The organism is Curtobacterium sp. NPDC086286 (genome assembly GCF_044746255.1).
GTDB lineage: Bacteria > Actinomycetota > Actinomycetes > Actinomycetales > Microbacteriaceae > Curtobacterium.
Window position 1 is genome coordinate 1 of record NZ_JBIVBW010000006.1, and the last position, 90,582, is coordinate 90,582.

The following is a 90,582-nucleotide window of genomic DNA, read 5'->3' on the forward strand; positions in this document are numbered from 1 at the left end:
CGCCGGACGTCGCTGTCATGCGTGTGGTCCGATCAGACGTCGGCGACCTTGCGGCCCTTGTACTCCATGTACAGGGGCGTGCCGGCGGAGTCCTCAACGACCTTCGCGCGGTGCGGGAGGCTGTAGGTGACCTTGCCGTTCTCGATCGTCTTCACGAGCTGGACCGGCGCGGCCTTCCACTGCGAACGACGGGCGTGCGTGTTGGCACGGGACTGCTTGCGCTTGGGAACGGCCATGGTGGTTCTCTTTCGGTTGGTCGGTGGTCAGTGGCGAGGGGCGGCGGTCAGTCGGCCTGGTCGGCGTCGGACCGCTCCTGACCCTCGGTGGTCTGGGGCGTGGTCGTGCTGGCTGCGACGGTGTCCTCGCCGCCGCTCGTCGCGTCGCCGAGGGCGATGCCGCTCAGCGCAGCCCACCGCGGGTCCAGGACCTCGTGAGCACGCTGCTCGCCGATGTCGGCCAGTCGCTCGCCCGTCACCGGGTCGAGGCCTGGGCAGTCCGGTCGACAGACCGGCTGGAACGGCAGCGCCAGCACCACCGCATCTCGAACGACCTGTTCACAATCCACGTGGTCATCGTGAACGAAGAAGTCGAAATCCTCCGAGGCATCATACGCGAACAGCTCGGCGAAATCGACCTCGACGGGCTCGCTGATGTCGATGAGGCACCGGGAGCACTCGGTGCTCCCGAGTGAAGCCGCAACATTGACTGTACTTGCGCCCTGCGAGCGTATTTGCGACTTGGAGATTATTAGTTATACGTGCTCCCTGCGTCTAACAACGGGTTAGCGATGTACTTGCGGAGAAGGCCGAGTGCGGCTGGAGCTTCGACAGGTGCATTGCCGGCATCGACTGCTCAATGCGGCAACGAGTGATCGCTGGTCAGGAATTCAGATAGCGGCCGCCGCTTTGCAGTTGGGGTTTCGTTCGTGGTCCTCGCCGGGGATCCGGCCCGCGTCATGCCTGGACGAGGCCGATGACCGCTCGAGAGGCGATGCCGCGGTCGAGTGCGAAAGCGGCGCAGCCGGAGCGACAGGGTCGCCAGGCGAATGAGCCGACTGCGCTTCCAGATCAGCCCGCACCGACTCTGACACCCCGAACACCATCGTCGCCACGAACCCCACGACGTACGCCACCACGAGCCCCGACCCGTACCCGAGCAACGCCCAGCCGTAGCCGGAGGATCCGTTCAACAGCGGGATGAGCGACAGGTCCGACGCCCCGATGGCGATCGCCCCCACGGAGTGCCCGAGCTGGTCGAACAGCCCGACGACCCCGCCACCGAACGCCCCACCGATGCACGCCGTGATGAACGGCCGCCCGAGGGGGAGCGTCACCCCGTAGATCAGCGGCTCGCCCACGCCGAGGAACCCAGCCGGCAGCGCCCCGCGGATGGTCCGCACGAGTGAGGCGTTCGACCGGAACCGCACCCACAGCGCGATGCACGCACCGATCTGCCCGGCACCACCCATCGCCAGCACGGGCAGCAGCACGGTCCACCCGGTCTGCTCGATGAGCGTGGCGTGAATCGGGATGAGCCCCTGGTGCATCCCGGTCATGACGAGCGGCAGGAAGAGCCCGCCGAGGATGAAGCCGGCGAAGGCCCCGCCGTTCGCGAGCAGCCACGTGGCAGCCGTACCGATGGCGACGGAGACGACGCCGGCGACGGACATCAGGATGCCGAGCGTCACGGACCCGGCGACGAGCACGGTCACGGTCGGCACGACGATGAGCGCGATGACGTCGGGCGTGACCCTCCGCATGAAGCGCTCGACGTAGGCCGCGAGGATGCCGCCCGCCAGCGCTCCGAGCACACCGCCCTGCCCGGGCGCCAGGGTCTCGCCGAACACGGTGACGTTCGCGACCCCGGCAGCGACGATGATGCCGCCGACGGCACCACCGAGGATGGGCGTCCCGCCGAACTCCTTCGCGGCGTTCATCCCGACGAATACGGCGAGCAGGGACAGGAACCCGGAGGACAGCACGCCGAGGAACGTCGTCACCCCGGGCAACCATCCGAGGTTCGTCAGGATGCCGTTGATCCCGGCGATGAGCCCGCAGGCGATCAGCGCGGGGATGAGTGGGATGAAGATGGCCGAGATGCGACGGATGGCACGCATGGTGCGGCCGTCGGAACGGGCACGGGCGGATGCCTTGATCGACGCGCCCCGCGCCGCCAGCTCCTCGGGCGACACCGAAGCCGGGGACGCACCCGGAACAGGAGCAGCACGCAACGACTCGAGCGAATCAGCCACCCGGTCCACCAACCCCGGCCCGAGCACGATCTGCAGGTTCGAGCCGGCCGCGATGGCGGCCATGACGCCCTCGGTGGCCTGGAGAGCGGGCAGATCAACAGAGGAAGGAGAAGCCACCTCGACCCGCAGCCGGGTCATGCAGTTCTCGACGTCGGCGATGTTCGAGGACCCACCGACGGTGTCGAGGATCTGTTGTGCGAGTTGCTGTGCATCGGTCATTGATGGTGCTCCTCGGGGGAAGGAAGGACGAACGGGAAAGATCAGGAAATGACGGCGCGCAAGGAGCCGTCGGCAGCAGCGAGCCGAGAGCGGACAACGGACGCCGACGACCCGGTGAGGATCATCGCGATGGCCGTCTTGACCTCGCCGTCCGCAGCATCGAGCGCTGCGGCGACATCGGCCGGAACAGCCCCGGTCACGTCCTGGACGAGCGAGAACGACCGCGCGACGAGCTTCTCGTTCGTCGCCCGCACGTCGACCATCCGGTTGCCGAACGTCTTGTTGCTGCGCACCATCGCCAGCGTGGTGAGCATGTTGAGGACGAGTTTCTGCGCGGTCCCCGCCTTCAGGCGGGTGGACCCGGCGATGAACTCGGGCCCGACGACCACGTCGATGGCGATGTCGGCTTCCCGCCCCGCGGCCGAGTCGGGGTTGCACGCGACGGAGACGGACAGGGCGGACCTGCGCCGCGCCTCCAGGATGGCCGCGATGACGTAGGGCGTCCTGCCGGACGCGCTGATCCCGACGACCACGTCGTCGGCCGTCAGGCCGAGCGCGTCGAGGTCGCGGACGGCGGCTGCCTCGTCGTCCTCGGCACCCTCGACGGCGGTGGTGACGGCGACGGAACCGCCGGCGATGACGCCGACGACCTGCGAGGGGTCGGTGCCGAAGGTGGGCGGGCACTCGCTGGCGTCGAGGACGCCGAGCCGGCCCGGCGTGCCGGCACCGACGTAGATCAGGCGGCCGCCGCGCGAGAACGCTGCGGCGATCGAGTCGGCGGCGAGGGCGATGGCCGGGAGGCACGGCTCGAGTGCCGCGGGCACGCTGCGGTCGAGCGCGTTCATGCGCTGGGCAGCCTCGAGGGTGGAGACGAGGTCGATGTCGTCGAGGGACGAATCGGTGGCCTCGGTCGCGAGGTGCTGCAGCTCCTCGCGGAGGTCGTCGTGGTGGTGCATGGTGCTCGATTCAGGAACGGTGGTGCGTGCGGACCGCGTGGCGGCTGCGTGCGAGGAGCGGGCGGGAGCGTTCGTCGGTGCGCTGGGCGACGACGACGAACAGGGCGTCGACGATGGCGAGCTGGCTCATCCGGCTGCCCATCGCGGCGGGGCGGAGGTCGCTCTCGGCACCGGCGACGCCCAGCAGGACGTGGTCGGTGTGGTGGGTCAGCGGCGAGGTGGCGTGGCCGGTGATCGCGACGACGGTGGCGCCGCTCCCGCGCGCGACGGCGGCGACCTCGAGCGCCTCGACCGTGGTGCCGGAGTGGCTCGTGATGACGAGGACGTCCTTCGGGCCGAGGACGCTCGCGAGCGTCAGGGCGTTGTGCGGGTCGTCCGCGATCGAGCTCGCGATGCCGATGCGTTCGAGCTTGAGGTGGAGGTCGCGGGCGACGATCCCGCTCGCGCCGACGCCGTACAGGACGACCCGTCGGGCCTCGCTGATGCGGACCGCTGCGGCTTCGAGGGTGAACGGGTCGAGCGTGGCGCGGGTGTCGCTCATCACGGCGCGGACGTCCTCGGCGACCTTCGCGATCACGGTGGTGACGTCGTCGTCGACGCTGACGCCGGCGTGGATCTCGGTCTCGCGGCGCTCGTGGATGCCCCGCTCGACGGCGCGGGTCATGCTGCGCTGGAGTGCGGCGAAGTTCGCGAACCCGAGGTGTTGGGCGAAGCGGGAGACGGTCGCGGGGGACACCCCGGCGCGGTCGGCGAGTTCGGCGGCGCTCGTGGTGGCCGCGGTGCCGGGGTCGTCGAGGACGGCGTCGGCGATCGCGCGCATGCTCGTCGGCATTGAACCGGACTGGGTCCGGACGAGGGCGAACGCGTCGGCGCGGTCGGTACGGTCAGCGATCGTCATGCGCTCCATGAAAGCGCATTGCACCAACACTCGCCAGTGCTGCAAGTTACTTTCGTGTTTCGTCGGCGCGTTCCGTGGGCAGAAAGTGTCGGGTCGGCGCCCCGGACCCGACCGTTTCTGCTCACCAAGCAGGCGGCCTCAGGCGCGCCGGTAGCGGGTCGCCGGCTTGCCCGGGCCCGCGGCAGCGCGCGACCCCGTGTCGACGAGCAGCGGCAGCATCGCGCGGCGGAACGAGTCGGGCAGGAGCCGCTCGCCACGGACGGCCTCGTGCACGTGCCGCAGTTCCGACATCGTGAACGGCTCGGGCAGGAGGCCTCGCGGATCGGGTGCCGCAGCGTACGACGCCCGCAAGGAGGCCACCGCGAACGCCACGATGTCGTCGTGCCCGTGCACCATCCCCGTCGCGGTGTCGACCGGGACCAGCCGCGCCTGTGACGGGTTCAGCGACGACGACAGCGCCGAGAAGGGCACCACGTCGAGGTGCGCCACCGACAGCACCCATCCCCGGTCGTCCCGCGCAGGGTCGTCGAACACGTGCAGCTGCGTCGGCGCCAGCCCCGTCACGCCGGCCTTGTCGGAGAGTGACCGCAGGACCGCCGCCGCCAACCGCTCGCCCTCGTGCACGAACGTCCCCGGCAGCCGCCAGTCGCCGTCGGTCGCGTCGCACACCTGCAGGACGGAGAGATCGCCCCCCGTCGGCACCGTCAATACCGCGGTGTCGACGGCGACGGACGGCCGCGGGTAGTCGGTCAGCCGCTTGCCGCTCGCGTCGCGGTACTCGTTCGCCATGGCAGCGAGTTTACGCACACTTGCGCAAACTGCGACGATCGTGCAGACTCAGGTTTACGCAATTCCGCGCAAACCTGAGGAGGCGGCCATGCTGACCACCGAACAGACCGACCGGGCGATCGGCGCCGTCATCGGCTCCGCCGCGGGCGACGCGCTCGGCGCGGGCTACGAGTTCCGCCCCGCCGTCCCCGAACCCACCCCGATCCGGATGACAGGCGGCGGCTCGTTCGGCTGGGCTCCGGGGGAGTGGACGGACGACACGAGCATGGCCGTCCCGATCCTCCGCACGCTCGCGCGCGGCGGCGACCCGGCCTCCGAGGAAACGCTCGACGGCCTCGTCGCGGCCTGGGCAGCGTGGGCCGTCACCGCGCCCGACGTCGGCATCCAGACGCGCAACGTCCTCACGGGTCTGGAGGCACGGGTCGCCTCCGACGCACGCGCTGCGGCCCGGCAGGAACACGAGTACAAGGGGCAGTCGGCCGGCAACGGATCGCTCATGCGGACGGCACCGCTCGTGCTCGGGTACCTGACCGGTGCGGCCGACGAGGAACTCCGGCTCGCCGAGGCCGCCCGGGCGATCAGCGACCTCACCCACCACGAGTCGGACGCCGGGGACGCGTGCGTGCTCTGGTGCGTGGCGATCCGGCACGCGGTGCTCACCGGCGAGCTCGACGTGCTGCGGGGCCTCGACCTGCTCGACCTCGAGAAGCGTCGGCTGTGGGTGGACCGGCTCGTCACGGCAGAGCACTCCGAGCCGGTCGACTTCACGGACTCGAACGGGTGGGTGGTGTCCGCGATGCAGGCCGCGTACTCGGCGGTCAAGCGGAGTTCGTCGCTCGAGGACGCGCTCGTCCGCGCGGTCCGGACCGGGAACGACACCGACACGGTGGCCGCGATCGCCGGTGGGCTCGCGGGTGCGCTGTACGGCGCGGCCGCGCTGCCGGCCGAGTGGCGCGAGCTCCTGCACGGGTGGCCGAGCCTGCGCGCGGACGACCTGGTCGCGCTGAGCGAGCAGGCGCTCGCAACGCACTGAGCCGTCGCGCGCTCGAGTCGTGGCGGCGGAGGATGTCGTGGGGGGATCCTCCGCCGCCACCTGTGGGGCGGAGGCGAGCCGCGCCTCCAGTCTGTCCGTTCAGAGCGCGCTGCGCGCCCGCTCCACCGCCTCGATGAACCGGGGGATGCCCCACATCAGGAAGGTCGGCTCGATCCCGCTCCGAAGGGTGATCCGGACCTTCTTCCGCAGGCCGCTCGACACGTCGTCGAGTCGGGCGATCTCCTCGACGGGGATCCCGAAGTCGGAGCGGGCGAAGTTGAGCGGGTGGGCGTGGAACCAGAGGACCCCGGGCGTGAGGGTGAGGCGTCCGCCGACCTCGATCCGGCGGCTCGGGCGGGAGCTGGTCGGGGGCGCGTAGCCGGGGATGATGTCGGCCGCGCCGGAGTTCTCGTGGTCGGCGAGGTAGGTCGCGACCTTCTTGAGCAGTGGTGTGGTGTGGTCCCCCATGCGGTCAGCCTACGAGACGGGGCACGGGTGCCAGGAGGCGCGGATCACCTCGACGACGCGACCTGCGTCGCGGAGGTGGGTCGCGCCTCCAGGCCCGTGATCAGACCGCGGACCGCTGGCGGAAGACGCCTGCGCGGACCAGCCACACGTAGAGGAGGCAGCCGATGCAGACGTCGAAGACGGCGCTGAGGAACGCGGCGACGAGCGCGATCGCCGCACCGACGGGAGCCGCGTACGGGACGCCGACGAGCGCGAGCACGAGGGCGAGGGCCGTGATGACGAGGCCGACCTGCTGGGCGAAGGTCGGTGGTTCCGGGGCCTCGAGCTCGGCGGGCGGGCCGAGCCTCGGGCGGACGAGCCGGCGGAACAGCGCGCCGTAGGGGTGGCGGCGGATGCCGGCGATGCCGCCGATGGCGAAGAGCACGACGATGACGGCGAGCAGTGCGATGCCGATCGGCCACGTCGCGGGGATCAGGGTGAGGACGATCGTCGCCGCGAGGAGGACGGTCGTGATGGCGGCGCCGAACCTCGGGGAACGGGGGTCGATGCCGCGGGCGGGGTCGTTCGTGGCGGTCATGGGGACTGGTCTCCGGGGGTCGTTGCTGGTGCTGTCGGTGCTGTTGCTGCTCTTGCTGCTGCTGCCAGGGCGGTGTCGAGGGCTGCGGTGAGTTCGGCGGGTCGTGGCGGGCCGCCGAACCGGGTGTGCACCGCGCGGCCTCGGTCGAGGAGCAGGACCGTGGGGGTCTGCATGACCGCGAAGCGTCGGGCGAGCTCGGGGCGTTCCGCGAGGTCGATCTCGAGACGGGTGACGCCGGGGTGCTCGGCGGCGAGGGCGTCGAGCTGGCGACGGGTGGCCGGGCAGCGGGCGCAGGTGGGGGTGGAGAACTGGACGAGGGTGGCCTCGGTGCCGAAGGCCTCGGCGGGGGCGAGGTCGGCGGTCGTCGGATCGGTGGTGGTGCGGGTGTCGTTCGTCCGCGTGGGGCGGGCTCGGCCGGTCCGGGCGCGCAGGACCAGGCCGAGGGCCGTGGCGAGTGCGAGGACTCCCACGAGGACGGCGACTGCTGCGGCGACGGTCATGTCGAGACGGTACGTCCTCAGGTGCTCGGGAGCATCGACATGACCGCGTGTGACGAGCTGCGGCGTCCGGGCGGCGGCGTCCGGTCCGGTCGGGTCAGGTGCGGGGCTTCGGCAGCAGTCGGCCGAGTGTGCCCTGGAGGACCAGGAGGAGCACCCAGTACAGGCCGATCGACGGGAAGATCATCGAGAGGACGAGCGCGAGGGCGAGCAGCACGGCGGCGATCGGGCCCTTCCGCCAGTCGCCGAGCGGCGAGGACAGCAGCTCCGGGGAGCGGCGGAGCTCCCACTCGATCGCGGTCAGCGTGAGGCTCGTCACGACCATGCTGCCCAGGTAGAGGGCGTGTGCCACCCGGTCGCCCTCGACCTCGGTGTTGAGCAGGTTCGCGGCGAAGGGCAGGAACGCGATGCTCACGAGCCACACGAAGTTGAGCTGCATCACGCGGATGTTGTACGAGCGGACGTGCTCGAACACCTGGTGGTGCAGCGTCCAGAAGCGGGCGATGACCCAGAACGTGATGAAGAACTCGAGGAGCGCCGGCCAGTGCTCCTGCAGCAGGTCTCCGGCGCCCCTGCCACCGCTGAGTTCGCCGGCCAGGTCGACGAGCGGGAGGATCAGGATCGTGATCGCGATGGCGACGGTCGCGTCGGAGAAGTTCACGAGACGGTCGAGACCACGTTCGGTGCGTGCCGGCTCGGTCATGGAGCCGAGTCTAAAGACGGGGAGCGCGTCAGATCCGCGCGAGCAGCTCCGCCTTCTTCGCCGCGAACTCCGCTTCGGTCAGGACGCCGGCGTCGCGCAGCTGTGCGAGCTGCATGAGCTGTTCCGTGAGATCACTCGTCGACGGGGAGGCGGCCTCGACCTCGTTCACAGCAGGGGTCGCACTCGCTGTCGGCTTCGCGCGGTCCCTGAAGAGACCGGAGACCATCGAGAAGGCCTGCTCGGTGAGCGTCTGCGGAGCGGCAGGTGCTGCCGCGGCCGTGGTCGTCACGACGGCGACGTCCACTTCGACATCACCGACCTCCACCTCGGCACGGCGCTCGTCGAGCAGCAGTTCGAAGTGCGTGAACAGGTCCTCCGGCAGCTTCAGGAGCGAGGGCTGCTTGCCGTCGGTCCACTCGATCCGGACACCGCGCGGCGGCCGGCTCGAGGACTCGATGGACGCGCCGATCGCCGCCGATGCTCCTCGGCTGAGGAAGCGTGGCAGGACGGCCTCGACCACGGCTTGCCCGACGGCGCTCGCGGTCTTCGCGCCACGCGCGTCGAGGGTGACTTCCTCCCATCGTGCGACGGTCTCGAGGTCGACCTTCCGCCCGCGGAAGCCGGATTGGATGACGATGCCGCTGCCGAAGGTCGCAGTGGACACCATGGAGTCGACGTAGGTGCCGCCGATGACCTTGCCGCTGGATGCCATGGCTCGACCCTAGTTGTCCGCTCAGGATCGCAGGCGTCCGGACTCGTGAATCCGGAAGGGCTGCGGATTCCCGCACCTCCGCGTCGGGATCACGCCGCCGTGTCGCGCTCGCGCGGGATTCGAGGCGCTGGGTCGTGTGGTGCAGGCTGGTCGCATGAACGACGTCCCCACGATCCTGTTCGTCTGCGTCCACAACGCCGGACGCTCCCAGATGGCAGCCGGGTACGCACGCACGCTCGGCGGGGACCGTGTGCGCGTGTTGTCCGGCGGGAGCGAGGCGGGGTCGCAGATCAACCCGATCGCCGTCGCGGCCATGGCGGAGGACGGCATCGACATCTCCGGGGCCGTCCCGCAGCTGCTCAAGACGTCGGACGTGCAAGCGTCCGATGCGATCATCACGATGGGGTGTGGCGACGCGTGTCCGGTGTTCCCCGGCAAGCGGTACGAGGACTGGGAGCTGACCGACCCGGCCGGCAAGGGGATCGAGGAAGTCCGGCCCATCCGCGACGAGACCAAGCGGCGGGTCGCACAGCTGCTCGCCGAGTTGCTGCCGGCAGCCGTGATGCCGGGACGGTACCGGCACTTCAAGGGCGGCGAGTACGAGGTGGTGCTCGTGGCGCGGGACGTCGAGACCGAGGAGCCGGTGGTCGTCTACCAGGCGCTGTACGGGGAGCGCGGGCACTGGGTGCGGTCGCTCGCGGACTTCACGGCGTGGGTGTCCCGGGACGGGTACGAGGGGCCGCGCTTCGTCCGCGCCGCAGTGGCCTGACGATCTGACCGTCAGCCGTCGCCCGCGCCGGCGTCGGTGCGGGCGACGGGCTGTGCGTGCCGTCGCTCAGGGCCGACGGTTCCTCCGGCGGCGGATCGCGCTGCCGGTCGAGACCATCGCGAGGAACAACGCGATCGCAGCCAGTGCTGGTCCGTACCAATGGTCGGCGGTCGCGGGCCACGTCGCCGACACCGAACCGAGAACGACCAGGATCACACTGGTGATCAGCGCGAACGGCACGCTGGTGACGAACCGGCGCACGGCGCTCGCACGCCTCAGGCGCATCGCGGCTTGACCTTGCCACCAGCGAACGGGTAGACCCGCAGCTGCTTCGTCCCGCAGCGGATCGCGCCGCTGCCCGTGATCGCGACCGTGGCAGCCGTCAGGATCGCCCCGACGACGACGCAGAACGTCCCGCCGCTCACGGCGCAGACCGCCGCGCCGAGGGCGAACGCGGAGCCGCTGATGATCATGTTCTGGTCGGTGGCGTTGAAGCTCACGAAGGTTCCCTTGGAGTCCCTGCCGGCACCGATCCGCTGCGTCGTCGGCGCCGTCACGAGGTCGAAGACGAACCCGTCCCCGAGGTCGATCGTCGTCACCGAGCCGTCCGGTGTCGCCACCGTGCTCGTGACTGCGCCCACCGCGCGCGCTTCGGTGATGGCCTGCTCGATCTGCGTGGGAGTGAGGCTCGTCGCTTCGCGCATCACGTCCGTCTCGACGCGTGATGCTTCCGCTGCGTTGGCTGCTGGGGTGACGAACACCCCTCCGGCGACCAGCGCGCCGGTCGCAGCGAGCCCGATCATCGTGTGTCGCAGACGTGTCATGTGGTTCCCCTTCTTCGACGGAGCCGCGACGGTCGCGGATCCATCAGAACTATGGACTGCAGTACCAGAATGTTACAATGCATATTTCACTCCTACATGGTGGTGTCGGCGGGCGGGCCTAGGCTCGCAGGGCACCGAGGAGACGGGGGAGACGCATGCAGATCGGCGGCGACGGGCAGGTCCTGCTCAGTCCGAGCGACCTCTCGACGTGGGCGGCCTGCGAGTGGGCGTTCCTCCGGCGCATGGACGTGAAGCTCGGCCGGGGCGAGCCGCTGCCCGAGTCGCACGACGACATGCTCGAGCGCACCGCACGCCTGGGGGACCAGCACGAGCTCGACTACCTCGCCATCCTGAAGGACACGCGGGACGTCGTCGAGTTCGACCGACCGGCGCCGGCCGAGTACCCGTCGGCAGCGGCGGCCGCGCTGGACGCGATGCGCACCGGCGCGGACGTCCTCTACCAACCGACCTTCTTCGCGCCGCCGACGGCAGAGGCCCCGGGCTTCATCGGCTTCGCGGACTTCATCGTGCGGAACGATTGCGGCCAGTACGAGGTGTACGACACCAAGCTCGCCCGCCACGCCAAGATCAGCGCCCTGCTGCAGCTCGCCGCGTACGCCGAGCAGATGCAGGCGCACGGCATCCCCACCGGCGAGCAGGTCCACCTCGTGCTCGGCGACCGGACGACCACCACGCACGACCTCGCCGACATCGCACCGGTGTACCGGACGCAGCGCGCCGAGCTGCAGCGGGTGATCGCTGAGCGCCTGGCCGAGACCGAGCCGCTGCAGTGGGCCGACCCGCGGTACTCGTCGTGCGGCCGGTGCGACGTGTGCACGACACAGGTCGCCGAGCACCGCGACCTGGTCCTCGTCGCGGGCATGCGACTCGACCAGCGGACGAAGCTCATCCGGCAGGGGGTGCGGACGATCGACGAGCTGGCGGACCGGACCACGGCCGTGCCCGGTCTCCCGCGCGGGACGCAAGCGCGGCTGGTGCGTCAGGCGCGCCTCCAGGTCGACACCGAGCACGCGCGGACCGCAGCCGACGGCGCCCAGGCGACCGGGACGACCAAGCCGCTCTTCGAGGTGCTCGACGCCCGAGCGCTCGACGCGATCCCGACGCCGGACCCGGGCGACGTGTTCTTCGACTTCGAGGGGGACCCGCTCCACACCGAGGACGGCGTCCACTGGGGACTCGACTACCTGTTCGGGCTCGTCGACCCCGAGGCGCGCTTCACGGCGTTCTGGGCGCACACGATCCGCGACGAGCGGCAGGCGCTGCTGGACTTCCTCGCCTTCATCGAGGCTCGGCGGCAGCAGTACCCGGGGATGCACATCTACCACTACGCGGCGTACGAGCGGACGCACCTGCTGTCCCTCGCGGCCCGGCACGGCGTCGGGGAGGAAGCCGTCGACGACCTGCTCCGCGCGGGGGTCCTCGTCGACCTGTACCCGATCGTGCGCAAGGCGCTCGTGGTCGGCAGCCGCAGCTACTCCATCAAGAAGCTCGAGCCGCTCTACATGGGTTCGGACCTGCGGCTCAGCGATGTGACGAACGCGGCGGACAGCATCACGGCGTACGTCGACGCGATCGAGGAGCTCCGGAACGGCGACGCCACCGCCGGGCAGCACATGCTCGACGAGGTCGCTGACTACAACGCCTACGACTGCCGGTCCACGCTCCGGCTGCGCGACTGGCTCCTGTCGCTCCGAGCGACAGCGCGCGCGTCCTCGTCCGCGCCCGTCGCTGCCGAGCCGGACGAACTGCTCCCGCCGATCCCGGTCGACCGCGAACCGAACCCCGTGTACACGGCGCTCGCCGCGCAGCTCGACGGGGTCGACGCCCTCGACCGGACGCCCGACCAGACGGCGTTGGCGCTCGCCGCAGCCGCGATCGACTACCACCGGCGCGAGGCGAAGACCTTCTGGCAGGACCACTTCGACCGCCTGCGGAACCCGGTGGACGAGTGGGCGGACACCCGCGACGTGCTGGTCGTCGAGCGGGCATCGGTCGAGCGTGACTGGGACACGCTGCCGCGCGCCCGGTCGCAGTCCCGAGAGATCCGGTTGTCGGGGACGCTCGCGCCCGGTTCGCGGCTCCGTCCAGGAGGCACGCCCCACCTCGTCTACGACGACCCGCTCCCGCCGTCGATCGCCGCTCCGGCGCCGGGTTCGAAGGGCGCGTCGGCTCGCGCCGTCGTGCTCGACGCGTTCGAGGACGGTGACGGCTTCGAGGTGCTCGTGAAGGAGAGCCTGCCGGTCGGCGGCTCGCCGCACGAGGACTTCCCGGTCGCCCTCGCACCGGCGGCACCACCGCGGGCGAAGCCCCAGCCCGAGGCGATCGCGGAGTGGGGACAGGCGGTCCTCGACGCCCAGCCCGCCATGCTGCCCGATCCTGCGCTCGACCTGCTCCGCCGGATCCCGCCGCGGGGGCCGATCGTGCCCGTGCAGGGGGACGACACGGTGTCGGCCGTGGTCGCGACGCTGCTCGGCCTCGACCGGTCGTACCTGGCGATCCAGGGCCCTCCGGGGACGGGCAAGACGTACGTCGGGTCGAACGTCGTCGCGCGGCTCGTGCGCGAGTACGGCTGGCGCGTCGGGGTCGTCGGACAGTCGCACGCGACCTCGGAGAACTTCCTGGCGTCGGTGGTGCAGGCCGGGGTGCCCGCCGACCGCGTCGTGAAGGTGCCCCGGGCGGGAGCGGACCCGGACGACGTCGAGTCGGCACCGTGGACGCCCGTGAAGAACAACGCCGCCGTGGCTGCGTTCCTGTCGTCCTGCGCCGAGACCGGCAGGGGCGGGGTCGTCGGCGGGACCGCGTGGACCTTCGCGAACGAGGGCACGATCCCGCGCCGCTCCCTCGACCTGCTCGTGGTGGACGAGGCCGGGCAGTTCTCCCTCGCGCCGACGATCGCGTCCTCGATCGCGGCGACGCGTCTGCTCCTCCTCGGGGATCCGCAGCAGCTGCCGCAGGTGTCGCAGGGGTCCCACCCGGAGCCCGTCGACGAGTCGGCCCTCGGCTGGCTCGCCGACGGCCAGCACGTGCTGCCGGACGCGTTCGGGTACTTCCTGGCGCGGACCCGGCGGATGGAGCCGGCACTCACGGCGTCGGTGTCGGCGCTGTCGTACGACGGGCAGCTCGCGTCGATGGTGTCCGGGCGACACCTCGACGGCATCGACGCGGGCGTCCACCCGGAGCCGATCGTGCACGCCGGGAACACCACGTCCTCGGTGGAGGAAGCGGCTCGGGTCGTCGCCCTCGCGCAGGACGTCGTCGGTCGGCGGTGGGTGGACGGTGACACCGAACGCGTGCTGACGGACGAGGACGTGATCGTCGTCGCGCCGTACAACGCCCAGGGTGCGGTGATCCGTGACGCCCTCGACCGTGCAGGACTGCGGGGGACGCAGGTCGGCACCGTGGACCTGTTCCAGGGGCGCGAGGCCGTCGTGTCGATCGTGTCGCTCGCGGCGTCGAGCGCCGCCGACATCCCGCGCGGGCTCGACTTCCTGCTCATGCCGAACCGGTTGAACGTGGCGCTGTCGCGGGCGAAGTGGGCGGCGTACCTCGTGTACTCGCCGGCGCTGGCGACGGGCTTGCCGCCCTCGATCGCCGGGCTGTCGCTGCTGTCCCGGTTCATCGAGCTCGTCGAGCCCGGTCCGAGCAGCCGCTAGGCGACGGGGTCAGCCCTGGTCGGGGTCCTCGTCGAGCTGGACACCGCTCTGCATCTGCGCGCGCATGCCCGCGAGGACGTCGGCGTGCAGGAAGTTCGCCTCGGCGGCACTCGTGGGGTCGACGACGATGCCGAACTCCTCCGGCAGTGCCGTCACGAGCTCGGACATCGACACCGGACGGCCCTCGGTGTCGGGCAGGCCGGCGGCGAGTTCGGCGGGGTCGGTGAACACGGGGACGAACGGCTTCTCCCGGATGACCACGTGCGCGACGCTTCCGCCGTCGGGAGCGTCCGCGGGTCGCCACGGCACCCACGCGGCGCTGCGGAGGAAGCCGGCGGGCGAGGTCGCCATGCGCCTCCGGAGTTCGGCGGCGGCGGTCGGCGGGGTCTTGTCGACGCCGCGGCCGAAGGCGGATCCCGTCTGGTCGTTGGTGCTCATGCGGTTCCCTCCCGGGGGTCGTCGACCATGCTGTCACGGCCGACGGGGTCGTCACGACGTCGCAGGACGGACGCCGGCGATCGGGCTCAGCTTGAGGAGATCGTCGCCGTCGTCGCGGCGGTGCTCGCCGCCACCGTCGCCATGATCGCCGCCGTCTGGATGTCCTCGAGCACGGCCTTGACCGCGGGGCTGGCCCAGCCGCCCGAGGTGACCTCCTTCACGAGCGCCCGGTCGACCTTGCCGAACTGCTTGCGGAGCGTGCTGGTCGCGTCGAGCAGGCCGATGACGGCGGCGGCGAACGGCGTGGGTTCGGCGCGCCCGGCGAGGACGTCGCCGATGCCGGCGCGGAGGAGCGCCTCGGGGCCACCGTCGCGCTCCGGGTACTTCGTCGTGGGGAAGATCCCGAGCGTCTTGCCCTGTTCGAGCGTGATGTGGCCGCGTGCGATGAGGCCGGCGAACACGTCGTCGCGCAGCGGTCGCTTGCCGATGCGGGTGATCCACCACTTCGCCTTGCGGGGCTTGTCGGCGGCCGCGATGGTGCCGACGACGCCGTCGAGGACCGGGTCGCCGATGGCCGCACCGTTCACGACGGTGACGAAGCCGTCCTGCAGTGAGACGACGCCGCGCAGGGCGAGGTCCGCGAGGACGGCACCGGCGAGCCCGGCGTCGAGGGTCTGCACGTCCGTGGACTTCCGCCCGTCGGACTCGATCTGGAGGAGCGCGAACGCCTGCGGGACCGTGAGTTGCTCAGCCATGTCCGCAGCCTGCCACGCGGGGCGGGGGTGCGCCGCGCCTCCAGGCCGATGCCCAGCGCACGTCGAGGTGGCCGCGCGCCGGGCTGTGTGACTCAGTACGCGGCGGACTGTCCGCCGTCGATCGGGACGACCGTGGCGTTGACGTACGAGGCGTCGTCGGACAGCAGGAAGGCGACGACCGCGGCGATCTCGGGCGCCTCGCCGTAGCGCTTGGAGGGGTTGACCTGGATGAACTCCTCGGCGGCCTTGCGGGGGTTCTCCGGGTCGAGCTGCTTCATCGAGTTCTCGACCATCGGCGTCCAGATGGCGCCGGGGGCGATGGCGTTGATGCGGATGCCGTAGCGGCCGTACTCGACGGCCGAGTTGCGGGTGAGACCGACGACACCGTGCTTGGCGGCGGCGTAGCCGGACTGGTTGCCGATGCCGCGGATGCCGCCGACGCTCGCCGTGTTGACGACCATGCCAGAGCCCTGCTCGCGCATGATCTTCAGGACCTTCTCGAGGCCGAGGAACACACCGCGCAGGTTGATCGAGACGACCTTGTCGAACTCGGCGGCGGTGAACGACTCGGTCGGGTTCTGCTTGCCCTCGATGCCGGCGTTGTTGAAGAAGCCGTCGATGCGGCCGAAGCGCTCGGTGGTGGCCGTGACGTAGGCCTCGACCTGTGCCTCGTCCGAGACGTCGGCGACGGTGGTGAGGACCTCGGCGTCGGGGGCGGTCTCGAGCACGGCGGCCTTCGAGGCCTCGAGTCCCTCGGAGGAGACGTCGACGAGGGAGAGCTTCGCGCCCTCGGCGGCGAGACGGACGGCGGTCGCACGGCCGAGGCCGGAGCCGCCGCCGGTGATGAGGACGACGCGGTCGGTGAAGCGGGCGGTGGGGGAGCTGGTTGCGGTCATGGGGAGGCCTCCTGAGGTCTTCGACGGTGAAGGGCTCGGGGTCCGCGGTGGAGCAGCGAGTCCGAACGATGCATTCGCATCGACGGGAGTTAGGCTACACCTGTTGTCTTGCGGCCGTGCTCAGCAGGTCCGCAGGATCCGCGCCATCGCGTCGTGCTCGGCGGGGGCCACCCACAGGCGGTACTTCGTCTTCACCGCCACCTGGTGCTCGATGTACGTGCACCGGAACGACTTGTCCGCCGGCAGCCAGGTCGCGGCGTCGCCGGAACGCTTCTGCGCGTTCGAGTGCTGGTCCACCGCGAACAGGTTCGCCGGATCGTTGGCGAGTGACTCCCGCTCACGCTGCGAGAGCTGCTGGGCCCCGGTCCGCCAGGCGTTCTCGAGCGCGACGACGTGGTCGATCTGCACGAGCGTGGAGGTCGTCTCGCCGCGCACGAAGCCGATCGTCGCCCCGGTGTACGGCGACACGAGCGTCCCGGTGAGCACCCGGCAGGGGCCCTGGCGGGTGATCGCCGAGAGGTCCCGCGCCAGCACGTCGTTCCGCGTGTCGCAGCCGTTCCGGTCGACGTCGAGCCACGCGGTGCCGAAGTCGCCGACCCGGTCGTACCCGGTGGCGGGGGCCTTGCCCTTGACCGGCAGGGCGGCGAGTTCGGCCCGCGCGGTGGCTGCTGTTGCGGCGTCGGTCGCGCTCGTCGCGCTCGTCGCGGTCGGCGCGCTCGGCGCGCTCGGCGCGCTCGTCGCGTCGGTTCGGGAGGCGCCGGTCGTCCCCGGCGCGCCCGGTTCCGTCTCGATGGTGGGGGCGTCGGTCCCCGTGCGCGCGCTGGTCGTCGCCGGTGCGGCTTCGGCGTCGGGCGCGATGATGCCCGCGGTGTGCAGGGCGTACCCGCCGACGGCGAGTGCGAGGACGACGAGGACGGACGTGAGGCTGGTACGGGTGCGGCGTCGGCGGGACGTCATGCGTGGGTGGAGCTCCTGGTGGTGCGGTGGTGCGGTGCACCGACGATGATGCCGGACACGTCGGACATCGCCCCGGACCCCGGCGGAGGGTCGGCCGCCCGGCCCGCCGGAGTAGCGTCCACGAGGTGGGCACCGCACTCCTCGTCATGGACTACCAGAACAGCATCGTCGAACGACTCGGTACGGACGAGGCCCTGGCTGCCGCGACGGCAGCGGTCTCGGCCGCCCGGGAGCGCGGCATCCCCGTGGTCTTCGTCCGCGTGGCGTTCCGGCCGGGCGCCCCCGAGGCCGCGCGCACGAACAAGATGTTCGGCGGGATGCGGGAGCGCATCGGGGCCCAGACCCCGGGGTCGACCGACGTGCACAGCGCGTTCGGGGTCGGGGACGACGACCTCGTCGTGACGAAGCTCCGCGTCAGTGCCTTCGCCGGGTCCGACCTCGAGGTGCTGCTCCGCGGCCTCGAGGTCCGCGACCTCGTGCTCGCCGGGATCGCCACGAGCGGCGTCGTCCTCTCGACGCTGCGCCAGGCGGCGGACCTCGACTTCGGGCTGACGGTCCTCTCGGACGCGTGTGCCGACGGCGACGCGGAGGTCCACCGCGTCCTCACCGAGAAGGTCTTCCCGCGGCAGGCCGAGGTCGTCACCGTCGCCGAGTGGACCGCCTCGCTCTGAACCGTTCCGCGGGCACGGCGTAGACACGGGTACATGACCGATTACGCGAACCCGTCCGTGTCCGTCACCGGTGGGTCGATGCCGCTCCTCGGCTTCGGCACCTGGCAGATCCCCGACGCCGAGGCGCCCGCCGCCGTCGGCGAAGCACTGGCGGCCGGGTACCGCCACATCGACACCGCCACCGGGTACCGCAACCAGCGCGGCGTCGGGAAGGCCGTCGCCGAGTCCGGACTCGCCCGCGACGAGGTCTTCGTGACGACCAAGTTGCCGCCGGACAACGCCGACCGCGTGCGGGAGACCATCGAGGAGAGCCTCGACCAGCTCGGCCTCGACCACCTCGACCTCTGGCTCGTGCACTGGCCGCCGAACGGCGAGGCACGCCCGGACGTGTGGGAGCAGGTCGTCCAGGCGCAGTCGGACGGCCTCACGAAGGCGGTCGGGGTGAGCAACTACTCCCTCGCGCAGATCGACGAGCTCGTCAGCGCCACCGGGGTCACCCCGGCCGTGAACCAGATCAAGTGGAGCCCCGTCGAGTTCGACCGCGCCGTGGCGGACGGGCTCGCGTCCCGTGGGGTCGTCCTCGAGGGCTACAGCCCCTTCAAGGCGAGCAACCTGCAGGACCCGACGCTCGTCGACATCGCGACCGCCCACGACGCGGACAGCGCACAGGTCATCGTCGCCTGGCACGTCGCGCACGGGTTCGTCGTCATCCCGAAGTCGTCGAACCCCGAGCGCATCCGGTCGAACGCCGCCGGCGCCCGCATCGAGCTGTCCTCCGACGAGGTCGCTGCGATCGACGCCCTCGCCCGCTGACCCTCGGCCGCGTCAGGCCAACAGGGAGCGGATGTCGTCGGCCGTGAGGTCCTCGGCGAAGAGGGCGTCGTCGTCGATCATCGTCGCGAACAGCTCGGCCTTCTTCGCCGCGAGCGCGAGGACCTTCTCCTCGATGGTGTCCTCGGCGATGAACCGCTGCACGTTCACCGACCGGGTCTGGCCGATGCGGTGCGTCCGGTCGACCGCCTGGTTCTCGGCGGCGGGGTTCCACCACGGGTCGAGCACGAACACGGTGTCCGCCTCGGTCAGGGTCAGCCCGAAGCCACCGGCCTTGAGCGAGATGAGGAACGCCGGGGCGGTGCCGTTCCGGAAGCGGTCGATGACCTCGGGGCGGCGCCTCGTCGAGCCGTCGAGGTACTCGTAGCCGACGCCCCGGTCGTCGAGGGCGGTGGCCACCATGCGGAGGAACGACGTGAACTGGCTGAACACCAGGGCGCGGCGACCCTCGGCGGCGAGCTGTTCGAGTTCGTCGAGCAGGAGGTCGAGCTTCGCGGAGGACAGGTCCTCTCGCGAACCGTCGACCAGCGCCGGCGACAGCGCGAGCATCCGTAGCAGGGTCAGGGACCTGAACACGATCATCCGGTTCTTCGCGAGGTCGTCGATGAGGTCGAGGACCTTCAGCCGCTCCCGGTTCAACGTCGTCTCGTACAGGGTCCGGTGCGCGGGGTCGAGCGTCACCCGGACGACCTGCTCCTGCTTCGGCGGGAGGTCGGCGGCGACGCTCTCCTTCGTCCGCCGGAGCATGAGCGGCCGGATCCGCCGTCGGAGCCGCGCGGTGAGCTCCTGACGGGCGGCGCCGCGGAGGTCCGGCGAACCGAGCGGCTTCACGTAGTCGTCCCCGAACCGCGACCACGACGACAGCAGCCCGGGCGCGACGATGTGGAACAGCGCCCAGAGGTCCGTCAGCCCGTTCTCGAGCGGCGTGCCCGTGATCGCGAACTTCACCGGCGCGCGGAGGTCGACCGCCACCCGGTGCGTCTGCGACTGCGGGTTCTTCACGAACTGCGCCTCGTCGAGCACGAGGGCCGCCCACGGCAGGTCCGTGTACGCCTGCGCGTCGAGCCGGAGCAGCGCGTACGAGGTCACCACGATGTCCGACGCGGCAGCAGCGCGTGCGACGAGCCCGGGGTCCTTCAGCGTCGTCGCGCCGATCGTGGTGACGCGCAGCGACGGCGTGAACCGGGTTGCCTCGGCCGCCCAGTTGCCGACGACCGAGGTCGGCGCGACGACGAGGAACGGCGGCGCATCCGGCGAGGACGCGCGCGCGGCGGCGATCGTCGTGAGGACCTGCAGCGTCTTGCCGAGACCCATGTCGTCCGCGAGCACCCCGCCGACCCCGTGCGACAGCAGGAACGACAACCAGGCGTACCCGGTGTGCTGGTACGGCCGGAGCTCGGCGTGCACCGAGTCCGGCACGGACACCGACTCCGGCGGCGTCGCCCCGAGCAGCCCCGCCGCGATCGCCTCCCACCGCTCGTCGTGCGAGGTCTCGTCGGCCAGCTGGTCGAACTCGGACCACAGCCCGGCCTGCAGCGGCGTCACGGTCATCGGCTGCTCGGGCTCCCACTCGTCGAGGTCGCGCGCCTCGTCGATGAGCTCCTTCAGCCGGTCGAACGCGGGGTCGGACAACGACAGGTACGAGTTGTCGATGAGCTTCATCCGCCGGTCCCGCTTCGCGAGCGCCCGGAGCAGCGGCGTGAACGGCACCTGCTTGCCGTTCACGGACACGAAGATGCCGAGGTCGAACCAGTCGTGCTTGTCCGACGGCATGGTCGTCACGCGGATGTGCGGCCGACCGGTCAGCCGTTCGTAGTCGACGCGTTCGCCCTGCACGACGGTGCGGACGCCGAGCGCCGGCAGCTCCGGCAACAGCTCGTTCGCGAACACCGCGACGTCGGCACCGTCGATCGTGCCGTCCTCGAACCACGCGAGTCCGCCGCCGGGTCCGGTCGGGCCGGCCGTGTCGTCGGCCGCGCGCAGCCCGGCGAGGTCCGGGAGGGGTCCGTGCAGCGCGACGGGGTCCTTCCGCGCGTCGACGTGCCAGCGCCACTGCAGGTGCACGCGGTCGTCCGTCCGGGGCGCCCGGGCCGGTTCGAACGTCGCCGTCAGCACGAGTTCGGGCGGCGTGCGCTCGGGCAGCTCGACGGAGCCGTCGGCGCTGACGAGGCCGAGCGCGCCACGGAGCCGTGGGGACCAGTCGGCGAGGAACTCCGCGACCTCGGGCTCCGGAACGGTGATCCGGGCGCCGTCGACGAGCATGCGCCGCTGGTCCTCCGGCACGGGGGTGACCGTCGGGGCGAACGCGACGTGGAACTCGGGGCTCTCGCGGAAGACGTAGACACCGTGGTCGCCGATCGTCCGGGCCGTGCCGGGAGCCGCCGGTCGGCCGTCGAGGACCGCGCTCGCACCGATCACGAGCCCGCCGTCCTGCCGGGCGACGTCGAGGAGCACACGTGCCTCGGCTCCGAGCACGGCACCGCCCTCGCGCTTGCCGGTGACGAACGCGATGCCGAGGGCCGGTGCCTGCGTGAGGAGCGGCCAGAGCAGCGGACTGCCGAAGTCGTCGAGGTGGATCCAGTCGGCCTCGCCCGGGAGCCCGGCGAGCTGTCCGGCGCGGTGGAGCGCGGCGAACTGGACGAACCAGGCGTGCTGCTCGGGGGAGAGGCCGAGCCGGTTCATCGAGTAGGGGAGGGCGCCCCACGTCAGCTGCCCCCGAACCCAGTTGCCGGCATCGCTGCGGGTCACCGGGCGGACGCCGAGTCGCACCGACCGCGAGGCCGTCGGCAGCGCGCGACCGGCGGCTCGCGCACGCGAGGCGAGCCGGGCGGAGACCGCGTCACGCAACTCGAACTGCAGTCCCATGGGGGTGCCCTGCGGCTCGGCCACCTGCGCGTCGTCGCCGGCGAGGCGGGCGAGGTCGTGCCTCCAGTCCGAGGGCGGCGGAGCCGGCTGTTCCGGCTTCGGGCCGGCGGCCGCGGCGAGTGCGCGGGCGTTGACGGTGAGCAGGGCGGCGGCGACGTGCTTGCAGTCGCCGCCGAGCGGGCAGGTGCAGGTGCTGCGGACCGGACGGACGAACTCGCCGCGGGCCGGGGTGGTCTCGATGCGGAGTTCGTACGGGTCGTCGGCGGAGCCGGACACCGTGGCGGTGACGGTGCCGTCGTCGTCGTGCCAGACGACGTCGTCGACCAGGCCCGCCCGGACGAGGTCCCGCGCGCGGCCGAACGCCTGCGGCCCGACGAAACGGATGACGTCGACGGCGTCGATCATCGGGGCGGCTGGCACGGGTCAATCGTGCCAGGTGCCACCGACCTCCGGCGCTCGCCGGGTCAGCGGATCGACCAGGTGCTGCCGGCGTTCAGCTGCAGGACGGACGGGCCCTTCGACAGGGTGATCCGCTTCGAGAGGTCCTTGCCGGAGCCGTTGTCGCTGGCAGGGATGGTCTCGTAGTCGTTGCGGAGCAGGGTTTCGCGGAGCATGCACGTCGCGACACGAGTCGTCGTGCACCGCAACTGGCGGGTGGCCGTCGCGCCCCAGTAGAGCATCACGTTGTCGCCGTGGCCCGAGGCGGTCAGTGCCGGGGCGCTCGAGACCTGGCTGAACCGCAGGGTCCACTGCCCCCTGGCCTCGACCTTGAGCGCGGCGGGCTTCCGCCACGAGTCGGTGCCGTAGGCGACGCGGCCCGTGTACTTGCCGCCCTGGCCGATGGGGTTCGAACCGGTCGGGCCGCCCTTGCTGTTGCGCTCGTGCACCTCGAACTCGGTGTGCTCGGCATCCGCCGGGGTGAACGTCGCGACGATGATCCCGCTGCGGGCGTTCTGCGGGAGCACGATCGTGGCGTTCCGGCTGCCCGACTTCGTGAACGGGGTGAACGTGCCGTACTGGTGATCGTACTGCGCCTTCATCGCTGCGGGCATCCCGGCGGCCTGCGCCGGCGCGACACCGACGAGGGACGACACCACGGCGGCGACGCTGACGACGAGTGCTGCGGTGAGGGTGGTGCGGCGCATGGGACTCCTCCGGATCGGCGTTCCCGATGATGGCGTGCGGCACCCGCGTGCGACAGACCCTGTCCGGGGGCCGCGATACTGGGTGGGTGACGACACTGCGAGGAGAACTGCGCTCGACCGCGACGACGGAGGCCGAGGGCAGCGGCGAGAACATCGAGGCGGCGCGCACGGCGGCGGTCGAGGCCCTGGACCTGCACGGGTTCGAGCTGCAGCAGGTGAACGCGGTCACGAGCAAGGCGACCGGCGAGACCACCGTGCGTGCGATCGCCCGTTCCAAGGAGACCAGGCCGCACGAGGCGACCGGGCAGACCTACGAGGAGGCGCTGCAGGCCTTCCGCGCGTCGATCCCCGAGGGGTGGCAGGCCCAGAACATGCGCGAGATCCGGTCGTAGGGCGTCCGGCGTCCCGTTCTGGGGGAGTCGCGTGCGCGCGGGAGCGGGCAGGATCGACGGCATGCTGCAGTCACTCGTCTACATGAGCGCGGCCACGGAGCCGTTCGACGACGACGCCCTCGACGAGGTGCTCGCCCACGCCCGTGCCCGGAACACCGCCGACGGTCTGACCGGGCTGCTCGTGCACCGCAACGGGCGGTTCATGCAGCTGCTCGAGGGACCGTACGAGCAGGTGTTGTCGACGTACCAGCGGATCCTCGCGGACGAGCGCCACGACGAGGTGCGGCTCCTCGCCGAGGAGTCCATCCACACCCGGCGCTTCCCGGAGTGGTCGATGGCGTACGACCGCGACGTCGAGGGAGCTGCGACGCCGGAGGGCTTCAGCGACTTCCTGACCTCGGGGGACCAGAGCGCCGACTCCGGCCGGTCCCGGGAGCTGCTGCGGTGGTTCCGCAACCACCCGATGGCCGACCCGACGGCGGCGAAGGGGAAGCACCGCCGGGACGCGTAGGCCGTCCGGTCAGACGATCGGCTTGCCCGTCGCCTCACCGGTCGCCAGCTTGCTGTGCCGACGGGAGTAGCCGAAGTACACGCCGAGGCCGATCGCGAACCAGACCGCGAAGCGCACCCACGTCTCCCACTGCAGGAACGTCACGAGCCACAGCGACGCGATGACGCCGATGATCGGGATCACCGGCATGAACGGCAGCCGGAACTGCCGGTCGAGGTCGGGCTGGCGGTAGCGCAGCACGATCACGGCGGAGCACACGACGACGAAGGCGAGCAGGATGCCGATGTTCGTCAGCTCGGCCACGACCCCGATCGGGAGCACACCGGCCAGGATCGCCGACGCGATGCCGAGGATCCACGTGACGCGGGTCGGCACGTGGCGCTTCGGGTCGGTCTTCGCGAACCACTTCGGCATGAGGCCGTCGCGGCTCATCGAGAACCAGACGCGGCTCGCACCGAGCATGAAGGTCACGAGCACGGTGATGATGCCGACGATGGCGCCGATCGCGATGATGTTCGCCACGCCGCCGAGCCCGACCGAGGCGAACGCCGACGAGAAGCCTGACGCGGGGTCGATGTCGGTGTACTTCTGCATCCCGGTGAGCACCAGGGTCGCGAGGACGTAGAGGACCATCGAGATGCCGAGCGACAGCAGGATCGCCTTCGGCATGTGCTTGCGGGCGTCGGTGGACTCCTCGGCGGCGGTGGACATCGCGTCGTAGCCGAACACCGCGAAGAACACCGTCGCGGCACCGGTCATCACGCCGCCGAAGCCGAACGGGAAGTACGGCGAGTAGTTCGCGCTGTTGATGTGGAACACGCCGAGCACGACGATGAGCACGACGAGGGCGACCTTGATGCCGACGGCGACGAACTCGAACCGTGCGGCGCTGCGGATGCCGCGGGTGAGGACGAATGCGGTGAGCAGGCACAGGATGATCGCGAACACGTCGATCACGTGGCCGTCGCCCGTGCCCGGTGCGCCGAGCATCCAGGCGGGCAGGTCGATGCCGAACTGGCCGACGAGGAACCCGACGTAGCCGGAGATCCCGATCGCGACCACCGCCACGATCGCGGTGTACTCGAGCAGCAGGTCCCAGCCGATGAACCAGCCGACGATCTCGCCGAGGACCGCGTAGCCGTACGTGTACGCGCTGCCGGCCTTCGGGATGAGGCCGGCGAACTCGGCGTACGACAGGGCAGCGGCGGCGCTCGCGACACCGGCGACGAGGAAGCTGATGAGGACCGCGGGGCCGGCGACGCCGTTCGCGACCGTGCCGGCGAGGGTGAAGATGCCCGCGCCGATGATGCCGCCGATGCCGATCGCGGTGAGCTGCCAGAGGCCGAGGTGCCGTTTCAGGCCGCCGTCGCCACCGGTCTCGTCGTCGATCGTCTCGATCGGCTTCCGTCGGAAGAGGGTGCGTGTCGTCGTCGTCGTCACGCGCCCACTCTGCACCCTGCGGGCGCCGCGCGTCCGCCGCGCCCCGCGCCCCGCGCCCCGCGCCCCGCGCCCCGCGCCCCGCGCGACCACGGGCGGGCCGGGCCGGTGGGGCGGGCGCGAGCCGCGCCTCCAGGCCCGCGGGCAGGGAGGCGGCGTAGACGTGACCCATGCGCCGACCGAACCGTACCGAGCCCGCCCCCGGCCAGGAGTCCGTGTGGGACTACCCGAGGCCCCCCGCCGTGGAGCCGGTGCCCGAACGCGTGGTCGTGCGGCTCGGCGGCGAGGTGGTCGTGGACACGACCGACGCGGTGCGGGTGCTCGAGACCTCGCACCCGCCGGTGTACTACGTGCCGATGGCCGACCTCGAGCTCCGGCCGGCCGAGGGGTCGAGCATGTGCGAGTTCAAGGGGCGCGCGCGGTACTTCGACGTGGTGGGCGGGGACGTGGTCGCTCCGCGGGCCGCGTGGAACTACCCGACGCCCGAGCCGGGCTACGAGCAGCTGCGCGACCGGGTGGCGATCTACCCCTCGGCGATGGACTCGTGCGAGGTCGGCGGCGAGGTGGTCCAGGCGCAGGAGGGGGACTTCTACGGAGGGTGGATCACCTCGCGGGTCGTCGGACCGTTCAAGGGGGCGCCGGGCACGCTCGGGTGGTGAGGGGCCGCGTCAGCGGTGGGCGTACGGCGTCCAGAACGGGGAGGGGAAGGCGCCCCCGGTCACGATGACGAGCAACTGCCACACGAGCATCACGAGCCCGAGCACGCCGAGGACGATCCCGATCCACGACCAGACCCGCACGCCTCGTTGCCTCCGTCGTGCGATCGACAGTGCGCGCCAGCCGCTGGCGATGCACACGATGCCGAACACCGCACCGAGCACGACGTGCCGCCCCATCGAGGCCGCGGGGACGATGAACCCCATGTAGAGCGCCATCGGACCGAGCAGCGCGGCCACGACGGCGGGTGCTGCGGGTGGCTCGTGGTCGCGGGAGGCTGTTCCCATGCGTCCGAACCTAGCGGGGCGGTGGCGGTCCGGCACGCCGTGCGGCGCGTGCGGTGGACGTCCGGCACGGGCACGATGGAGGCATGCGATCCTTCCTCCGCGTCCTGCTCGGCCTCGCGCTCGTCTTCGCCGGCACGAGCCACCTCACCTTCGCCCGGCAGGACTTCCGCGCCCAGGTGCCCGACTTCGTCCCGCTCGACGAGGACACCACGGTCCTGGCCTCCGGCATCGCGGAGATCGGCCTCGGCAGCGCCCTCGTGCTCGCACCCCGTCGCTCGCGTCGCTTCGTCGGCACGGTGGCGGCGCTCTTCTTCACCGCGATCTTCCCCGGCAACATCTCGCAGTGGCTGAACCGCCGCGACGCCTTCGGGCTCGACTCGGACGTCAAGCGCATCGGCCGCCTGTTCGGCCAGCCGGTCCTCATCGCCTGGGCCCTCTGGTCCACGCGCGGGCGGCGAGGGTGATGGAAGCCCCCGTGGTCGCGGATCCGCTCGGGTCCGGTCCGGCGGCCTTCGGACGGGAGGCGCGACACCCCCTGGCAGGCGGCCGTCGCGTCGCGGACGTGGTCGCCACGGTCGTGCTGCTGGTGCTGTTGGCAGCGGAGTCGGTGGTCGCCGGTGGCGGGATCGTGTTCCTGTCGCTGGCGTTCAGCTCGTGCGGCGCTCCCGGCAACTCCTGCGACGAGACCCTCGGCGGTGCGGTCGTCTACGTCGGGCCGGTGCTCGTCGCCCTCGTGCTCGTCGCGGCGCTCGTGGTGTGCGTGCTGCGACTGGTTCGGCGGCGGCTCTCGTGGCCGTTCGCCCTCGTTGGCATCGCGGCCGTCGTGGCGGTGTTCTTCGGCGCGATCCTGCTCGTCGACAGCGCGATCACCCACGGCATCTGAGGGTCGTTCCTCCACAGGGCGGCCCCGCGCGGCGGTCGTCCACAGATGTGCGTCTGGTCGCGGTGCGGTGCAGTGGTCTCGGCGACGCTGAGGGCATGCCAGACACCGACATGCTCGACCGCCTCATCCGCACCCCTGCCCGCACCGACGACGACGTGGTGGACCTCGTGACCGCGCTCGTCGAACGCCCGATCACCCGGCAGTGCTGGGTGCTCTTCCTCGACGAACGGGCCGTGCCGGTGTCGTTCGTCATGCCGATCTCCGACCTGCCGTGGCAACCCGACGAACACGTCGAGGACTTCGCCGCGCTGGTCGGGGACGTCCTCGTGCAGGTCGGCGCGGCCGAGGTCGTGCTGGTCTGGGAGCGCCCGGGGGAGTCCCGGCTGTTCCCGGTCGACTGGGAGTGGGTCGACGCGTGCGCCTGCGCGTTCGAGGAGCACCACGTCCGGCTCCGTGCGCAGGTGGCAGTGCACACCGGCGGGGTCGCGATCGTGTCGCTCGACGACGTCGAGCCGGTGGACGACGGTCCGCTCCCGCTCGCCTCGTGACGTGCTGGTCAGCCCTGGGGTGCGGTGTCGGGGACGGTCTCCCCGGTGAGGCCCTCGACGACGGACTTCGCCTCGGGCCAGAACTTCGCGTAGTGGTCGGGGTCCGAGTTGATCTGGACGGCGTGCGCCATCTGGGTCGGGGTCATGGTCTTCCACCCGGGGATCTTCACGAGCTTCGTGTAGAACATCGACGCCGCGGTGTACGGGTCCATCCGCTGCTCGTACGTGCCCCAGGCGCCGTTGTCCCGCTGCTGGAAGAGCCCGCGGCTGTCGGGTCCGGCGGCGTCCCCGTGGTCGAGGTTCACCAGGCTCGACTCCCCGATGGCGGTCATCACGCCGACCGCCTGGGTGTGCGGTCCGATGCCCATGGCCTGTGCGGCGCTGATGACGTACGCGGCGTTGACCAGGCGGTCCTGGCAGAACCCGCCGACGGGGCCCGCGGGGACGACGATGCCGCCGATCGTCCTCGTCGCGACGTCCGGGCAGGTCGGGGTCGGGTCCGCGACGACCCCCTTGGCGGCACCCGTCAGCGAGTTCACCGCGATGACGATGACCACCACGACGCCGATGCCGATCGCGACGACGCCCGCGCCGAACACCGACGCGAGGGTGATGCCGACGCGGCGCATGGCGGGTCCTCTCGAGCGGGGCGGGTCAGGCGGAGCACGAAGAGGCTACGTGCGCCGCCTGGGAACCGCACCCGCCCGATCGGGGGTGTCCGAGGACCGGCTCGGTCGTTCGCGGGTCAGACGTCGCGGTGGTCGTGGTCGTGCGTCTGCGCCGGCTCGTTCGGGCGCTGCACCGTCGTCGGTTCGGTGACGAGACCGGTGGGCGCCTTCTCGGTCTGCTTCCGCCCGTGGGTGAACCACGTCACGATCCACAGCAGGATCCCGAGCGCGAGCAGCGCGCCCGCGATCTGGTACTGCTGCGGGTCGCGGCCGGACGAGAACGGCAGCACGAGCCACAGGCAGGTGACGACACCGATGATCGGCACGATGACACCCGCCCGGAAGTGCTTGTGGTCGACCTTGTCGCGGCGTAGCACCAGCACCGACGCGTTCACGACGGCGAACACCGACAGCAGCAGGAGCGAGGTGGTGCCGCCGAGCACGACGACGATGGGGGAGTCGGGGTCGAGCGAGACCCACCCGATCAGCAGCAGCGAGACGAGCGTCGTGAAGACGATCGCGGTGGACGGGGTGCGGCGGGCCGGCGAGACCTTCCCGAGGAAGCCGGGCAGGACGCCCTGCTTGCTCATGCCGTACAGCAGCCGCGACGCCATCATCATGTTGATCAGCGCGGTGTTGGCCACGGCGAACATCGAGATGAACGGCAGCAGGTCAGCGATCGGGAAGTCCGGGGCAGCGGTCTGCACGACGGTGACGAGCGGCGTCTCGTTGCCGGCGAGCTCACCGATCGGCACGACCGCCACGGCGCAGATGGACACGAGGACGTAGATCACGGCGGTGATGCCGAGACCCGTGAGCATGACCTTCGGGAAGATGCGGGAGGGGTCCTTGGTCTCCTCGGCCATGTTCACCGAGTCCTCGAACCCGACCATGGCGAAGAAGGCCAGTGACGTGGCGGTCGACACCGAGAGCAGGAGCGACTTGTCCTCCGGCGTGTCGAACATGACCACGCGGGAGAAGTCGGCGTTGCCGCCGGCGATCGCCCAGAAGCCGATGAGGATCACCATCACGAGACCGGACAGCTCGACCAGGGTGAGGACGACGTTCGTCTTCACGCTCTCGCTGACGCCCCGGAAGTTGATCGCCATGACCGCGAGCATGAAGCCCATCGCGATGAGCATCACGACCGCGTTCGGCAGCTCCAAGCCGAAGCCGGCACCGAGGTTCGCCGCGAACGCCCGCGACGCCGTCGACGCCGAGGTGATGCCCGAGCACATCACGATGAAGGTCACGATGAAGGTGACGAAGTGGATGCCGAACGCCTTGTGGACGTACAACGCCGCACCGGCCGTCTGCGGGTACTTCGTGACGAGCTCGAGGTACGAGAACGCCGTCAGCAGCGCCACGGCGAACGCGATGAGGAAGGGGAGCCACGCTGCTCCGCCGACCTCTGCCGCGACCTGACCCGTGAGCGCGTAGATGCCCGTGCCGAGGATGTCCCCGACGATGAAGAGCAGGAGGAGTTTGGGACCGATGACCCGCCGGAGCTCTGGCTGCTCCTGTTGCGGGCGCTCTGTGTTGGTGGTGGCCATGCGTCAGCCTGTTCCGCTTCGGGTCATCCTGTCCAGTCTCACAGGCAAATCGCCGCAGATCGCAACATGCTCGTGCTCCGTCGGACACGTGCCACCGCCCCTGTGCGCTCTCGGGTGGCGACGGCTACGCTCCGAGCCATGCACGACGAGACGAACACGACCGAGGAACCCGTGGAGTTCGCCGACTTCAACGCGAAGCTCCTCGTGCTCGACGTGCTCTGCTACGACCTCGACGTCCTCCAGCCCTACGCCGGGGACGACGACGAGAGCGACGAGGACCTCGACGTCGAAGGGCAGGACGACCGTGCGCGCGAGTACTACGACGACCTCGACCTCCTGCCGTCGCAGCTGTCGCTCGTGACGGAGCTGACCGTCGACTCCGACCTCGAGGTCCTGCAGGACGTGCACCCGGGGTGGGACGGCTCCGACGACCGGTACGACCCGCAGAACTGGGACGACGTCCTCGACCTGCCGGCCCTCGGCACCGTGTACGCCGCGGCACCGCTGCCCGCGCACGTGGTCGAGCGGCTCGCCGCGAAGGGCGTCGAGGTCCGCTCCGCCTGAGCCTGCGGCGCCCCGCTGCGCTGCCGGTTCCGTTCGTCGTCGCACAACGCAAGCGCGTCCGAACCACGCCGATCCCCGGTTCCGATGCACTTGCGTTGTGCGAACGCGCCGGGCGCCCGCGCGCTCAGCGGCGGAGCGCCAGCACCTGCTCCGTGAACTGTGCGGCCCCGCCCTGCGCCGGGTGCCGCACCGCCACGGCGTCGATCCCCGCCAGCGCCAACGCGCCCTGCGCCTTCCGCCCCACCGCGACGACCCGGACGTCGTCCCCGCCCGGACCCGCCCGCATCGCATCGAGCAGCGCGAACGCGACGGGCGCGCCCTCCCGGACCTCGGCCGGCCGTGGCGTCCGGTTCGTCAGCCGGTCCGGAGCGGCGAACGGGTGGTGCGGGAAGATCGCCCACGTCATCGGGAGCGCACCGTGCCACGACGCCAGGGCAGCCTGCACGACACGGGACGACGCCTCCCACGGGGCGGTCGGCTCCGGCGGGACGAGGTAGTCCGGCCCGAGCTCCCGCATGCTCGTGAACGGCACGCCGGTGTTCGTCATGCCGCGCCACCCCGGGGCCTCGGCGACGAGCACCGTGTTCGCCTGCGCGCCGACGGTCGTGAGGTACCGCTCGAGGTTCGCCCGACGCAGCCGCCCGGCAGTGGTCGACACGTCGTACAGCGCCTCGGCGTCGTCCGCGACCGGCACGGCGTCGAGCGCTGCCCAGAACGCGTCGAACCGCCCGCCCCCGCTCACGCGCGTCCCAGCACCCGGCGGTACACGTCCTCGAGCCCGGCGGCCGAGCGCTCCCAGCTGAGGCGCTCCGCGTGCTCCCGGCCGGCCGCGGCCAGTGACGCCGCGTACGACGCGTCCGTCAGGATCCGCTCCGTCTCCGCAGCCCAGACTGCCGGATCGCGGGACTCGAGCACGACCCCGGTCTCGCCGTCGACCACGGCCTCACGCAGTCCTCCGGCAGCGGCGGCCACGACGGGCACCCCGGACGCGGAGCCCTCGAGCGCGACGAGGCCGTAGGTCTCCGAGTGCGACGGGACCAGCACGGCTGCCGCGCCGCGGAACAGGAACGCCAGGTCGGCCCGCGACTGCGGACCGACGAACGTCACGCGGTCGGCGATCCCGAGGCGGGCCGCCAGCCGACGCAGTTCGTCCACGTAGTCACCCGCCTCGCTCGAGGCGTCCCCGGCGATGACGAGGGTGGGTCGCGCCTCCTGGCTGATGCCGGCGATCGCCTCGATCGCGAGGTCCAGCCCCTTCAACGGCTGCACCCGCGCCGCGGCGACCACGTACGGGACGTCCGCGCGGCGGGCACCGGCTGCGGACGGACGGAACACCGACCCGTCGACGCCCGGCGGCACGATCCAGATGCGCCCGGTCTCGCCGCCGAGCCGCGTGCGGACGGTGTCGGCTTCGGCCGAGGACACGACGACGACCGCGTCGGACTCGTGCGCGAGCATGCGCTCGCCGGCCATCCGCCCGTCGGACTCCGGACGCTCGCCCTCGGACAGCGGCGTGTCGCTGTCGGCGGCGATCGAGTGGAAGGACTGCACGTGGGGGATGTCCCGCTCGCGGGCCACGGGGAGTGCGGCCGCGCCGGAGAACCAGTGGTGCGAGTGGAGCACGTCGAACGGGCCGAGGTGCTCGAGCTCGCGGCGGAACGGCTCGATGAACGCGTCGTGCTCGCCCTTGGGCACCGGCTCGGCGGGCCCTGCCGACAGGAACCGCAGGCAGACGCCCGGCACGAGCGACACCGAGTCCGGCTGCGTCGGCGACGAGCGGCGCGTGATGATGTCGACGTGGTGGCCGCGGTCCGCGAGGGCCTCGGCCTGGTGGCGGACGACGACGTTCATGCCGCCGACCTCGCCGGAGCCGGGTTCGTCGCCGGGGGAGGTGTGCAGCGACACCAGCCCGATGCGCAGGGGTTCGGTGGTGGTGCTCACCGCGCAAGCCTATCCGCGCGTCGGCCGCTGCGACGGGCGCGCGGGCGCCACCACGACGGGCTGGCGGCCCGCCTCGTCCACGGCGTCGGACGGGAGGCACGGATCGCCTCCCAGGATCTGCACGCGGTCGTCGCCGTGCCGCTCCCAGAACGCGGCCGTCCAGGCGCAGAGGGCCCCGTCGAGCAGGTCCTCCCGGTGCTTGTGCGTCGGCCCGTGGATCCCGGAGGGCTCGGCGAGCGCCCGGGTGAGCGGATGCGTGTCGAGCCGGAGCGGAGGGTCCAGCGGCGTCTCGCGCAGCCGACGCACGAGCTCGTCGAACGCCTCCGCCCGTCGTGCCCGGGCCGTCGCCGGCGGGACGTGCAGGTCGAGACGCTTGTACCGCGGCCGCTCGACGTCGTAGCCGAGCTCCTCGACCCCGACGAGGGTCGTGTACGGGTAGCACTCGAACACCGCCGGACCGGTGCGCTCCCGCATCGCCGCGGTCGACGACACGTACCCGACGCCCAGGGCCGTCAGCCGCTCGAGTAGTCGGGCCCCGGCGCTCGCCGCCGACGCGAGGTTCGTCGGGTTCGCCGCGACCTTCCACCGGCCGTAGCGCTGTCCCACCTGCCGTTCGGCCTCGCGGATGCCGGTCGGGTTCGTCACGACGAGCGAGGCGTCCACGGCGATGAGGGAGCGCTCGCCCAGGTGTCCGGCGATCCAGTCGGTGACGGCGTCGACGCCCCGGGCCCAGCCGGCGTCGGTGACCGCTCCGTCGGTGTCCATCGCGACGAGTCCGGTCTCGTTCGGTGCGCGGGTCGCGGTGCCGAGTCCCCATGCCAGGTCCACCCCGAGGTACGCGTTCACCCTTCCATCGTGCACCCCGGGTGGGCGGGACATGCCGCGCGCGGTTCGCCGAACGGGCGGAACCGGCCGGTCCGGAGCGCCGAGCGTGACGTACTTCGCCCGCTCGACTCCGACCGCCCCGGACCCCGACCCCGACCGCCCCCGACCCCGACCGATCGGGGCTGCGGCCGGGCCCGGGCCCGCCCGTGTACGGTCCGCTGCATGGCGAGCGAAGCAACGACGCTGACGGTCCCGGGGCCGGACGGCGACCGGGAGGTCCGGATCAGCAGCCCCTCCCGCGTGCTCTGGCCCGAGCCCGGCATCACGAAGCTCGACCTGGCGGAGTACCTCGTCGCCGTCGGTGACGCGTTCGTCCGGGCGAACGGCGACCGCCCGATCTCGCTGCAGCGGTTCCCGGGCGGCGTCGACGGCGAGCAGTTCTTCTCGAAGAACCCGCCGAAGGGCGCGCCCGAGTACGTCCGCGCGGTCACCGTCACCTACCCGAGCGGCCGACAGCACCCGCAGCTCGTGGTGGACGAGCCGGCCGTCGCGGTGTGGGCCGCGCAGATGAACACCGTCGTGTTCCACCCGTGGGCCTCGCGCGCCGGGGACCCCGACCACCCGGACCAGCTCCGCATCGACCTCGACCCGCAGCCCGGTACCGACTTCAACGACACCGTCCCCGTGGCGCACGAGCTCCGGAAGGTGCTCGACGAGGTCGGACTGACGGCGTGGATCAAGACGAGCGGGAACCGCGGGCTGCACGTCTTCGCGCCGATCCTGCCCGAGTACGAGTTCCTCGACGTCCGGCACGCGGTCATCGCCGCCGCACGCGAACTCGAGCGACGGATGCCGGACCGGGTGACGACGGCGTGGTGGAAGGAGGAGCGCGGGGAGCGCGTCTTCGTCGACTTCAACCAGGCGAACCGCGACCGGACGATGGCCGGTGCCTACAGTCCCCGTGCCCTCGCGCACGCGGCCGTGTCGACACCGATCGCGTGGGACGAACTCGACGACGCCGATCCGACGGCGTTCACGATCCGGTCGGTGCCGGAGCGGCTGCGGACCACGGGCGACCCGTGGCAGGCGATGCACGACGAGCCCGCGAGCATCACGCCGCTGCTGACGTGGTGGGAGCGCGACCTGGAGAACGGCGAGGGCGAACTGCCCTTCCCGCCGGACTTCCCGAAGATGCCGGGGGAGCCGCCGCGCGTGCAGCCGTCACGCGCGAAGAAGGCCTGAACGGGTCAGACCGCGGCGCAGTCCTCAGCCCGGCCCTCGGGCTCGGCGACGCGCGTGGTGTGTGTCGGGAGCGAGACGCTCGCCGTGTGCAGACGCGTCAACCGGGACCACGTCCCGCGGTGGGCGTCGCTGATGCCGTCGATGATCATGTCCCGCTCCCGTCTGCTCGATGCGGATGCATCCGCATGGAAGAAGTTACCTAGTTAGCCTAACTACATCAATCGTCGAGCGTCAATCGGACAGCAGCACGTCGTCGAGGTCGTACGCCGCCGGGACCTCGAGCTGGTCGAAGCCGCACGAGGCGGCCTCGCGGTCGGGACGCCACCGCTCGAACTGGACCGTGTGCCGGAAGCGGTCGCCCTCCATCTGGTCGTACCGCACCTCCAGGACCAGCGACGGCGCCAGCCGGACGAACGACGTGTCGCGACCCGACGAGAACCGCGAGCGTTCCCCGTCACCGGTGACGGGCCTCCCGTCCGCATCCCGGAGGACCACCCGGTCGAGCTCGTCCACCAACTCGACCCGTCGCTTGTCCGAGAAGGCGGACACGCCGCCCACCTGCCGGAGCTCGCCGTCGTCGCCGTACAAGCCGACGAGCAGCGAGCCGACGCCGGTCCCGCTCTTGTGCACGCGGTACCCGATCGCGACGACGTCGGCCGTGCGGTGGTGCTTGACCTTGAGCATGGTGCGCTTGTTCGGCTCGTACGGCTGCGCCCGGGGCTTCGCGACGACACCGTCGAGCCCGGCACCCTCGAACGTGGTCAGCCACTCGCGGGCGAGGTCGACGTCGAGCGTGGTGCGCGTGACGAACAGCGGGTCGGACATGTCTTGCGACAGCGCGTCCAGGCGCGACCGACGCTCGTCGAACGGCAGGTCCAGGAGCTCCGTGCCGTCCACCGCGAGCAGGTCGAACGCCACGAACTGCGCGGGGGTCTCGGCGCTGAGCTTCGCGATCCGCGAGGCCGCGGGGTGGATCCGCTGCGACAGCGCCTCCCAGTCGAGCCGTTCCGCGCCGGCGTCCCCGGAGCGCAGGATCACCTCGCCGTCGAGGACCACGGGGTGCTCGCGGCCGCCGAACTGTGCGCGGAAGGCCTCGACGAGCTCGGGGAAGTACCGGGTGAGGGGCTTCGCACCGCGGCTGCCGATCTCCACGTCGTCGCCGTCGATGGTCACGATGCCGCGGAACCCGTCCCACTTCGGCTCGTACCGGAGTCCGCCGCGCACGCTGTCGGGTTCGGGGACGGTGGGGACGGCCTTGGCGAGCATCGGTGCGATCTCCATGCGTCCTGTCTACTCGGGCGGCCGCGTCCGTCCGGCAGGTGTCGCTCCGTCGTCGGGTGGCCGTGGCCCTGGAGGCGCGGCTCGGCCCCGTCGCGACCCGCACCTCAGTAGGGTGGTCGCGTGACGACCGTGCCCCCGCCGGCAGCGCCGGCACCGGAACCGATCAGCCCCGTGCAGGCCGCTGCGCTCCGCGACGGCGTCCTGCCGCCCGTGGAGGAGGTCCGCCCGGGCATCTGGACCCTCGCCGTGCCGTTCCGCTTCGGGGTGCCCGACGCGACGCTCGTGTACGTCGTCGAGGGCTCCGACGGCTCGCTCGCGCTGATCGACCCCGGGTGGACCGCCGACGACGGTCTCGACGTGCTCCGCGACGGCCTCACGGCGATCGGGCGGTCGCTCGACGACGTCGGGCTGGTCGTCGTGACACACCTGCACGCGGACCACCTCGGTGCCGCAGCGGCGATCCGACGGGCCACCGGGGCCCGGGTCGCCATGCACCGGCTCGAGGTCGAGGCGCTGCACCGGGAGCGGGCGGACGCCGCGGCGAACGACGCCGACATCGCGACGTGGGGACTGCCGGAGCACCTGCGCGCCGGCGTGGTCGAGGCCTGGGGGAGCGGACGACGGATCGGGCTCGGTCGGACGGCGGAGCCCTTCGCGGACCTGCTGCTCGAGGACGGCGACGTGCTGCCGGTCGCCGGTCGGACGATCCGGACGCTGTGGACCCCCGGGCACACCGCCGGGCACTGCTGCTTCGTCGACGCGGAGGACGGCCTGCTGTTCACCGGCGACCACGTCCTGCCCCGCATCAACTCCGGGATCGGCCTCGGGGGCCGAACCGCCACGAACCCGCTCGGCGACTACCTGGCCTCGCTCGGACGGCTCGACGGCTACGCGGACCTCGAGGTCTGCCCCGGCCACGAGTACCGCTTCCGCGACGTCGTCGGCCGTGCCCGCACCCTGGCGCGGCACCGCGAGGAACGGTCGCGGCACGTCGCCGACGCGCTCGACGCCCTGTCCTCGCCGACGCTCTACGAGGTGGCGTCCCGGGTACCCTTCAGCGGGGGCATCGAGTCGATGACGGGGTTCCTGCTCGCCAGCGCGCTGACGCAGACGGCGTTCCACGCGGCGCTGCTCGGTCGCGCGGACGAGGTCCGCCCCGCCTGACCCCGCCGACCGCGGCGGCCTCGGCGCGGTGGTTCGCGCCGCCGTCGCACAACGCAAGTGCATCCGCGCCGTGGATCGCCGCGGCGCGGATGGACTTCGGTTGTGCGGACCGACGCGGACCGCCGCGGGCCGCCGCGGACCGCGTCAGCCGAGCGTCGCGGCGAGGCGCTCCAGCGTCGTCTTCGCGTCGGCGAACTCGGCGGCGGCGTGGTCCGCGAGCGGCGCGAGGTCGGGCAGCCGGTCCGCCAGGGTCGCACTCACGGTGATCGGGTACGGCTTCATGCCGAGCGCGGTCCCGAGGATGAGGTGCAGGACCGGGGAGCCGTGGTCCCAGCCCTCCGTCGGGGTCCCGGCGTCGTACGTGGCACCCCGGCTGACGACGGTGACGACCGGACGCCCGGCGAGCGGCTGCACGGCACCGGCGAGGACACCCGGCACGTGGATGCGGTCGATCCAGGCCTTGAGCGTCGACGGCACGGTGTAGTTGTACAGCGGCGCACCGACCACGACGACGTCGGCGCCGAGGAGTTCGTCGATCACCTCCTGCCGGAGCGCGTCGGCCTCGGGGGCCACGACCTCGTCGTCCGTGCGGTCGGCGGCGGCCCAGTGCAGCGCCGAGGTCTCGAGGTGGGGGAGCTGGTCGACGTGCAGGTCGCGGCGGACGACCGTGTACTCCGGGCCACGTGCGCGCCAGGCGTCCGCGAAGGCCGCGGTGAGGGCGCGGGAGCGGGAGTGCGCGAGGTCGGCCGAGGAGTCGATGTGCAGGAGGGTGGGCATGGCCCCCACGCTACCGACCGACACCCGCCGGATGACGGGAACGGCCCCGCCGCGCCGGTGAGGGGCGAGGCGGGGCCGAGGTGGGCCTCCCGTCAGTCACGCGGGCACGCGACTGGCGGGAGGCGTCTGGGCGTCAGCGCTGGGCGTGACGGCGGCGCAGCGTGCGCACACCGATCAGACCGGCGCCGGCGAGGACGAGCGCGAGGGCCCAGGGGAGGGCACCCGTCGCGTCGGAACCGGTGTAGGCGAGCTGGCCCTTCGCGGTGGTGGGCGTGACGACGGCCACCGTCGGGGTGGTCGGACGCACGTCGACCGCGAACGAGAGCGGCTGCAACGCGCCGCTCGCGACCGTGAGGGTGTGGATCGACGCGTGCGGGAACGTGACGCCGAAGACGCCCTGCCCCTCGGCACCGTTCTCCTCGTACGGCGCGACCACGTCGGTGGCGACGTCCGAGGTCACGGTCGGGACGAACGTCGGGTTGCCCTCGTCGTCGAAGTCCGACGCGTCGTTGCCGAAGCGGTCGACGGGCGAGCCGGACACGATGAGCGTGCCGCCCTGCGCCACGGTGGGACGGCCGGTCGGCGTGAGGGTGAGCTCCTCGGGGAAGCCGTCCTCGTCGGTCGACAGGTCGACGGTGTAGATCGAGCCGTCCGGCTGGATGAGCCAGATGCGCTTGTCCCGCGCGGTGATCGACTTCTCGTCGGTCGTGAACGCGGTGATGCCGAACGCGGCGGCGTGGTCGACGGTCAGCTCGACGTACTGCGTGGTCGAGACGTCACCGCTCGTGGCCGTGACGGCGAAGTCGTAGAACGACGCGAGGGTGGCGGTGCCGCTCAGCTCGCCCGTGGTCGGGTCGAACGTGATGCCCTCGGGGAGCTGGTCGTCGACGGTGAAGTCGTCGTCCTCCTCGAAGCCGTACCCGATGGCGATGGAGTCGGCCTGCGACTTCGACTCGACGATGGAGTCGGCGGAGTCCTCCTCGTCGCCGTAGTACCAGTCGAGTTCGTACGTCGGCGCCGGGTACCCCTGGGCGCGGAACGTGTACGAGAACGGGTCACCGGCGGTGGCCTCGAGGGGCAGCACGTCGACGTCCGCCTCGGTGCCCTCGGTGATGGGCTTGCCGTCCGCGTCGACGAACACCGGGTCCTGCGTGATGACCGCGGACGGGTCCGAGGTCACGGTCTCCTTGCCGCCGCCCGGCAGGTCGCCGGTCACGGTCACGACGAGCTGCTTGCCCGCCTCGGTCTGGTCGACGGTGAAGGTCTTGGTCTTGGCGATCGTCGTCGGCGTCGGGCCGGCGTCGGCCTCGGTCCAGACGTACTTGAACGAACCGTCCTCGTCGAACCCGGTCGTGTCCGCCGTGAGCTGCGAGCCCACCTTGGTGTCGCCGGTGACGGTGACGGTGGGGTCGGCGGCCAGCGGCGTGACCGGTGCGTCCGTCGACGCGGCCGACGGCGTCTGGCTCCGTGCGGGAGCGGACGGTGCGGTGGTGTCCGCGGGCGCGTCCGTCGGCGCGTCCGTCGCGGTGTCGGTCGGTGCGTCCGTCGGTGCAGGGTCGGTCGGCGCGTCCGTCGGCGTGGTGTCCGTCGGCGCGTCGGTCGGCGTCGGGTCGGCCGGCGCGGTCTGCGTCGGGACCGACGTGTCAGCGCCCTCGGCGTGTGCTGCCGTCGCGGTCGCGATGCCGAGACCGGTCGTCAGCGCGATGAGCGCGGCGGTGGTCCCGAGCGCGCAGGCGCGTCGGACGGTGGAAGTGCTGCGGCGCACGTGTTCCCCCAGGTGTTCAGGTCCGGTCGGGTGCCGGATCGTAAGAATCTGCCGAGAATCCTCGGCCTGATCGGATCGTAGGGGTACGCGCGCGTGCTCGGGAGCACCGAGCACGAAATGTGACCTGGGTTGGGGGTGCGTGCGGGAAACCGCGGGTGGCGTGCTGCTCAGCGTGCCACCCGCGGCTCCCCGTGGTCGACTCAGTGCGCGGCGTGCGCCACCGAGACCGTGAACGACGTGTGCGCGTGCTCCTGGGTCACGGTGAGGCGGTGCGACCACGCACCGCTGATCGTGATCGTGTCCTGGGCGCCGGTCCGGGTGACGTGGTCCGACGTGAGGTTGCTCGTGACCGTGGACACGTCGCCGCCCTCGTCGGGAGCCTTGATGACGTTGCCCTCGGCGTCGACGGCGACCCCGGTGACGATGAGCTGCTCGAGCCGGACCGCCGGGACGGTCTTGACGACCGTCGCCTTGCTCGTGGGGGTCAGCCGTTGGCGGACGACACCGTTCGGCGCGATGTACCAGATCGGTGCGGTCGTGTTCGGCTGCGAGACGTACGTCCGCACGCCGACCGCTGCCCCCGGGACCACAGTGAGCTCCACGTACGCGTGGGCCTCGACGCCGTTGCGGAGGGCGACGACCTGGAAGTCCCAGATGCCGCTCTCGACCCCCGTGCCGGACAGGACGCCGGTGTTCGTGTTCACCGAGAAGTGGTCGGACGCGCGCGGCGAGTCCGCCGTCGGCCCGGCCGGCTCGTCCATCGCGTAGGCGACCGACCCCGCCTTCGCGTTGGTGGTGAAGGTGTGCGAGAACGCCTTCCCCGCGGTCGCGGTCAGCGCGATCGGGTGGGCGGCGGAGGAGCTCTGCGTGAAGGCGAGCGGCGCGGGCGTCGCCGCGGCGTGCTGGCTCGTGACCGTGGTGCTGGCGGATGCGGCGTCGACGCCGAGGACGGCGGTCGAACCGGCTGCGGCGACGGCGACCGCGACGGCGGTGACGAGGGCCGCGCGACGGCGCGACGACGTGGTGGTGTTCATGAGATCCCCTGGTCGTTCTGTGCAGGGCGGCGATCCGCTCCTGTCAGCGACGACGGTACGACCGCAGGCGTCCCCGGGGCATTCCGGTTCACTCAGGCGTGCCGACGATGACGGGAGGCGCGGTGCCAGCTGGCACCGCGCCTCCCGGTCCGCCGGACGGTCGCGTCTCAGGCGCGACGGCGACGCAGCCGGTGGACCAGCAGTCCGCCGCCGGCGGCGAGCAGTCCGAGCGCCCAGGCGAGGGGACCCGAGGTCTCCGCGCCGGTGTAGGCGAGACGGCCGGAGCCCGTGTTCGTGGTGGCTCCCGCCGTCGCCGCGGTCGGGGTGACGTCGAACCGGATGTCCTGCGTGCGGTCCTGGTACGCGACGGTCACGACGTGCGGCGACGCGTGCTCGAACGTGACCCAGGTCGCGGCGGTGCTCGGGTCGTACGCGATCCGGTCACTCGCGACGTCGCTCGTGATGGTCAGGTCGTCGTGGTCGGCGACGGCGTTCCCGTAGGCGTCCACCGGCACCGCGAGCACGAGCATGCGCTGCCCCTGCCGTGCGGGGACCGCGTCGACGACCTCCGAACCGCCGTCCGGGGTGATGTGCGTGATCGTGTCGCCGTCGACCGACCAGGTCTCGGACTCCGGGTCCCGGTCGGACGGCAGGACCGCGACGACGAGCTTCGCGAAGGCCGCGGGCGAGACGGTGACCTCGACGTTCGCGACGGCCTCCTGCCCGCCGCTCGTCGCGACGACCTGGAAGCGGAACGACGTCGCCGCCGTGCCGGTGCCGGTCAGCACGCCCGTGGTCGGGTCGATGGCGAGGTCGAGCCCGTTCCGGGCGTACGTGTCGTCGAAGGGCTCGCCCTGGACCCCGCGGAGCTCGTAGCGGAGGTCCGACGGGTCGGTCGCTCCCGACACGTCGAACGTCCGCGTGAACTCCTCGCCCGCGGTCGGGGTGATGGCGATCGGAGCGTCGGCGGACGACGGGTCGACGAACGCGAACGGCTCGTCGGTGACCACGACCGTGAAGGACGTGGACACGCCGCCCTCGGAGACGGTCACCGTGCGGGTGCCCGCCTCGGTGAAGGTCACGAGGTTCGCACCCGCCGGGTCCCACACCGCACGGTCGGACGCCACGGTGCTCGTGACGGTCGACCGGGGGTAGTCGTCGTCCTGGTCGCTCCCGGTCACGCGGTTGCCGTAGGCGTCGACCGCGAGACCAGCCAGCGAGAGTGTCGTCCCGGTCGCGACGGGGACGTCGGAGACGATGCGGACTCGTCCCTTGCCGACCGCTTCCTCCCAGATCGTGCCGTCGGGCTCGACCTGCCACAGCCCCGAGTAGTCGGACGTCGAGACCGAGAAGGTGACACCGACCGGGGCGCCGGGCTTCACCGTGAGCTCGACGTACTCGACGGCGGTCTCGGAGCCGCTCGTCGCGATGACCTGGAACGTGTAGGTCCGCAGGGCGTACCGAGGCGACCCGGACAGCGTGCCGGTGGTCCCGTCGAACGAGAAGTCGCTGTTGAAGTCGCCCTGGCCGATCACCGGGCTGCCGTTCGCGCCGCGCACCTTGTACGTCACGGTGCCCGACCCGCCCGTCGCGGTGAACGTCCGGGACACGGTGTCGCCCACCGTCGCGGTGAGGACCAGCGGTGCGTCGGCGCTCGTGCCCTCGGGGAAGGCGAGCGCCGCGGCGGCGGACTGCTCCGGAGCCTCCTCGGCCGGCGCGCTCGCCGCGGGTGCGATGGCGGGAGCGGACGGCTCCGGTGCCGCTGTCGGGTCCGTGGTCGCGTCGGGCGTCGGGACCGGTCCGGGCGACTCGGCGGGGTCGTCGGTGACCACGGGGGGAGTCGTCCCCGTCTCGTCGGCGGTGGGCGACGTGGGGTCGCTCGCCGCGCCTCCCGAGCCGTCGGACGTGCCGGTCGTGACGGTGGTGGCGGGCGTGAGCGATGTCGGAGCCTCGTCGGCCATCGCGCTCGTCGCGCCGATGCCGAACGCCGAGGAGGCGGTGACGATGGCGACGGCTGCGCCGATGGCGGCGCCGCGTCGGACACTGGCGGTGCAGGACTGCTTCATGGGATCCCCCTGGATGCTGTGCGGGGCACCGGGAGGTGCCCTCATCCTGGAGGTGTCGCGGCGCCGACGATCCTGACGACCCGGTACGTCTCGGTCCGGTAACGACGACGGAGCGACCGGTCGGTCGCGCTCGGGGCGGTCGCCGTCGGGTCAGTCGCCGACGGTCGGTCGCGCTCGAGTCGGTCGCGCTCGGGTCAGTCGCCGACGGTCAGTCGCCGACGGTCGCGGCAGCGCGCTCGAGGGCCGAGCGGAGGGCGCGGACCGCCGGCGACGAGGACCCGGCCGCTCGGACCACCGTGAAGATCGTCCGCCGCGGGTGCTCCGGCAGCTCCACCAACCGGCACGTCGTGGTCCGGCCCGTCCACATGAGGTCCGGCATGAGGCTCGCGGCGTTGCCGGACTCGACGAGCCGGATCTGCGTTTGCAAGTCGGCGGTCTCGTACCGCACGTCGGGCTCGAAACCCCAGCGACGGCAGACCTGCTCGGCGAAGTGCCGCGACGCGGTCCCGCGCGGCTCCATCACCCACGGCAGCGCCGCGGCGTCCTCGATCGACGACACCGGCGCGAGGGCCGTGTCGACCGGGGGCAGCGCCAGACGGACGGCGTCGGTCGTGAGGTCCTCGCGCTGCAGCCCGGGGAGCCGCGGTGCCGCGTGCGCGGGGTACTGCTCGGCGATGACCATGTCGAAGTCCCGGATCCACGTCTCGTGCAGTGCGGTCTCCGGCTCGCGCTGCACCATCTCGATGCGGACGTCCGGGTGCTCGGTCGCCATCGCGTGCAGGGCGTTCGGCATCAGGGCGAGCGCCGCGGACTGGAACACCGCCACCCGGATCCGACCCTGCACGGTCGGCATGGTCTCCTCGACCTCGGACTGCGCCTGCTCGAGGACGTCGAGCACGTGCCCCGCGGCCTGGACGAGCACCTCGGCCTGCGGGGTGAGCTGGAGCCGCCGTCCGGCCTTGCGGAGCAGGGGCACGCCGGCCTCGCGTTCCAGGGCGGAGAGCTGCTGCGAGACGGCCGACGGCGTGAAGTTCACGGCCTCGGCCACGGCGGCGATCGTGCCACGGATCGAGAGCTCCCGGAGGAGGACCAGGCGGCGGACGTCGAGCATGCCGACACTTTAGTGTCGCTGATGGGTATCCGTCACGAAACGTTGCTTCCGCTTCAGCATGGCGGGCTCCACACTGATGCCATGACGACCCTGCACGAGCACCCCGCCACCGACCACGACGCCCTCGCGGACCAGTCCGTCGCGCTCGTGCGACAGTGGCTCGCCGAAGCCGAGACCTACCCGGTCGACGGCTCGGCGAAGCAGCTCGCCGGAGTGCTCGCCGACCCCGCCGGCCTCGACTTCGCCGTCGGGTTCGTCGACGGCGTCGTCCGCCCCGAGGACCTCGGCGTCGCCGCACGCAAGCTCCGTGCGATCGCGCCCGGTGCGCCCGGCTTCCTGCCCGCCGCACTCCGCGGGCTCGTCCGACTCGGCGGCGGGATGGCGCCGGCGCTCCCCGGCGTCGTCGTCCCGATCGCCCGCCGCGTGCTCCGCGAGATGGTCGGCCACCTCATCGTCGACGCGACCGACGCCAAGCTCGGGCCGGCCATCGCGAAGATCAAGCGCGACGGCGTCCGGCTCAACGTCAACCTGCTCGGCGAGGCCGTCCTCGGCGAGGGCGAAGCAGCCCGCCGACTCGAGGGCACGCACAAGCTCCTCGCCCGCGACGATGTCGACTACGTGTCGATCAAGGTCTCCTCCACCGTGCACCCGCACTCCCCGTGGGCGTTCGACCACGCGGTCGAGGACATCATCGAGAAGCTCCGCCCGCTGTTCCGCCGGGCCGCGTCGGCGTCCCCGGCGAAGTTCATCAACCTCGACATGGAGGAGTACAAGGACCTCGACCTCACCATCGCGGTCTTCACGAAGCTCCTCGACGAGCCGGAGTTCCTCGGCCTCGAAGCCGGCATCGTGCTCCAGGCGTACCTGCCCGACGCGCTCGCCGCGATGGAGCACCTGCAGGAGTGGTCCGCCGCCCGCCGTGCCCGCGGCGGTGCCGGCATCAAGGTCCGCCTCGTCAAGGGCGCCAACCTGCCGATGGAGCAGGTCGAGGCGTCGGTGCACGGCTGGCCGCTCGCCACCTGGCACACCAAGCAGGACTCCGACACCAACTACAAGCGCGTGCTCGACTGGGCGCTGACGCCGTCGCGCATCGAGAACGTCCGCGTCGGGGTCGCCGGCCACAACCTCTTCGACGTCGCGCACGCCTGGCTGCTCGCCGGGGAGCGCGGCGTCCGGGACGGCATCGAGTTCGAGATGCTGCTCGGCATGGCGCAGGGGCAGGCTTCTGCGGTCAAGAACACCGTCGGATCGCTCCTGCTCTACACGCCAGTCGTGCACCCGCAGGAGTTCGACGTCGCGATCGCCTACCTGATCCGCCGCCTCGAGGAAGGCGCGTCGCAGGAGAACTTCATGTCCGCGGTGTTCTCCCTCGTGTCCTCGCCCGCCCTGTTCGCCCGCGAGGAGGAGCGCTTCCGCACGTCGCTCGCCCCCCTCGCACTGCCCGGTGGGCTCGATGCCCCCGCATCCCACCGCGTCGCCGACCGCTACGCCGCCGTCGGTCGCCCCGGCCCGGGGCACTTCGAGAACACGCCGGACAGCGACCCGTCGGTCGCCGCGGTGCGATCGTGGGGTGCCGCGATCACGGACCGGGTCGCCTCGTCGACGCTCGGCGTCCGTGCCGTCCAGGAGGCGCGGGTCGACTCCGCCACGGCGCTCGACACCGCGCTCGGTCGCGTCCGGGACGCCGGTGCCGTCTGGGGGACCTGGTCCGGTGCCGCGCGTGGCGCGGTGCTCCACGCCGTCGGCGACGCCCTCGAGGCGAACCGCGCAGCCCTCGTCGAGGTGATGGCGTCCGAGACCGGCAAGACCATCGACCAGGCCGACCCCGAGGTGTCCGAGGCGATCGACTTCGCGCACTTCTACGGTTCGCTCGCGTCCGAGCTCGACGAGGTCGACGGTGCGTCCTTCACCCCGGCCGCCCTCACGCTCGTCGCGCCGCCGTGGAACTTCCCGGTCGCGATCCCCGCCGGGTCCACCCTCGCGGCGCTCGCCGCCGGGTCCGCCGTCGTGCTGAAGCCCGCGCCGCCCGCCGAGCGCTCCGGTGCCGTCCTCGCGTCGATCATCGAGACCGCGCTCGACGCCATGGGCGCCCCGGCCGACGTGCTCGCGTTCCTGCAGGTGTCGGAGAACGACCTCGGGCAGCAGCTCGTCGCGTCGCCGCTCGTCGACCGGGTGATCCTCACCGGGGCGTACGAGACCGCTTCGCTGTTCCGGTCCTTCCGACCGGACCTGCCGCTGCTCGCCGAGACCTCGGGCAAGAACGCGATCATCGTCACCCCGTCCGCCGACCTCGACCTGGCCGTGAAGGACGTCGTCGCCTCGGCCTTCGGGCACGCGGGGCAGAAGTGCTCGGCCGCATCCCTCGTCGTGCTCGTCGGCTCCGTCGCCACCTCGCGACGCTTCCGCTCGCAGCTCATCGACGCGGTGTCGTCGCTGACCGTCGGCTACCCGACCGACCCCACCACGCAGATGGGCCCGGTCATCGAGCCCGCCGCCGGCAAGCTCCTGGACGGCCTGACGACGCTCGGCGCGGGGGAGTCGTGGGCCGTGCAGCCCGCGAAGCTCGACGACTCCGGCACGCTCTGGAGCCCCGGCGTCCGTGACGGTGTCCGCCGCGGGTCGGCGTTCCACCGCACGGAGTACTTCGGGCCGATCCTCGGCATCATGACCGCGCGCACGCTCGACGAGGCGATCGACATCGTCAACGAGGTCGACTACGGCCTCACCTCGGGCCTGCACTCCCTCGACCGCGCCGAGATCGGCACCTGGCTCGGACGCATCGAGGCGGGCAACCTCTACGTCAACCGTGGCATCACGGGCGCGATCGTCCGACGCCAGCCGTTCGGCGGGTGGAAGAAGTCGGCCGTCGGTGCCGGGACGAAGGCCGGTGGGCTGAACTACCTGCTCGGGCTCGGGTCCTGGGCGCCTGCTCCGGCCGCGTCCGGGTCGTCTCCCTCGTCCGCGGTCGCCGCTTTCGTCCGTGCCGCCGGGGTGGCGTCGCCGTCGCTCGACCGGGCCGTGGCGTCCGACGAGCAGGCCTGGGCGTCACTGTTCGGCACGGCGACCGACGTGTCCGCGCTGACGGCGGAACGGAACATCGCGCGGTACCTGCCGTACCCGGCGGTGCGGGTGCGCCTGGCTGCCTCTGCCTCCGATGACGGGGCCGCCGATCTGGTCCGTGTCGTCGCGGCGTCCGTCCGCGCCGGGACGACGATCGACGTCTCGACCGTGTCGACCCTGCCGGCCGACGTCGCCTCGGCCGTCCGGGCGCTGCCGAACGTCCGGTCGCTGACGCAGTCGCACTCCGACGCGGCGTTCGCCTCGGCGGTGGCGAGTGGCCCGTCCGGGCGCGTGCGGCTCATCGGTGGCGACACGTCGGCGCTGTACACGGCGATCGGTGGGCGGCCGGACGTGGCCGTGTACGGGGAGCCGGTGACCGAGGCCGGGCGCCTCGAGATCTTGCCGTTCGTTCGGGAGCAGGCGGTGTCGATCACGGCGCACCGCTTCGGCACGCCGAACCACCTGACGGACGACCTGATCTAGCGCGGCCGCCGCGCCGCGCCGCCGGCCGCACTCGGTCGTCGTGCGGGCGATCTCGCTTCGAACCACGGAACCGACATCGAACCAGGGCACCGGCCTGGTTCGATGTCGGATTCGTGGTTCGACGCGGCGCGCTGTCCGGTGGCCGCACCGTCGGGGCGTCCGGTCAGGTGGGGCGCGTTGCGTCGGGGTGGTGCCGGACCCTGCCGGCCCCTTCCCTGAGGAGCACTCCCGTGACCGAACCGTTCGCCCGACCCACCGCACTCGCCCACGTCCGTGTGACCGTGACCGACATCCACCGCAGCAAGGCCTTCTACCAGCAGCTGCTCGGGACCGACCCGGCGATCGACTTCAGCGACCAGATCGACGAGCCGGGCATCCGCGAGGACCGGGAGCGCTTCTACGGCGGCAGCGTCTTCCGTCTCGGTGACCAAGTGTTCGGCCTGCGCCCGGTGGCGCCGGCGGGGCAGCGGTTCGACTCGGAGACGGTCGGCCTCGACCACGTGAGCTTCGTCGTCGGGTCGGTGGACGAACTCCACGAGGCGGCCTCGCGACTCGACGCGGCCGGGGTGGAGCACGGCGAGGTGACCGACCTCGGTGACGCGGGCATGGTCATCCTGTCGGTGCAGGACCCCGACGACATCAACCTCGAGCTGGCGGCGCTGAAGGGCTGACGCGAGCTATCCTCGACGCATGCGCATCGTGCGGGTCATCGGTCGGGGGATCGGTTTCGTGCTGTCGACCGTCGTGAAGGTGATCGGGACGCGCAACGGCCACGACCCGGCCGGTGACGACCTCGCGGTGCGGCTCAACAACCCCCGCCGCGAGGACTACCGCCCCTGAGGCTCGGGCTCGGGTGACCGTGCGGGCGTCGCCATCGTGGCGGTGACGAGCTCGCGCAGGTCGTCCGGGAGGGGGATCGGCCGACGGGCGCCCTCGCGGTCGATGATGACGTGCGCGAACTCCCCGGTCGCGAGCAGCGCGCCGTCGGACTGGCGGAACAGGCCGAACTCCCACGACAGGCTCGTGTTCCCGAGGTGCTTCGAGCGCATGCCGACCTCGATGACGTCGGGCCACACCGCCGACTCGACGAACCGGCAGCTCGACGACACCAGCACGGCGATCCACTCGGACGCGAACGGGTCGAGGCCGGCTTCCTCGCGGAACCAGTAGGTGGCCGCGTTGGCCATCGCGCTGTAGTAGATCGTGTTGTTCACGTGCCCGAACATGTCGTTGTCGTTCCACCGGGTGGGGTAGAGCCGGACGAAGGGGTAGTCGGCGATGGTCATCGGGCTCCTGTCGTGGTCGGTCGGAGGACGTACTCGAACGTGGCTCGTGCGCGTTCGGGGTCGGGCGTCTGGCCGGAGATGAGGTCGGCGTACGTGAAGGACTCGGAGATCCGGACGAGCAGTCGGGCGAGCTCCTCGGCGGAGAGTGGCGTCGGGTCGAACGCGCCGGCGACGCGTTGCTCCTCGACGAGGGCGGTGACCCGGCCGACGAAGCGGCTCTGCACATCGCTCTCGGTGGTGGTCAGCAGACGGAGTGCCCGTGCGGGCTCGCGGGTGAGGAAGGACCGGAAGTAGGGCGCGTCGATCAGGTCCGCCGTGAACCGGTCGAGCACGTCGACGATGCGCGGGGCTCCGGCGGGAGCAGCCGCGGCGGCAGCCGCGTCGAACGTCGGCACGGCGAGGGACCAGAGGATCTCGGACAGCAACCGGTCACGGTTGCCCACCCACCGGAACAGCGACGTGCGGTCCACGCCGAGCGAGGTGGCGAGCGCGCCCATGTCGATGCGTGAGCCGGCGATGAAGGTGTGTCGCGCCTCCCGGAACGCGCGCAGCGCAGAATCCGATGTGTACACGCGCTCCTCCCTTGCAACGTTTCGCAGAATGATGCACGATCAGTGTATGTCACTGACGACGGCCATCCCCGCGCTCCTCGAGTCCGACTTCTACCGGTTCCAGGAGGGGTTGACCGACCAGGAGCGCGAGTCACTCGGACGGCTGCGCACGTACCTCGAGTCCGACGTGCGCCCGATCGCAGACGAGTACTGGGCGCGCGCCGAGTTCCCGATGCAGGTGATCAAGCCGCTGTCCGAGCTCGGCATGTACGGGCCGGCCATCCCGCTCGTCCGGCAGTTCGAGAACTCGGCCGTGTACCGCGGGTGGGCGGCGCTCGAGCTCGGGCGTGTGGACGCCAGCGTCGCGACGTTCATCGGCGTGCAGTCCGGCCTGGCGATGAACTCGATCGCGGTGGCGGGCAGTGACGAGCAGCAGCAGGAGTGGTTGCCGCGGATGGCCTCGGGCGAGCTCGTCGGGGCGTTCGGGCTGACCGAGCCGCTGTCCGGCAGCGACTCCGCTCGGGGGCTCCGCACGACGGCCCGGCGCGAGGGCGACACGTGGGTGCTCGACGGCGAGAAGCGCTGGATCGGCAACGCGACCTTCGCGGACGTCGTCGTGATCTGGGCGAAGGACGTCGCCGACGGTCAGGTGAAGGGCTTCCTCGTCACGACGGACACCCCGGGGTTCACGGCGACGAAGATCGAGGACAAGATCGCACTCCGCGGGGTGCAGAACGCCGACATCGTCATGACCGACGTCCGGGTGCCGGAGTCGCGCCGGCTGCAGCACGCCGACTCGTTCCGCGCGACCGCCGAAGTGCTCCGCCTGACCCGCACCGAGGTGGCGTGGCAGGCGATCGGCATCGCGGTCGGCGCCTACGAGGCCGCGCTCGACTACGCCCGCTCCCGCGTGCAGTTCGGCAAGCCGATCGCAGCGCACCAGATGGTGCAGGACCTGCTCGTGAAGTCCCTCGCGAACATCACCGCGTCGATCGCACTGTGCACGCAGGCGTCGGCGATGCAGGACGCCGGCACCGGGGCAGACGAGCACTCGGCGATGGCGAAGGCGTTCGCGACGGCGAAGATGCGCGAGACCGTGGGGTGGTGCCGCGAGGTGCAGGGCGGCAACGGGATCGTGCTCGAGAAGGGTGTCGCGCGGTTCTTCGCGGACGCCGAGGCGATCTACTCGTACGAGGGGACGCGCGAGGTGAACACGCTCATCGTGGGGCGGGCGATCACGGGGCAGGCTGCGTTCGTCTGAGGGCGGGCGGGGCTGGGCTGGGCTGGGTGTTCGCGACGTTCCGCGTGTCGATCGACGCGCGGAACGTCGCAGACCGTGCGGTCACGGGCGGGCCACGGGTGATGGGTGCGGTGATCGACATTCCACGCGTCGATCGACTCGTGCCGTGTCGCGGATCGCGTGTGACACGCCGCGCGCCGGTGCCGCGCGCGCCGGCGCCCCGCGCGCCCGCGCGGAGCCCGCCCGCTACCCGAGCAACTCCGGCCGCCGCCACTCGCCCCCGAGCACGTGCTGCTCGAGGAACGCGAACACCGTCTCGTACCAGACCACCGAGTGCTGCGGCTTGAGCACCCAGTGGTTCTCGTCCGGGAAGTACAGGAACCGGTGCGGCATCGTCCCGTCGTCCGCAGCGTGGTGCTCCGCCAACTCCGACCAGAGACGCAACCCCTCGCCGATCGGCACCCGGTAGTCCTTGTCGCCGTGGATCACGAGCATCGGTGACGTGATGTCCGCGACGAACCGGTGAGGGTCGTTCTCGTGCAGACCGGTCTCGTCGAAGATCGACTGCCAGTACTGCGACATGTCCGTCGTGCCGTTGAACTGGTCGAGTGCCCAGAGGCTGGCGTGCGTGACGATCGCCCGGAACCGGTCGGTGTGCCCGGCGACCCAGTTCGCCATGTAGCCGCCGAAGGACCCGCCCATCGCGGCCGTCCGGGTCTCGTCGACGTCGTCACGGGCGACGACCGCGTCGGTGATGGCCATGAGGTCGGTGAACGGAGCCTGCCCCCACGCGTTCCAGCCGCGGTTGATGAAGTCGAGTCCGTACCCGGTCGACAGTGCGGGGTCCGGCAGCAGCACGGCGTACCCGCGGGCCGCCGCGAGCTGCGGGTTCCACCGCCAGGACCACTGGTTCCACGAGTTGAGCGGACCACCGTGGATCCAGAGCAGCAGCGGGTACGGGGCGGTGCCGGCATCGTCGTTCGGCAGGAGGAGCCAGCCGCGGACGCGGGAGCCGTCGGCCGCGGTCGTCTCGACCTCTTCGAGGTGGCCGGGCACCTCGGGCAGCGGCGCCGGTGTCGCCAGGGTCGTCACGGTGCCGTCGGCCTCGATCCGGACGGGGTGCAGCGGCGCGGCCCAGGAGGCACGGAGCGCCACCACGGTCCCGCTCGCCGCCGCCACGCGCAGGCTCGAGTACGCCCAGTCGTCGTGGGTGAGCTGTTCGACGGCGCCGCCGTCGAGCGGGAGCCGGAACACCGGTGCGCGACCGTCGTGGTCCGCCGTCGCCAGGAGCGCACCGTCGTCGTGCGCGAACACGAGCTCGTTCGGCCAGCGGTCCCACTCGACCGCGATCCGCCTCGCGTCGGACAGCGCGGACCCGTCGAACCGGGCGACCCAGATCTCCTGCTCGGTCGCACCGCGGGGTGTGAACCGCTCGGTCCGGACCCACGCCAGCGTCCGGCCGTCGTGGCTGATCGTCGGCATCTCGTGGTCGACATCGGGGTCGTCGAGCAGCACGGTGCGCGTGCCCGTCGCGACGTCGAACGCGACGATCGTCGAACGGGACCCGCGGGCTTCCTGCACGCCGACCGTGGCGACGACGACCGAGCCGTCCGGCGTGAGGACCCCGTCAACGTGTTCGAGCGAGCGCCCCGGGGCGGGCGTCAGGTCGGTCAGTGTGGGGAGGTGCGCCGGGTAGGACGGCCCGGCCTCGTCATCGGAGGCATCGGCGGCGGTCGCAGACGGTGTGGCCGCCTTCTCCTGCAGCGTCCCGAGGTCGAGCGTCAGCACGTGCGTCTCGTCGGGGCCGAGGTCGTGGTCCCAGAACCGGACCGGGTACGTCTCGTGCAGGATCGCCTGCACCTTCCGGTCCTTCCGGCGTCCGCGCAGCTCGGCGTCGGCGGCGACCACGCCGGTCCGGTCCGTGCCGGCACCCGGCAGCAGCCCGGCCGTGACCGCGACCGTGTCCGTGTGCGATGCGGTGCCGAGGACGCCACCGACCCCGCCCGCGAGCTTCGTGACCGGTCGTGCCTCACCACCGGCGGCGGGGAGGACCCAGAGCTGTGCGGCGTCGCTGTCCTTGTCGCCGTCGCCGTCGGGGCGGCCGGAGACGAACAGCAGGTCACCGGTGCGCGTGAACGAGACGCCGCCTTCGCCCTTGGCCGAGCGCGTCAAGCGCACCGGAGCGGCCGCAGCGTCCGAGGTTCCGGGGACCGCCCAGACCGACCGCCGGTAGCCCGTGCCGTCGGCGTCGAGCACGCTGACGGTCAGCGCGACCCGGGAGCCGTCCGGACTCACCGCGATCCCGTCCACGCGGGGGAGGGCTGTGTACTGGTCGAGGTCCGAGAACGGCGTCGTCATGCACCCACGCTAGCGGCGCTCCCGGAACCCGACACGGTCACTCGGCGGTCTGTGGAGAACTCACGCCCAGAACGCGGCGATGCCCTCGGCCACGGCAGCGCCCTGCGTCCGTCCGGCATCGGCGGCGGGTGCCTGAGTCGACAGCGAGAGCGAGTTCGTGCCGAAGGCCTGCTGCGAGGTGCTGTCCGCGACGACGACCTCGACCGAGCTACCGGCCGCCCGGAGCCCCTCGACCGCGACGTCGAGCCACGGCCCGAGCGGCGACGGCCCCTCGGGACCGCACGCGATCACGAGGACGCGTTCGTACCCGGCGGCGACGTCCGCGTTCGTGGCGGAGCGCATGCCCCCGTCGACGTAGGGGCGGCCCTCGATCCCGACCGGTGACCAGACGAGCGGCACCGAGCAGCTCGCGGCGACGGCGCGGGGGAGCGGCACGGCGTCGGCCGCGGTGAGCACGCGGAAGGTGCCGTCGGTCGCGTCGATCGCGGTGAGGGCGAGCGGCTTCGCCGGCCACTCCGTCGACGGGAGGGTCTCGGCGAAGGTGGCCGTGCGCTCGTCGTCGGTCTGCCCGTCGGTGGTGCGCTGGGCGAGGAGGCCCAGTCGGGCACGGGCGTCCTGGTCGGACGACGCTCCGTCGAGCACGGCGCCGATGCGCTGCTGGAAGTCCTCGCCGTCGATCGGGACGGGCTCCTCGTAGGTCGTCGGGACGGCTGCGTGCTGCTGGTCGTACGCCTGCTGCACCGCGCCGTAGCGGACGAAGGTGCCGACGACGCTGCCGGCGCTGGACCCGACGACGAGGTCCGCGGCGTCGAGGTCCACCCCGGCGTCCTGCAGGGCGGACAGCACCCCGAGTTCCCAGGCGATGCCGGCGACGCCACCACCGCCGAGGACGAGTGCTCTGGTTCCGGGCGCAGGCGTGGAGACGTCGGTCATGCGTCTTGCTTACCAGGTGCAGACGACGCGCAGGGGCGCGCAACGCGACCTGTGGAGAGCGACCGAGCGCGGCACCGGTCGTGCGCACGGGAGGACGGGAGGCGCGGTGCGGGCCCGCACCGCGCCTCCCGACCCGTGGTGGGTGCGCTGGGTCAGACGCCCGCGGTCGAGCGGATCCAGCTGGCGGACTGGGTGAGGACGGCGTAGTTCGAACCGGCGTGGGTGTTCGCGCCGGGGTCGGCGACGTCGCCGGTCGAGCAGACGCCGACGACCTTGCCGTTCACGACGAGCGCGCCGCCGGAGTCGCCGTGGTTCGAGGCGCCGGTCACGCCGGTGACGTGCTGCGCGCGTCCGCCGTACGCGTCCGTCGAGCTCCCCGTGAGGTTGACGGTCGCCTGGTAGAGCCCGGTCGTCGGCACGCTGTTCGCACGGTTGCCGTAGCCGAGGATCGTGCCGGTGCCGGAGCTCTTCGTGGTGTACCCGAGGTCGAGCTGGGCGTACGAGGAGAGGGCCTTCGGCGTGCTGAGGTGCACGAGCGCGATGTCCCCGGACGGCGCGGAGTAGAGCCGGTCCGCCGCGGTCGCCGCGCCCCGGTTCGTCGTGCTGTTCGAGTGGTAGACGTTCATCGCCGTGGTGCCGTCGACGCAGTGCTCGGCGGTGAGCACCCACGAGGCGTTGAGCTGTTCGCCGGTGCACCCGTACGTGCCGGTGCCGCCCTGCTGGAAGACGAGCTGCACCTCCCACGGGGTGCTCGGTGCCTGCTCGCCGCCGATGACCTGCGGTGAGACGGTGGCGGCGCTCGCTGCGGTCGCGCCGAGGCCACCGCCGAGCAGGGTCATGGCCGCGGCTGCTGCGGCGGCTCCGGCGAGGGCGAGGCCTCTGAGGTTCGTTCGCTGCTTCATGGCCCGATCGTGCTCGCCCCCTGTTCGGGGGTCAAGTCCGCGTTGCAGGGGACAACAACGTCACCCTGTGGACAACTCCGTCAGCGTCGGTGGGGTGTCCTAGCGTCGTCGACATGACAGGGGACCAGGCCACGACGGGTCGTGGGCGACGCCGGGCCGGAGCGGTCGTCTGGCCGATCGTGGTCGCGACGGCGCCGACCGCTGCCTTCCAGCTGCCGAACCTCGTCGTGGCTCCGGGGGTGAAGGTCTCGCTCGTCGTGTTCGGGCTGGTCGTGCTGGCGGCCGCGGTGGTCGTGCAGGTCGTGCGCGCTCGACGGGCCGAGGCGTCGGTCACGGCTGCGGCGGCGGTGGCGCGGTCGACCGAGCTCGAGCAGGGGACGGCCGTCCGGTACGCGTTCGGGCAGCTCGCCACGCGGCTCGCCCGGTTCGCCGAGCTGCGCCGCCGGGACCGCCGGCAGGAGTTGCCGGCGTTCGCGGACCGGGTCGCCGTGGCCCTCGCGTTCTACCTGCTCCCCGGTGTGCCCGACGTCCGTGCGAACGTCTACCAGCTGTCGGAGGACCTGCGGGGCCTCGAACCCATCGGGCACGGGGGTGCGGAGGACACCGCCGGCGTGTTCCGGGCGGGGACCCCGTACGGCGACCGCAACCTCGACTGGGTGCTGGTCGGCGGCGGCCCGCGGGTGGTCGGCGACCGTGCCACCGACGTCGACGCCGACGAGGACCTGCCGGGGTTCGAACCGCGCTACCGCTCGTACGTCTCGGTCGTGATCCGGTCGGAGGAGTACTCGTTCGGCATGCTCACCGTGGACTCGCCGGCGCCGGACGCGTTCACCGACCTCGACGCCAAGTACGTCGCGCTGATGGCCTCGTTCATGGCCATCGCGTTCTCGCTCGCGACCCCGTTCCCGGACCGCGACCGCAACCGCAGGAAAGGCCCGTGATGCGCACACGATTTGTCGGACGCTCGACGTACCATCCCCACATGACCATCGTGACCCCCGAACCGAAGCCCTTCGGTCGGTCCCGGGTGTACACCCCGAACTGGACCGACGACACGACCGACGCCGACTACGAAGACCTCGAGGTCATCGCCGCCAACATCGAGCGGGAGCGGGTCGCTGCCCGCCGCCGTTTCGAGGCACGCCTCGCCGCTGCGCTCGCCCGCTGAACCAGCCCCGCGGCGCCGACGACCGGAGCGCTGCGTCCACCCGACCCGGGCGGACGCAGCGCTTCGTCACTCCGCGCTGACGTCGATCAGCACCTTGCCGACGGTGTCCTGCTCGACGGCGTCGTGCGCTGCCGCGGTGTCCTCCAGGGCGAACCGCACGAGCGGTAGGCCCGCGTCCTCGCCGACGGGGAGCACACCGTCGCGCAGTGCCGCGGTGACGTCCTCGGCCGCTGCCGCGAGGGCCTCGTCGCCGATCGTGTACAGCAGCAGGAACTGGTAGCGGGCGTTGACGCTCATGTTCGGGCGGATCGGCAGGGTGGCTTCGTCGCCCCCGTTGTTCGCGTAGATCGACACGACGCCGTGGTTCGCCAGGACCTCGGCGACGAGCCCGGCGTTCTGCGGGATCGAGACCTCGACGACGATGTCGACACCGTCGGGGGCGATCTCGCGGATCCGCGCGGCGGCGTCCTCGTCGCGGTAGTTCACCGTGTGGTGCGCCCCGGCGGCGGTGGCGAGCGCGGCCTTCGCGTCCGAGCTGATGGTGGTGACCACGGTCGCACCGGCCCAGCGTGCGAGCTGGATCGCCGCGTGTCCGACGGCTCCCGCACCGCCGGCGACGAGCACCGTCTTGCCGTCGAGGGCTCCCGGAGCGAGCCGGTCCGGACCGTGCTCGTGCGTCGTGAGGGCACGGTGCGCGGTCATCGCCGGGACCCCGAGCGAGGCGCCGACGTCGAAGCTCGTGCCCTCCGGCAGCGGGACGGCACGGGCGGCGGGCACGACGGTGTACTCCTGGGCGGTGCCGGTCGGGCGACTCGCAGCCGCCATGTACAGCCAGACGTGGTCACCGACGGACAGTCCGTCGACACCCTCGCCGACCGCGTCCACGACTCCGGCGCCGTCCTGGTTCGGCGTGATCTCGGGGAACGGCAGGCCGTCGCCGTAGGTGCCGCCGGCGCGGGCCTTCCAGTCGGTCGGGTTGACACCAGAGACGACGACACGGACACGCACCTCGCCGGGACCGGGATCCGGGAGCGGACGCTCCTCGAGGGTCAGGACGGACGAGTCACCGGGCTTCGAGTAGACGACTGATCGCATGTCCCCAGGCAACCACGGCGGTCGCGCGGGGATTCCGGGGGCGCTCAGCGAGGGCGGGTGTCGTACTGCTCGCGGGAGACCGCGACGTCGTCCATGTGCGAGGTCGCCCAGTCCTCGAGCGGCTTCAGCACCTCGCGCAGGGACCGGCCGCGATCGGTCAGCTCGTACTCGACGTGCGGCGGGATCTCGGGGAAGACCGTGCGGGTGACGAGTCCGTCGCGCTCGAGCGCTCGGAGCGTCTGCGTGAGCATCTTCTGCGAGACGCCCTGCACGCGGGTGGCGATCGCCGAGTAGCGTGCCGGACCGTCGGCGAGGGTGCCGATCGTCAGGACGCTCCACCGGTCGCCGATGCGGTCGAGCAGCTGTCGCGAGGGACACTCGGCGGCGTAGGGGCTGTACTCGAGTGCTGACACGACGACCTCCGTTACGCACCGTGAGGTGCCTACTTACTCAAAGAGAGTAACGCTTGTACGGTGAGTGTCAACGTTCCACGAAAGGACTGCTCCATGACCAGCATCGTCGTCTTCGGTGGCACCGGCTACGCCGGCTCCGCCATCACCCGCGAGGCCCTCTCCCGCGGCATCGCCGTCACCGCCGTCGCCCGCGACACCTCGAAGCTCGAGCCGGCCGAGGGGCTCACCCTCGCGCAGGGTGACGCCTTCGACACCGACTTCGTCGCCGAGGTCACGAAGGGTGCGGACGTCATCGTCGTCGCGCTCCACGCGGTGCAGGCGGACGGCAGCGAGCTGAAGGACGCGTTCCAGCCGTTCGTCGACGCAGCCGCTGCTGCCGGTGCGCGCCTCGGCATCGTCGGCGGAGCCGGTTCGCTGCTCGTCGCCGAGGGTGGCCCGGCGCTGTACGACACGGCCGAGTTCCCCGACGCGTTCAAGGGCGAGGCGAAGAGCCACGGTCAGGTCCTCGAGACTCTCCGCGCGTCGGACACCGACGTCGACTGGTTCTACGTGAGCCCGGCGGCTGCCTTCGGCGGCTACAACCCCGGCGAGCGTCGTGGCACCTACCGCACCACCGACGACGTCCTGCTCACCGACGCCGACGGCAACTCGGACATCTCCGGCGAGGACTTCGCGATCGCCTTCGTCGACGAGATCGCTTCGCCGGCGCACCACCAGGCGCGCTTCGGGGTCGCCTACTAGGCGGTTCGGTTCGCCTCCGCACAACGGAAGTCACCCGGAACTGCGCCATCGCGCGGTTCCGGGTGACTTTGCTTGTGCGGCGCGGCGCGGCGCGGCGCGGCGCGCGCGGCGCGCGGCGGTGTGCGTGCGGGCGCGCAGCGTGCGCTCGGTGCGGAACCTCGAAACCGACATGGAACCAGGCGGCGCGCTTGGTTCCACGTCGGTTTCGTGGTTCGACGCCACGCGGCAGCGCAGCGGCGCAGCGACTCGCACGCGCCGACGACGGCAGCAGCGACGCGCCCGCGCCGACGACGGCAGCAGCGAGCGCGCGCGCGCGCCCAGCGCGACCACGCGTCGGACGGGAGGCGCGGCGCCCGCCCGCACCGCGCCTCCCGTCCGACGCGTCAGCGGTGCCCCACGATCGACGGCACCGGCATGTGGTGCCGCATCCGCACCGCCAGGTGGAGCCCGCCGCGGCGGGCGAGCACGAGCCCGACGACGGCCGCGGCCGCGGCCGGCACGCCTCCGGCGACGACCATCCCGACGTGGGCCCCGAAGTGGTCGACCACCTGGCCCATGAGGGGGCCGCCGATCGCCTGCCCTCCGAGCAGCACGAGGACGTAGAGCGACATCACCCGGCCGCGGATCGCCACGTTCGAGGACAGCTGCACGAGCGAGTTCGACGCGGTCTGGAAGAGCAGCTGCGACATCCCGACGGCGACGAGCGCGACGGTGAACGGCGCGATGACCGGGATCGAGCCGGAGACCACGAGCAGGATCCCCGTCCAGAACACCCCGCCGACGATGGTGCGGAGCCGGACGGTGGCGCGCCGCGTCGAGAGCAGTGCGCCGGCCAGCGCGCCGATCGCGACGGCGGAGTTGAACACGCCGTAGCCACCAGCGCCGACGTCGTACACCTCGGACGCGAAGGCCGACAGCAGCACCGGCATCGTCAGCGCGAAGACCGAGAAGAACGCCACGAGGATGACCGGCACGATGATGGTCGGCTTCCGGACGGCGTAGCGGAGGCCCTCGACGAGCTGCCCCTTCCCGCGTGGTGCCGGGGGTGTGCGGTGGAGCTCCGAGACCTTCAGGAACCCGAGCGTCACCACCACGGCGACGCAGGCGATCGCGTTGACGCCGAACGACCACCCGGCGCCGACCGCGACGAGCAGCGCTCCGGAGAGGGCCGGGCCGATCATGCCGCCGAGCTGGAAGACCGACGAGTTCACGCTGATGGCGTTGCGCAGGTGCTCGTGGCCGACGATCTCGGTGACGAACACCTGGCGCGCGGGGTTGTCGATGACGGTGACCATCCCGACGACGAACGCGATCGCCCAGATGTGCCACGCCTGCACCACCCCGGACAGTGTCAGGACGGCGAGCAGTGCCGACAGCACGGCGAACGAGCCCTGCGTGATCATCATCAGCGCGCGCTTGGAGAACCGGTCGACGAGCACTCCGCCGAGGAGCCCGAACAACAGCATCGGCGCGAACTGGCACGCGACCGTGATGCCGACCTGCGCGACCGACCCGGTGAGCTGCAGGACGAGCCAGTCCTGCGCGATGCGCTGCATCCAGCCGGCGGTCATCGCGACGAGGTTCGTGGCGGTGAAGAGCCGGAAGTTCGGCACCGACAGGGCGATGAGGGTGTGGCGCCACGGCGGTCTGGTGGCCTGGATCGGCAGCGGTTCGGTGGGCGGGGGGAGGGTCGTCGATGACGCACTCACGAGTGGGGGTCTCCGGAGGTCGAGGTGGAGCAGGCGGGACTGTACCCACTCGAAACTAACTGCGCGCGGCCCATTCGATACCCCTATGGTGGCTATCACTCCATTGCGAAGTCGAATGGGGTCGTCACGACGAAGGGTGTCCGGTGCTGGATCCGGTTCTGCTGCAGACGTTCCTCGCGGTCGCCGAGACCGGGAGCTTCACCCAGGCCGGCGCCCGGCTCGGCATCAGCCAGCCCACGGTGTCGCAGCACGTGCGGCGGCTCGAGACGGCCGTCTCCCGGACCCTCGTGGCGCGGGACACCCGGGGCGTGGCGCTCACCGACAACGGGGACGCGATGGCCGGGTTCGCGCGGACGATCCTCGCGGCGCACGCCACCGCCGACGCGTACTTCTCGGGAGCCGCGACCCGCGGGCGGCTCCGGTTCGGGGCGGCCGACGACCTCGCGATCACGCAGTTGCCCCGGATCCTGCGGGACTTCCGACGGCTGCACCCGCAGGTGAACCTCGAGCTGACGGTGAACCAGTCCTCACCGCTGCTCCGCCGGGTGCACGCGGGGCAGCTCGACCTCGTGTTCATCAAGCAGACCGCGGGGGAGTCCGCCGAGGGCACCCGTGTCGCGACCGACCAGATGGTCTGGATGGCGCAGGACGGCATCGCGCTGGAGCCCGGGGAGCCCGTGCCGCTCATCGCGTACCAGGCGCCGAGCATCAGTCGACAGATGGCGATCGACGCGCTCGAGTCCGCCGGACGCACGTGGCGGATCACCTGCAACACGCGCGACGTGAACGGGGTGCTCGCGGCCGTCCGCGCGGGGATCGGGGTCGCGGTGTTCCCGCACTCGCTCATCCCGGCGGACCTCGTGAAGGTGTCGCAGCGGTTGGCGTTGCCGGACCTCCCGGCGGTCGACTACGTGCTCATCGCGAACCCGACGGTGCAGCGGGAACCGATCGACGCCCTGACGAACGCGATCCTGTCCCGCGGGGTGGTCCGCGCGGTGTGACCGGGGCGGCGCGTGGTCGTTTCGTGAGCAGGAATGGTCGGGTCGGTGGCGCACACCCGACCATTTCTGCTCACGAAACGCGCGGGGCGCGGGGCGCGCAGCGCGGGCAGCGCGGCGCGCAGCGCGGCGCGCTACGGCGCGAGCGTCGGGACCGTCCCCGTCCCGGTGAGGTCCGGCAGGGTCACGCCGACGAGCGGCAGCACCGCCGAGGCCACGGCCCACAGCAGCACGAGCGTCCCGACCCCGCCGAGCACGGCACCGAGGAGCGCGAGCGGCCGCTGCCACGTCGCCTCGGGCCGCCGCAGCGTCACGATCGAGAGCAGGAGCGCGAGCACGCCGAGCACCAGCCCGACACCGTGCACCGTCGCGGGGGCGGTGAACCACCATGCGCCGAGTCCGAGGGTGGCGAGTCCGGCGAGGGCGCCGAGGACGGCCCCGGGAGTCGTCCCCACCCGCTGCGTCGTCCCGGCGGCCTGGAGGCGCGGCCCGCCCCTGCCACGCACCGTCGCGGCAGCCGGGGTGGTCGCGTCCACCGCCGGGGGTGCGTCGGTCGCGGTCCTCGCGGTCGGCTTCCTCGTGCGCGACGGCCGGGCGGGCCTCGCGGCCTTCGGGGCCTTCGTGCCCATCGAGGGCTTCGTGCCCTTCGGCGTTCGTGGGCTCGTCGACCGGCCGCGTCCCGTGTCCGAGCCGCGGGTCGGCAGGTCGATCAGGGGGAGCGCTTCGGTCGGCGGCAGTGCCTCCGCACGCGGAGCCGGTGTCGAGCCCGGGCCCCCGGGCGCCGGCGGTGCGATGACGGCGTCGAAGGCCGGAGCCGCAGCCGGAGCGGCGGACGCCGGAGCCACGGCGGCCGGAGCGGCGGGGCGCTGGTGGGCGAACCGGGCCGGGGTGCGGTACCCGATCGGTCCCGAGGGAGCCGGTTCCGACCCCTCGACGACGACGTGCTCAAGGCCCGGCACGGAGAACCGGGGCTGACCGACGACCGGGACGCTGGGGCCCGCCGGGACGACCGGCGCGGCGGGAGCGGGTGCGGCCCCCGGCGTGACGGACGCGGCACCGACGGCACCGACGGCACCGACGGCGTCGATCGGCGAGACCGGGGCGGGGCCGACCGAGGCCGTGTCGAACGGGACCGTGTGCACCGCGGGCGAGGTCGGAGCCGGGGGCAGGAGGTTCTCCTCCGGCGGGAAGTCGGGCACCACGATGTCGTCGTCGACGAGTGCCGGTGTGGCGGGCGGTGCGGGGAGCGTGCTGCCGGGGCCGGCCGTCTCCGGAGCGGGGGCGGGCGCGACGGGGGCGGGGCGCGCCTCCAGGCCGTCTGCCGCGCCCTCGGGGGGAGCCGTGACCCAGTCGGGGACGGCGCGACGCGGCCGGTCCTCGTCCGGCATGCGATGCGATGCCACTGCGGTGCTCCCTCCGTAGGCTGATCCATCGTCAGTTCTAACGGCAACCCGTGCGGCTGGCGCAGCCCCAGTTCCGGGGTCGCCGGTACGGTCGGGGCATGACCGGAATCGAACACCGTCCACTCGGGCCGTCGGGGCTCGTCGTCTCCACCGTCGGCATCGGCTGCAACAACTTCGGCCGACCCGGCACGCTGACCGAGACGCAGGAGGGCACGGACGCCGTCGTCCACGCGGCCCTCGACGCCGGCGTCACCCTGTTCGACACCGCGGACGTCTACGGCGGCCGGCGCGGGCTGTCCGAGGAACTCCTCGGCAGGTCCATCGCGGGACGTCGCGACGAGATCGTCCTCGCCACGAAGTTCGGCATGGACATGCAGGGGGTGAACGGGCCGGACTGGGGCGTGCGGGGCTCCCGGCGGTACGTGCGGCTGGCGGTCGAGTCGTCGCTCAAGCGCCTCGGGACGGACTGGATCGACCTCTACCAGATGCACGGCCCGGACGACGTGACCTCGATCGAGGAGACGCTGTCCGTGCTCGACGACCTCGTCCGCGAGGGCAAGATCCGCTACATCGGCCACTCGAACTTCGCCGGGTGGCAGATCGCCGAGGCCGAGCTCACCGCCTCCATCGCCGGCACCACGGCGTTCGTGTCCGCGCAGAACGAGTACAGCCCGCTCGCCCGGGGCGTCGAGGACGAGGTGCTGCCGGCCGTCCGTGCGTACGCGCTCGGGTTCCTGCCGTACTTCCCGCTGTACAACGGCCTGCTGACGGGGAAGTACACGAAGGCCGGCGGGCCGTCGGACGGGCGGCTCACCACGGCGAAGCCGCAGCTGTTGCAGGACGCGCCGTGGGAGATCCTCGAGGAGTTCCAGCGGTTCTGCGACGAGCGCGGCGTCACGATGCTGCAGGCGACCTTCGCGTGGTTGCTGGCGCAGCCCGGGCTGTCGAGCGTCATCGCGGGGGCGACGAAGCCGGAGCAGATCCGGCAGAACGCCGAGGCCGGGACGGCGTGGGAGCCGTCCGAGGACGACCTCGCCGAGATGACGCTGGTCTTCGACGGCGCCTGAGCCGGCGCCTGAGCGGGCGCCGCGGCCGCGGCGGCCGTGGGCGTCCTCACGCGCTGAGCGACACGTCACGCGTGACAGGGCGCGTGAAGTGTCGGCCAGCGCGTGCGGACAGACGTCCTGCGGGACGGGAGGCGCGGTGCCGGACCGACCCGCGCCTCCCGTCCCGCAGGGGGTCGCGACCTACATGTCGCGGTACCGCTCCGCGGACGCGAGTGCCTCGCGCAGCTCCGCCGCGGTCAGCCGCGGGCCGTACCCGGGGGTGTCGCGCTGGATGCGCCAGCCCTCGGCGAGGGGCCCGGCGTCCACGACGTCGAACCCGAACTGGTCGATGAGGTCCGACACGACCCGCTTGGCGTCGGCGTCGTCCCCGGCCACCACGAGCGCGCGACGGTCCGGGGTGCCCGCAGCGGAGGCGTGGCCGGTGAGGTCCGCGGCGCCGATGTGGTTGAACGCCTTCACGACCCGGGCGCCGGGGAGGTGGTCCTGCAGGAGCTCCGCGGTCGTGGTGGTCTCGGAGTCGAGCGCCTCGATGTGGCCGTCGCGCTGCGGGTAGTAGTTGTTCGTGTCGATCACGACCTTGCCCTCGAGGGGGCCGGCCGGGATGGTCTCGATCGCGGCGAGCGGGGTCGTGACGACGACGATCTCGCCAGCGGCGGCCGCCTCGTCGCGGGTCGCGGCCCGGGCACCCGCGCCGAGCTCCGTGACCAGGTCCGTGAGGGTCTCGGGGCCGCGGGAGTTCGCGATCACCACCTCGTGTCCGTTCCGCACCGCCAGCCGTGCGAGCTGGGATCCGATGTTGCCTGCGCCGATGATGCCGATTGTCGTCATGGTGTCCGAGCAACGCCCGACCCCGACCCGCCCATTCCCGACGGCCTGACCGCCTGCCGCCCTCGCTGCCGCCGAGGGTGCATGATGGCGGCATGGACCACGAGTTCCGCGACGAAGCCGACCAGGACCGCTACGCGATGTACGTCGGCGGCGAACTCGTGAGCGTCCTCGACTACCGCGAGAACGGCGACGCGATCGCGTTCCCGCACACGTACACGGTGCCGAAGCACCGTGGGCACGGGTACGCCGCCGAGCTCGTCGACTTCGCGGTCGCCGACGTCGAGGCGAACTCCACCCGGCGCATCGTCCCGATGTGCTGGTTCGTCGGCAAGTGGTTCGACGAGCACCCCGAGAAGGCAGACCTGCTCAGCCGCGGCGCTGCGGACTGAGCCGAACCGGAAGGCCCCGCCCATGCCGACGATCACCCCGTTCCTCTGGTACGACGACCAGGCCGAGCAGGCGGCGGAGCACTACGTGTCGCTCTTCCCCGACAGCAGCATCGACAGCGTGAGCAAGACCCCGGACGGGCAGACCCTCGTCGTCGAGTTCACGCTCCTCGGCAAGCCCTACCGTGCGATGAACGGCGGTCCTGGGCACGAGCACACCGACGCGGTCTCGTTCCAGGTCGACGTCGACGACCAAGAGGAGCTCGACCGCATCTGGGACGCCCTGCTCGCCGACGGTGGCCGTCCGAGCCGGTGCGGGTGGCTCTTCGACCGCTGGGGTGTGGCGTGGCAGGTCACCCCGTCGATGATGGGCGACCTGATGACCGGCTCGGGCGACCCCGAGGCCAACGCCCGCGTCTTCGAGGCCATGATGCAGATGGTCAAGCTCGACATCCCCGCCCTGCGGGCCGCCGCGGCGGGTCACTGAGCCGGCGCGATCCGTACCCGCCGGTATGGTGGCGGGACCGAACACCGCCGGCAGGTCCCGGCGCAGACAGGCTGGAGTCCGTCCGATGAGCGAACCGAGGCCCGATGTCCGCAACAGCGACATCGGACGCGCGTACACGGAACTCGCCCGCATCACCCGCCGCGCGAGCATCCGGGCACGCGGCTCGGAGGCGATCCTCAGCGTCGTCGACCAGTCCCTCGTCGACTTCGTCGTCCAGCACGAGGGCTGCATGGCGATCGACATCGCCCGGTACCTGCGGCTGAACCGCTCCACGATCTCGCGGCAGCTGTCCGGGCTGCTGGCGGCCGGGCTCATCCGGACGGTCGACGGCGGGACCGGCAACGCCAAGCCCCTCGTGGCCACCGATGCCGGCCGTGCCGCACTCGAACGCTCCGTGCAGCTGCACCGCGACGCGCTCGACGAACGCCTCGCGAGTTGGTCGGACGACGACATCGCGCTCCTCGCGGGGCTCCTCGAACGGCTCGGCGCCGCGGACGAGGCGGGGCTGCCGATGCCCGGACGCACCACGCCGTGACGACCTCGTTCGTCCTGCTCTCGGACACCCACCTGCCGAAGCGGGCGAAGGACCTGCCCGCCGGGCTCTGGGCGGACATCGACGCCGCGGACCTCGTGGTGCACGCCGGCGACTGGGTGGACCTCGCGACGCTCGACGCCGTCCAGGCCCGGTCGGCGCGGTTCGAGGGCGTCCGCGGCAACAACGACGGCCCCGAGTTCGACGACCGCCTGCCGCTCGAAGCGCGCTTCGCCGTCGAGGACCTGCGCGTCGCCCTGGTGCACGAGACCGGTACCGCGACGGGCCGTGAGCGTCGCATGACGGCCGCGTACCCGGACGTCGACGTGCTCGTCTTCGGCCACTCGCACATCCCGTGGGACACGGTCGCGCCGTCGGGGCTGCGGCTGCTCAACCCGGGTTCGCCGACGGACCGGCGCCGCCAGCCGGACCACACGTGGATGCGCGGTGCGGTCGACGGCCGCGACCTGTCGGTCGAGCTGGTGCGGCTGCCTCCCGCGACCCGCTGACGGCCAGGAGGCGCGGGTCGGCCCCGCACCGCGCCTCCCGTCCGCGACGCCCCGCGTCCCCGGCCGCGCTGCTGCCCGCCCCGCCCGCGCGCCCCGCCCGACGCGTCCGCGCGCCGCGCCCGACCCGTCGGCCCGTCCGCCCGCCTGCCCGCCCGCCCGCCCGCCCGCGAAAGCGACAGGGTGCCGTCGAATCGTGACGGCACCCTGTCGCTTCCGCGCCAGGGACCGCGGCGCTCAGCGAGAGCGTGTCGCTCCGGCGGCACAGTCCGGGCCCGCCTCCGGGCCCGCCTCCGGGCCCGCCCCCGGGCCGGCGCCCGGGCCCGTCACGGCGGTCGGCATCCGGAAGAACGCGAGCTCCCACGCGGTCGACGCGCGGAACGCGCGCGTCATCGCACCGCGCTCGGCCGGCGTCGCCGCCGCGGCGAGCCGCTCGACCCGGGCGGTCGCATCCGCGGAGGCCTCGGCGAACCCCGGGTCGCCGTACGCGCCGATCCAGTCCGCGAACGGGTGGTCCGACCCGACCGTGCCGATCTGCGTCCCGACCCACGCGTACACGCGGAAGCACGGCAGCACCGCCGCGGCGAGGACCCCGACGGACCCGGAGTCCGCAGCGGCCTGCAGGTGGGCGAGGTAGCCGGCGCAGACGGGGTGGACGGGGTCCTCGGCGTGCGTGCCGGCGAGGCGGCGGTGGTGCAGGTCGCGGGCCTCGTCGGCGCAGCCCTGGGCCGATGCCTGCCAGAACGCGGCCTCGGCCCCGGTGGTCCACGAGCCGAGCAGCGCCAGGTGCCGCTCGTACGCGCGGAGGTAGTGGACGTCCTGCGCCAGGTACGCGGCGAACACCTCGGGGTCGAGCGTCCCGGCGCGCATCCCGGCGAGGAAGTCGCACGCGATCGTCTCGTGCAGGACCTCGGCGACGTCGTCCCACCAGCGGTCGGTCCACCTCGGCTCCGGCCGCTCCGCACGCACGAGCGCGCCGTGGTCGACCGGACCGTTCCCGGTGCCGACCTGCAGGGCGTCGGCGCCGCGGAGGGCCGCGGTCAGCCAGCGCTTCGCCGTACCGACGGCCAGTTCCCAGTCGCCGTCGCGGGCCGCGAGCGTCGCGATCGCACTCGACAGCGAGCACCCCGTGCCGTGTGTGTTCGTGGTCCGGACGCGTGGCGCGCTGAACGTCCGCAGCACCCCGGCGGGCCCGACGAGCGCGTCGTCCGAGGTGTCGCCGTCGTCGTGGCCGCCCTTCGCGAGCACGAGCACGTCCCAGGTGCGGGCGATCGTGAGCGCCTGGTCCTCGGCGCTGTCCGGGGCCCGTCCGTGCAGGGTGGCCAGCTCGGCGAGCACCGCGAGTTCCGCCCGGTTCGGCGTCACGAGGTCGGCGAGCCCGAGCAGCGTCGTCATCGCCCGCGAGGCGTCCTCGTCGAGCAACCGGTCCCCGCTCGTCGCGACCATCACGGGGTCGACCACCACGACCGGCGGGCGGTGCTCGCGGAGCCACTCGGTCACGACCCGCACGACCTCGGCGGTGCCGAGCATCCCGACCTTCACGGCGTCGACCACGACGTCGTCTGACACCGCGTCGAGCTGCTCGCGCAGGAACACGACGTCCGGCACGTGCACCGAGCGCACCCCGTGCGTGTTCTGCGCGACGAGCGCGGTCACGACGCCCATGCCGTAGCCGTCGTGCGCCGCGATGGCCTTGAGGTCCGCCTGCATCCCCGCCCCACCCGTCGGGTCGGTCCCGGCGATGCTCAGGACGCGCGGGATGCTCATGCGTCCGCCCCGTGGTGCGTCGCGTCGGCCAGGAGGAACGGATCGCCACCACCCGACGGCCCCGGCTCCGCCCCGTGGTCAGGTCCAGGGCCCCACGCGGACACGAACGCCGCCGCGGCGGAGCCCGGGTCGGCCGCGGCACAGATGCCCGACACGACCGCCACGCCCGCGGCACCGGCTGCCCGGAGCGGCACGACGTCGTCGAGCGTGACCCCGCCGATCGCCACGCACGGCACGTCCGTCGCGCGTGCGAGCCGGCCGAACCCGTCGTGTCCGAGGGCCGGCGGGTGGTCCGCCTTCGTCGCGGTCGGGTGCACCACGCCGACCCCGAGCAGGTCGACCGTGCCGCGGGGGAGCGCGGCGACGGTGGCGAGGTGCTCCGGGGTGTTCGCGGTCAGCCCGACGTGTGCGTCCGGTCCGAGCAGGGCGCGAGCGGCGGTGACGGGGACGTCGGACTGGCCGAGGTGCACGCCCGCGACCCGGTGTCCGGCGTGCCGAGCGGCCAGGGCGACGTCCAACCGGTCGTCGACCACCACGGTCGCGCGGTCGCCCACGGCGTCGGCCACCGCGGCGGTCAGTGCCAGCAGGTCACGGGCCGAGGCGTCCTTGTCGCGCACCTGCACGATCCGCACCCCGCCGTGCACCGCGGCACGGACGACCCCGAGCACGCCGATGCCGTGCCGGTCCGACAGCGCCGGGTCGGTCACGAGGTACACGCCGAACCCACCGGCGCTCACGCGGCCACCGCCGGGGACTCGACGGTGATGCGCGCCGTGCGCACGACGTCGTCCGGCGAGAGCGACGCCAGGCGGTCGAGGAACAGCGGCTGGAACGTGCCCGGTCCGCCGGCCTCGCGCGCCGCGAGCTCGGCCGCGATCGTGTGCACCGCGGTCGCGGCGACCGCGGCCGCGCCCGGGTCCTCGGAGGAGACGGCGGTGAACGCGGCGACGACGGCACCGAGTGCGCACCCGCCGCCGGTGATCCGCGTGAGCAGCTCCGTGCCGTTCGCGACCCGCACCACGCCTGTGCCGGGCGCGACCAGCAGGTCGACCGGACCCGACACGGCCACCGCGGCCACGCGACTGGCGGCCACCGCGTCGACCGCGGCCGCTCGCGCGTCGTCGGTGCCGACCGTGCTGTCGACGCCACGCCCACCGGCCGAGGCGCCGAGCACCGCGAGCACCTCGGAGGCGTTGCCCCGCAGCACCGTCGGACCGAGCGCCAGCAGGTCCCGGGCGAGGGCCGTCCGCACCGGCAGGGAGCCGACGGCGACCGGGTCGAGCACCCAGGGCGTGCCGGCGTCGACCGCTGCCGAGGCGGCTTCGAGCGACGCGGCCCGGGGTTCGGCGTGCGGCGTGCCGGTGTTCACCAGCAGGGCGTCGGCGACCCGGGCGAACGGCCCGGCCTCGGTCACGACGTCGACCATCGCGGCCGAGGCGCCGAGCGCGAGCAGCACGTTCGCGGTGACGTTCTGCACCACGGTGTTCGTGATGCAGTGCACCAGGGGACTCCGGGCGCGGACGGCCTCGAGGAGTTCGGCGGTCCGACGGGCCCAGTCGGGGGCGGGCGCAGCAGTGTGCATGGACGATCCCTTCGCGAGTACGAGCTCGAGCAGGTTCGACGGGTGTGATCTCAGCCGCTGGTTGCGGCACCCCGTGTCTCGACCGACACCGTACACGAGCGGCTGCGACGTCTCCGGTCACATGACGGGTCCCGTGTGACAAGGTTGACGGGTGCCAGACACCACGCCTCCCGGGCCGCCTCCCGGCCCCCGCGACCCCGGCGACGCCTGGGCGGTCGGTCCCGACGGCACCAAGGCCTGGGGGCGGTTCGGCGCGGCCGGACTCCTCGTCGACGACGGCTCCGGGCGCGTGCTCCTGCAGCACCGCGTCGAGTGGAGCCACCACGGCGGCACCTGGGGGATCCCGGGCGGAGCCCGCCACCTCGGCGAGGACGCCGTGACCGGGGCGCTCCGCGAGTCGGCGGAGGAAGCCGGCGTGCCCGAGGACGGCGTGGACCTCCGGCACACCGCCGTGCTGGACCTCGGGTTCTGGACGTACACGACGGTGGTGGGGCGCGCCTCCAGGGCCTTCGAACCGGTGATCGCCGACCGCGAGAGCCTCGAACTGGCCTGGGTGCCCGTCGGCGACGTCGAGGACCTGCCCCTGCACCCGGGGTTCGGGGCGTCGTGGCCGGCGCTGCGGGCACGGATCGAGACGACACCGCACGTCGTGGTGGACGCGGCGAACGTGGTCGGCAGTGTGCCGGACGGGTGGTGGAAGGACCGGGCGGGGGCTGCGTCGCGGCTGCTCGGGTCGGTGGGGGCGCTCGCCGCGGCGGGTGTGTCGGCCGAGGTGCTCGCGCTGCCGTTCGACCGGTGGTGGCCGCGGTGGACCGTGGTGCTCGAGGGAGCGGCGCGGGACGCCGTGGACGCAGACGAGCCGGTGTCCGTCGTGCGCGCGCCGGGGTCGGGTGACGACGCGATCGTCGAGGCTGCCCGGGCCGCGGTGGACGCCGGGCACACGCCGGTCGTCGTGGTGACCGCCGACCGCGAGCTCCGGGCCCGCGTCGAGGAGCTCGGCGCCACGGTGCACGGGCCGGCCTGGCTGCGCGACCAGTTCTGACCGCGCGGTCCAGCTACGCGGGGATGTGCTTCCGCGACGACACCAGGATCGCCACCCACGACAGCACCCCGAGCCCGACGACCACCCACAGGATCGTCGGCACGGCCACGACGTTCGCCACCGCGGCGATGACCGCCGGCGCCAGGAACCCGGCGTACGCCGCCGCGTAGAACACCCCGGTGAGTCCGGCCAGGTCGCGTGTCCCCGCGATCCGCTGGACCTCGAGCAGGCTCGACACGAGCGCCAGCCCGATGCCGAGGCCGATCACGACGTTCGCCACGAGCCCGATCGCCACGGACTGCAGCTGGACCGCCACGACGACCACGGCGATGCCCGCGGTCATGAGCGCCACGGCGGTCAGCAGTCCGCGTGCCGACAGGAGCGAGGTGACCCGCCCGGCGAGGGGCTGCACGGCACTCGACACCCCGAGGGCGACGACGGTGGCGGCGGTGGCGAACACGAGCCCCCACGTGCCGGTCGCCCCGGCGAGCTTCGTCGGCAGGTACCCGTACCCGATCGCTGCGGACCCGAAGATCCACGGCGCGGCGACGAGCACGACCCGGGTGAACCGGCGGTGCCCGGCGCTCGGTACGGCGAGCTGCTTCCACCAGGGCCCGGGCAGCCCGCCGGAGCGGCTCGTCTCCGGCGTTCGCCAGACGATCACGGCGAAGGGGACGGCGACGCAGATGTGCACGAGGAAGGGCAGGACCTCGGGGATCGGCCCCCACTGGGCGATGAGCCCGGCGACGAGGGCACCCGACGCCGACCCGAGGGTGAACGCCAGTGACGCCCGGCGTGCACCGGAACCGGCGTCGGCCGACGGGTCGAAGCGTCCCTGCGAGAGCTCCTTCACCCAGCTGTTGCCGACCGCCATCGCGATCCCGACGGTGACCCCGGAGAACAGGCGTCCGGCCATGAGGAACCCCGCGCCGAGCGGGCCGAACGCCAGCAGTCCGCTGCCGACGACGGCCGAGACGATCCCGGCGAGCATCAGCGGGCGGCGGCCGTGCCGGTCGGACAGGGACCCGGCGACGAGGAGCGCCGGCGCGAGCCCGAGCACGTACACGCCGAGGAAGACGTTCACGAGCAGCGACGAGTAGTGCGCGCGCTCCTCGTACATGAGCAGCAGGGGCGAGAACTGGTTCCCGCCCCACGAGCACACGAACACCGCGCCCCAGACGGCGACCCACGGCAGGACGCGGGCGTTCGGGACCGCGAGCGAGCCGGTGGTCGGGACGCTGCCGGTGGTGGCGCTCACAGGGCGCCCCGGTGCGACGCGACGTGGGTGCGGAGGACCTCGGCGTAGCGGAGGGCGTCGCCGGCCTCGAGCGCGGCGGCCAGTGCCCGGTGGTCCTCGAGGGACGCCTGCAACTGGGACGGCTGGAGCCGCATCAGGTGGTGCCGCAGCCGCTGCTGCCGGTCGCGCAGGGTCCGGGCGAACATGACGGCGATCGCGTTCCGCGACGCCCCGATGACAGCACCGTGGAACTCCGCGTCGACCTCGATGAACCGGTCGACGTCGCCGGTCGCGACCGCCTGCTCCTGTTCCGCGAGCATCGCCTGGAGGAACGGGGTGACGTCCGCCACGCGCCCGTCGGTGACGACGCGGGTCGCCGCGGTCGACTCGATCGCCTCCCGCATCTCGAGCACGTCGGCCGCCTCGCTCGGGGACATCGGCCGGACGACGGCGCCCTTCCGGGACTCGAGGGTGAGCAGGTCCTCGGCGGCGAGACGCAGGAACGCCTCGTGCACGGGCGTCCGCGACACGCCGATCTCCTGGCAGAGCGCGTTCTCGCTGATCGCCGTGCCGCCGGGCAGGTCGCCGCGGATGATCGCGCGCTTCACGTGGTCGTAGGCCCGGTCGGACGCTGCCTGGGCGGTGGTGTTCGTGCTCGGGGTGCTCACGGTCGACGATCCTACCCCTTGCATGCAACGGTGCATGCGGTCGTGTCACGCGCTGTTCACACGTGGACCGCGACACCGGGGCGCACGGGCGGATACGCTGGGCCACCACGTCAACGGAGACGTACAACAGGAGGTTCCGATGGAGCGGATCACCAGGGCCGACGATCGCGTGCACCGCCCGGCAGGGCCGTGGACGCCGACCGTGCACCGGCTGCTCGCCCACCTGCACGAACAGGGGTTCGTCGCAGCACCGGAACCGATCGAGCTCGGGCACACGCTCGAGACCGTCTCGTTCGTCCCCGGCGAAGCGGGGGAGTACCCGTGGACGGCCGACGTCGCGAGCGAGGCCGCTCTCGTCACGACCGCCCGGCTGCTGCGGCACTACCACGACGCCGCCGCCACCTTCACGCGCGACGACGACCGCGACGTCTGGTCCCAGGCGGAGCGGTACCCCGCCGAGACGATCGTGCACGGCGACTTCGCGCCGTACAACTGCGTCTACGACGGCATCGCCGCGGTCGGGCTCATCGACTTCGACACCGCGCACCCCGGGCCGCGGGTCTGGGACGTGGCCAGTGCCGTGTACCGGTTCGCGCCGTTCACCACCGGCGTCGTCGAGGGGTCGACCGCGCCGTCGCTCGACGAACGGCTCGACCGCGCCGCCGAGTTCTGCCGCGCCTACGAGCTGGACGCCCGGTCGCGCGAGGTCCTCGCCGAGACGATCCTCGGCTCCCTCGTCGCGTTGGTCACGACCATGGAGACCGAGGCGGCGGCCGGGAACCCGAAGTTCGTCAGCGACCTGCAGCACGGGCACGCCGACCTCTACCGGGCCGACGTGGCGTACATCGAGCAGCACGCCGACGAGATCACCGCAGCCGTCGCCTGACCGCGACGGCGTTGCTGGTGCCATGACGACCACACCGGCCCAGCTGCGTGCGATGCGCCTCGCCGCCCAGGGGATCGCCGTGCCCGGGCTCGGGCCGACCCAGGTGGTGGAACGCATGCTCGCCGTCCAGGGGCAGGACCTCGGGCAGGTCACCTGGGCCATCGGCGTCCGCGCTCCCGGGTCCACGCGCGACGACGTCCGCGCCGCGTTCGACCGCGGCGAGGTCGTCCGTTCGTGGCCGATGCGCGGCACCCTGCACGCGATGCGCCCCGACGACCTCCGACTGCTGCTCTCCCTCACCGCCGATCGGACGATCCGCTCCGTCGCCCGGCGTGCGACCGAGCTCGGCATCGACGACGACGTCCTCCGGTCCGCCCGGGAGGCCACGGCCGACGCACTGTCCGGCGGTCGGTCACTCGTGCGCGACGACCTGTTCGACGTCTACCGAGCCGCCGGCATCGACCCGACGCGAGGGCTGGGGTACCACGTGCTGCTCCGCCTCGCGCTCGAGGGGATGGTCGCCTGGGGGCCCACCGCCCGCGTCGGCCAGGGGCTCGTGCTCCTCGACGAGTGGGCGCCGGCGACGGCCGACCTGCCCGACCGCGACGAGGCCCTGCGGCGGGTGCTGATCGGTCACCTGCGCGGGAGGGGCCCGGTGACCGAGGCCGACACCGCCTCGTGGACGAAGCTGCCGCTCGGCGACGTCCGACGGGCCCGAGCGGTGGCCGGTGACACCGTGGAGGACCTCGGCGACGGACTCCTCGCCCTCGCCGACCGACCCGACCCCGGGGGTGTGCCGACCGGGCACCTCCTGCCCGGGTTCGACGAGTACCTCCTCGGGTACGCCGACCGCTCCGTCCAGCTCGACCCCGTGCACGCCGACCGGGTCGTCCCCGGCGCCAACGGCATGTTCCTGCCGATGGCCGTCGTGCGGGGTCGGGTCGTCGGGACCTGGAGCCGCACCGAGCGCACCCGCGACGTCCGGGTCGCCGTCACGCCCTTCGAGCCGCTCGACGCCGGTGCGGTCCGCGCCCTCGAGGCCGCCGCCGACCGGTACGGATCGTTCCTCGCGGCCCGCGTCTCCTTCGCCGTCGCCTGACCATCCCGGTCCCGCACCCCGTCCGCGACACCGCACCGGTCGATCGACAGGTGCCTCGTCGCAGACCCGGTGCCGGCGTACCGGACCCGACCCGCGCCTCCAGGCAGCACCCAGCAGCCACGCGGCGGACTCCGACGCTCCCTCGGGTAATGTCGCAGGGCCATGACCGACAGCCCGGCCGACGCCACCCCGTACGAAGTCCTCGGCGTCCGAGCGACCGCCGACGACGACGAACTCCGCCGCGCCTACCGCCGCGCCGCCCGCGAGTCCCACCCCGACCTCGGCGGCGACGCCCGCCGCTTCCGCCAGGTCCAGATCGCCTGGGAACGCATCGGCACCCCCGCCGCACGCCGCGCCTACGACGCGGGATCCCAGCGCGGCAGCCAGCAGAGCGCGTCCGGCCCGTCCGGTTCCTCCGCCTGGAGGAGCGACACCGGCCGCGACGCCTACGCACCCCCGGCAGCGCGTCGCGATGCACGTCCGCGGGCCCGGTCCCACGGACACCCCGGCGGGCGATCGCGCGAGGTCTTCCTGCAGGCCGAGCGCGAGTGGGTCGGCCTCGGGGACCCCATCGAGGACCCCTACGACCCCACGCTCATCCGCTCCGCTCCCCGGCACATCCGACGGCTGCTGGCCGAGGCGCTCGCCGAGGAGGCGACCGCGTCGATCGTCTCCGAGATGGGCATCGGCGTGACGGTCTGGCACGACCTCGACGCGGGGGCCGAGGGCAAGCTCGACCACGCGGTCCTCACCCCGAGCGGCCTGTGGGCCGTCGAGTCGATCGACTGGGGCGCCCCGGTCCGCGTCGAGCACGGCGAGATCACGGGGGAGACCCTGGCACCGGGGGAGCGCCCCGTGAAGGAGCTCGTCCGTGCCGCCCGCGCCGTGCAGAAGCAGACCCGGGTGCGGTTCACCGGCCGGCTGCTCGTGGTGCCGGACTCCGCGGTGGACGAGGACGTGCAGGTCGTCGGCTCGCCCCGGAAGCCTACGGCGCTCGTCGTCCGCCGCAGTGCGCTCGGGCAGGTGCTGGGCGGCGTGTGGTCGCCCGAGGGGAGCGTCGACGTGTTCGAGGTCCGCGACCGCCTGCAGCAGACCGTCCGCTTCGTCTGATGGCGTTGGCGGGACGGCGGGGTCAGTAGCCGCGGAGCTTCTCGAGGTCTCGGCGCTCCCGCTTGCTCGGGCGTCCGGCGCCGCGGTCGCGCATCGGGACGAAGCCGGCCTCCTCCTTGGGGAGCCGCGGCGGGGTCTTGTCCTCGAAGTGCTTCGCGGCCTCGGGTGCGCTCGTCCGCTTGAGGATGATCCCCGTGACGACGACGATCCGGTCGAACCCGTTCTGCCGAACCCGGACCTCGTCCCCGGGGCCGATCGGCTGCGCGGGCTTCGCACGCTCCCCGTTCACCCGGACGTGGCCAGCCTTGCACGCGGCGGTCGCGGCGGAGCGGGTCTTCGTGATCCGCACCGCCCAGATCCAGCTGTCCACGCGTGCCTTGGCCATCCCCACACTCTAGGCGCGCCCTACGCTGGGGGCGTGGAGGGCACCGGTCAGGACGCGATCGCCCGGGCGCTGGCGCTCGGGGTCCTCCGGGACGCCGCGGTCGGGGACCGCGTGGTCGTGCGGGCGCACCACGGCGGGGGAGCGCAGGACGCGCTCGGGGTCCTCGTCGCCCGGACCGCGTCGTCCGTGACGATCGACACCCGCCGGGGCCCGGTCGAGGTGGCGCTCGCCGACGTCGTCGCCGCGAAGCCGGTCCCGCCGCCGCCCGCGCCACGCCCGCGCCGCCCCTGAGTCCGCCGGTCCGACCTCGCGCGCACCGGAAGCGCGCGCGCCCGGCGAGCCGCCACCGCCCCCGCACCGGCCCCGACGTAGCCTCGTGCCATGGCCGTCCCCGTCCCACTCGGCACCGAGGACCGCACCGCCCGCCTGACCCTCCGCCGCCCCGACGCGTGGCGCCGTGAGGACTCGGCACAGGCGGACCTGCGCGTCACCGGCGACGACGTCGTGCTCACCGTCCGATCCCGTCCGAGCGACCGGACGGTCGCGGAGGAGCACACGAGTCTGCTCGAACGCCTCCCCGGTTCGGTCGAGGGGCTCCGACTCATCGGCTCCGACCCGTGGACGACCGCGGGAGCGCCGGCGCGCCTCGTCGAGTACGTCCGGCCCGACGAGGGCGGCGACGTCGCGGGAGCGCACCTGCTCTTCGTCACCGGACGGCACCGCGTCGACCTCACCATCGAGCGGCCCCTCGCCCGGATGCTCGCCACCGACGACCTCGTGTTCGCCGTCCTCGACAGCGTCCGCGCCACCGAACCCGCACCGTCGCGGGTGCAGCGCGACCTCGAGGCCCTGCCGGAGCCCGCACCGGCCACCGACCTCGAGGGCACCCACCTCGGCTCCGAGGCCCTCGCCACCCTGCGCTCGCTCGCCGGCCGTCGCTGGAACCCCACGCTCCTCCGCACGCCCGCCGGCCGTGAACTCATCGAGTCCGGCCTGATCGGCCGGCTCGGCACCCTGCCCGAGTCGACGCAGGCGCTCCTCGCACCGTGGGAGCGCGATGCCCAGCCCGTCACCCTGGAACAGCGGCTGCCCGACGGGCGCGCCACGCGCCTCCAGGCCTGGTCGGAGACCGTCGTGGACGGGACGGACGAGACGGGCGCGGTGATCGCGCAGCTGCCCGTCGAGCGCGTGGTCGCGCTCGTGGCCGGGAGGCTCGGCATCGGTCCGGCATGGACCTTCCCGTTCCGCACGGGGTCGCTCCGGGCGGACCTGCTCGGGCGTCGGACCTCCGGGGCGGACGCCGCCCCCGACCTGCCGACGGCGATCGCCGAGGCGGACCCGCGGCTCGCGCGCTTCTGGGCGGCTCCGTGGACGGTGTCGTCGCTACGTCGGCCCGGCAAGCCGAACTCGATCGTCGTCGTGCACGCGGCGGGGCAGGGCTTCGCGCGCGTCGGACGCACGGAAGCCGGGGAGACCGTCTTCGCGACGGACTCCCCGGCGAACGTGTACCGGTCGGTGGTGCGGGCGCTGCTCGGCTGAGCCGTTCTCTGCTAGGCCGCGGGGCCGGCGGTCAGGGTGACCGTGACGGTGTTCGCGGCACCGGTGCTGTCGGTGTACCCGACCGTCACCTTGTCCCCGACCGAGTGCGACTGGATCGCCGAGGTCAGCGCGTCCGAGCTCGCCACGGCCGTGCCGTCGATGCTCGTGATCGTGTCGCCGGCGGCGAGACCGGCCGACGCGGCGCCGGAGCCCTCGACCGTGCCCGCGACCGCGACGCCGCCCGTCGAGGCCGTCCCGCTGACCTCGACCCCGAGGAACGCCGGCAGTCCGATGGTGATCGTCGACGACGACTCGCCCGCGAGGATCTTGTCCGCGATCGACTTCGCCGTGGTGATCGGGATCGCGTACCCGGTGACGTCCGCCGTGCCCGAGGACGCCGCGGTGGCCATGCCGACGACCTCGCCCTCGCTGTCGAGCACCGGACCGCCCGAGTCGCCCGAGACGATGTCCGCCGCGACCTCGATGAGTCCCTGCAGCGACTCGGTGCCCGTGCCCGACTCGCTCTGCACCTGGATGTCCTGGTCGGTCGCGGTCACGGTGCCCTCGGCGGCGACGAGGTTGCCGGTGCCCTCGGCGTTGCCGACGTCGGTCACGGTGTCGCCGGTGCTCGGCTCGCCGTCGTCGTCGAGCGTCACCGTGGACAGGCCCGACGCGCCCTCGAGCTTGAGGACCGCGACGTCGTGGGTGGCGTCCGTCCCGACGACGTCCGCCTTGTACTCCTTGCCGGTCGTCTCGTCGGTGACCGTGATGCTCGTCGCACCCTGGATGACGTGGTTGTTCGTGAGGATCGTGCCGTTCGAGGTGAGGATCATGCCCGTGCCGGCCGCCTGGGACGACTCGTCGTAGTTGAGGACCGTGTTGATCGTCACGACGCCCTTCTTCTGGGCGCTCGTCGCCGCGGTCGCCGCGGACTCGGTGCTCGTGCCGCTGCTGCCGTCGCTCGACCCGCTGCCGGTGCCGTCGCCCGGCACCGTGAAGCCGTTCGTGCCGCTGCCGTCGGACCCGGTGCCGGAACCCGATCCGGTGTCCGGCAGCGTCGTGCCCTGCGACTGGCTCGAGGTCGTCGTCGTGTGCTGCGAGGACAGTCCGAGCGCGGTCCCGCCCGCCGCACCGACGATCGCCAGGGCCGCGATGCCGGAGCCGATCATCAGGCCCAGTCGCCGGGGCCGCTTCGTGGCGTGGTTCGCTGCGGCGGCGCCGTGCACCCAGCCGTGCTGGAACCCGGGGAGCGACGGGCTGCCGATCAGGAACGGGCCGCGGCCGTCCGGGGTGTAGCCGTAGGGGCCGGAGCCGTCGGGCCCGTAGAGGAACGGGCCGCTGCCGTCGAACGCGTAGGCCGAGCGGAGGGTCGACGGGTCGGCGTGCGGTGCCTCCCACGTCGCCCCGGCCTGCGGCTGCGCGGCGTCGGTGCGGGCGGTGCCGTTCTCGTCGGCGGCGGGGTTCGGGGTCTCGTTCATCAGTGCTCTCCGGTCGTCCCTCGGCTGCCCGGTCGGGCGTCGATGGGTACGAGTACAGGCCCGGTTCCCATGACGAGCCTATGAACGGACCCTGCGGCTGCTCACGGCTTGCTCGGGGGTCGCCGTACGACGTCGTCCGTTAGGGTTGCCTTACTTCCCATGCGTTCGCCGTCGCCCACCCCTCCTGCGCCCAGCTCCGTGTCCCGCCTCGTCGGCGCCACCGTGCTGGCGGTGGTCGTCCTCGTCGTGGCGGTGGCGCTCTCGGTGGCCTTCGGCTCCCGTCCGATCCCGCTCGGCACCGTGCTCGACACCGTCCTGCACCCCGGACGGAACGACGAGATCGGCCTGATCGTGCTCGGCAACCGCGTGCCCCGCACCGTCGTCGGACTCCTCGCCGGGTCCGCGCTCGGGGTCGCCGGCGCCGTCATGCAGGGCGTCACCCGGAACCCGCTCGCCGATCCGAGCGTCCTCGGCATCAACTCCGGGGCCGCGCTCGCGGTCGTCGCCGGGATCGCGCTGTTCGGCGTCAGCGGCACCGCCGCGTACCTGCCGTTCGCCTTCCTCGGGGCCGCCCTCGCCGCGCTCCTCGTGTACAGCATCGCCGCCGTGGCCCGTCGGGGGCTGTCGCCCGTCGGACTCGCCCTGTCCGGGGCCGTCGTCGCCGCTGCACTGTCCTCGATCACCACGGCGGTGCTCGTGACGAGCCAGAGCCTCCTCGACCAGCTGCGCTTCTGGCAGGTCGGAGCGCTGGCCGGCAAGGACCTCGGCACCGCCGGGGTGATCACGGTCCCGGTGCTCGTCGGGCTCGTCATCGCCTTCGCCCTCGGCCGGTCGCTCAACACGCTCGCGCTCGGCGACGAGCTCGCCGCGTCGCTCGGGCAGCGCGTCGTGCTCGTGCGTGCCGTCGGGGGAGTCGTCACCGTGCTCCTCGCCGGGTCGGCCGTCGCGGCGGCCGGGCCGATCGCGTTCATCGGGCTCGCCGTGCCGCACGCCGTCCGTCGGTTGAGCGGGCCGGACCACCGGTGGACGATCCTGCTGTCGGCCATCGTCGCGCCGGCGCTGCTGCTCGTCGCCGACGTGATCGGCCGCGTCGTGGCGTACCCGGGGGAGCTGCAGGTCGGGATCGTCACGGCGCTCATCGGCGCGCCGGTGTTCATCTGGCTCGTGCGGTCGCGGGCGGTGAAGGGCCTGTGACGGCCGTGCGCCGCGAGTGGCTCGTGCTCGGTGCCGTCCTCGTCCTGCTCGTCGCCCTCGTGCTCGTCGGGCTCGGCGTCGGCGAGATCCCGCTCTCGCCCGTGCAGGTCGCGAGCGCCCTCGTCGGGCACGGCGACACCGTCTCGGACTTCGTGATCGGGCAGCTCCGTGGCCCACGGGTCGCCGGGGCGATCCTCGTGGGGGCGTCGCTCGGCGTGGCCGGTGGCATCGTGCAGAGCGTCGTCCGGAACCCCATCGCGAGTCCGGACGTCATCGGCATCACCTCGGGCGCGAGCGCCTCGGGCCTGACCGCCATCGTCCTGTTCGGCGCGAGCGGCGGGACCCTGTTCTCGGTGGTGCTCGTCGGTGCGGTCCTCGTCTCCCTCGTCATCGCCGGACTCGCGTGGCGTCGGGGGATCACCGGCAACCGGGTCGTCCTCGTGGGCATCGGCGTCGCGGCGATCTGCCTGAGCATCACCGGGTGGATGCTCACGAGCGGCACGGTCACCCAGGCCGGCACCGCGCTGCTCTGGCTCTCCGGCAGCCTGAACGCCGTCGACCGGAACCTCGTCGGGATCCTCGCCGTCGTCTTCGTCGTGTTCACGGCACTCGCCCTCCTGCAGTCCTCGCGGCTCACCGTGCTGACCCTCGGCGACGAGGTGGCCTCGGCGCTCGGGCTCCGGCCGAACCGCGCGAAGGTGCTGCTCCTGCTGACCGCCGTGTGCCTGACCGCCGCCGCCGTGGCCACCGCGGGACCGGTGTCGTTCGTCGCGCTGATGGCGGCCCCCATCGCCCGGAGGCTCGTCGGGGGCGGACGGGTCGCCATCGGGTCGACCGCCGCCGTCGGCGCCGCGATCACGCTGGCGAGCGACCTCATCGCGCAGTTCGCGATCCCGGGGAACGCGCTGCCCGTCGGTGTGGTGACCGGGGTCATCGGGGCGCCCTACCTGCTGTGGCTGCTCGCGCGCGGGCGCTGACGCATCCGTGTTCCCGGTACGTTCGCTGTACGCGTTCTGCCGAGTTGTCCCCAGCCCCGTTCGGGGCTCCCGTTCGGCCGCTCGTTTCCGATACGCTGGTGCGCCAAGAGGAGGAGGTCCACGATGCCAGAACCAGTGGTCCCGCAGCCGGACGGTCAGAAGACCCCTGAGCAGCGGCTGGTCGACACCACACTGACCTTCAGCATGGACATGGGGGCGGCGCTCACTGCCGAGTCCGGTGTGTCCGCCGAAGAACGTGAAGCGATCAACGCGCTGCCCTCCGGGTCGGCGCTGCTCGTGGTCCGTCGCGGGCCGAACGTCGGTGCTCGGTTCCTCCTCGACTCGGACGTCACCACGGCGGGGCGCCATCCCGACGCCGACATCTTCCTCGACGACGTCACCGTGTCGCGCAAGCACGCGCAGTTCCTCCGCCACGGCACGAGCTTCAGCGTGAAGGACAACGGGTCGCTCAACGGCACGTACTTCGACGGCGTCCGCATCGACGAAGCACTCCTCACCGACGGGTCCGAAGTGCAGGTCGGCAAGTTCCGCCTGACCTTCTACGCCTCCCGGGTCGACCTGGCGCGCCTGGCGACCGCGTAGTGGCCGCACGGTCCGCCGCGGCCCGGGCGGGGTCCGCGGTCCCGGACCTGCTCACGATCGGGCAGGTCCTCGCACGCCTCAAGCCGGAGTTCCCGGACCTGTCGAGCTCGAAGCTCCGGTTCCTCGAAGAGCGCGAGCTGGTCACCCCGATCCGTACCGCGAGCGGCTACCGGAAGTTCTCGGCGGCCGACGTCGAGCGGCTCCGGATCGTCCTCGGGCTGCAGCGCGACCACTACCTCCCGCTCAAGGTCATCAAGGACTACCTTGCCGACCTCGACGCCGGGCGCGAACCCGTCCTCCCCGGGGGTGGCGACGCGCCGAAGCCGTCCATCCTCGGGCGTGAGCGGCGCTACACCCGCGACGAGACGGTCCGGGCTGCCGGTGCCTCGCCGATGCTCCTCGCCGACGCGGTCTCGGCGTCGCTGCTGCCCGCTGCCGATACGTACGGCGACGACGGGGTCTCGGTGCTCAAGGCCCTCGTCGAACTCCAGCGCACCGGGATCGAACCGCGACACCTCCGCACGATGCGCAGCGTCGCCGAGCGCGAGGTCGGGCTCATCGAGTCCGCGCTCATGCCGGTGTCCCGCCGCGGTGACGCCACGTCACGGGCGAAGGCGACCGAGCTCGCGCGCGAGATCGCCGGCCACCTCGAGGTGATCCGGTCGAACCTCATCCGCACGGCGATCGGGCGTCTCGACGCATGACGCGCGTCGTGGCTCGTCCCTCCTCGACCGCTGGTGCGCGTCGGTGGGTGGGGCGTATCCTCGACACGCCGGACGCGCCGAGTCGGATGTCCCGCGCCGGAGCGGTCCGAGTCGCTACCGTGGACCTCGGAACAACTCTCAACCCGTCATTGAACGTTCAGTTGGGAGCTCGATCGTCGTGGAAGGCAGCCTGATGAGTGGGAACGACACCCCCGGCACCGAGTCGGAGATGACCCGGTACGACCTCGGGCTGCTCTTCACCGACGGCCTGCCCGAGCACGACGAGCAGAACGGGTACCGCGGCACCGTCGCTGCCCGTGCTGCCGGCATCTCCTACCGCCAGCTCGACTACTGGGCCCGCACCGAGCTCGTCGAGCCGACGATCCGCGGGGCCGCCGGCTCCGGGTCGCAGCGGCTGTACGGCTTCCGCGACATCCTCGTGCTCAAGCTCGTGAAGCGCCTGCTCGACACGGGCATCTCCCTCCAGCAGATCCGCACCGCCGTGAACCAGCTGCGCGAGTCCGGCGTCTCGGACCTGGCGCAGACGACGCTCATGTCGGACGGTGCCTCGGTGTACCTCTGCACCTCCGACGACGAGGTCATCGACCTGGTCTCGCGGGGTCAGGGCGTGTTCGGTATCGCGGTGGGCAAGGTCCTGCGCGAGGTCGAGTCCTCGCTGGTCGAACTCGACGCGACGCCGGCGGCCGACCCCGACGACGAGCTCGCCGCCCGCCGGGCTTCCCGCGCGTCCTAATCCCGCGCTGGCGGGCCTGCCCGGGCCCGAGCCCGGGCCCGCGTCCGCTCGAGTCGCAAGGTCGCACGTTCTGCCGCGCGCGCCCATTCCGTGCGACATGTTGTGCGACCTCGGCACGCAAGCCGTGGCGTGTCGTGCGACCTCGGCGCGCGCCGGGCGTCGTGCGACCTCGAGCGAGCCTCCGCGGGCGCCACACCGCCCCGACCACGAGGTCGCACGATCTGCCGCGCGAGCCCGTTCCCCGCGGCAGTTCGTGCGACCTGGTCGGACGTGAGCCGCATGTCGAGCGACCTCGCGGGGTGAACCCGAGCGTGTTGTCCGGCGGTGGTGCGACGGAGGCGAGGCGCGCCTCCCGGTCGATGTCGTGCGCCGTGCCGGAGGCGAGGTCGCACGTTCTGCCGTTCGGGCCAGCTCCCGGCGGCACTTTGCGCGACCTCGGCGAACGCGAGCGGCGTGTTGCGCGACCTCGGCGAAGCCGAACGGGCCCACGGCCGAGCGCCAGCGGGCGCGACGCGCCCTAGGCCGCGCCGCCCTCGGCGTACGGGCCGATCTTGCCCGTGCGCATGATGCGCTCGAGCAGCTGGTCGAAGTTCTTCGCCATCTCCTGCGCCGACTCACCCGGCCACACGTGCAGGGGCTTCGCCGCACCCTGCGCCTGCTGCAGCGAGGTCCGCTCGGGCAGCTGCGGCGAGAGCACGAGCGGGCCGAACATGTCGCGGAGCTCCTTGATGCGGAACTGGTGCTCGAGCGACTGCACGCGGGCACGGTTCACGATGATGCCGAGCGGCTGCAAGCGGGGGGAGAGCCCGCGGCGGATCTCCTCGATCGCGCGGAGGGCCCGGTCGGCGGCGGCCACCGAGAAGAGTCCGGGCTCGGTGACGACGGTCACACGGTCGGACGCAGCCCAGGCGGTGCGGGTGAGGGCGTTCAGCGACGGCGCGCAGTCGATGAGGACGAGGTCGTAGTCCTGCTCGACGTTGGCGAGGGCCTCTTCGAGCTTCCAGATGTCGCGGATGGACGGGTGCGGCCCGTCGAAGTTGATGGCCGAGGGCGATCCGACCATGACGTCGATCTTGCCCTGGGAGCCCTTCGTCCACCCCGAGGGTGCGATCGCCTGACGGACGATCTTCTCCTTCGGGTTCTCGAGGACGTCCGCCACGTTGAGGTGGCCGGAGATGTTGATGTCGAGGCCGGTCGAGACGTCCGACTGCGGGTCGAGATCCACCACCAGCGTGCGCAGTCCCTTGGCGAACGCGGCCGAAGTCAGGCCGAGCGTCACCGTCGTCTTGCCGACACCACCCTTGAGGGAGCTCACGCTGAGTACATGCACGGTGAGCAACGTTACCGCCAGTAGGGTTGTCTCACCTCAACCCGGGCTGAAAGGGACCTCGTGTTCAGCAAGATCCTGGTCGCCAATCGTGGCGAGATCGCCATCCGTGCCTTCCGTGCCGCGTACGAGCTGGGGGCGAAGACCGTCGCCGTCTACCCGTACGAGGACCGCAACTCCCTGCACCGCCTGAAGGCGGACGAGGCCTACCTGATCGGGGAGCGCGGACATCCCGTCCGGGCGTACCTGGACGTCTCCGAGATCGTGCGTGTCGCACGTGAGTCGGGTGCCGACGCGATCTACCCGGGCTACGGCTTCCTGTCCGAGAACCCGGAGCTCGCCGCCGCTGCCGCCGCCGCGGGCATCACGTTCATCGGCCCGGGCGAGCACGTGCTCGAGATGGCGGGCAACAAGGTCACCGCGAAGGAGCACGCGGTCGCGGCCGGTGTCCCGGTCCTCGCGAGCACCCCGGCGAGCCGCGACATCGAGGAACTCCTCGCCGGCGCGGACGCCATCGGGTTCCCGGTGTTCGCGAAGGCCGTCGCCGGTGGCGGTGGCCGTGGCATGCGCCGGGTGGAGACGAAGCCCGAGCTGCGTGCGGCCCTCGAAGCGGCGATGCGCGAGGCCGACAGCGCCTTCGGCGACCCGACGATGTTCCTCGAGCAGGCCGTGATCCGGCCGCGCCACATCGAGGTGCAGATCCTCGCCGACGCCACCGGCACCGACGCCGGCACGATCCACCTCTTCGAGCGCGACTGCTCGGTCCAGCGCCGGAACCAGAAGGTCGTCGAGATCGCACCGGCGCCGAACCTCGACCCGGCGATCGCGCAGGCGCTGCACCGCGACGCCGTCGCCTTCGCCCGGTCGATCGGGTACGTGAACGCCGGCACGGTGGAGTTCCTGCTCGACACCGAGGGCGAGCGTGCGGGCCAGCACGTCTTCATCGAGATGAACCCGCGCATCCAGGTCGAGCACACCGTCACCGAAGAGGTCACGGACGTCGACCTCGTCCAGTCGCAGATGCGCATCGCCGCCGGGCAGACCCTCGGCGACCTCGGCCTGTCGCAGGACAGCGTCCGGGTGCACGGCGCCGCCCTGCAGACACGCATCACCACCGAGGACCCGACGCAGGGCTTCCGCCCGGACACCGGTCGCATCACGACGTACCGCAGCCCGGGTGGCGCGGGCGTCCGCCTCGACGGCGGCACGGTCGCCACCGGCGCGCAGATCAGCCCGCACTTCGACTCGATGCTCGCGAAGATGACCTGCCGCGGGCGGGACTTCCCGGCGGCGGTGGCCCGGGCGAAGCGCGCCCTCGCGGAGTTCCGCATCCGCGGCGTCTCCACGAACATCCCGTTCCTGCAGGCCGTGCTCGAGGACCCCGACTTCGACCGCGGCGACATCTCGACGAAGTTCATCGAGGAGCGCCCGCAGCTGTTCGGCGGCCACGTCTCGAAGGACCGCGGCACGAAGGTGCTGAACTGGCTCGCCGACGTGACGGTGAACAAGCCGAACGGCGAGCGTCGCCCGCAGACCGTCGAGCCGAGCGAGAAGCTGCCGACGATCGACCTCGGCGCCCCGGTCCCCGAGGGGCAGCGCGACCGCCTCCGCCTGCTGGGTCCGGCCGAGTGGGCGAAGGCGCTCCGCGGCCAGACCGAGCTCGCCGTCACCGAGACGACGATGCGCGACGCCCACCAGTCGCTCCTCGCGACCCGTGTCCGCACGAAGGACCTCGTCGCGGTCGCCCCGTACGTCGCCCGACTCACGCCGCAGCTGCTCAGCGTCGAGGCCTGGGGCGGTGCCACCTACGACGTGGCGCTCCGCTTCCTCGGCGAGGACCCGTGGGAGCGGCTCGCCTCGCTGCGCGAGGCGATGCCGAACATCCCGATCCAGATGCTGCTCCGCGGACGCAACACCGTCGGCTACACGCCGTACCCGACCGAGGTGACGGACGCGTTCGTGGCCGAGGCGGCCGCGACGGGTGTCGACGTGTTCCGCGTGTTCGACGCGCTCAACGACGTCAGCCAGTTGCGTCCTGCCCTGGAGGCGGTGCTCGCCACCGACACGGCCGTCGCCGAAGCGGCGCTCTGCTACACCGCCGACCTCCTCGACCCGTCCGAGGACCTCTACACGCTCGACTACTACCTCCGCCTCGCGGAGCAGATGGTCGAGGCCGGTGCGCACGTCATCGGCATCAAGGACATGGCCGGCCTGCTCCGCGCCGGCGCGGCCGAGCGGCTCGTCACCGCCCTGCGGGAGCGCTTCGACCAGCCGGTGCACGTGCACACGCACGACACCGCGGGCGGACAGCTCGCGACGCTCCTCGCCGCGGCCCGTGCCGGTGCCGACGCGGTGGACGTCGCCGCCGCGCCGATGGCCGGCACGACCAGCCAGCCGAGCATGTCCGCGCTCGTCGCCGCCCTGGCGCACACCGAGCGCGACACGGGGCTCTCCCTCGACTCCGTCGGCGACCTCGAGCCGTACTGGGAAGCGGTGCGGCGTGCGTACGCCCCGTTCGAGTCCGGCCTGCCGGGTCCGACGGGCCGCGTGTACAAGCACGAGATCCCCGGCGGTCAGCTGTCGAACCTCCGCCAGCAGGCCATCGCCCTCGGGCTCGGCGACCGCTTCGAGCAGGTCGAGGACTGGTACGCCGAGGCGAACCGGATCCTCGGCCGCCCCACGAAGGTCACGCCGTCGTCGAAGGTCGTCGGGGACCTCGCGCTGCAGCTGGCCGCGGTGGACGCCGACCCGGTCGACTTCGAGCAGAACCCGCAGAAGTACGACATCCCGGACTCCGTCGTCGGCTTCATGGCCGGCGAACTCGGCGACCTGCCCGGTGGCTGGCCCGAGCCCTTCCGGTCGAAGGTCCTCGCGGGCCGCGACGTCCGGCTCGAGATCACGCCGGTGCCGGACGCCGAGCGCGCACACCTGGACACCCCCGGTCCCGAACGGCGACAGGCCCTCAACCGCCTGCTCTTCCCGCAGCCGACGCAGCAGTTCGAGCGCGTCCGCGAGCAGTACGGCGACCTGTCCGTCGTGCCGACCGTCGACTACCTGTACGGCCTGCGTCCCGAGCAGGAGCACGTCGTGCCGCTCGGCAAGGGCGTGGACCTGTTCGTCGGGCTCGAGGCGATCGGCGAGGCCGACGCGCGCGGCGTCCGCACGGTCATGGCGACGATGAACGGGCAGCTCCGCCCGGTGTACGTCCGCGACCGCTCGATCGAGGTCGAGACCAAGGCCGCCGAGCAGGCGGACAAGACCGACCCGAAGCACGTCGCAGCACCGTTCTCCGGTGTCGTGACGCTCAAGGTCGCCGTCGGTGACGTCGTCGAAGCCGGACAGGCCGTGGCGAGCATCGAGGCGATGAAGATGGAAGCGGCCATCACGGCACCCGTCGCGGGGACCGTCGGCCGACTCGCGATCCCGGTGACCCAGCAGGTGGACGCCGGCGACCTCCTGGTGGTGCTGCAGTAAATTGACCGTCCGTCCCATCCGCCTGTTCGGCGACCCCGTCCTCCGGTCCCCGGCCGACCCGATCCGTCCAGACGCGCTCGGCAGCGCGGGCATCCGCGACCTCGTGCAGGACCTGGTCGACACCGTCAAGGAGCCCGGCCGCGCCGGCGTCGCCGCTCCCCAGATCGGTGTCGGTCTGCGCGCCTTCTCGTACAACGTCGACGGCGAGGTCGGCTACGTGCTCAACCCCGAGATCGTCGAGGTGTCGGGGGAGCCGGAGCTCATGGACGAGGGCTGTCTCTCCGTCCCAGGCTTGTCGTACCCCACGCGCCGGTACCCGTACGCGAAGGTCCGCGGGGTCGACGTCGACGGGGCCGAGGTCGTGCTCGAGGGCACCGGGCTCATGGCCGAGGCGCTCCAGCACGAGGTGGACCACCTCGACGGCACCGTCTACGTGATGACGCTCGACCCGGAGATCCGCCGCCAGGCGCTCCGCGACATCCGCGTGCAGGACTGGTTCCACTAGTCCTCCGAAGTGCCCACCCTCGGTCGGGCGGCACCCTGACTCGGGGGTGAGGTGCGTGCGCACTCCTGGGTACGGTGACCGCGTCGACCAGGGGAGCACCATGACACAGGGACCAGCCCGCCGCGCCGTCGTCGCCGTCCTCGGCGTCCTCGCCGTCGCCGCGGCCACCGCCGTCGGCCCGGCCACCACCGCGCCGGCCGAAGCCGCCACGGCCGCGACCGTGCCGACCTACACCGAGTCGCCGGACTACGCCACCGAGACCTTCGGCGACCCCTGGGACTACAGCAACACCGCCGACCAGAACACCGACCGCGTCGGCTACGGCCGCTACTCGATCAGCAAGGGCCACCTGATCGGCACCCTCGAGCGCTCCACCTACTTCTCCCCGGTCGAGACCATGCCCGGCACGCTGCCCTACGGCCGCGACGGCGCCCTCCACCCGATCGACACGAAGCGCTACACGCACCTCTCCGTCTCGATGGACCAGCCGTACGCCGGCCGGCAGATCGCGATCAGCTGGTTCACCTGCGCGGCACGATCGCTCAGCTGCATGGGCGGCGTGACCGCGAAGGTCGAGAAGGGGAACCACGTCGTCGACGTCGACCTCACCGGGAAGTCCGTCATGGGCGGGCACGTCCCCTGGACCGGTTCGAAGCCGACGCTGCTCCGCGTGCAGCCGATCGTCGTCCACACCGGCGAGAGCCCGAGCGGGAAGGTCAGCATCGACTGGACCCGGCTCCACGGCGGGTCCGCTCCGCAGGACGCCCTGCCGGCGGGCGACTACGGCACCTTCCGGGTCGTCGCCCGACCGATCGCGGTCGTGGACAGCCCGAACCCCGACCAGGGCAAGGACCTCGCCGCCGTCCAGCGCGGGCGCTCCTGGGTCCTGACGAACGGCGTCGCCGGGCGCGGCGTCACGCTGAAGAACGCCCGGTTCCGCAGCTGGAGCTCCGTCGGCCTCACCGCGCAGAACGCCGGCCCGATCGTGCGCGACCCCGAGGTCGTCTTCCCGGTGTCGGCCTTCGACGGCAAGCAGTACCACTGGCTGTCCTGGTCGATGTCGTACGACGGCGCCTACGACCTCCGCAACGCCCCCGGTGGCGGGAAGATGGCGCGCCTGGTGTGGTCGGTCCGCGGCGCGAAGGGCCTGCAGGTCAGCAACGACGTCCTGACCTTCTCCGGCGCCAACGCCACCCCGGTCGGCCCGAACGAGCCCGGCGAGAACCGCATCGACCTGGCGGCGACGAACCCCCTCGACGAGACGATGCCGAAGGGCAGCCCCGGGTGGAAGCAGGTCGTCACGAGCCTCCGCTGGGACCCGAACGAGGACCGCGGCGCCGCCGTCTGGCACCTCAAGTCGTTCCACCTCCGCGCGGACCCGGCAGCCGACGGGTGGACGCGCATCGGGTTCCACGACGCCGCCTGGACCGCCGGGACGACCGCGAAGGTCACCGTGACGCGCGACGGCACGACGACGAAGCGCGTGCTGGTGGACGGCGCGGCCGTGACGAAGGGTGCGAACAGCGTGCCGTTCGTCCTCGGCACGCTGCCGGCGGGGAGCTACCACGCGACCGTCACGCTCCGGCACCCGGACGGCTCGACCGCGACGAGCACCTCCGCGGCGCCCGTCCGGATGTCGGCGGCCCCGGTGGGCGCCCACGACCCGCGCGGGCACGACCAGGCACCGGCGGCCACCGCGACGGGGGTCACGGTCGCGGGCTGGGCCTACGACCCGGACACGACCCGGCCGCTGACGATCCGCGTCGCCGAGGCCGGGCGGGTCCTCGCGACCGGCACGACCGGCCTCACCCGGAACGACGTCCGGAAGGTGCACCCGGACGCACCGATCGGCTCCGGCTACCGCTTCGCGGTCCCGCTGGCGAGCGGGTCGCACACCCTCTGCACGACCGCCGTCGGCGCCGGCTCGGGCATGCCCGAGACCGACCTCGGATGCCGGACCGTCCGCGTTCCGTGAACGCCGTGCTGACACCCCAACGTGGGATTGTCGCTTTGTCCTGACGAAGAGGTACCGTATCGCCGTCGGCTTCCCACCGACACCGTTTCCCACACCCCCAGGACATCCCCATGACCGCACAGAACGACGAGCTCAGCTCGCACCGCACCCGCACCAACCGTCGCCCCACCGAGGTCCAGGTCACGACCTCCTCGACGGCCGTCCTCGACGCCCCGGAGACGCAGCAACCGCAGGAGCGCTGAGCGCGCGGGCGGACGCGACCACGGGTCGCGCCCCGCGCGCAGGGTGACGCACAGGAGGCGCGGGGGGGGGGCCCCCGGCCCCCCCCCCCCCGGGGGGGGGGGGGGGCGCGGCCCGGCGCCCGGGGGCCCCGGCCGGGGTAGTGGCCGGCGGGGGGGGGGGGGCCCCCGGCCCC

General features: G+C 72.4%; 93 protein-coding genes, 1 pseudogene and 1 riboswitch. Of the genes and pseudogenes, 43 read left to right on the forward strand and 51 right to left on the reverse strand.

Going from position 1 to position 90,582, the window contains the following annotated elements:
- Window positions 1–32 precede the first annotated feature (32 nt).
- The 6 genes from rpmF to ACIPKM_RS11770 form a co-directional block, all read right to left on the reverse strand.
- On the reverse strand, window positions 33–236 hold the full coding sequence (gene rpmF / locus ACIPKM_RS11745) for a 50S ribosomal protein L32 (RefSeq protein WP_022905230.1): 204 nt from the start codon (window positions 234–236) through the stop codon (window positions 33–35).
- 47 nt (window positions 237–283) lie between these two features.
- Window positions 284–748, reverse strand: a complete 465-nt coding sequence (locus tag ACIPKM_RS11750) for a YceD family protein (RefSeq protein WP_402736896.1) — start codon at window positions 746–748, stop codon at window positions 284–286.
- A 138-nt stretch (window positions 749–886) separates the two neighbouring features.
- Window positions 887–2,470, reverse strand: a complete 1,584-nt coding sequence (locus ACIPKM_RS11755) for a PTS transporter subunit EIIC (protein ID WP_402736781.1) — start codon at window positions 2,468–2,470, stop codon at window positions 887–889.
- 41 nt (window positions 2,471–2,511) lie between these two features.
- The gene (gene murQ, locus ACIPKM_RS11760) at window positions 2,512–3,426 is read right to left on the reverse strand and encodes an N-acetylmuramic acid 6-phosphate etherase (RefSeq protein ID WP_402736782.1); all 915 of its coding nucleotides are present in this window, start codon (window positions 3,424–3,426) and stop codon (window positions 2,512–2,514) included.
- Between the two features lie 10 nt (window positions 3,427–3,436).
- Window positions 3,437–4,324 carry a MurR/RpiR family transcriptional regulator gene (locus tag ACIPKM_RS11765; protein ID WP_402736783.1) on the reverse strand — a complete coding sequence of 296 codons (888 nt, stop codon included), beginning with the start codon at window positions 4,322–4,324 and terminating at the stop codon, window positions 3,437–3,439.
- A 138-nt stretch (window positions 4,325–4,462) separates the two neighbouring features.
- Window positions 4,463–5,113, reverse strand: coding sequence for an NrtR DNA-binding winged helix domain-containing protein (locus ACIPKM_RS11770; RefSeq protein ID WP_071296643.1), 651 nt, complete (start codon window positions 5,111–5,113; stop codon window positions 4,463–4,465).
- An 88-nt stretch (window positions 5,114–5,201) separates the two neighbouring features.
- Between ACIPKM_RS11770 and ACIPKM_RS11775 the strand changes: the two genes are divergently transcribed.
- Window positions 5,202–6,146, forward strand: coding sequence for an ADP-ribosylglycohydrolase family protein (locus ACIPKM_RS11775; RefSeq protein ID WP_071296644.1), 945 nt, complete (start codon window positions 5,202–5,204; stop codon window positions 6,144–6,146).
- 99 nt (window positions 6,147–6,245) lie between these two features.
- Here ACIPKM_RS11775 and ACIPKM_RS11780 read toward each other — a convergent pair whose 3' ends face one another.
- From ACIPKM_RS11780 to ACIPKM_RS11800, 5 genes are all read right to left on the reverse strand, one after another.
- A complete protein-coding gene (locus tag ACIPKM_RS11780) occupies window positions 6,246–6,614 on the reverse strand; it encodes a hypothetical protein (RefSeq protein WP_071296645.1) in 369 nt (122 codons plus the stop codon).
- 100 nt (window positions 6,615–6,714) lie between these two features.
- Complete coding sequence (locus ACIPKM_RS11785; protein WP_402736784.1) at window positions 6,715–7,191, reverse strand: DUF4395 domain-containing protein; 477 nt, start codon at window positions 7,189–7,191, stop codon at window positions 6,715–6,717.
- On the reverse strand, window positions 7,188–7,691 hold the full coding sequence (locus ACIPKM_RS11790; RefSeq protein WP_071296647.1) for a thioredoxin family protein: 504 nt from the start codon (window positions 7,689–7,691) through the stop codon (window positions 7,188–7,190). Before ACIPKM_RS11790 ends, ACIPKM_RS11785 begins: the two co-directional genes overlap by 4 nt.
- Window positions 7,692–7,785: 94 nt before the next feature.
- Window positions 7,786–8,391, reverse strand: coding sequence for a TMEM175 family protein (locus tag ACIPKM_RS11795; protein ID WP_070418568.1), 606 nt, complete (start codon window positions 8,389–8,391; stop codon window positions 7,786–7,788).
- A gap of 28 nt (window positions 8,392–8,419) precedes the next feature.
- A complete protein-coding gene (locus tag ACIPKM_RS11800; RefSeq protein ID WP_071296648.1) occupies window positions 8,420–9,103 on the reverse strand; it encodes an SHOCT domain-containing protein in 684 nt (227 codons plus the stop codon).
- Window positions 9,104–9,257: 154 nt separating this feature from the next.
- On the opposite strand from ACIPKM_RS11800, the pseudogene ACIPKM_RS11805 reads away from it, so the two are divergent.
- Both ACIPKM_RS11805 and ACIPKM_RS11810 read left to right on the forward strand, forming a co-directional pair.
- Window positions 9,258–9,656, forward strand: a pseudogene (locus tag ACIPKM_RS11805) (arsenate reductase ArsC); the annotation flags it as partial.
- Window positions 9,657–9,665: 9 nt separating this feature from the next.
- Window positions 9,666–9,872 carry a DUF1653 domain-containing protein gene (locus ACIPKM_RS11810; protein ID WP_254790968.1) on the forward strand — a complete coding sequence of 69 codons (207 nt, stop codon included), beginning with the start codon at window positions 9,666–9,668 and terminating at the stop codon, window positions 9,870–9,872.
- Window positions 9,873–9,938: 66 nt separating this feature from the next.
- Here the strand turns inward: ACIPKM_RS11810 and ACIPKM_RS11815 are convergent, their stop codons facing one another.
- The gene (locus ACIPKM_RS11815; protein WP_402736785.1) at window positions 9,939–10,133 is read right to left on the reverse strand and encodes a hypothetical protein; all 195 of its coding nucleotides are present in this window, start codon (window positions 10,131–10,133) and stop codon (window positions 9,939–9,941) included.
- Window positions 10,134–10,147: 14 nt separating this feature from the next.
- Complete coding sequence (locus ACIPKM_RS11820) at window positions 10,148–10,696, reverse strand: hypothetical protein (RefSeq protein WP_402736786.1); 549 nt, start codon at window positions 10,694–10,696, stop codon at window positions 10,148–10,150.
- A 155-nt stretch (window positions 10,697–10,851) separates the two neighbouring features.
- On the opposite strand from ACIPKM_RS11820, the gene ACIPKM_RS11825 reads away from it, so the two are divergent.
- Entirely contained in the window at window positions 10,852–14,370 is a 3,519-nt protein-coding gene (locus ACIPKM_RS11825) for a TM0106 family RecB-like putative nuclease (RefSeq protein ID WP_402736787.1), read from the forward strand.
- A 9-nt stretch (window positions 14,371–14,379) separates the two neighbouring features.
- Here ACIPKM_RS11825 and ACIPKM_RS11830 read toward each other — a convergent pair whose 3' ends face one another.
- The 4 genes from ACIPKM_RS11830 to ACIPKM_RS11845 all read right to left on the reverse strand — a co-directional run bounded on the left by ACIPKM_RS11830 (window position 14,380) and on the right by ACIPKM_RS11845 (window position 17,416).
- Window positions 14,380–14,808 (reverse strand): SseB family protein, encoded by a 429-nt coding sequence (locus ACIPKM_RS11830; protein ID WP_070418571.1) that lies wholly within the window; start codon window positions 14,806–14,808, stop codon window positions 14,380–14,382.
- Between the two features lie 86 nt (window positions 14,809–14,894).
- Window positions 14,895–15,563 (reverse strand): GPP34 family phosphoprotein, encoded by a 669-nt coding sequence (locus ACIPKM_RS11835; RefSeq protein ID WP_402736788.1) that lies wholly within the window; start codon window positions 15,561–15,563, stop codon window positions 14,895–14,897.
- Between the two features lie 92 nt (window positions 15,564–15,655).
- A complete protein-coding gene (locus ACIPKM_RS11840) occupies window positions 15,656–16,459 on the reverse strand; it encodes an SDR family oxidoreductase (RefSeq protein WP_402736789.1) in 804 nt (267 codons plus the stop codon).
- A gap of 120 nt (window positions 16,460–16,579) precedes the next feature.
- Window positions 16,580–17,416: an HNH endonuclease family protein gene (locus tag ACIPKM_RS11845; protein WP_402736790.1), complete on the reverse strand. Its 837-nt coding sequence runs from the start codon at window positions 17,414–17,416 to the stop codon at window positions 16,580–16,582.
- A gap of 125 nt (window positions 17,417–17,541) precedes the next feature.
- Between ACIPKM_RS11845 and ACIPKM_RS11850 the strand changes: the two genes are divergently transcribed.
- A complete protein-coding gene (locus ACIPKM_RS11850) occupies window positions 17,542–18,087 on the forward strand; it encodes a cysteine hydrolase family protein (protein WP_071301813.1) in 546 nt (181 codons plus the stop codon).
- A gap of 33 nt (window positions 18,088–18,120) precedes the next feature.
- On the forward strand, window positions 18,121–18,900 hold the full coding sequence (locus ACIPKM_RS11855) for an aldo/keto reductase (RefSeq protein ID WP_402736791.1): 780 nt from the start codon (window positions 18,121–18,123) through the stop codon (window positions 18,898–18,900).
- A gap of 12 nt (window positions 18,901–18,912) precedes the next feature.
- On the opposite strand, the gene ACIPKM_RS11860 is transcribed toward ACIPKM_RS11855, so the two are convergent.
- Both ACIPKM_RS11860 and ACIPKM_RS11865 read right to left on the reverse strand, forming a co-directional pair.
- The gene (locus ACIPKM_RS11860) at window positions 18,913–22,203 is read right to left on the reverse strand and encodes an SNF2-related protein (RefSeq protein ID WP_402736792.1); all 3,291 of its coding nucleotides are present in this window, start codon (window positions 22,201–22,203) and stop codon (window positions 18,913–18,915) included.
- A gap of 44 nt (window positions 22,204–22,247) precedes the next feature.
- Window positions 22,248–22,928 (reverse strand): hypothetical protein, encoded by a 681-nt coding sequence (locus tag ACIPKM_RS11865; RefSeq protein WP_402736793.1) that lies wholly within the window; start codon window positions 22,926–22,928, stop codon window positions 22,248–22,250.
- Window positions 22,929–23,014: 86 nt separating this feature from the next.
- Here ACIPKM_RS11865 and ACIPKM_RS11870 point away from each other — a divergent pair, with 86 nt between their 5' ends.
- Together ACIPKM_RS11870 and ACIPKM_RS11875 are read left to right on the forward strand one after the other, a co-directional pair.
- Window positions 23,015–23,320, forward strand: coding sequence for a hypothetical protein (locus tag ACIPKM_RS11870; RefSeq protein WP_070418579.1), 306 nt, complete (start codon window positions 23,015–23,017; stop codon window positions 23,318–23,320).
- 61 nt (window positions 23,321–23,381) lie between these two features.
- Entirely contained in the window at window positions 23,382–23,831 is a 450-nt protein-coding gene (locus ACIPKM_RS11875; protein WP_070418580.1) for a BLUF domain-containing protein, read from the forward strand.
- Between the two features lie 9 nt (window positions 23,832–23,840).
- On the opposite strand, the gene ACIPKM_RS11880 is transcribed toward ACIPKM_RS11875, so the two are convergent.
- Complete coding sequence (locus ACIPKM_RS11880) at window positions 23,841–25,271, reverse strand: amino acid permease (RefSeq protein ID WP_402736794.1); 1,431 nt, start codon at window positions 25,269–25,271, stop codon at window positions 23,841–23,843.
- Window positions 25,272–25,438: 167 nt separating this feature from the next.
- Between ACIPKM_RS11880 and ACIPKM_RS11885 the strand changes: the two genes are divergently transcribed.
- A complete protein-coding gene (locus ACIPKM_RS11885) occupies window positions 25,439–25,927 on the forward strand; it encodes a DUF427 domain-containing protein (protein WP_071296660.1) in 489 nt (162 codons plus the stop codon).
- Between the two features lie 9 nt (window positions 25,928–25,936).
- On the opposite strand, the gene ACIPKM_RS11890 is transcribed toward ACIPKM_RS11885, so the two are convergent.
- Entirely contained in the window at window positions 25,937–26,272 is a 336-nt protein-coding gene (locus tag ACIPKM_RS11890; RefSeq protein ID WP_139199182.1) for a hypothetical protein, read from the reverse strand.
- A gap of 83 nt (window positions 26,273–26,355) precedes the next feature.
- On the opposite strand from ACIPKM_RS11890, the gene ACIPKM_RS11895 reads away from it, so the two are divergent.
- The 3 genes from ACIPKM_RS11895 to ACIPKM_RS11905 all read left to right on the forward strand — a co-directional run bounded on the left by ACIPKM_RS11895 (window position 26,356) and on the right by ACIPKM_RS11905 (window position 27,703).
- On the forward strand, window positions 26,356–26,736 hold the full coding sequence (locus tag ACIPKM_RS11895) for a hypothetical protein (protein WP_402736795.1): 381 nt from the start codon (window positions 26,356–26,358) through the stop codon (window positions 26,734–26,736).
- A gap of 98 nt (window positions 26,737–26,834) precedes the next feature.
- Complete coding sequence (locus tag ACIPKM_RS11900) at window positions 26,835–27,155, forward strand: hypothetical protein (protein WP_139219841.1); 321 nt, start codon at window positions 26,835–26,837, stop codon at window positions 27,153–27,155.
- A 95-nt stretch (window positions 27,156–27,250) separates the two neighbouring features.
- Window positions 27,251–27,703 carry a hypothetical protein gene (locus ACIPKM_RS11905; protein WP_402736796.1) on the forward strand — a complete coding sequence of 151 codons (453 nt, stop codon included), beginning with the start codon at window positions 27,251–27,253 and terminating at the stop codon, window positions 27,701–27,703.
- Between the two features lie 8 nt (window positions 27,704–27,711).
- On the opposite strand, the gene ACIPKM_RS11910 is transcribed toward ACIPKM_RS11905, so the two are convergent.
- Together ACIPKM_RS11910 and ACIPKM_RS11915 are read right to left on the reverse strand one after the other, a co-directional pair.
- Complete coding sequence (locus ACIPKM_RS11910) at window positions 27,712–28,332, reverse strand: hypothetical protein (protein WP_070418587.1); 621 nt, start codon at window positions 28,330–28,332, stop codon at window positions 27,712–27,714.
- A gap of 116 nt (window positions 28,333–28,448) precedes the next feature.
- Window positions 28,449–29,924, reverse strand: a complete 1,476-nt coding sequence (locus tag ACIPKM_RS11915) for an APC family permease (protein WP_402736797.1) — start codon at window positions 29,922–29,924, stop codon at window positions 28,449–28,451.
- A gap of 138 nt (window positions 29,925–30,062) precedes the next feature.
- Between ACIPKM_RS11915 and ACIPKM_RS11920 the strand changes: the two genes are divergently transcribed.
- The gene (locus tag ACIPKM_RS11920) at window positions 30,063–30,488 is read left to right on the forward strand and encodes a DUF6892 domain-containing protein (protein WP_071296665.1); all 426 of its coding nucleotides are present in this window, start codon (window positions 30,063–30,065) and stop codon (window positions 30,486–30,488) included.
- Between the two features lie 124 nt (window positions 30,489–30,612).
- On the opposite strand, the gene ACIPKM_RS11925 is transcribed toward ACIPKM_RS11920, so the two are convergent.
- Genes ACIPKM_RS11925 through ACIPKM_RS11935 form a run of 3 tightly spaced genes read right to left on the reverse strand, consistent with a single transcriptional unit; the run spans window position 30,613 to window position 33,275 of the window.
- Window positions 30,613–31,230: a uracil-DNA glycosylase gene (locus ACIPKM_RS11925; protein ID WP_402736798.1), complete on the reverse strand. Its 618-nt coding sequence runs from the start codon at window positions 31,228–31,230 to the stop codon at window positions 30,613–30,615.
- Window positions 31,227–32,429: a glycosyltransferase gene (locus tag ACIPKM_RS11930; RefSeq protein ID WP_071296667.1), complete on the reverse strand. Its 1,203-nt coding sequence runs from the start codon at window positions 32,427–32,429 to the stop codon at window positions 31,227–31,229. The genes ACIPKM_RS11925 and ACIPKM_RS11930 overlap by 4 nt, the downstream gene beginning before the upstream one ends.
- 9 nt (window positions 32,430–32,438) lie before the next feature.
- On the reverse strand, window positions 32,439–33,275 hold the full coding sequence (locus tag ACIPKM_RS11935) for a DUF429 domain-containing protein (protein ID WP_261646258.1): 837 nt from the start codon (window positions 33,273–33,275) through the stop codon (window positions 32,439–32,441).
- 201 nt (window positions 33,276–33,476) lie between these two features.
- Between ACIPKM_RS11935 and ligD the strand changes: the two genes are divergently transcribed.
- Window positions 33,477–34,496, forward strand: coding sequence for a non-homologous end-joining DNA ligase (gene ligD, locus ACIPKM_RS11940; protein WP_261646257.1), 1,020 nt, complete (start codon window positions 33,477–33,479; stop codon window positions 34,494–34,496).
- Between the two features lie 5 nt (window positions 34,497–34,501).
- Here ligD and ACIPKM_RS11945 read toward each other — a convergent pair whose 3' ends face one another.
- Together ACIPKM_RS11945 and ACIPKM_RS11950 are read right to left on the reverse strand one after the other, a co-directional pair.
- On the reverse strand, window positions 34,502–34,645 hold the full coding sequence (locus tag ACIPKM_RS11945) for a hypothetical protein (RefSeq protein WP_175473622.1): 144 nt from the start codon (window positions 34,643–34,645) through the stop codon (window positions 34,502–34,504).
- 82 nt (window positions 34,646–34,727) lie between these two features.
- Window positions 34,728–35,777 (reverse strand): ATP-dependent DNA ligase, encoded by a 1,050-nt coding sequence (locus ACIPKM_RS11950; RefSeq protein WP_261646256.1) that lies wholly within the window; start codon window positions 35,775–35,777, stop codon window positions 34,728–34,730.
- 120 nt (window positions 35,778–35,897) lie between these two features.
- Between ACIPKM_RS11950 and ACIPKM_RS11955 the strand changes: the two genes are divergently transcribed.
- Entirely contained in the window at window positions 35,898–36,941 is a 1,044-nt protein-coding gene (locus tag ACIPKM_RS11955; RefSeq protein WP_261646255.1) for an MBL fold metallo-hydrolase, read from the forward strand.
- A 144-nt stretch (window positions 36,942–37,085) separates the two neighbouring features.
- Here ACIPKM_RS11955 and ACIPKM_RS11960 read toward each other — a convergent pair whose 3' ends face one another.
- From ACIPKM_RS11960 to ACIPKM_RS11980, 5 genes are all read right to left on the reverse strand, one after another.
- The gene (locus ACIPKM_RS11960) at window positions 37,086–37,718 is read right to left on the reverse strand and encodes an FMN-dependent NADH-azoreductase (RefSeq protein WP_070418597.1); all 633 of its coding nucleotides are present in this window, start codon (window positions 37,716–37,718) and stop codon (window positions 37,086–37,088) included.
- A 133-nt stretch (window positions 37,719–37,851) separates the two neighbouring features.
- A complete protein-coding gene (locus ACIPKM_RS11965) occupies window positions 37,852–39,483 on the reverse strand; it encodes a putative Ig domain-containing protein (RefSeq protein WP_402736799.1) in 1,632 nt (543 codons plus the stop codon).
- 200 nt (window positions 39,484–39,683) lie between these two features.
- The gene (locus tag ACIPKM_RS11970) at window positions 39,684–40,517 is read right to left on the reverse strand and encodes a hypothetical protein (protein ID WP_402736800.1); all 834 of its coding nucleotides are present in this window, start codon (window positions 40,515–40,517) and stop codon (window positions 39,684–39,686) included.
- Between the two features lie 167 nt (window positions 40,518–40,684).
- Complete coding sequence (locus tag ACIPKM_RS11975) at window positions 40,685–42,583, reverse strand: hypothetical protein (RefSeq protein WP_402736801.1); 1,899 nt, start codon at window positions 42,581–42,583, stop codon at window positions 40,685–40,687.
- A gap of 208 nt (window positions 42,584–42,791) precedes the next feature.
- Entirely contained in the window at window positions 42,792–43,694 is a 903-nt protein-coding gene (locus ACIPKM_RS11980; protein ID WP_402736802.1) for a LysR family transcriptional regulator, read from the reverse strand.
- Window positions 43,695–43,775: 81 nt separating this feature from the next.
- Between ACIPKM_RS11980 and ACIPKM_RS11985 the strand changes: the two genes are divergently transcribed.
- The 3 genes from ACIPKM_RS11985 (at window position 43,776) to ACIPKM_RS11995 (ending at window position 48,077) form a co-directional block, all read left to right on the forward strand.
- Window positions 43,776–47,237: a proline dehydrogenase family protein gene (locus tag ACIPKM_RS11985; protein WP_402736803.1), complete on the forward strand. Its 3,462-nt coding sequence runs from the start codon at window positions 43,776–43,778 to the stop codon at window positions 47,235–47,237.
- Window positions 47,238–47,467: 230 nt separating this feature from the next.
- The gene (locus ACIPKM_RS11990) at window positions 47,468–47,908 is read left to right on the forward strand and encodes a VOC family protein (RefSeq protein WP_402736804.1); all 441 of its coding nucleotides are present in this window, start codon (window positions 47,468–47,470) and stop codon (window positions 47,906–47,908) included.
- Window positions 47,909–47,927: 19 nt separating this feature from the next.
- Window positions 47,928–48,077, forward strand: coding sequence for a hypothetical protein (locus tag ACIPKM_RS11995; RefSeq protein ID WP_175475986.1), 150 nt, complete (start codon window positions 47,928–47,930; stop codon window positions 48,075–48,077).
- On the opposite strand, the gene ACIPKM_RS12000 is transcribed toward ACIPKM_RS11995, so the two are convergent.
- Window positions 48,065–48,523 carry an acyl-CoA thioesterase gene (locus tag ACIPKM_RS12000; RefSeq protein WP_402736805.1) on the reverse strand — a complete coding sequence of 153 codons (459 nt, stop codon included), beginning with the start codon at window positions 48,521–48,523 and terminating at the stop codon, window positions 48,065–48,067. The genes ACIPKM_RS11995 and ACIPKM_RS12000 overlap by 13 nt on opposite strands.
- Complete coding sequence (locus ACIPKM_RS12005; RefSeq protein ID WP_071301838.1) at window positions 48,520–49,095, reverse strand: QsdR family transcriptional regulator; 576 nt, start codon at window positions 49,093–49,095, stop codon at window positions 48,520–48,522. Before ACIPKM_RS12005 ends, ACIPKM_RS12000 begins: the two co-directional genes overlap by 4 nt.
- 46 nt (window positions 49,096–49,141) lie before the next feature.
- Here ACIPKM_RS12005 and ACIPKM_RS12010 point away from each other — a divergent pair, with 46 nt between their 5' ends.
- Complete coding sequence (locus tag ACIPKM_RS12010) at window positions 49,142–50,335, forward strand: acyl-CoA dehydrogenase family protein (protein WP_071301839.1); 1,194 nt, start codon at window positions 49,142–49,144, stop codon at window positions 50,333–50,335.
- A gap of 225 nt (window positions 50,336–50,560) precedes the next feature.
- On the opposite strand, the gene ACIPKM_RS12015 is transcribed toward ACIPKM_RS12010, so the two are convergent.
- The 3 genes from ACIPKM_RS12015 to ACIPKM_RS12025 all read right to left on the reverse strand — a co-directional run bounded on the left by ACIPKM_RS12015 (window position 50,561) and on the right by ACIPKM_RS12025 (window position 54,507).
- Window positions 50,561–52,672 carry an alpha/beta fold hydrolase gene (locus ACIPKM_RS12015; protein WP_261646245.1) on the reverse strand — a complete coding sequence of 704 codons (2,112 nt, stop codon included), beginning with the start codon at window positions 52,670–52,672 and terminating at the stop codon, window positions 50,561–50,563.
- Between the two features lie 60 nt (window positions 52,673–52,732).
- Complete coding sequence (locus tag ACIPKM_RS12020; RefSeq protein ID WP_071301841.1) at window positions 52,733–53,605, reverse strand: patatin-like phospholipase family protein; 873 nt, start codon at window positions 53,603–53,605, stop codon at window positions 52,733–52,735.
- 152 nt (window positions 53,606–53,757) lie between these two features.
- Window positions 53,758–54,507, reverse strand: a complete 750-nt coding sequence (locus ACIPKM_RS12025; RefSeq protein WP_071301842.1) for a trypsin-like serine protease — start codon at window positions 54,505–54,507, stop codon at window positions 53,758–53,760.
- A 113-nt stretch (window positions 54,508–54,620) separates the two neighbouring features.
- Here ACIPKM_RS12025 and ACIPKM_RS12030 point away from each other — a divergent pair, with 113 nt between their 5' ends.
- Window positions 54,621–55,448 (forward strand): GAF domain-containing protein, encoded by an 828-nt coding sequence (locus ACIPKM_RS12030; RefSeq protein ID WP_071301843.1) that lies wholly within the window; start codon window positions 54,621–54,623, stop codon window positions 55,446–55,448.
- A gap of 41 nt (window positions 55,449–55,489) precedes the next feature.
- Window positions 55,490–55,675 carry a hypothetical protein gene (locus ACIPKM_RS12035; RefSeq protein ID WP_022907754.1) on the forward strand — a complete coding sequence of 62 codons (186 nt, stop codon included), beginning with the start codon at window positions 55,490–55,492 and terminating at the stop codon, window positions 55,673–55,675.
- 66 nt (window positions 55,676–55,741) lie between these two features.
- Here the strand turns inward: ACIPKM_RS12035 and ACIPKM_RS12040 are convergent, their stop codons facing one another.
- Both ACIPKM_RS12040 and ACIPKM_RS12045 read right to left on the reverse strand, forming a co-directional pair.
- A complete protein-coding gene (locus tag ACIPKM_RS12040) occupies window positions 55,742–56,770 on the reverse strand; it encodes an NADPH:quinone reductase (RefSeq protein ID WP_261646244.1) in 1,029 nt (342 codons plus the stop codon).
- 44 nt (window positions 56,771–56,814) lie between these two features.
- On the reverse strand, window positions 56,815–57,183 hold the full coding sequence (locus tag ACIPKM_RS12045) for a helix-turn-helix domain-containing protein (protein ID WP_070418612.1): 369 nt from the start codon (window positions 57,181–57,183) through the stop codon (window positions 56,815–56,817).
- 93 nt (window positions 57,184–57,276) lie between these two features.
- Here ACIPKM_RS12045 and ACIPKM_RS12050 point away from each other — a divergent pair, with 93 nt between their 5' ends.
- Window positions 57,277–57,924 carry an NAD(P)-dependent oxidoreductase gene (locus ACIPKM_RS12050; protein WP_261646243.1) on the forward strand — a complete coding sequence of 216 codons (648 nt, stop codon included), beginning with the start codon at window positions 57,277–57,279 and terminating at the stop codon, window positions 57,922–57,924.
- Window positions 57,925–58,307: 383 nt separating this feature from the next.
- Here the strand turns inward: ACIPKM_RS12050 and ACIPKM_RS12055 are convergent, their stop codons facing one another.
- Complete coding sequence (locus ACIPKM_RS12055; protein ID WP_083403507.1) at window positions 58,308–59,633, reverse strand: MFS transporter; 1,326 nt, start codon at window positions 59,631–59,633, stop codon at window positions 58,308–58,310.
- Between the two features lie 143 nt (window positions 59,634–59,776).
- Between ACIPKM_RS12055 and ACIPKM_RS12060 the strand changes: the two genes are divergently transcribed.
- Window positions 59,777–60,634: a LysR substrate-binding domain-containing protein gene (locus ACIPKM_RS12060; protein ID WP_070418614.1), complete on the forward strand. Its 858-nt coding sequence runs from the start codon at window positions 59,777–59,779 to the stop codon at window positions 60,632–60,634.
- 131 nt (window positions 60,635–60,765) lie between these two features.
- Here the strand turns inward: ACIPKM_RS12060 and ACIPKM_RS12065 are convergent, their stop codons facing one another.
- Window positions 60,766–62,034 (reverse strand): hypothetical protein, encoded by a 1,269-nt coding sequence (locus tag ACIPKM_RS12065; protein WP_402736806.1) that lies wholly within the window; start codon window positions 62,032–62,034, stop codon window positions 60,766–60,768.
- 98 nt (window positions 62,035–62,132) lie between these two features.
- Between ACIPKM_RS12065 and ACIPKM_RS12070 the strand changes: the two genes are divergently transcribed.
- Entirely contained in the window at window positions 62,133–63,101 is a 969-nt protein-coding gene (locus tag ACIPKM_RS12070) for an aldo/keto reductase (RefSeq protein ID WP_070418616.1), read from the forward strand.
- A 180-nt stretch (window positions 63,102–63,281) separates the two neighbouring features.
- Here ACIPKM_RS12070 and ACIPKM_RS12075 read toward each other — a convergent pair whose 3' ends face one another.
- Window positions 63,282–63,929, reverse strand: coding sequence for an NADPH-dependent F420 reductase (locus ACIPKM_RS12075; protein ID WP_402736807.1), 648 nt, complete (start codon window positions 63,927–63,929; stop codon window positions 63,282–63,284).
- 92 nt (window positions 63,930–64,021) lie between these two features.
- On the opposite strand from ACIPKM_RS12075, the gene ACIPKM_RS12080 reads away from it, so the two are divergent.
- From ACIPKM_RS12080 to ACIPKM_RS12095, 4 genes are all read left to right on the forward strand, one after another.
- On the forward strand, window positions 64,022–64,318 hold the full coding sequence (locus ACIPKM_RS12080; RefSeq protein ID WP_070418618.1) for a GNAT family N-acetyltransferase: 297 nt from the start codon (window positions 64,022–64,024) through the stop codon (window positions 64,316–64,318).
- 22 nt (window positions 64,319–64,340) lie between these two features.
- On the forward strand, window positions 64,341–64,802 hold the full coding sequence (locus ACIPKM_RS12085; RefSeq protein ID WP_070418619.1) for a VOC family protein: 462 nt from the start codon (window positions 64,341–64,343) through the stop codon (window positions 64,800–64,802).
- A gap of 85 nt (window positions 64,803–64,887) precedes the next feature.
- Entirely contained in the window at window positions 64,888–65,358 is a 471-nt protein-coding gene (locus ACIPKM_RS12090) for a MarR family winged helix-turn-helix transcriptional regulator (RefSeq protein WP_070418620.1), read from the forward strand.
- Window positions 65,355–65,864: a metallophosphoesterase family protein gene (locus ACIPKM_RS12095; RefSeq protein WP_402736808.1), complete on the forward strand. Its 510-nt coding sequence runs from the start codon at window positions 65,355–65,357 to the stop codon at window positions 65,862–65,864. Before ACIPKM_RS12090 ends, ACIPKM_RS12095 begins: the two co-directional genes overlap by 4 nt.
- Window positions 65,865–66,098: 234 nt before the next feature.
- Here the strand turns inward: ACIPKM_RS12095 and thiD are convergent, their stop codons facing one another.
- The 3 genes from thiD to thiM all read right to left on the reverse strand — a co-directional run bounded on the left by thiD (window position 66,099) and on the right by thiM (window position 69,210).
- Complete coding sequence (gene thiD / locus ACIPKM_RS12100) at window positions 66,099–67,628, reverse strand: bifunctional hydroxymethylpyrimidine kinase/phosphomethylpyrimidine kinase (protein WP_402736809.1); 1,530 nt, start codon at window positions 67,626–67,628, stop codon at window positions 66,099–66,101.
- Entirely contained in the window at window positions 67,625–68,365 is a 741-nt protein-coding gene (gene thiE / locus ACIPKM_RS12105) for a thiamine phosphate synthase (protein WP_402736810.1), read from the reverse strand. The genes thiD and thiE overlap by 4 nt, the downstream gene beginning before the upstream one ends.
- Complete coding sequence (gene thiM / locus ACIPKM_RS12110; protein ID WP_402736811.1) at window positions 68,362–69,210, reverse strand: hydroxyethylthiazole kinase; 849 nt, start codon at window positions 69,208–69,210, stop codon at window positions 68,362–68,364. The genes thiE and thiM overlap by 4 nt, the downstream gene beginning before the upstream one ends.
- Window positions 69,199–69,294, reverse strand: a riboswitch (TPP riboswitch). Its footprint overlaps the gene before it by 12 nt.
- A 67-nt stretch (window positions 69,295–69,361) precedes the next feature.
- On the opposite strand from thiM, the gene ACIPKM_RS12115 reads away from it, so the two are divergent.
- Window positions 69,362–70,252, forward strand: coding sequence for an NUDIX domain-containing protein (locus tag ACIPKM_RS12115; protein WP_402736812.1), 891 nt, complete (start codon window positions 69,362–69,364; stop codon window positions 70,250–70,252).
- 13 nt (window positions 70,253–70,265) lie between these two features.
- Here the strand turns inward: ACIPKM_RS12115 and ACIPKM_RS12120 are convergent, their stop codons facing one another.
- Window positions 70,266–71,510 (reverse strand): MFS transporter, encoded by a 1,245-nt coding sequence (locus ACIPKM_RS12120; RefSeq protein ID WP_071294961.1) that lies wholly within the window; start codon window positions 71,508–71,510, stop codon window positions 70,266–70,268.
- The gene (locus ACIPKM_RS12125) at window positions 71,507–72,157 is read right to left on the reverse strand and encodes a GntR family transcriptional regulator (RefSeq protein ID WP_402717966.1); all 651 of its coding nucleotides are present in this window, start codon (window positions 72,155–72,157) and stop codon (window positions 71,507–71,509) included. Before ACIPKM_RS12125 ends, ACIPKM_RS12120 begins: the two co-directional genes overlap by 4 nt.
- 139 nt (window positions 72,158–72,296) lie before the next feature.
- On the opposite strand from ACIPKM_RS12125, the gene ACIPKM_RS12130 reads away from it, so the two are divergent.
- The 3 genes from ACIPKM_RS12130 (at window position 72,297) to ACIPKM_RS12140 (ending at window position 75,252) form a co-directional block, all read left to right on the forward strand.
- Window positions 72,297–73,043, forward strand: coding sequence for a phosphotransferase enzyme family protein (locus tag ACIPKM_RS12130; RefSeq protein ID WP_070418627.1), 747 nt, complete (start codon window positions 72,297–72,299; stop codon window positions 73,041–73,043).
- A gap of 22 nt (window positions 73,044–73,065) precedes the next feature.
- Window positions 73,066–74,142, forward strand: coding sequence for a winged helix DNA-binding domain-containing protein (locus tag ACIPKM_RS12135; RefSeq protein ID WP_402736813.1), 1,077 nt, complete (start codon window positions 73,066–73,068; stop codon window positions 74,140–74,142).
- A 162-nt stretch (window positions 74,143–74,304) separates the two neighbouring features.
- Window positions 74,305–75,252: a DnaJ domain-containing protein gene (locus ACIPKM_RS12140; protein ID WP_070418629.1), complete on the forward strand. Its 948-nt coding sequence runs from the start codon at window positions 74,305–74,307 to the stop codon at window positions 75,250–75,252.
- Window positions 75,253–75,274: 22 nt separating this feature from the next.
- On the opposite strand, the gene ACIPKM_RS12145 is transcribed toward ACIPKM_RS12140, so the two are convergent.
- Complete coding sequence (locus ACIPKM_RS12145; protein WP_070418630.1) at window positions 75,275–75,637, reverse strand: RNA-binding S4 domain-containing protein; 363 nt, start codon at window positions 75,635–75,637, stop codon at window positions 75,275–75,277.
- Between the two features lie 33 nt (window positions 75,638–75,670).
- Between ACIPKM_RS12145 and ACIPKM_RS12150 the strand changes: the two genes are divergently transcribed.
- Both ACIPKM_RS12150 and ACIPKM_RS12155 read left to right on the forward strand, forming a co-directional pair.
- A complete protein-coding gene (locus ACIPKM_RS12150; protein ID WP_156794885.1) occupies window positions 75,671–75,928 on the forward strand; it encodes a ferrous iron transport protein A in 258 nt (85 codons plus the stop codon).
- 90 nt (window positions 75,929–76,018) lie between these two features.
- Complete coding sequence (locus tag ACIPKM_RS12155) at window positions 76,019–77,176, forward strand: hypothetical protein (protein ID WP_402736814.1); 1,158 nt, start codon at window positions 76,019–76,021, stop codon at window positions 77,174–77,176.
- 11 nt (window positions 77,177–77,187) lie between these two features.
- Here ACIPKM_RS12155 and ACIPKM_RS12160 read toward each other — a convergent pair whose 3' ends face one another.
- A complete protein-coding gene (locus tag ACIPKM_RS12160; RefSeq protein ID WP_402736815.1) occupies window positions 77,188–78,654 on the reverse strand; it encodes a S1C family serine protease in 1,467 nt (488 codons plus the stop codon).
- Window positions 78,655–78,852: 198 nt separating this feature from the next.
- On the opposite strand from ACIPKM_RS12160, the gene ACIPKM_RS12165 reads away from it, so the two are divergent.
- The 5 genes from ACIPKM_RS12165 (at window position 78,853) to ACIPKM_RS12185 (ending at window position 82,886) form a co-directional block, all read left to right on the forward strand.
- Complete coding sequence (locus ACIPKM_RS12165) at window positions 78,853–79,848, forward strand: FecCD family ABC transporter permease (RefSeq protein WP_402736816.1); 996 nt, start codon at window positions 78,853–78,855, stop codon at window positions 79,846–79,848.
- A complete protein-coding gene (locus ACIPKM_RS12170) occupies window positions 79,845–80,825 on the forward strand; it encodes a FecCD family ABC transporter permease (protein ID WP_402736817.1) in 981 nt (326 codons plus the stop codon). Before ACIPKM_RS12165 ends, ACIPKM_RS12170 begins: the two co-directional genes overlap by 4 nt.
- Before the next feature lie 123 nt (window positions 80,826–80,948).
- Window positions 80,949–81,428, forward strand: coding sequence for an FHA domain-containing protein (locus tag ACIPKM_RS12175; RefSeq protein ID WP_071294956.1), 480 nt, complete (start codon window positions 80,949–80,951; stop codon window positions 81,426–81,428).
- Window positions 81,428–82,132: a MerR family transcriptional regulator gene (locus ACIPKM_RS12180; RefSeq protein ID WP_070418634.1), complete on the forward strand. Its 705-nt coding sequence runs from the start codon at window positions 81,428–81,430 to the stop codon at window positions 82,130–82,132. The genes ACIPKM_RS12175 and ACIPKM_RS12180 overlap by 1 nt, the downstream gene beginning before the upstream one ends.
- A gap of 193 nt (window positions 82,133–82,325) precedes the next feature.
- A complete protein-coding gene (locus ACIPKM_RS12185; RefSeq protein ID WP_070418635.1) occupies window positions 82,326–82,886 on the forward strand; it encodes a MerR family transcriptional regulator in 561 nt (186 codons plus the stop codon).
- Between the two features lie 517 nt (window positions 82,887–83,403).
- Here ACIPKM_RS12185 and ACIPKM_RS12190 read toward each other — a convergent pair.
- On the reverse strand, window positions 83,404–84,216 hold the full coding sequence (locus ACIPKM_RS12190) for a ParA family protein (RefSeq protein ID WP_070418636.1): 813 nt from the start codon (window positions 84,214–84,216) through the stop codon (window positions 83,404–83,406).
- A gap of 60 nt (window positions 84,217–84,276) precedes the next feature.
- On the opposite strand from ACIPKM_RS12190, the gene ACIPKM_RS12195 reads away from it, so the two are divergent.
- The 4 genes from ACIPKM_RS12195 to ACIPKM_RS12210 all read left to right on the forward strand — a co-directional run bounded on the left by ACIPKM_RS12195 (window position 84,277) and on the right by ACIPKM_RS12210 (window position 90,409).
- A complete protein-coding gene (locus tag ACIPKM_RS12195) occupies window positions 84,277–87,687 on the forward strand; it encodes a pyruvate carboxylase (protein WP_402736818.1) in 3,411 nt (1,136 codons plus the stop codon).
- Window position 87,688: 1 nt separating this feature from the next.
- Window positions 87,689–88,192 carry a peptide deformylase gene (locus tag ACIPKM_RS12200; protein ID WP_402736819.1) on the forward strand — a complete coding sequence of 168 codons (504 nt, stop codon included), beginning with the start codon at window positions 87,689–87,691 and terminating at the stop codon, window positions 88,190–88,192.
- Window positions 88,193–88,292: 100 nt separating this feature from the next.
- The gene (locus ACIPKM_RS12205; protein WP_402736820.1) at window positions 88,293–90,167 is read left to right on the forward strand and encodes a hypothetical protein; all 1,875 of its coding nucleotides are present in this window, start codon (window positions 88,293–88,295) and stop codon (window positions 90,165–90,167) included.
- A gap of 110 nt (window positions 90,168–90,277) precedes the next feature.
- Complete coding sequence (locus ACIPKM_RS12210; protein ID WP_258027649.1) at window positions 90,278–90,409, forward strand: hypothetical protein; 132 nt, start codon at window positions 90,278–90,280, stop codon at window positions 90,407–90,409.
- Window positions 90,410–90,582: the final 173 nt, after the last annotated feature.

Coding starts and splice junctions, on each gene's coding strand:
- rpmF (WP_022905230.1), bottom strand. CDS start 236: ATGGCCGTTCCCAAGCGCAAGCAGTCCCGTGCCAACACGCACGCCCGT.
- ACIPKM_RS11755 (WP_402736781.1), bottom strand. CDS start 2,470: ATGACCGATGCACAGCAACTCGCACAACAGATCCTCGACACCGTCGGT.
- murQ (WP_402736782.1), bottom strand. CDS start 3,426: ATGCACCACCACGACGACCTCCGCGAGGAGCTGCAGCACCTCGCGACC.
- ACIPKM_RS11765 (WP_402736783.1), bottom strand. CDS start 4,324: ATGACGATCGCTGACCGTACCGACCGCGCCGACGCGTTCGCCCTCGTC.
- ACIPKM_RS11770 (WP_071296643.1), bottom strand. CDS start 5,113: ATGGCGAACGAGTACCGCGACGCGAGCGGCAAGCGGCTGACCGACTAC.
- ACIPKM_RS11775 (WP_071296644.1), top strand. CDS start 5,202: ATGCTGACCACCGAACAGACCGACCGGGCGATCGGCGCCGTCATCGGC.
- ACIPKM_RS11780 (WP_071296645.1), bottom strand. CDS start 6,614: ATGGGGGACCACACCACACCACTGCTCAAGAAGGTCGCGACCTACCTC.
- ACIPKM_RS11785 (WP_402736784.1), bottom strand. CDS start 7,191: ATGACCGCCACGAACGACCCCGCCCGCGGCATCGACCCCCGTTCCCCG.
- ACIPKM_RS11790 (WP_071296647.1), bottom strand. CDS start 7,691: ATGACCGTCGCCGCAGCAGTCGCCGTCCTCGTGGGAGTCCTCGCACTC.
- ACIPKM_RS11795 (WP_070418568.1), bottom strand. CDS start 8,391: ATGACCGAGCCGGCACGCACCGAACGTGGTCTCGACCGTCTCGTGAAC.
- ACIPKM_RS11800 (WP_071296648.1), bottom strand. CDS start 9,103: ATGGCATCCAGCGGCAAGGTCATCGGCGGCACCTACGTCGACTCCATG.
- ACIPKM_RS11810 (WP_254790968.1), top strand. CDS start 9,666: ATGCCGGGACGGTACCGGCACTTCAAGGGCGGCGAGTACGAGGTGGTG.
- ACIPKM_RS11820 (WP_402736786.1), bottom strand. CDS start 10,696: ATGACACGTCTGCGACACACGATGATCGGGCTCGCTGCGACCGGCGCG.
- ACIPKM_RS11825 (WP_402736787.1), top strand. CDS start 10,852: ATGCAGATCGGCGGCGACGGGCAGGTCCTGCTCAGTCCGAGCGACCTC.
- ACIPKM_RS11830 (WP_070418571.1), bottom strand. CDS start 14,808: ATGAGCACCAACGACCAGACGGGATCCGCCTTCGGCCGCGGCGTCGAC.
- ACIPKM_RS11835 (WP_402736788.1), bottom strand. CDS start 15,563: ATGGCTGAGCAACTCACGGTCCCGCAGGCGTTCGCGCTCCTCCAGATC.
- ACIPKM_RS11840 (WP_402736789.1), bottom strand. CDS start 16,459: ATGACCGCAACCAGCTCCCCCACCGCCCGCTTCACCGACCGCGTCGTC.
- ACIPKM_RS11845 (WP_402736790.1), bottom strand. CDS start 17,416: ATGACGTCCCGCCGACGCCGCACCCGTACCAGCCTCACGTCCGTCCTC.
- ACIPKM_RS11855 (WP_402736791.1), top strand. CDS start 18,121: ATGACCGATTACGCGAACCCGTCCGTGTCCGTCACCGGTGGGTCGATG.
- ACIPKM_RS11865 (WP_402736793.1), bottom strand. CDS start 22,928: ATGCGCCGCACCACCCTCACCGCAGCACTCGTCGTCAGCGTCGCCGCC.
- ACIPKM_RS11875 (WP_070418580.1), top strand. CDS start 23,382: ATGCTGCAGTCACTCGTCTACATGAGCGCGGCCACGGAGCCGTTCGAC.
- ACIPKM_RS11885 (WP_071296660.1), top strand. CDS start 25,439: ATGCGCCGACCGAACCGTACCGAGCCCGCCCCCGGCCAGGAGTCCGTG.
- ACIPKM_RS11890 (WP_139199182.1), bottom strand. CDS start 26,272: ATGGGAACAGCCTCCCGCGACCACGAGCCACCCGCAGCACCCGCCGTC.
- ACIPKM_RS11895 (WP_402736795.1), top strand. CDS start 26,356: ATGCGATCCTTCCTCCGCGTCCTGCTCGGCCTCGCGCTCGTCTTCGCC.
- ACIPKM_RS11905 (WP_402736796.1), top strand. CDS start 27,251: ATGCCAGACACCGACATGCTCGACCGCCTCATCCGCACCCCTGCCCGC.
- ACIPKM_RS11910 (WP_070418587.1), bottom strand. CDS start 28,332: ATGCGCCGCGTCGGCATCACCCTCGCGTCGGTGTTCGGCGCGGGCGTC.
- ACIPKM_RS11915 (WP_402736797.1), bottom strand. CDS start 29,924: ATGGCCACCACCAACACAGAGCGCCCGCAACAGGAGCAGCCAGAGCTC.
- ACIPKM_RS11920 (WP_071296665.1), top strand. CDS start 30,063: ATGCACGACGAGACGAACACGACCGAGGAACCCGTGGAGTTCGCCGAC.
- ligD (WP_261646257.1), top strand. CDS start 33,477: ATGGCGAGCGAAGCAACGACGCTGACGGTCCCGGGGCCGGACGGCGAC.
- ACIPKM_RS11945 (WP_175473622.1), bottom strand. CDS start 34,645: ATGATCATCGACGGCATCAGCGACGCCCACCGCGGGACGTGGTCCCGG.
- ACIPKM_RS11950 (WP_261646256.1), bottom strand. CDS start 35,777: ATGGAGATCGCACCGATGCTCGCCAAGGCCGTCCCCACCGTCCCCGAA.
- ACIPKM_RS11960 (WP_070418597.1), bottom strand. CDS start 37,718: ATGCCCACCCTCCTGCACATCGACTCCTCGGCCGACCTCGCGCACTCC.
- ACIPKM_RS11970 (WP_402736800.1), bottom strand. CDS start 40,517: ATGAACACCACCACGTCGTCGCGCCGTCGCGCGGCCCTCGTCACCGCC.
- ACIPKM_RS11975 (WP_402736801.1), bottom strand. CDS start 42,583: ATGAAGCAGTCCTGCACCGCCAGTGTCCGACGCGGCGCCGCCATCGGC.
- ACIPKM_RS11980 (WP_402736802.1), bottom strand. CDS start 43,694: ATGCTCGACGTCCGCCGCCTGGTCCTCCTCCGGGAGCTCTCGATCCGT.
- ACIPKM_RS11985 (WP_402736803.1), top strand. CDS start 43,776: ATGACGACCCTGCACGAGCACCCCGCCACCGACCACGACGCCCTCGCG.
- ACIPKM_RS11995 (WP_175475986.1), top strand. CDS start 47,928: ATGCGCATCGTGCGGGTCATCGGTCGGGGGATCGGTTTCGTGCTGTCG.
- ACIPKM_RS12000 (WP_402736805.1), bottom strand. CDS start 48,523: ATGACCATCGCCGACTACCCCTTCGTCCGGCTCTACCCCACCCGGTGG.
- ACIPKM_RS12010 (WP_071301839.1), top strand. CDS start 49,142: ATGTCACTGACGACGGCCATCCCCGCGCTCCTCGAGTCCGACTTCTAC.
- ACIPKM_RS12015 (WP_261646245.1), bottom strand. CDS start 52,672: ATGACGACGCCGTTCTCGGACCTCGACCAGTACACAGCCCTCCCCCGC.
- ACIPKM_RS12020 (WP_071301841.1), bottom strand. CDS start 53,605: ATGACCGACGTCTCCACGCCTGCGCCCGGAACCAGAGCACTCGTCCTC.
- ACIPKM_RS12025 (WP_071301842.1), bottom strand. CDS start 54,507: ATGAAGCAGCGAACGAACCTCAGAGGCCTCGCCCTCGCCGGAGCCGCC.
- ACIPKM_RS12030 (WP_071301843.1), top strand. CDS start 54,621: ATGACAGGGGACCAGGCCACGACGGGTCGTGGGCGACGCCGGGCCGGA.
- ACIPKM_RS12035 (WP_022907754.1), top strand. CDS start 55,490: ATGACCATCGTGACCCCCGAACCGAAGCCCTTCGGTCGGTCCCGGGTG.
- ACIPKM_RS12040 (WP_261646244.1), bottom strand. CDS start 56,770: ATGCGATCAGTCGTCTACTCGAAGCCCGGTGACTCGTCCGTCCTGACC.
- ACIPKM_RS12050 (WP_261646243.1), top strand. CDS start 57,277: ATGACCAGCATCGTCGTCTTCGGTGGCACCGGCTACGCCGGCTCCGCC.
- ACIPKM_RS12070 (WP_070418616.1), top strand. CDS start 62,133: ATGACCGGAATCGAACACCGTCCACTCGGGCCGTCGGGGCTCGTCGTC.
- ACIPKM_RS12075 (WP_402736807.1), bottom strand. CDS start 63,929: ATGACGACAATCGGCATCATCGGCGCAGGCAACATCGGATCCCAGCTC.
- ACIPKM_RS12080 (WP_070418618.1), top strand. CDS start 64,022: ATGGACCACGAGTTCCGCGACGAAGCCGACCAGGACCGCTACGCGATG.
- ACIPKM_RS12085 (WP_070418619.1), top strand. CDS start 64,341: ATGCCGACGATCACCCCGTTCCTCTGGTACGACGACCAGGCCGAGCAG.
- ACIPKM_RS12090 (WP_070418620.1), top strand. CDS start 64,888: ATGAGCGAACCGAGGCCCGATGTCCGCAACAGCGACATCGGACGCGCG.
- thiD (WP_402736809.1), bottom strand. CDS start 67,628: ATGAGCATCCCGCGCGTCCTGAGCATCGCCGGGACCGACCCGACGGGT.
- thiM (WP_402736811.1), bottom strand. CDS start 69,210: ATGCACACTGCTGCGCCCGCCCCCGACTGGGCCCGTCGGACCGCCGAA.
- ACIPKM_RS12130 (WP_070418627.1), top strand. CDS start 72,297: ATGGAGCGGATCACCAGGGCCGACGATCGCGTGCACCGCCCGGCAGGG.
- ACIPKM_RS12135 (WP_402736813.1), top strand. CDS start 73,066: ATGACGACCACACCGGCCCAGCTGCGTGCGATGCGCCTCGCCGCCCAG.
- ACIPKM_RS12140 (WP_070418629.1), top strand. CDS start 74,305: ATGACCGACAGCCCGGCCGACGCCACCCCGTACGAAGTCCTCGGCGTC.
- ACIPKM_RS12145 (WP_070418630.1), bottom strand. CDS start 75,637: ATGGCCAAGGCACGCGTGGACAGCTGGATCTGGGCGGTGCGGATCACG.
- ACIPKM_RS12155 (WP_402736814.1), top strand. CDS start 76,019: ATGGCCGTCCCCGTCCCACTCGGCACCGAGGACCGCACCGCCCGCCTG.
- ACIPKM_RS12160 (WP_402736815.1), bottom strand. CDS start 78,654: ATGAACGAGACCCCGAACCCCGCCGCCGACGAGAACGGCACCGCCCGC.
- ACIPKM_RS12175 (WP_071294956.1), top strand. CDS start 80,949: ATGCCAGAACCAGTGGTCCCGCAGCCGGACGGTCAGAAGACCCCTGAG.
- ACIPKM_RS12185 (WP_070418635.1), top strand. CDS start 82,326: ATGAGTGGGAACGACACCCCCGGCACCGAGTCGGAGATGACCCGGTAC.
- ACIPKM_RS12205 (WP_402736820.1), top strand. CDS start 88,293: ATGACACAGGGACCAGCCCGCCGCGCCGTCGTCGCCGTCCTCGGCGTC.
- ACIPKM_RS12210 (WP_258027649.1), top strand. CDS start 90,278: ATGACCGCACAGAACGACGAGCTCAGCTCGCACCGCACCCGCACCAAC.